The organism is Amycolatopsis sp. NBRC 101858, from assembly GCF_030269325.1.
Taxonomy (GTDB): Bacteria; Actinomycetota; Actinomycetes; order Mycobacteriales; family Pseudonocardiaceae; genus Amycolatopsis; species Amycolatopsis ponsaeliensis.
In genome coordinates, this window is sequence record NZ_BSTD01000002.1 from 1,411,303 (window position 1) to 1,526,645 (window position 115,343).

91 protein-coding genes and 1 pseudogene (2 of these 92 only partly in view) are annotated in these 115,343 nt (G+C 72.9%); 42 read left to right on the plus strand and 50 right to left on the minus strand.

Annotated elements, in window-relative coordinates; all coding sequences use genetic code 11:
* Window positions 1-1,486, minus strand: the 5' portion of a protein-coding gene (locus QSK39_RS19595) for a GAF domain-containing sensor histidine kinase (RefSeq protein ID WP_285479194.1). Its footprint begins 116 nt before the window's first position; the window shows 1,486 of its 1,602 coding nt (coding positions 1-1,486); its start codon is at window positions 1,484-1,486; the stop codon falls past the left edge of the window.
* Between the two features lie 170 nt (window positions 1,487-1,656).
* Between QSK39_RS19595 and QSK39_RS19600 the strand changes: the two genes are divergently transcribed.
* Window positions 1,657-2,559 carry a nitroreductase family protein gene (locus QSK39_RS19600; RefSeq protein ID WP_285479195.1) on the plus strand — a complete coding sequence of 301 codons (903 nt, stop codon included), beginning with the start codon at window positions 1,657-1,659 and terminating at the stop codon, window positions 2,557-2,559.
* Here the strand turns inward: QSK39_RS19600 and QSK39_RS19605 are convergent.
* Window positions 2,495-3,196: a response regulator gene (locus QSK39_RS19605; protein WP_285479196.1), complete on the minus strand. Its 702-nt coding sequence runs from the start codon at window positions 3,194-3,196 to the stop codon at window positions 2,495-2,497. The genes QSK39_RS19600 and QSK39_RS19605 overlap by 65 nt on opposite strands.
* 93 nt (window positions 3,197-3,289) lie before the next feature.
* On the opposite strand from QSK39_RS19605, the gene QSK39_RS19610 reads away from it, so the two are divergent.
* The gene (locus QSK39_RS19610) at window positions 3,290-3,964 is read left to right on the plus strand and encodes a BON domain-containing protein (protein ID WP_285479197.1); all 675 of its coding nucleotides are present in this window, start codon (window positions 3,290-3,292) and stop codon (window positions 3,962-3,964) included.
* A 16-nt stretch (window positions 3,965-3,980) separates the two neighbouring features.
* Here the strand turns inward: QSK39_RS19610 and QSK39_RS19615 are convergent, their stop codons facing one another.
* From QSK39_RS19615 to QSK39_RS19650, 8 genes are all read right to left on the minus strand, one after another.
* Window positions 3,981-4,325, minus strand: a complete 345-nt coding sequence (locus QSK39_RS19615) for a hypothetical protein (RefSeq protein WP_285479198.1) — start codon at window positions 4,323-4,325, stop codon at window positions 3,981-3,983.
* Window positions 4,326-4,388: 63 nt separating this feature from the next.
* Entirely contained in the window at window positions 4,389-4,625 is a 237-nt protein-coding gene (locus QSK39_RS19620) for a hypothetical protein (protein ID WP_285479199.1), read from the minus strand.
* Window positions 4,626-4,785: 160 nt separating this feature from the next.
* Window positions 4,786-5,862, minus strand: a complete 1,077-nt coding sequence (locus QSK39_RS19625; protein ID WP_285479200.1) for a fatty acid desaturase family protein — start codon at window positions 5,860-5,862, stop codon at window positions 4,786-4,788.
* A 178-nt stretch (window positions 5,863-6,040) separates the two neighbouring features.
* Entirely contained in the window at window positions 6,041-6,697 is a 657-nt protein-coding gene (locus QSK39_RS19630) for a phosphoribosyltransferase (RefSeq protein WP_285479201.1), read from the minus strand.
* Window positions 6,698-6,828: 131 nt separating this feature from the next.
* Window positions 6,829-7,563 carry a GAF and ANTAR domain-containing protein gene (locus tag QSK39_RS19635; protein ID WP_285479202.1) on the minus strand — a complete coding sequence of 245 codons (735 nt, stop codon included), beginning with the start codon at window positions 7,561-7,563 and terminating at the stop codon, window positions 6,829-6,831.
* Between the two features lie 42 nt (window positions 7,564-7,605).
* Window positions 7,606-8,331, minus strand: a complete 726-nt coding sequence (locus tag QSK39_RS19640; protein ID WP_285479203.1) for a GAF domain-containing protein — start codon at window positions 8,329-8,331, stop codon at window positions 7,606-7,608.
* Window positions 8,332-8,493: 162 nt separating this feature from the next.
* Entirely contained in the window at window positions 8,494-9,060 is a 567-nt protein-coding gene (locus tag QSK39_RS19645; protein ID WP_285479204.1) for a sigma-70 family RNA polymerase sigma factor, read from the minus strand.
* Window positions 9,061-9,079: 19 nt separating this feature from the next.
* Window positions 9,080-9,700 (minus strand): hypothetical protein, encoded by a 621-nt coding sequence (locus tag QSK39_RS19650; protein ID WP_285479205.1) that lies wholly within the window; start codon window positions 9,698-9,700, stop codon window positions 9,080-9,082.
* 165 nt (window positions 9,701-9,865) lie between these two features.
* Between QSK39_RS19650 and QSK39_RS19655 the strand changes: the two genes are divergently transcribed.
* Window positions 9,866-10,300: a DUF6292 family protein gene (locus QSK39_RS19655; RefSeq protein ID WP_285479206.1), complete on the plus strand. Its 435-nt coding sequence runs from the start codon at window positions 9,866-9,868 to the stop codon at window positions 10,298-10,300.
* A gap of 170 nt (window positions 10,301-10,470) precedes the next feature.
* Here the strand turns inward: QSK39_RS19655 and QSK39_RS19660 are convergent, their stop codons facing one another.
* The gene (locus QSK39_RS19660) at window positions 10,471-11,619 is read right to left on the minus strand and encodes a N(5)-(carboxyethyl)ornithine synthase (RefSeq protein WP_285479207.1); all 1,149 of its coding nucleotides are present in this window, start codon (window positions 11,617-11,619) and stop codon (window positions 10,471-10,473) included.
* Window positions 11,620-11,777: 158 nt separating this feature from the next.
* On the opposite strand from QSK39_RS19660, the gene QSK39_RS19665 reads away from it, so the two are divergent.
* Window positions 11,778-12,242 carry a DUF5994 family protein gene (locus QSK39_RS19665; RefSeq protein WP_285479208.1) on the plus strand — a complete coding sequence of 155 codons (465 nt, stop codon included), beginning with the start codon at window positions 11,778-11,780 and terminating at the stop codon, window positions 12,240-12,242.
* Window positions 12,243-12,265: 23 nt separating this feature from the next.
* A complete protein-coding gene (locus QSK39_RS19670) occupies window positions 12,266-12,457 on the plus strand; it encodes a hypothetical protein (protein ID WP_285479209.1) in 192 nt (63 codons plus the stop codon).
* Between the two features lie 226 nt (window positions 12,458-12,683).
* Here the strand turns inward: QSK39_RS19670 and QSK39_RS19675 are convergent, their stop codons facing one another.
* Window positions 12,684-13,331, minus strand: coding sequence for a class I SAM-dependent methyltransferase (locus QSK39_RS19675; protein ID WP_285479210.1), 648 nt, complete (start codon window positions 13,329-13,331; stop codon window positions 12,684-12,686).
* 133 nt (window positions 13,332-13,464) lie between these two features.
* Between QSK39_RS19675 and QSK39_RS19680 the strand changes: the two genes are divergently transcribed.
* The gene (locus tag QSK39_RS19680) at window positions 13,465-14,490 is read left to right on the plus strand and encodes an alpha/beta fold hydrolase (RefSeq protein WP_285479211.1); all 1,026 of its coding nucleotides are present in this window, start codon (window positions 13,465-13,467) and stop codon (window positions 14,488-14,490) included.
* Window positions 14,491-14,505: 15 nt separating this feature from the next.
* Here the strand turns inward: QSK39_RS19680 and QSK39_RS19685 are convergent, their stop codons facing one another.
* A complete protein-coding gene (locus QSK39_RS19685) occupies window positions 14,506-14,937 on the minus strand; it encodes a nitroreductase family deazaflavin-dependent oxidoreductase (protein WP_285479212.1) in 432 nt (143 codons plus the stop codon).
* Window positions 14,938-15,151: 214 nt separating this feature from the next.
* Here QSK39_RS19685 and yczE point away from each other — a divergent pair, with 214 nt between their 5' ends.
* Window positions 15,152-15,775 (plus strand): membrane protein YczE, encoded by a 624-nt coding sequence (yczE, locus tag QSK39_RS19690; RefSeq protein ID WP_502873298.1) that lies wholly within the window; start codon window positions 15,152-15,154, stop codon window positions 15,773-15,775.
* Here yczE and QSK39_RS19695 read toward each other — a convergent pair.
* From QSK39_RS19695 to QSK39_RS19710, 4 genes are read right to left on the minus strand one after another with little or no spacing between them, the layout of a single operon-like run.
* Window positions 15,772-16,509 carry a gamma-glutamyl-gamma-aminobutyrate hydrolase family protein gene (locus QSK39_RS19695; RefSeq protein WP_285479213.1) on the minus strand — a complete coding sequence of 246 codons (738 nt, stop codon included), beginning with the start codon at window positions 16,507-16,509 and terminating at the stop codon, window positions 15,772-15,774. The two genes, yczE and QSK39_RS19695, sit on opposite strands and share 4 nt — an antisense overlap.
* Window positions 16,506-17,843, minus strand: coding sequence for an O-acetylhomoserine aminocarboxypropyltransferase/cysteine synthase family protein (locus QSK39_RS19700; RefSeq protein WP_285479214.1), 1,338 nt, complete (start codon window positions 17,841-17,843; stop codon window positions 16,506-16,508). The genes QSK39_RS19695 and QSK39_RS19700 overlap by 4 nt, the downstream gene beginning before the upstream one ends.
* Complete coding sequence (locus tag QSK39_RS19705) at window positions 17,830-18,885, minus strand: fatty acid desaturase family protein (RefSeq protein WP_285479215.1); 1,056 nt, start codon at window positions 18,883-18,885, stop codon at window positions 17,830-17,832. Before QSK39_RS19705 ends, QSK39_RS19700 begins: the two co-directional genes overlap by 14 nt.
* A 14-nt stretch (window positions 18,886-18,899) precedes the next feature.
* The gene (locus tag QSK39_RS19710) at window positions 18,900-19,901 is read right to left on the minus strand and encodes an aldo/keto reductase family protein (protein ID WP_285479216.1); all 1,002 of its coding nucleotides are present in this window, start codon (window positions 19,899-19,901) and stop codon (window positions 18,900-18,902) included.
* Window positions 19,902-20,124: 223 nt separating this feature from the next.
* Here QSK39_RS19710 and QSK39_RS19715 point away from each other — a divergent pair, with 223 nt between their 5' ends.
* From QSK39_RS19715 to QSK39_RS19780, 14 genes are read left to right on the plus strand one after another with little or no spacing between them, the layout of a single operon-like run.
* Window positions 20,125-21,390: a glutamate-5-semialdehyde dehydrogenase gene (locus QSK39_RS19715; protein ID WP_285479217.1), complete on the plus strand. Its 1,266-nt coding sequence runs from the start codon at window positions 20,125-20,127 to the stop codon at window positions 21,388-21,390.
* Complete coding sequence (locus QSK39_RS19720; RefSeq protein WP_285479218.1) at window positions 21,390-22,130, plus strand: alpha/beta fold hydrolase; 741 nt, start codon at window positions 21,390-21,392, stop codon at window positions 22,128-22,130. The genes QSK39_RS19715 and QSK39_RS19720 overlap by 1 nt, the downstream gene beginning before the upstream one ends.
* A complete protein-coding gene (locus tag QSK39_RS19725; RefSeq protein WP_285479219.1) occupies window positions 22,127-22,411 on the plus strand; it encodes an acyl carrier protein in 285 nt (94 codons plus the stop codon). Before QSK39_RS19720 ends, QSK39_RS19725 begins: the two co-directional genes overlap by 4 nt.
* Entirely contained in the window at window positions 22,411-23,763 is a 1,353-nt protein-coding gene (locus QSK39_RS19730; RefSeq protein ID WP_285479220.1) for a TrpB-like pyridoxal phosphate-dependent enzyme, read from the plus strand. Before QSK39_RS19725 ends, QSK39_RS19730 begins: the two co-directional genes overlap by 1 nt.
* Window positions 23,753-24,859 carry an acyl carrier protein gene (locus QSK39_RS19735; protein ID WP_285479221.1) on the plus strand — a complete coding sequence of 369 codons (1,107 nt, stop codon included), beginning with the start codon at window positions 23,753-23,755 and terminating at the stop codon, window positions 24,857-24,859. Before QSK39_RS19730 ends, QSK39_RS19735 begins: the two co-directional genes overlap by 11 nt.
* A complete protein-coding gene (locus tag QSK39_RS19740) occupies window positions 24,856-26,358 on the plus strand; it encodes a class I adenylate-forming enzyme family protein (protein WP_285479222.1) in 1,503 nt (500 codons plus the stop codon). Before QSK39_RS19735 ends, QSK39_RS19740 begins: the two co-directional genes overlap by 4 nt.
* Window positions 26,342-27,619, plus strand: coding sequence for a type III PLP-dependent enzyme domain-containing protein (locus tag QSK39_RS19745; protein WP_285479223.1), 1,278 nt, complete (start codon window positions 26,342-26,344; stop codon window positions 27,617-27,619). The genes QSK39_RS19740 and QSK39_RS19745 overlap by 17 nt, the downstream gene beginning before the upstream one ends.
* 4 nt (window positions 27,620-27,623) lie before the next feature.
* The gene (locus QSK39_RS19750; RefSeq protein ID WP_285479224.1) at window positions 27,624-27,875 is read left to right on the plus strand and encodes an acyl carrier protein; all 252 of its coding nucleotides are present in this window, start codon (window positions 27,624-27,626) and stop codon (window positions 27,873-27,875) included.
* Window positions 27,872-29,023, plus strand: a complete 1,152-nt coding sequence (locus QSK39_RS19755; protein WP_285479225.1) for an acyl-CoA dehydrogenase family protein — start codon at window positions 27,872-27,874, stop codon at window positions 29,021-29,023. The genes QSK39_RS19750 and QSK39_RS19755 overlap by 4 nt, the downstream gene beginning before the upstream one ends.
* Window positions 29,016-30,134 (plus strand): acyl-CoA dehydrogenase family protein, encoded by a 1,119-nt coding sequence (locus tag QSK39_RS19760; RefSeq protein WP_285479226.1) that lies wholly within the window; start codon window positions 29,016-29,018, stop codon window positions 30,132-30,134. Before QSK39_RS19755 ends, QSK39_RS19760 begins: the two co-directional genes overlap by 8 nt.
* A complete protein-coding gene (locus QSK39_RS19765; protein WP_285479227.1) occupies window positions 30,131-31,042 on the plus strand; it encodes a 4'-phosphopantetheinyl transferase family protein in 912 nt (303 codons plus the stop codon). Before QSK39_RS19760 ends, QSK39_RS19765 begins: the two co-directional genes overlap by 4 nt.
* Window positions 31,043-31,047: 5 nt before the next feature.
* Window positions 31,048-32,016 (plus strand): hypothetical protein, encoded by a 969-nt coding sequence (locus tag QSK39_RS19770; protein WP_285479228.1) that lies wholly within the window; start codon window positions 31,048-31,050, stop codon window positions 32,014-32,016.
* 5 nt (window positions 32,017-32,021) lie between these two features.
* Entirely contained in the window at window positions 32,022-33,545 is a 1,524-nt protein-coding gene (locus QSK39_RS19775; RefSeq protein WP_285479933.1) for an AMP-binding protein, read from the plus strand.
* Window positions 33,542-34,102: a flavin reductase family protein gene (locus tag QSK39_RS19780; RefSeq protein ID WP_285479229.1), complete on the plus strand. Its 561-nt coding sequence runs from the start codon at window positions 33,542-33,544 to the stop codon at window positions 34,100-34,102. Before QSK39_RS19775 ends, QSK39_RS19780 begins: the two co-directional genes overlap by 4 nt.
* A 37-nt stretch (window positions 34,103-34,139) precedes the next feature.
* On the opposite strand, the gene QSK39_RS19785 is transcribed toward QSK39_RS19780, so the two are convergent.
* The 3 genes from QSK39_RS19785 to QSK39_RS19795 all read right to left on the minus strand — a co-directional run bounded on the left by QSK39_RS19785 (window position 34,140) and on the right by QSK39_RS19795 (window position 36,603).
* Window positions 34,140-35,063, minus strand: coding sequence for a LysR family transcriptional regulator (locus QSK39_RS19785; protein ID WP_285479230.1), 924 nt, complete (start codon window positions 35,061-35,063; stop codon window positions 34,140-34,142).
* Between the two features lie 539 nt (window positions 35,064-35,602).
* Entirely contained in the window at window positions 35,603-35,923 is a 321-nt protein-coding gene (locus QSK39_RS19790) for an AzlD domain-containing protein (RefSeq protein ID WP_285479231.1), read from the minus strand.
* Window positions 35,920-36,603 (minus strand): AzlC family ABC transporter permease, encoded by a 684-nt coding sequence (locus QSK39_RS19795; protein WP_285479232.1) that lies wholly within the window; start codon window positions 36,601-36,603, stop codon window positions 35,920-35,922. The genes QSK39_RS19790 and QSK39_RS19795 overlap by 4 nt, the downstream gene beginning before the upstream one ends.
* Window positions 36,604-36,749: 146 nt before the next feature.
* Here QSK39_RS19795 and QSK39_RS19800 point away from each other — a divergent pair, with 146 nt between their 5' ends.
* On the plus strand, window positions 36,750-37,298 hold the full coding sequence (locus QSK39_RS19800; protein WP_285479233.1) for a CGNR zinc finger domain-containing protein: 549 nt from the start codon (window positions 36,750-36,752) through the stop codon (window positions 37,296-37,298).
* A gap of 4 nt (window positions 37,299-37,302) precedes the next feature.
* Here QSK39_RS19800 and QSK39_RS19805 read toward each other — a convergent pair whose 3' ends face one another.
* Window positions 37,303-37,692: a winged helix-turn-helix transcriptional regulator gene (locus QSK39_RS19805; protein ID WP_285479234.1), complete on the minus strand. Its 390-nt coding sequence runs from the start codon at window positions 37,690-37,692 to the stop codon at window positions 37,303-37,305.
* An 88-nt stretch (window positions 37,693-37,780) separates the two neighbouring features.
* On the opposite strand from QSK39_RS19805, the gene QSK39_RS19810 reads away from it, so the two are divergent.
* The 3 genes from QSK39_RS19810 (at window position 37,781) to QSK39_RS19820 (ending at window position 40,228) form a co-directional block, all read left to right on the plus strand.
* Window positions 37,781-38,524 (plus strand): SDR family oxidoreductase, encoded by a 744-nt coding sequence (locus QSK39_RS19810; RefSeq protein ID WP_285479235.1) that lies wholly within the window; start codon window positions 37,781-37,783, stop codon window positions 38,522-38,524.
* Complete coding sequence (locus QSK39_RS19815) at window positions 38,521-38,949, plus strand: GlcG/HbpS family heme-binding protein (protein ID WP_285479236.1); 429 nt, start codon at window positions 38,521-38,523, stop codon at window positions 38,947-38,949. The genes QSK39_RS19810 and QSK39_RS19815 overlap by 4 nt, the downstream gene beginning before the upstream one ends.
* Window positions 38,950-39,013: 64 nt before the next feature.
* The gene (locus QSK39_RS19820; RefSeq protein ID WP_285479237.1) at window positions 39,014-40,228 is read left to right on the plus strand and encodes a cytochrome P450; all 1,215 of its coding nucleotides are present in this window, start codon (window positions 39,014-39,016) and stop codon (window positions 40,226-40,228) included.
* A gap of 45 nt (window positions 40,229-40,273) precedes the next feature.
* Here QSK39_RS19820 and QSK39_RS19825 read toward each other — a convergent pair whose 3' ends face one another.
* The 9 genes from QSK39_RS19825 to QSK39_RS19865 form a co-directional block, all read right to left on the minus strand.
* Window positions 40,274-41,533: a cytochrome P450 gene (locus QSK39_RS19825; protein ID WP_285479238.1), complete on the minus strand. Its 1,260-nt coding sequence runs from the start codon at window positions 41,531-41,533 to the stop codon at window positions 40,274-40,276.
* On the minus strand, window positions 41,530-42,138 hold the full coding sequence (locus QSK39_RS19830) for a GTP-binding protein (protein WP_285479239.1): 609 nt from the start codon (window positions 42,136-42,138) through the stop codon (window positions 41,530-41,532). Before QSK39_RS19830 ends, QSK39_RS19825 begins: the two co-directional genes overlap by 4 nt.
* The gene (locus QSK39_RS19835; RefSeq protein WP_285479240.1) at window positions 42,119-42,478 is read right to left on the minus strand and encodes a DUF742 domain-containing protein; all 360 of its coding nucleotides are present in this window, start codon (window positions 42,476-42,478) and stop codon (window positions 42,119-42,121) included. The genes QSK39_RS19830 and QSK39_RS19835 overlap by 20 nt, the downstream gene beginning before the upstream one ends.
* The gene (locus QSK39_RS19840) at window positions 42,475-42,894 is read right to left on the minus strand and encodes a roadblock/LC7 domain-containing protein (RefSeq protein WP_285479241.1); all 420 of its coding nucleotides are present in this window, start codon (window positions 42,892-42,894) and stop codon (window positions 42,475-42,477) included. The genes QSK39_RS19835 and QSK39_RS19840 overlap by 4 nt, the downstream gene beginning before the upstream one ends.
* A gap of 76 nt (window positions 42,895-42,970) precedes the next feature.
* Complete coding sequence (locus tag QSK39_RS19845) at window positions 42,971-44,395, minus strand: sensor histidine kinase (protein ID WP_285479242.1); 1,425 nt, start codon at window positions 44,393-44,395, stop codon at window positions 42,971-42,973.
* A 282-nt stretch (window positions 44,396-44,677) separates the two neighbouring features.
* Window positions 44,678-45,820 (minus strand): NAD(P)/FAD-dependent oxidoreductase, encoded by a 1,143-nt coding sequence (locus tag QSK39_RS19850; protein ID WP_285479243.1) that lies wholly within the window; start codon window positions 45,818-45,820, stop codon window positions 44,678-44,680.
* A gap of 16 nt (window positions 45,821-45,836) precedes the next feature.
* Window positions 45,837-46,601 carry an amino acid ABC transporter ATP-binding protein gene (locus QSK39_RS19855; protein ID WP_285479244.1) on the minus strand — a complete coding sequence of 255 codons (765 nt, stop codon included), beginning with the start codon at window positions 46,599-46,601 and terminating at the stop codon, window positions 45,837-45,839.
* On the minus strand, window positions 46,598-47,443 hold the full coding sequence (locus QSK39_RS19860; RefSeq protein WP_285479245.1) for an amino acid ABC transporter permease: 846 nt from the start codon (window positions 47,441-47,443) through the stop codon (window positions 46,598-46,600). The genes QSK39_RS19855 and QSK39_RS19860 overlap by 4 nt, the downstream gene beginning before the upstream one ends.
* 2 nt (window positions 47,444-47,445) lie before the next feature.
* A complete protein-coding gene (locus tag QSK39_RS19865; protein ID WP_285479246.1) occupies window positions 47,446-48,342 on the minus strand; it encodes a transporter substrate-binding domain-containing protein in 897 nt (298 codons plus the stop codon).
* Window positions 48,343-48,413: 71 nt separating this feature from the next.
* On the opposite strand from QSK39_RS19865, the gene QSK39_RS19870 reads away from it, so the two are divergent.
* The gene (locus tag QSK39_RS19870) at window positions 48,414-49,334 is read left to right on the plus strand and encodes a MurR/RpiR family transcriptional regulator (protein ID WP_285479247.1); all 921 of its coding nucleotides are present in this window, start codon (window positions 48,414-48,416) and stop codon (window positions 49,332-49,334) included.
* A 9-nt stretch (window positions 49,335-49,343) separates the two neighbouring features.
* Here the strand turns inward: QSK39_RS19870 and QSK39_RS19875 are convergent, their stop codons facing one another.
* Window positions 49,344-51,497, minus strand: a complete 2,154-nt coding sequence (locus QSK39_RS19875) for a DUF6351 family protein (RefSeq protein WP_285479248.1) — start codon at window positions 51,495-51,497, stop codon at window positions 49,344-49,346.
* 178 nt (window positions 51,498-51,675) lie between these two features.
* Here QSK39_RS19875 and QSK39_RS19880 point away from each other — a divergent pair, with 178 nt between their 5' ends.
* Window positions 51,676-52,500, plus strand: coding sequence for an alpha/beta fold hydrolase (locus tag QSK39_RS19880; protein WP_285479249.1), 825 nt, complete (start codon window positions 51,676-51,678; stop codon window positions 52,498-52,500).
* A 7-nt stretch (window positions 52,501-52,507) separates the two neighbouring features.
* Here QSK39_RS19880 and QSK39_RS19885 read toward each other — a convergent pair whose 3' ends face one another.
* Window positions 52,508-53,347 carry a helix-turn-helix transcriptional regulator gene (locus QSK39_RS19885; protein ID WP_285479250.1) on the minus strand — a complete coding sequence of 280 codons (840 nt, stop codon included), beginning with the start codon at window positions 53,345-53,347 and terminating at the stop codon, window positions 52,508-52,510.
* A 101-nt stretch (window positions 53,348-53,448) separates the two neighbouring features.
* Between QSK39_RS19885 and QSK39_RS19890 the strand changes: the two genes are divergently transcribed.
* The gene (locus QSK39_RS19890; RefSeq protein ID WP_285479934.1) at window positions 53,449-54,180 is read left to right on the plus strand and encodes an SDR family NAD(P)-dependent oxidoreductase; all 732 of its coding nucleotides are present in this window, start codon (window positions 53,449-53,451) and stop codon (window positions 54,178-54,180) included.
* Window positions 54,181-54,187: 7 nt separating this feature from the next.
* On the opposite strand, the gene QSK39_RS19895 is transcribed toward QSK39_RS19890, so the two are convergent.
* Together QSK39_RS19895 and QSK39_RS19900 are read right to left on the minus strand one after the other, a co-directional pair.
* A complete protein-coding gene (locus tag QSK39_RS19895) occupies window positions 54,188-54,808 on the minus strand; it encodes a DUF3159 domain-containing protein (RefSeq protein WP_285479251.1) in 621 nt (206 codons plus the stop codon).
* Window positions 54,805-55,956, minus strand: coding sequence for an FAD-dependent oxidoreductase (locus QSK39_RS19900; protein ID WP_285479252.1), 1,152 nt, complete (start codon window positions 55,954-55,956; stop codon window positions 54,805-54,807). Before QSK39_RS19900 ends, QSK39_RS19895 begins: the two co-directional genes overlap by 4 nt.
* An 81-nt stretch (window positions 55,957-56,037) precedes the next feature.
* Here QSK39_RS19900 and QSK39_RS19905 point away from each other — a divergent pair, with 81 nt between their 5' ends.
* The 3 genes from QSK39_RS19905 to QSK39_RS53005 all read left to right on the plus strand — a co-directional run bounded on the left by QSK39_RS19905 (window position 56,038) and on the right by QSK39_RS53005 (window position 59,315).
* Complete coding sequence (locus tag QSK39_RS19905; RefSeq protein ID WP_285479253.1) at window positions 56,038-56,646, plus strand: TetR/AcrR family transcriptional regulator; 609 nt, start codon at window positions 56,038-56,040, stop codon at window positions 56,644-56,646.
* A gap of 118 nt (window positions 56,647-56,764) precedes the next feature.
* A complete protein-coding gene (locus tag QSK39_RS19910; protein WP_285479254.1) occupies window positions 56,765-58,684 on the plus strand; it encodes a LamG-like jellyroll fold domain-containing protein in 1,920 nt (639 codons plus the stop codon).
* 361 nt (window positions 58,685-59,045) lie between these two features.
* The gene (locus tag QSK39_RS53005) at window positions 59,046-59,315 is read left to right on the plus strand and encodes a tetratricopeptide repeat protein (protein WP_353051060.1); all 270 of its coding nucleotides are present in this window, start codon (window positions 59,046-59,048) and stop codon (window positions 59,313-59,315) included.
* Here the strand turns inward: QSK39_RS53005 and asnB are convergent.
* Window positions 59,302-61,137: an asparagine synthase (glutamine-hydrolyzing) gene (gene asnB / locus QSK39_RS19920; RefSeq protein ID WP_285479256.1), complete on the minus strand. Its 1,836-nt coding sequence runs from the start codon at window positions 61,135-61,137 to the stop codon at window positions 59,302-59,304. The two genes, QSK39_RS53005 and asnB, sit on opposite strands and share 14 nt — an antisense overlap.
* Window positions 61,138-61,249: 112 nt before the next feature.
* Here asnB and QSK39_RS19925 point away from each other — a divergent pair, with 112 nt between their 5' ends.
* Entirely contained in the window at window positions 61,250-62,176 is a 927-nt protein-coding gene (locus QSK39_RS19925) for a diiron oxygenase (RefSeq protein ID WP_285479257.1), read from the plus strand.
* Window positions 62,173-62,595: a hypothetical protein gene (locus QSK39_RS19930; RefSeq protein WP_285479258.1), complete on the plus strand. Its 423-nt coding sequence runs from the start codon at window positions 62,173-62,175 to the stop codon at window positions 62,593-62,595. Before QSK39_RS19925 ends, QSK39_RS19930 begins: the two co-directional genes overlap by 4 nt.
* Here QSK39_RS19930 and QSK39_RS19935 read toward each other — a convergent pair.
* From QSK39_RS19935 to QSK39_RS19950, 4 genes and pseudogenes are all read right to left on the minus strand, one after another.
* Window positions 62,581-63,831, minus strand: coding sequence for an activator-dependent family glycosyltransferase (locus tag QSK39_RS19935; RefSeq protein ID WP_285479259.1), 1,251 nt, complete (start codon window positions 63,829-63,831; stop codon window positions 62,581-62,583). The genes QSK39_RS19930 and QSK39_RS19935 overlap by 15 nt on opposite strands.
* 310 nt (window positions 63,832-64,141) lie before the next feature.
* Window positions 64,142-75,991: pseudogene (locus QSK39_RS19940) on the minus strand (SDR family NAD(P)-dependent oxidoreductase); the annotation flags it as partial.
* A gap of 42 nt (window positions 75,992-76,033) precedes the next feature.
* A complete protein-coding gene (locus tag QSK39_RS19945) occupies window positions 76,034-92,269 on the minus strand; it encodes a type I polyketide synthase (RefSeq protein WP_285479261.1) in 16,236 nt (5,411 codons plus the stop codon).
* Window positions 92,270-92,458: 189 nt separating this feature from the next.
* Window positions 92,459-93,184 (minus strand): VOC family protein, encoded by a 726-nt coding sequence (locus QSK39_RS19950; RefSeq protein ID WP_285479262.1) that lies wholly within the window; start codon window positions 93,182-93,184, stop codon window positions 92,459-92,461.
* 156 nt (window positions 93,185-93,340) lie between these two features.
* Between QSK39_RS19950 and QSK39_RS19955 the strand changes: the two genes are divergently transcribed.
* Together QSK39_RS19955 and QSK39_RS19960 are read left to right on the plus strand one after the other, a co-directional pair.
* On the plus strand, window positions 93,341-93,877 hold the full coding sequence (locus QSK39_RS19955; RefSeq protein ID WP_285479263.1) for an EF-hand domain-containing protein: 537 nt from the start codon (window positions 93,341-93,343) through the stop codon (window positions 93,875-93,877).
* A gap of 63 nt (window positions 93,878-93,940) precedes the next feature.
* Window positions 93,941-95,116, plus strand: coding sequence for a hypothetical protein (locus tag QSK39_RS19960; RefSeq protein ID WP_285479264.1), 1,176 nt, complete (start codon window positions 93,941-93,943; stop codon window positions 95,114-95,116).
* A gap of 109 nt (window positions 95,117-95,225) precedes the next feature.
* On the opposite strand, the gene QSK39_RS19965 is transcribed toward QSK39_RS19960, so the two are convergent.
* Window positions 95,226-95,933, minus strand: coding sequence for a TetR family transcriptional regulator (locus tag QSK39_RS19965; RefSeq protein WP_285479265.1), 708 nt, complete (start codon window positions 95,931-95,933; stop codon window positions 95,226-95,228).
* Between the two features lie 108 nt (window positions 95,934-96,041).
* Between QSK39_RS19965 and QSK39_RS19970 the strand changes: the two genes are divergently transcribed.
* Both QSK39_RS19970 and QSK39_RS19975 read left to right on the plus strand, forming a co-directional pair.
* On the plus strand, window positions 96,042-96,455 hold the full coding sequence (locus tag QSK39_RS19970; protein WP_285479266.1) for a hypothetical protein: 414 nt from the start codon (window positions 96,042-96,044) through the stop codon (window positions 96,453-96,455).
* Window positions 96,452-98,056 carry a multicopper oxidase family protein gene (locus QSK39_RS19975; protein ID WP_285479267.1) on the plus strand — a complete coding sequence of 535 codons (1,605 nt, stop codon included), beginning with the start codon at window positions 96,452-96,454 and terminating at the stop codon, window positions 98,054-98,056. The genes QSK39_RS19970 and QSK39_RS19975 overlap by 4 nt, the downstream gene beginning before the upstream one ends.
* A 61-nt stretch (window positions 98,057-98,117) precedes the next feature.
* On the opposite strand, the gene QSK39_RS19980 is transcribed toward QSK39_RS19975, so the two are convergent.
* Window positions 98,118-98,807 carry a M15 family metallopeptidase gene (locus QSK39_RS19980; RefSeq protein WP_285479268.1) on the minus strand — a complete coding sequence of 230 codons (690 nt, stop codon included), beginning with the start codon at window positions 98,805-98,807 and terminating at the stop codon, window positions 98,118-98,120.
* Window positions 98,808-99,339: 532 nt separating this feature from the next.
* Here QSK39_RS19980 and QSK39_RS19985 point away from each other — a divergent pair.
* Entirely contained in the window at window positions 99,340-102,423 is a 3,084-nt protein-coding gene (locus QSK39_RS19985; protein WP_285479269.1) for an MGH1-like glycoside hydrolase domain-containing protein, read from the plus strand.
* Between the two features lie 20 nt (window positions 102,424-102,443).
* Here the strand turns inward: QSK39_RS19985 and QSK39_RS19990 are convergent, their stop codons facing one another.
* From QSK39_RS19990 to QSK39_RS20030, 9 genes are read right to left on the minus strand one after another with little or no spacing between them, the layout of a single operon-like run.
* Window positions 102,444-103,832 carry a DUF6351 family protein gene (locus tag QSK39_RS19990; protein ID WP_285479270.1) on the minus strand — a complete coding sequence of 463 codons (1,389 nt, stop codon included), beginning with the start codon at window positions 103,830-103,832 and terminating at the stop codon, window positions 102,444-102,446.
* A gap of 12 nt (window positions 103,833-103,844) precedes the next feature.
* Window positions 103,845-104,777, minus strand: a complete 933-nt coding sequence (locus tag QSK39_RS19995; RefSeq protein WP_285479271.1) for a poly(ethylene terephthalate) hydrolase family protein — start codon at window positions 104,775-104,777, stop codon at window positions 103,845-103,847.
* A gap of 11 nt (window positions 104,778-104,788) precedes the next feature.
* Window positions 104,789-106,012, minus strand: a complete 1,224-nt coding sequence (locus QSK39_RS20000; RefSeq protein WP_285479272.1) for a 2-hydroxyacyl-CoA dehydratase family protein — start codon at window positions 106,010-106,012, stop codon at window positions 104,789-104,791.
* Complete coding sequence (locus tag QSK39_RS20005; RefSeq protein WP_285479273.1) at window positions 106,009-107,028, minus strand: 2-hydroxyacyl-CoA dehydratase family protein; 1,020 nt, start codon at window positions 107,026-107,028, stop codon at window positions 106,009-106,011. Before QSK39_RS20005 ends, QSK39_RS20000 begins: the two co-directional genes overlap by 4 nt.
* Window positions 107,025-108,263 (minus strand): CaiB/BaiF CoA transferase family protein, encoded by a 1,239-nt coding sequence (locus QSK39_RS20010; RefSeq protein WP_285479274.1) that lies wholly within the window; start codon window positions 108,261-108,263, stop codon window positions 107,025-107,027. Before QSK39_RS20010 ends, QSK39_RS20005 begins: the two co-directional genes overlap by 4 nt.
* Window positions 108,260-109,399 (minus strand): CapA family protein, encoded by a 1,140-nt coding sequence (locus QSK39_RS20015; protein WP_285479275.1) that lies wholly within the window; start codon window positions 109,397-109,399, stop codon window positions 108,260-108,262. Before QSK39_RS20015 ends, QSK39_RS20010 begins: the two co-directional genes overlap by 4 nt.
* On the minus strand, window positions 109,396-110,181 hold the full coding sequence (locus tag QSK39_RS20020; RefSeq protein ID WP_285479276.1) for an amino acid ABC transporter ATP-binding protein: 786 nt from the start codon (window positions 110,179-110,181) through the stop codon (window positions 109,396-109,398). Before QSK39_RS20020 ends, QSK39_RS20015 begins: the two co-directional genes overlap by 4 nt.
* Entirely contained in the window at window positions 110,178-111,053 is an 876-nt protein-coding gene (locus tag QSK39_RS20025; RefSeq protein WP_285479277.1) for an amino acid ABC transporter permease, read from the minus strand. Before QSK39_RS20025 ends, QSK39_RS20020 begins: the two co-directional genes overlap by 4 nt.
* Window positions 111,050-111,967 (minus strand): transporter substrate-binding domain-containing protein, encoded by a 918-nt coding sequence (locus QSK39_RS20030; RefSeq protein WP_285479278.1) that lies wholly within the window; start codon window positions 111,965-111,967, stop codon window positions 111,050-111,052. The genes QSK39_RS20025 and QSK39_RS20030 overlap by 4 nt, the downstream gene beginning before the upstream one ends.
* Before the next feature lie 210 nt (window positions 111,968-112,177).
* Between QSK39_RS20030 and QSK39_RS20035 the strand changes: the two genes are divergently transcribed.
* The 4 genes from QSK39_RS20035 to QSK39_RS20050 form a co-directional block, all read left to right on the plus strand.
* Complete coding sequence (locus tag QSK39_RS20035) at window positions 112,178-113,188, plus strand: PaaX family transcriptional regulator (RefSeq protein WP_285479279.1); 1,011 nt, start codon at window positions 112,178-112,180, stop codon at window positions 113,186-113,188.
* A gap of 112 nt (window positions 113,189-113,300) precedes the next feature.
* Window positions 113,301-114,095 (plus strand): maleylpyruvate isomerase family mycothiol-dependent enzyme, encoded by a 795-nt coding sequence (locus tag QSK39_RS20040; RefSeq protein WP_285479280.1) that lies wholly within the window; start codon window positions 113,301-113,303, stop codon window positions 114,093-114,095.
* Window positions 114,096-114,114: 19 nt separating this feature from the next.
* Window positions 114,115-114,627: a YdeI/OmpD-associated family protein gene (locus QSK39_RS20045; protein WP_285479281.1), complete on the plus strand. Its 513-nt coding sequence runs from the start codon at window positions 114,115-114,117 to the stop codon at window positions 114,625-114,627.
* A gap of 84 nt (window positions 114,628-114,711) precedes the next feature.
* A protein-coding gene (locus tag QSK39_RS20050) for an SCO6745 family protein (protein WP_285479282.1) crosses the window boundary here: on the plus strand, window positions 114,712-115,343 show its 5' portion. The gene runs 160 nt beyond the window's last position; 632 of the gene's 792 nt are visible here — the first part of the coding sequence; the start codon lies at window positions 114,712-114,714; the stop codon falls past the right edge of the window.

Consider the following 115,343-nt stretch of genomic DNA (forward strand, 5'->3'; position numbering starts at 1 on the left):
GGTTGCGGAGCCCGCTGCGCGCCACGGCTTCCGGCATGCCGATCCCCGAGTCCGCGACCTCGACGACCAGGTCGCCGTCCAGGGAAACGGTGACCGTCAGCTCCGCCGCGCGCGCGTGGCGCAGGACGTTGCTGACCGCTTCGCGGACGACCGCCTCCGCGTGCTCCGCCAGGCCCGCCGGCACCCGGTCGATCGCGCCCGACAGCCGCACCGTCGTGTGGATCGCGGAGTCCGCGGTCGTGTCGGTGATCGCGTTCTGCAGGCGCGTGCGCAGGCGCCGGCCCGCTCCCGGCTGGGCGTGCAGGGCGAAGATCGCGCTGCGGATCTCCTCGATGACGTCCTGGAGCTGGTCGATGTGCTGGGTGAGCCGGGCGGTCACCGCGGGCGAGGCCGACCGGCGCCGGGTGCCTTCGATGCCGAGGCCGACCGCGAACAGCCGCTGGATGACGTGGTCGTGGAGGTCGCGGGCGATCCGGTCGCGGTCCACCACCACGTCCAGCTCCCGCCGTGCGGCCTGGCTTTCCGCGTCCCGCAGGGCCAGCGCGGCCTGGTCGGCGAAGGCGGACACGAGCTGGAGCTCGTGCTCGCCGAACCGCGCCGCGCCGGGCGCGCGGATCGCCAGGAGCACCGCCGCACCCGAGCGCGAACCGGAGCGCAACCGGACCGCCAGTGCCGGCCCGAGGTCCACGCCGAGGTCGTACGCCAGGGCCGGCACGTTGCGCGGCACGTGGTCGCGCAGGACCGCGCCCGAGGTCGACCCCTCGAGCGGGATCCGGCGGCCGGTCAGCACCTCGGCGTCGGGCCCCGCGCACACCGTCACGGCCAGCGGGCCGCCGGGCGCCACGGGCAGCGCGATGAGCGCGTCGTCGGCGCCGGTGAGCTCGGCGGCACGGCTCGCGACCAGGCGCAGCACCGCGTGCACGTCGGTGCCGCCCAGCAGCTCGGCGGAGATCTCGCCGGTCGCTTCCAGCCACCGCTGCCGGCTCCGGCTCTCCTCGTAGAGGCGCGCGTTGTCCACGGCGAACCCGGCGGCCGCCGCCAGTGCCACGGTCGCGCGCTCGTCGTCGGCGGTGAAGGGCCGCTCGCCGCCGAGGTACAGCCGGCCGAGGATCGTGCCCCGCACCACCAGCGGGACACCGAGGAAGGCCCGCATCGGCGGGTGGCCCGGCGGGAAGCCCCGCGTGCCCAGCTCGGGCAGGCGCACCGGCACCCGGCCGGTCACCAGGTCGCCGAGCAGCCCGTGCCCGTCCGGGGGCGGGCCGATCCGGTCCCGGGTGGCGGCGTCGACGCCGGTGACGGCGAACGCGGTCGTCCGGCCGTCCTCGTCGAGCAGGGCCAGCGCGCCGTAGCGGGCGCCGACCAGGCCGGCCGCGGCGGTCACGATCCGCTGAAGCGTGGTTTCGAGCTCCAAACCGGCGGAAAAGGCCAGGACGGCCGCCGGCAGCGCGTCCATCCGGTCCCGGCCCGACGGCGTTTCCTCGGGCATGTCCCCACAGTGGCACGGCGGTCCGGCGCGTGGCGGCATCCGGGACAACCGAACCGCGTTCGCAACCGGCGACCTTCGCCCGGCCACGGGTGCCGTTCGGCACTTGGCTCCCGCCGCGGCCGCGGCGGACGGTGGGAGACGTCCGGGAACCCAGGAGTTCGGAGCCGTCCATGAAGACCGGTGTCATGCCCGTCGGGCACCTCAGCGCGAGCCAGGTGCGATCCGTCCTGCTCGCGGCCACGGCTCCCCCGCCGCTGCGGAACGCGCGGCCGTGGCGGTTCCAGTGCACGCCGGACGCCATCGAGCTGTACGCGGACCCGCTCACCCCCGGCACCGACAGCGAACAGCGGGAACGCCTGCTGGACTGCGGGGCGGCCCTGCTGAACCTCCGGCTGGCGATCAAGGCGCAGGGCAGCCACGCCGACGTCCGGCTGTTCCCCTCGGCGGGCCGGCCCGACCTGCTCGCCGTCGTGCGGCCCGAGGGGTACGAGACGATCGCGCCGCACGACGGGGAGCTCGTGGCGGCCATCGCCGACCGCCAGAGCAACCGGCGGCCCTTCACCACCGCCGTGGTCCCGGCCGTGGTGCAGCGGCAGCTCCGGCGGGCGGCGGAAGTGGAACGCGCGTGGCTGGCCACCATCACCGCCGAGCAGGTCCCGCAGCTGCGGGAGATCATGCGCCACGCGGAGGTCCCGCCGGGACCGCCGGGGCCCGGCGGCGGAACGGACCTCGACGTCGAACCCGACCGGCTGGTCGTGGTCATCGGCTCCCTGCACGACACCGCGCTCGGCCGGTTCCAGTCCGGTCAGGCCATGCAGCGGGTCCTGCTGACCGCCACCGCCGCGGGCCTCTCGGCGGCGCTCTCCTCACAACCGATGGCCGCGCCGGCGACCCGGCGCGAGCTGCGGCAGCTGCTCGGCGGCGGGCTCTGGCCCCAGATCATGCTGCGCCTCGGGCACGGCGCCGCGGTGCAGTCCTTGGCGCGGACGCCGCTCGAGGACATCGTGATCAGCGACGAGCACCCGTACTCGGCCGGTCGTCCGGACGGCGGTGCGCACCGTGGATTCCGGTGACCAGGACCGCCGCCTGGGACCGCCGCTCCAGCCCGAGCTTCGCCAGCAGGCGGGACACGTAGTTCTTGACGGTCTTCTCGGCCAGGAACATCCGCTCGGCGATCTGCCGGTTGGTCAGGCTTTCCCCCAGGAGGTCCAGCAGGACGAGCTCCTGCTCGCTCAGCCCCGCCAGCGGCCCCGGTTCCCCGGCGCCGGCCCGCAGCTCGGCCACGAGCGCGGCGACCGCCCGGCCGTCCAGCAGGGTCTCACCCGCCCCCACCCGGCGGATGGCGTCGACCAGCTGCAGCCCCTTCACGTCCTTGATCACGTACCCCTCGGCGCCGGCCCGGACCGCTTCGACCATCGAATCCTCGTCGGTGAAGGAGGTCAGCATCAGGCACCGCAGGCCGGGCAGGGCCGCGCGCAGGTCACGGCACAGCGCCACCCCGTTCCCGTCGGGCAGCCGGACGTCCAGCACCGCCACGTCCGGCCGTAGCGCGGGCACCCTCGCCATGGCCTCGGCCACCGACGAAGCCTGCCCGACGACGCTCAGGTCGGGTTCGTCGTCGATCAGCTCGGCGACCCCGCGCCGCACGAGTTCGTGGTCGTCGACCAGGAAGACCGTGGTGACGGGCAGGTCGTGCACGCTGTCATCCACCGCCCCAGGCTACCCCCGCCCCGCGCCGGACGACCCCGCAACAGAGGTCGCGCGACTCTAGGCCGCGCCGCGGGCGAGGAGCACGGTGGCGGGATGACACAGATCCAGCACAGGCCCGATCATCACGTCAAGAGCGCCGTCACCGATGAGCTCGCCTGGACCCCCAGCGTCAACGCCGAAGAAATCGGCGTGACCGTCGCAACCGGCGTCGCGACGCTGTCGGGGCACGTCGGCACGTACCCCGAGAAGGAAGAGGCCCTGCGCGCCGCGGCCCGCGTCCACGGTGTGACCACCACCGTGGACAAGATCCTCGTGCGGCACGGCCACGGTGCGCCCGAGGACGTGGATCTCGCCCGCGAAGCCATGATCGTGTTCGACCGCCGGACGGTCCTGGTGCCGAAGGACTCGGTGCAGGTCGACGTGCGCGACCGGGTGATCACCCTGCGCGGGTCGGTGGACTGGCACCACCAGCGCGAAGCCGCCCGCCAGGCGGTGGCCGCGCTCCCCGGGATCGGCGGCGTGCGGAACCTGATCACGCTGCGGCCGTCGCCGGGCGTGCCCTCGGCCGAGATCAAGACGAAGATCGTCGCGGCACTGGCGCGGCACGCCCCGGCGCTCACGCAGCACGTCGAAGTAGGCGTCGACGACGGCCAGGTCACCCTGACCGGTGCCGTCCCCACCCCGGCCGAACGCCGTTCGGCCGAGCGGACCGCGTGGTTCGCGCGCGGCGTGACCGCGGTCGACAACCAGGTGGAGATCTCCGGCTGAGCCCTCTCTGGCACCGCTAGCGCACCGGGTGGCCGTCGGGCCCGCGCTCCGGCAGTTCGACGACCACCTTCCGCCCGCCGGCCTCTTCGCTCTCGAGCGCGGGTTCGCCCGGTGGGCGGGCGTCGAGGATGTCCTGGGCCCGCACCAGGATCGGGGGGATGTCGGGAGCCGCGGGCCGGGGGCGGACCGGGACCCAGGTGGTGCTGGTGTGCTCGTCGCGCAGGCTGGGGCCCGCGATCGTGCCGATCAGGTCGCGCCCGGCCGGGCCGCGTTGCCGGCGCCCGCGGAAGCGCACCTGCCACCCCGGTGGGTAACCGCCCCCGTGCCGCGCCGGCCAGTGCCGGTCCGTGTCCGTTCCCATTTCCACCCCGCTCGCTCGACGGTGCTCTCGGGCGCCGGGGTCCGGGGCGCGCTGGGTGTCCATTCAGGACGGAGGCGGCAGCCGGGGTTCGATCCCGACGACGTCCCGGTCCGGAATCCAGACCGTGCGACCGCCCTCGAGCGGGGAAAGCGGGATCGTTTCGAGGCCGGTGCGCGGATCCCGCACCGGTGACCCCACGACCACCCCGGCCAGGCAGCTGCCGGACGGCGGGCCGGGTGCCCGGCCACGCCGGTAGGTGAGGACCCAGCCCAGCGGGTACTCGTCGTTGAGGTCGTCCACCCCTGATTCCACGGCAAACCCCGGTTCGGTCGACGGATCTTCCGCCGGGGTCCGGGGCGGTGTTCCAGACTACGCTCGGAACCCGGCCGATCGGCAGCGCCAGCCGGGTGGTCCTGCTCGCGGATGCCGACTCGGTCCGCTGTGGACGGTCGACCGGACATCACGGCCGGACCGGGCGTTTCGCCGGCAGCGCGAGCCGGAAGATCTTCCGCGCCACCGAACCGAGCTGCCGCGAGAGGGAACCCGCGTTGTAGGGCAGGCCGTAGCGCTCGCAGATCTCCCGCACCTCGGCGGCCATCCGCGGGTAGCGGTGACTCGGCAGGTCCGGGAAGAGGTGGTGCTCGATCTGGTGGCTCAGGTTGCCCGAAAGCACGTGGAACACCGGGCTCCCGGTGATGTTCGCCGAGCCGAGCATCTGGCGCAGGTACCACTGCCCCCGGCTCTCGTCTTCGCTCTCCTCCTCGGTGAACACCTCGGCCCCGTCGGGGAAGTGTCCGCAGAAGATGATCGAGAACGCCCAGAGGTTGCGCACCACGTTGGCGGTGACGTTCGCCGTCAGCGTCAACGGCGCCAGCGGACCGGTGAGCAACGGGTGGACCACGTAGTCCCGGCCGGCCTGCCGGGCGACCTTGCTCAGCATCGGCTTCAGCAGGGGCCGGACGTCCGCCCAGTGCCGCCGGCCCTGCACGATCCGGTCCACCTCCAGGTCGTGCAGCATGATGCCGTACTCGAAGAACAGCGCCTGCGCGGCGGCGTAGACCGGGTTGCCCAGGTAGTACGGGTGCCAGGGCTGGTCGTCGGTGATCCGCAGGATGCCGTAGCCCACATCGCGGTCCTGGCCGAGGATGTTGGTGTAGGTGTGGTGCATGAAGTTGTGCGAGCGGCGCCACTGCTCGCCCGGGCAGACCATGTCCCACTCGAAGGTCCGCGAGTTCAGCGCGGGGTCCTTCATCCAGTCGTACTGGCCGTGCATGACGTTGTGCCCGATCTCCATGTTGTCGAGGATCTTCGACACCGCCAGCGCCGCCACCCCGCCCGCCCAGGCCGGCGGGAACCACCCGGCGAACAGCAGGAGCCGACCGGAAACCTCACAGAACCGTTGCACCGCGACGACGTTGTGGATGTAGTCGGCGTCTTCCGCGCCGAGATCGGCCGCGACCCGCAGGCGCAGGTCGTCGAGCTCGATGCCGAGCTTCTCGATCTCGGCGTGGCCGAGCTCCTTGGCACTGGTCGTCATCAGCGGGTTCTCCTCGGGGGGAGCGGGTTTTCGGGGTCGCCGTGGTCCAGGGCCAGGCCCCCACCCTATGCCCCCGCGGCCGCGGCACACTGGGCCAGGTGGGTGGTGCCGGATCGTTTTCCCCGGCGCCACAAGCCCGTAACGTGCACTCGAGCGACGCCTGAGTCCACTGTGGACGTCAGCGGGCGACCTCGGTCGGCCGGCGGGGCTCGCGGTGCAGCAGGGCGAGCGCCTCGGTGTCGGCGACCGCGGGGAACTTCCGGTAGCTGTTGCGGACCGCGTGCAGCCAGGGCAGCGGGCGCAGGCAGACGAACTCGTCGGCCTCGCGGGCGAGCCGGTCGAGCACGGGGGCCTGGGCCACCGGGACGGCCAGCACGACCCGGCCGGCCTGGCGGGCCCGCAGGACGCTGATCGCCGTGTGCGCGGTCGTGCCCGTGGCCGCGCCGTCGTCGGCCAGGACGACGGTCCGGCCCGCGAACGGCACCGGCGCGACGTCGCGCCGGTAGACCGCGACCTGCCGGGCGAGCCCGGCCCGCGCCCGGTCGGCCAGCCGGGTGAGCTCGGCCGCCGCGATGTCGAACCGGCGGATGGCATCGTGGTCCCAGACGAGCAGACCCCCTTCGCCGACGGCGCCGAGCAGCACCGGCGGCGGTCCGGCGGCCTCGATCCGCTGGGTGAGCAGGACGTCGAGCGGCGCGCCGAGGACGTCGGCGATCTCGGCGGCCACCACCAGCCCGCCCTCGGACAGGCCGAGCACGACGGCCCGGCCGCCGCGGAGCGGGCGCAGGCGCAGCGCCAGCCGTTCACCGGCTTCCCGGCGATCACGGAACCGCATGGGAACTCCCGGGGTCGGAGACGACGGGGCCGTCTCCGCCCCCACCGTACGCGCTCCCGGGCCGCCGGGCGCCGGTCTGCGCCCGGCGGTCGCCCGCTATCCACAGTGGACAGCCGGGACCGCGGTCCCGCTCAGGTGGCCGACGGCGCCAGCACGACCGTGGGCGCGAGCCGGCGGTCGGCCAGCGCGCGGGCCACGTCGCTGAGCCGGACGTTGTTCCGCCGGGCGTACCCGCGCAACGCCGCGAAGGCCATTTCCATGCTCAGCTGCCCGCTGACCGCGAGCACACCCTTGGCCTGCTCGATGATCACCCGGCTGTTCAACGCCGTCTGCAGCTGCTCGGACAGGACCTCGCCCTGGCGGACCGCCCGTTCGTGCAGGATGCCGATGGTCGCGGTGTCGGCCAGGCCCTGCGCGAGCGCGACGTCGTCGGCCGACAGCTCCCCCGGGGCGTACCCGAAGAGGTTCAGCGCCCCGATCGTCTGCTTGCGCAGGCGCAGGGGCACCGCGTGCACCGACGCGAACCCCTCCTTGGCCGCCTCGGCCGCGAACCGCGGCCACCGCCCCGCCTGCGCGGCGATGTCGGCCACCAGCACCGGCGTGCTGGTGGTGAAGCACTCGACGCACGGGCCCTCGTCGATGTCGAGCTGGAACAGCTCGAGCAGGCGGGCCTGCTCGGTGGAGGAAGCCAGCACCTGCAGGCCACCCCGCTCGTCCACCAGCGTCAACCCTGCCGCCGCGACGTCGAGCAGCTCGACGCACTGCTGCACCAGCGTGTGCAGCAGATCCGCGACGTCGTAGTCGTCGACCAGCGTGTCCGCCAGCGCGACGAACGCCCGCGTCACCTGTCGTTCACGGTCGGCCATGCCCACCATCTCCCGGTTCGTCTGCTGCGTTCATGGTGACCCTCACCGGAACTCCTCGTCCAATTTCGTCCGCCCGGCCACGATGTCGCCCGCGACCTCGAGCAGTGGACGGCCGTGCCCGAAGGCGTACGCCCGCAACCGGGCCAGTGCGGCGGAAGCGGGCAGGTCCAGGTGCGCGATCAGCATCCCGGTGGCCTGGTGCACCTCCCGGTACCGCATGCCCGCGCCTTCCATCCACCGCCCGTCCCCGTCGAGCCAGCGGCCGCCGCCCGCCGACAGCCCCGACATCGCGAGCGCCGCGACGTCGGCCACCTGCAGCGCGGTCGACAGCTCGCCGGGACTCAGCGAGCCCGGCGTCGCCCGGTAGGTGTCGAGGGTCGCCACCCGCACGGCCCCGATCTGCACCGGGAACGTGAACAACGCGGCCACCGGCTGCGCCGCGGCCTCGGCGGCGAACACCGGCCACGCCGGGGGCGGCCCGGCGAGCAGGTCCGGCACCAGGACCGGCCCGCCGACGACGTACGCCTCGAAACACGGCCCTTCACCGAGCGAAAACTGCAATTCCGCCAGCGCCGCGCTCACGGCGTCACTCGCGTACACGACTTCGCGGTTCCCGGCGTCGGCCATCACCGACACCGCGGCGCCGTCCACCGGCAGCAGGCGCACGCACGCCCGGCACACCCGGCCCACGACGTCGACCCCGCTGCCGGCACTGCCCTCGCCGAGCGCCGCGAGCACACTCGCACGCAGCACTTCGATGTCAGCCACCGCGAGCCCACGACCGGCGAACCCCGCGCTGCCACATCCGGTCCCCTTCGAGTCGATGTTCGTGGTCGCCCCACCGACTCGGACACGACCGGATCCGGATCAGCGCCGCCGCAGCGGCCGCGTCCGGAAGCGTACCCGGACCGTCGCGGGCGGGCCGCGCCGTCACCGCACGTCCGCGGCGGCGAGGTGCCGGCGCAACGCGGTCAGCGCCCGGTGCTGGCTCACGCGCACCGCGCCCGAGCTGGCGACGCCGAGCTCGTCCGCGGTCTCCTCGGCGGAGAGCCCGACCATGACCCGCAGGACCACGATGTCGCGCTGCGCCGGAACCAGCAGGTCGAGCAGGAGCCGGACGCGCCGGCGCAGCTCCAGCTCCTCGACGTGGCGGTGCGGTTCCGGCAGGTCGGAGGGCGCCGGGGGGACCTCCGGGACCGGGACGCTGACGTCGTCCCCGCGGTGGCGGTACGCGTCGACGACCTTGTGCGCGGCGACGGCGTGGACGAAGTTCGGGAACCGGGCGGCGCCGTACCGGTACCCCGGCAGCGCGCCCAGCACGCCGAGCAGCACCTCCTGCGCGCAGTCGTCGGCGTCGCCGTCGCGGTAGTGCCGGTCCCCCAGCCGGGCGCGGCAGTACCGCAGCACCACCGGGTGCAGCAGGCCCAGCAACCTGTCCGTCGCGGTGCGATCGCCCGACACCGCGGACGCGAGGAGCGCGCCGTCGACCTTCGCCATGCTGCGCCTTTCCGCTCGGTCAGCCCCCGCGCGTCAGGTAGGGGGCGGGATCGCTGCCGGGCTTCGCGCCGCTGTCGAGCCAGCGGGCGAACCCGGGGCGGTCCCGGCGTTCGATTTCGTCGAGGAAGTCCTGCCGGCGCTGGACGACGAGCCGGCGGGCCTGCTCGTCGGCCGCGAGGTGCAGGAGGAAGTAGCTGCGCCGCCAGGCCACGCACAGGTCCTCGGTCGCCATGTCGGCCACCGGGAGGGGCGCCGCGGGCCGTGGCACCGGGGCGGCGTGCCGTCCAGGAGTGACGGGCGGGGTCGCCCGGCGGCGGTGGGCGGCGGCGAGGCCGGCGACGACGAGGAGGGTCAGGATGGCCGCGGTGAGGCCGCCGCCGACCGTGTTCCGCAAGCCGGCGACGACCAGGCAGACCAGGAGGAATCCGGTGGCGGTGGCCGCGCCCGCGAGCAGGTCGGGCCCACTCGCCGCGAGCCGCCCGCGCGGGAGGCGGGGAGCGCCGAACGCCACGAGGAGCCCGGCACCGGCGCCGAGCAGGATCCAGCCGGCGAGGATGTCCCACGGCAGGATCAGGGCGCCGATCGTGGCGAAGACGCAGACGGGGCCGATCAGCCCGACCACCACCACGCGTCCCGTCATCGCGTGCGCCTCGCCGTCCGTACGGGTGCCGAACCGGAGAGCCGGCACCGGGATTCAGGATCGCCGAGGTCTGGGGCGCTGGGCGGCCAGTCTAGTCCCCTCCCGGCGCGGCCGCCGCGCGTGCTCGTCCCGCACGGCGCCCGAAAGCCCTCTAGCGTGGCGGACATGGAGCACCTCGAACCCGACACCCGAACCCTCGAGCGCAGTCTGCGCGGATACGTGCGGGCGGTCGCCGCCGCCACGGGCGTCCCGGACGAGAGCACCACGGTGGAGATCAGCGACACGGCGACCGCCTACCTCGGGCTGCCCCGGCGCTGGCCCGACCGCCCCGACCACGACGTCATGCTGCTGTGGAGCGAGCGGCGCGGGTGGTCGCTCGCGGTGGAAACCGATCCCGCCGACGAGCCGGTCCTGATCGCTCGCCAGGGCGGCGACGACCTCGTGCCGGCACCGGGCGCGGTCGCCCGGTTCGTCGCCGACACCGCGGCGGGGCGGCCGGCCGGGCCGGAGAGCACCGTCCCGGCGCACGCCCCGACCCGGGGTTCCCTGGCCGAGCGGCTGCGGCCCTACCTGCACGACGCCCGCCCGCCGGCGGGCTGATCACGCGGCGCCGTCAGCGGTCGTGGGGGTAGGCCGCCGCGCGGTGCTGGCCGTTGCCGCGCTTTCCCGCGTGACGGCGGAGAACCCGCTCGCTCCCCATGGTGCTGGCAGGCCAGGCCCGCTGGACCGGATCGTGCCGGCCCGGCTCTGCCTGCACGACGCCCGCGCGGTCAGCGGGCGTGCGGGTAGGCCGCCGCGCGGTGCTGGAAGGCCAGGATCGCGGGGTTGCGGATCGTGCCGTCGTGGATCTCGACGGCACGCCGCACGGTTTCGTCACCCTCCCATGTGGACTGTCCGGACAGGACGGTTCGCAGGTGGGGCAGCAGGGCTTCGCTGATCTCCCAGCTCGCCGAGTTCCAGAGGTAGGACGGGCTGTGGTCGACGGCGTAGTACGTGAGGCCGTCGCCGACCGGGAACGTCGGTTGCGCGAACGTCGTGGGCTTCGCCCAGCTGAAGCCCATCGCTTCGTCGCAGGAGACGTCGATGATGAGGCTGCCCGGCGCGAACGCCGCGAGGTCCTCTTCGACGAGGAACGTCAGCGGCGCCGCGGTGTCCTGCAGCACGCAGTTGACGACGATGTCGTGCTCGGCGAGGAACCCCGCCAGCGGGACGCGGCCGTCGTCGGTGTGCGCGTGGCTGCGCCGCGGGTCGCCGGGGTGGTTCACGTCGTGGTCGAAGTGCACCATGGTCGCCGAGTGGATCGGCGACCCCACCGCGCTGAGGCCGCGGGCGGTGAGGACGTCGACGTCGTGGATCCCGTGGGCGTTCAGCGCGGTCACCGAACCGCGCGCGGTCGCGCCGAACCCGATCACCACGGCCCGCAGCCGGCGGCCGTAGTCCCCGGTCGAGCCGATCAGCTGCAGGGCGTGCAGCACCGAGCAGTACCCGGCCAGCTCGTTGTTCTTGTGGAAGACGTGCAGGCCGAACGAGCCGTCGCCGCGCCAGTGGTTCATGGCCTCGAAGGCGATCACGGTCAGCCGCCGGTCGATGGCCAGCTGCGTCAGCTCGGTGTCCTGCACGCAGTGCGGCCAGCCCCAGAGCACCTGCCCGGTGCGGAGTTCGGCGACATCCTCCAGCAGGGGTTTGGCCAGCAGGATGACGTCGCACCCGGCGATCAGCTCCGCGCGCGAACGCAGCCCGCCGACATTGCGGGCCAGCTGTTCGTCGGGCACGCCGAAGGGTTCGCCGTAACCGTGTTCGAGGAAGATGGACTTCCGGATGTCGGCGTCGATCCGCTCGAGGTGGTCCGGGTGGATCGGCAGCCGCCGTTCGTTCTCTTTGCGTGAACGCGCGATGACGCCGAGACTGAGCTGGTGCACCAGAGGCCCCTTTGCTAGGTGCCAGTCTTAACACACCGGCTGCCGCCGTCGGCTACACTGGGTGGTGACCGGGAGCATTTCGTGCGCAAGTGTTCGAACCTGCGCCGTCCTCGGTCCTGGTCCGGCCGGTATCAGCGGCCGGAGACGGGAGCACCGACATGCCGTCGGGCCCGAACACCTCTTCGTCGAAGACCGAACCCCGGTTGCAGATGAAATCGGCCACGCCCGCCGCGGGCCCCGTCGACGGCGCGTGGTGGCCTCGCAGCCGCGCCTTGGCCGACGAACTGCCCCCGCTGCTCGACGCGATGACCGCCCGGCTGGGCCGGATCGACCGGGTCACCTACCACCTCGCGGACTGGCCGGCCCCCCACCGCCGGCTCCCCTTCGACGACGGCGTCGTCCGGCTCGAAGGGTTCCGGTCCCAGGCGGCCGGCAGCCTGACGGTGATCGGCTGGAACCGAAACCGGCTGACCCTGCGGGTCGTGGCACCGGAAACCGAATCCGGCGCCGCGCGCCAGGCCCTCGCCGAAGGCGCGGACGAGGCCACCCCGGCCCCCGCGCCCACCACGCCGCCGACCGGCAGCGTGTCCGAAAGGAGCTCTTCATCAGTACTTCCGCACTAGACAGCCCGTTGTTCAGCCACCCGGTGGCCGAGAGCCCCCGGCCCGGCGCTCTGACGGCACCCCAGGACGACCGGTACGGCAGCCTGTTCCTGCAGCCGACGTACTCCCCACCGGCCCGCCCCACGCCCGACGCCGGCCACGGCCCGCGCCGCGGCGGCCACAGCACGACGAGCACCCGCGCCCACGACCCGTCCGGACGCCGCGCCCACCGCTGACGCGCGTCTCCCCCGCCACAGCCCGAGTGCCTGCACCAGCAACCCGGTCGCCTGCCGCTGCCCACGGAGTCCGCCGCTGAACTACCTTGCGCAGCCGCGAAAGGTAGTTCAGCAAGGTCTTGGGGGCGCGCAACGGAAAACGCTCTCCCCAGACCCGCTGGGTCAGCCGGTCCATCGAGACGACGCGGTTGGCGTCAAGCGTCAGCGTGCATCGCTGCCTGGCCGGCTACCGGGCAGGCGTCGCCGTCCCGATGATCAGCGGGTGGACCACCGAAGGCATCCCGCGCCAGCGGGCCGTGGTCATGTCCTCGATGTGGAACCGCTGCTTGACGAGTGCGACGGTGTCGCGGTCGCACCGGCAGCCCTGTGCGAACGCCGCCCACGGTCTCGCCAGCCGAGTCTGCCTCCGCGCCAGCTTCGGGTCCTCGGCGCGCACGTGCTCGCAGAACAGCAGCCGCCCGCCGGGGCGCAGCACCCGGGCCAGCTCGGCCAGCACACGATCGACGTCGGGCACCGTGCAGAGGACCAGCGTCGACACGACCGTGTCGACGCTGGCGTCCGCCATCGGCAGTGCGTCGGCGGCGGCTTGCAGCGGCCGCAGGCCGGCGTGGCCACGCACCCGCTTCTCGAGCCGCCGGTACATCGCCGGGACGGGCTCGGTCAGCACGACCTCCGCCCCCTCCGGGTAGTGCCCGGCGTTGAGCCCGGTCCCCGCCCCGATCTCGACCACCCGCCCGTGCGCGCGCCGCAGCAGTTCCGCGCGCCGGCCGGCCAGGCCCAGCCGCTCCCCCCGGCGCAGGAACGGGTCGTAGAGCGCCGCCCCGAACCGTTCCCCGAGCCCGTCCCGTACCCCCACGCTGTCCCCTCCGGCCATCGCTCCTCCTTCGCACCGCCGATGGGACGCAGCACACCAGCCACCGGCGGCCCACCGCATCACCCGCTCGTGCCATTCCGGGTGCTGGCCGGAACGGGCCACGCGCGGTCGCGAAACGGCCTAAGCTGCGGGAATGCCGGGGCAAGTCGTGCGTTTCACCGGGGACCCGGCCGACCGCCCGGTCGCCTGGGCCGCCGTCGGCACGGGCCCGCCCCTCGTCGTCGGCGGCTGGTGGTGCGGGCACCTCGAACTGGACTGGCGGAACCCGCTGTTCCGGCGGTTCGGCGAGCTGCTCGGCGACCGGTTCACGCTCGTCCGCTACGACCGGCCCGGGGTCGGCATGTCCGACCCCGCCGGGCCGCTGGTCACCGCGCTCGCCGACGAGGTGGCCGCGCTGAGCGCCGTCGTCGACGCGGCCGGGGAGAAGGTGACGCTGTTCGGCGGTTCGTCCGGGAGCTGCGCCGCGATCGCCTACGCGGCGGCCCACCCGGACCGCGTGGAACGGCTCGTCCTGTACGGCAGCTACGCCCGCGGCGCCGAGATCGCCTCGGCGGCGGCGCGGGACTCCTTGCTGGCGCTCGTCGGACGGCACTGGGGTGTGGGCTCCCGGATCCTCGCCGACCTGTTCCTGCCGACGGCGACCCCGGCGGAACGCGACGAGTTCGCCCGGTTCCAGCGCGGCGCCCTGACCGCGGAGAAGGCGGTGCGCTCGCTCGCGGCGGTGTACGCCTTCGACGTCCGGGACCGGCTGGACGCGATCGAGGTCCCCACCCTCGTCCTGCACCGCCGCGAAGACCGCGCGATCCCGTTCGCACTGGGCCAGGACGTCGCCGCCCGCATCCCGGGCGCCACCTTCGTCCCCCTCGACGGGACCGACCACCTGCCCTGGCGCGGGGATGTGGAATCGCTCACGCGCGCCGTGCGGGAGTTCCTCGGCGCCGGCCGGGTGGCCCGCCGGTCCGGTTCGCCGCGTCTCTCCGAGCGCGAACTGGACGTGCTTCGCCTGGTCGCGCAGGGGTTGAGCGATCAGGAGATCGCGCGGCGGCTCGGCATCAGCGCCCACACGGCGCACCGGCACGTGTCGAACATCCGCGGGAAGCTGGGCGTTTCGTCCCGGGCGGCGGCCGCGGCGCACGCCGCGACCGCCGGACTCCTTTGACCCCTCGCTCCCGGGTTACTTCGGGTCGAGCACGAACACCGGGATCTGCCGGTCGGTCTTCTGCTGGTACTCGGCGTACGACGGGTACGCCGCCACCGCGCGGTCCCACCACTCGGCGCGCTCGGCTCCCTCGACCTCGCGCGCGGCGTAGGTCTTGGTCACGGTCCCGTCCTGCAGCGGGAACTCGGGGTGCGCCTTGATGTTGTAGTACCAGACGGGGTGCTCCGGAGCGCCGCCCTTGGACGCCACCACGGCGTAGCTCCCGGCGTGCTCCACCCGCATCACCGGGGTGTAGCGCAGCTTGCCGGACTTCGCGCCGCGCAGCGTCAGCAGCACGATCGGCGACCCGAGCACCTCGATCCCGTCGGTCGTCCCGTTCGCCAGGATCCTCTCGGTCTGGTCGTGCACCCAGGCCGTGGGGCTGAATTCTGCGGTTTCCTCGGACATGCCCTAGATCAACACCGCGGATCCCGGCCTCATTCCCCGGTGTGACGCGCGCCGCCGCACCAGCCTGCGGGAACGCCCGCCTTCCGTAGAATCACCGAAGAGCGCCGTCCGCACCGGCGGTGTCGACTCGGCAGGAAGGACCGGCCCGGACGGTGGTGTCGTCGTGAGTGCGCCCGACCGCCGGAGCGGGCCGGGAACGCGACGCTGGGCCGATCTGCTGCAGTCGCCGCTGGTGCCGCCGGGCCGGCCGGTGCGGCGGGGGTTCCAGCTGCTCACCGGGCTGGTGCTCTACGGGATCAGCGACGCGATGGTCGTGGCGGCCGGGCTGGGCGTCGAGCCGTGGGACGCACTCGCCCAGGGCCTGACCCGCACCGCCGGCCTCAGCATCGGCGTCTGGACCAACCTGATCGGCGCGGCCGTGCTGCTGCTGTGGATCCCGCTGCGGCAGAAGCCGGGGCTGGGCACGCTGTGCAACGTGCTGCTCGTCGGCACCTCGATGGACCTCACCCTGGCGCTGCTGCCGCCGTTCGGGCAGCTGTGGCTGCGCTGGGCCGTGCTGGTCGCGGGCATCCTGCTCAACGGGTTCGCCACCGGCTGCTACATCGGCGCCCAGGCCGGACCGGGGCCGCGGGACGGGCTGATGACCGGGCTCGCCGAGCGCGGGCACCCGATCTGGGCGGTGCGCTGGGGCATCGAGATCGCGGTGCTGGTGATCGGGTTCCTGCTCGGCGCGACCGTGGGCATCGGGACCGTCCTGTACGCCTGCGCGATCGGGCCGCTGGCCCACCTGTTCATGCCGCTGCTGGACATGGGGCGGGGCAAGGGAAAGCCGGACTAGCCGGCCTCGGCGAGGTGACGGCCGGCGGCGAAGCGGGCGGCAGCCCCGAACTCGCGGAAGAGCGCGGCGGAGACCGGGTCCGTGCCCGCGTACCACTCCGGATGCCATTGCACGGCCAGGCAGAAACCCGCCGGAGCCCGCGCCGAGACGGCCTCGACCACGCCGTCGGCGGACACCGCTTCCACCCGCAGGTCCGGGGCGACCCGGTCGATGGCCTGGTGGTGCAGCGAGTTGACCGGGACGGCCGAGGTGCCGAGCAGCCGCCGCAGCACGCCGCCCTCGCGGAGACTGACCTCGTGGGCGGGCAGGTACTGCCGGTCCCGGGGCTCCGCGAGGTCCTCGCGGTGGTCGTCGCCGGGCAGGTCGCGCAGCGTGCCGCCCAGGGCGACGTTCAGCTCCTGCAGCCCGCGGCAGATCCCCAGCACCGGCAGCTTCGCCCGCAACGCGGCGGGCAGCAGCCGCAGCGCGAACTCGTCGCGGTCCGGGTCCGCCGGGGCGAGCCGGGGTGAACCGCCGTAGCGGGCGGGCTGCACGTCGGTCTGGTGGCCGCCGACCACGACGCCGTCGAACCGGTCCAGCAGCTCCGCGAGGTAGGGCGCCGGGCCGCCGACGACGGCCACGGCGCAGCCGGAAACCTCTTCGAGGGCCCGGACGTAGACCTCGCGCACGGCGACGTGCGACACGTCGTCGACCACCTCCGCCGACGCGGCCAGCGCGATCAGCGGGCGGCTCACCGCGCGCATTCCAACGCCCGGGCGAGGTCTTCCAGCAGGTCGTCGGGGTGTTCCAACCCCAGCGACAACCGGATCGAACCCGGCGTCACCCCCGCCGCGAGCTGGTCGGCCACCGGCAGCTGGGCGTGGGTCGTCGATGCGGGGTGCGTGGCCAGGGACCGGACGTCCCCGATGTTGGTCACGTGCGCGAACAGGCGGAGGGCTTCGATGAACCGGCTGCCCGCCTCCTGCCCGCCGACGAGCTCGAACTGCACCAGCGGACCGCCGTTGCCGCCGAGGTAGCGCCGCAACAGCTCCTCCTGCTCGCCGCCGGCCAGGCTCGGGTGGCGAACCGATTCGACCGCCGGGTGCGCGCCGAGGAACCGCGCCACGGCGGCCGCGTTCTCCCCGTGCGCCCGCATCCGCAGCGGCAGCGTCTCGATGCCCTGGATGAGCAGGAAAGCGTTGAACGGGCTGAGGCACGGCCCGAGGTCGCGCACCATCGTTTCCCGCGCCTTGAGCAGGTACGGGCTGCGGCCCAGCGCGCTGTCGAGCCCGGCGCCCTCCTCCGTCCACACCGCGCCGCCGTGCGCGGCGTCGGGTTCGGTGAGCAGCGGGTGCCGGTCGGCGTGGCGGGTCCAGTCGAACGTGCCCCCGTCCACGATGAGGCCGCCCAGCGCACTGCCGTGCCCGCCGATGTACTTCGTCGCCGAGTACACCAGGATGTTCGCCCCGAACTCCAGCGGGTTGCAGACCATCGGGAGCAAGGTGTTGTCCAGCACCAAAGGCACCCCGGCCTGCTCGGCGAGCCCGGCGACGTCCTCGATCGGGAAGATGCGCAGCTTGGGGTTGGGCAGGGTTTCCCCGAAGTAGCACCGGGTGCGCTCGTCGGTGGCGGCGGCGAAGTTCTTCGGGTCCTCCGGGCTGACGAACCGGGTCTCGACGCCGAACCGGGCGAAGGTGTTGGCCAGCAGGTTCCACGTGCCGCCGTAGAGCTCGTCGGAGCTGACGATGTTGTCCCCGGCCTGGCACAGGTTGAGCAGCGCGACGGTGGTCGCGGCCTGGCCGGAGGAGACGGCCAGCGCCGCCGGGGCGCCGTCGAGCCCCGCGATGCGCGCTTCGAGCACGTCGCACGTGGGGTTGTTGAGGCGGGTGTAGGCGTGGCCGTCCTCGCTGAGGTCGAAGATGCCCGCGGCGGCACCGGTCCCGGGCAGCTCGTAGGCGGCCGTCTGGAAGATGGGGGTGATCACCGGGGCGGTCGGGCCGGTGCGCAGCTCGGCGCCCGCGTGCAGCACCGCGGACTCGCGCCGCCGGTAGTCCTTCGGCGCGCTGGCGGCTCTCTCAGTGACCGGCATGGGCGTACTCCCTCGCTTCGGACATGGACGTGACGATCGCGGTGACGGCGCTGGGCTGCCCCTGCGGCCCCCGGGTGAACAACCCACCCAGCACGGCGTCGACCGCGGCGTAGTCCGGGTCGGCCAGCCGCACCTGCCGTGCCTTGCCGAGGTTCCAGAACGGCGTGCGCGGATCGAGGTGGTGTTCCAGGTGGTAGTTGTCGTTGTGGATGCCGGTGAGGAACTTCTCCCAGCCGCGGCTCTTGCGGTTGCGCGTCATGTACAGGTCGGTCCGCGAGTCCCGCACGAGCGGGGTGTGCTCGGACAGCTCGATGTACCAGCCCAGGATCTGGAAGCTCGTCAGGTAGGGCACGAACCAGAACAGCAGCAGCTCCGTCGTCCAGCCCCGCAACCAGCAGACGCCGGCGACGACGGCCCAGAACGTCCAGAACCCGATGCGGTCGAGCATCCGCTTGCGGGGCTGCACCGGAGAGGCTTCCCGGGAGCGGCCCTCCCGCAGCACCCGGTACCGGTTGCGCACCAGGTACCGCAGGTAGGCCCAGGTCTGCGTGCCGAACAACGGCATCAGCACCACCCGGCGGACGTAGGCCCGCGGCGACGCCGCCCGGTAGGCGCCCTGCTCGATGAAGAACCGCAGGTCCGGGTCCTGGTCCGGATCGCCCAGCCGCGGGTGGTGGGTGAAGACGTGCGAAACCTTGTACGCGTAGTGCTGCTGGAAGATCGGGTAGGCGGTGAGCACGGTGCCGAGCAGCATCCGCACCCGGTGGTCGGCCGCGCCGACGCCGTGGGCGCAGTCGTGCAGGATCGTGGACAGCCCCCGCTGGCGGGCGCCGATGACCAGCGCCGCCAGCGGGTAGCACCACCACGAAACCGCGACGCACAGCCACACGCACGCCGCGATCCAGCAGGCGTCCTCGAGCCAGGCCAGCCCGGCGTGCCAGTTGTCGCTGCGGTTGAGGGGTTTCATCCGGGCCCGGACTTCGCCGGGGAAGCGGTGCATCCGGTACCGCTTCCCGTCATAGGCCCATTCGGTGTCCGCCACGGGTCCTCCCCGGCTCAGACGAGGGCCGTCAGCGGCACGCCGATGAACGTCGGGTCGAAGCGGCTGACGCCGTCGAGCAGTTCGTCGATCTTGGCCATGACACCGGGCTCGAGCACGACGTCGGCGGCCTTGAGGTTGTCCGTGAGCTGCTCGGGGCGCGAGGCGCCGGTGATCGCGGAGGTGACGTTGGGGTTCTGCAGCACCCAGGCGAGGGCCAGCTGCGCCATGGTGAGGCCGAGCTGCTCGGCGACCGGGCGCAGTTCCTGCACCTTGCGGAGCACGTCGTCCTGCAACCAGCGGACCATGTAGCCGCTGCCCTCGCCGTCGGTGGCGCGGGAGCCTGCGGGCGGGCGCTTGCCGGGCAGGTACTTGCCGGTCAGCACCCCCTGCGCCATCGGCGACCAGACGAGCTGGCCCATGCCCTCGCGCTCGCAGGCCGGGATGACCTGGGCCTCGATGACCCGCCACAGCATCGAGTACTGCGTCTGGCTGCCGACCAGCGGGACCCGCAGTTCGCGGGCCAGCGCGGCGGCGCGGGTGATCTGCTCGGCGGTCCACTCCGAGACGCCGACGTAGAGGACCTTGCCCTGGCGCACCAGGTCGGCGAAGGCCAGCATGGTCTCCTCCAGCTCGACCGTGGGGTCGAACTGGTGGGCCTGGTAGAGGTCGAGGTAGTCGGTCCCGAGCCGGCGCAGGGAGCCGTGCGCGGACTCCATGATGTGCTTGCGGCCCAGGCCCTGGTCGTTGGGGCCGCCGGGGCCGGTCGGCCAGTACACCTTGGTGCAGATCTCCAGGCTTTCCCGGCGCCGGCCCGACAGCGCGCGCCCCAGCACCTCTTCGGCACGGGTGTTCGCGTACATGTCGGCGGTGTCGAAGGTGGTGATCCCGGCGTCGAGCGCCGCTTCCACGCATTTCTTCGCTTGTTCTTCGGCCACCTGCGATCCGTGGGTGATCCAGTTGCCGTACGAAATCCTGCTGAGTGAGAGGCCGCTGCGGCCCAGTCGACGATGTTCCATGCCGCACGACACTCCAAGGAATTTTCTGCTTAGTCAACGTTTAAAACCGCGGAAAAGGGTGCCGTCGATGGGGTCATAGAACATAGTGATGAGGCCATCAACGGGTCCATGATCACCATTGTCCCGGCTATTTTCCGGTGGGAGCGTGAGGCATCTGCCGGAGAAATCACCGGAATCGCCGCGGAGTCGAGCGGCTGGAATCCGGTTCGAGATCGGGAGAACAATGGTTGACAAGATCGTCAGTGCCGCACGGGCGGCGACCGTGGCGGCACCGCCGCTGGGCACCGAAGCGTACGGGCGTTTCTGCACCGGGCTGGCCCACCGGCTGACCGCGGCGTGGCCGCGGATCCGCGCGGCGAACGACGCCGACGTGGCCCGGGCGCGGGAACGAGGAATGCCCGACGTGCTCGTCGACCGGCTGCGGCTGACCGATGACCACCTCGACGGGCTGGTGACCCTCACCTCGACCGTCGCCGAAGAGATGCGCGAACTCACCCACCGCCCACCGGGCACCCCGATCGGCGACTGGGGCGTGCGGCACCGCGTGCCACGGCCGCTGGGCGTGGTGCTGATGATCTTCGAGGCCCGCCCGACCGTCACCGTCGAGGGCGCGCTGCTCAACGTCGCGGCCGGCAACGCGGTGCTCCTGCGTGGTGGCAAGGAGATCGCGGGGACCAACGCCGCGCTCGGCGCCGCCGTCGCCGCCGCGCTGGCGGACGCGGAACTGCCCGCGGGCCTGGTCACCGTGCTGGACGACCCCAGCCGGGCGCTGCTGCGCGAACTGCTGCGCCGGCCCGGCGAGATCGACGTGCTCATCCCGCGCGGAAGCGCGTCCCTGGTCGACTACTGCCACAGCGCGAGCACCATCCCGGTGCTGGCGAGCGGCGGCGGGGTCAACCACCTCTACGTGCACCGCAGCGCGGACCTGGCGCAGGCCGTCGAGATCGCGCTGGACAGCAAGCTGCCCGCCCCGGCCGGCTGCACCTCCCTGGAGATCGCGCTGGTCGACCGGCCGGTGGCCGACGAGTTCGTGGCGGCGCTGCTCGACGGTGCCCGCCGCGACGGCCGGCCGCTGACCGTGCGAGCCGGCGAAGGACTCCGACGACCGGAGACCACCGGGCAGTGGCGGGTGGAGGCGCTGGGCGAACACGACCTGGGCCGGGAGTTCCTCGACAGCACGATCGGCGTGGTGGCGGTGGACTCCCCGGGCGAGGCGGTGGCGTTCGTCCAGCGGTACGGCTCCGGGCACAGCGAGGCGATCGCCGCCACCGACCCGGCGGCCATCAGCGAGTTCACCGACCGGGTGGACGCGGCCACGATCGTCGTCAACGGGTCCCTCCGGCTCAACGACGGGCCGACGCTGGAACTGGGCTCGGAGATCGCGATCAGCACCAGCAGGCTGCACGCCCGCGGGCCGATCACCTTGGCCGCGCTGGTGAACTACTGCTGGGTGGTCGAGGCCGGCGGCCGGCTGCGCGAGGCGAGCTGATGCCCGCCCCGGCGCGGCCGCCGCTGCTGCTCCCCCTCAGCCCGCGTCCGCACGCGTCGCAGGCGGTGCTCGTGCACCCCGGCGGGGGCGGCCTGGGCCCGTACACGCCGCTGGCCCTGCGGCTGGCCCGGCGTGGCGGGGTGAGCGGGATCCGCGCCAGCGGCCTGTTCGCCGGCGAGCGGCCCGACTCCGACGTCGACGCGATGACGCGGCGGTACCTGCCGTTGCTGGACACCCTGCCCCGCCGGCCCGACCTGCTGGTGGGCTGGTCCATGGGCGGCGTCCTCGCCTGGGAGCTCGGCGCGCGGCTCGCCGCGACCGGCCCGGCCCCGGCGGTGGTGATGATCGACAGCTTCACCAGCCGGGACGAGTTCCGCACCGCGGGACAGCGGCACGCGGTCGTCGAGCGGATCATGCGCTCGGTGCACGCCCGGGTCGCACCCCGGGACCAGCCCTGGGCCGAGACCACCGCGCACGCCCACGTCACCGCGTCCGGCCGGCACCGGGTGCGGAGCACCCACCCCGGCCCCGCGCTGCTGATGGCGTGCGCGAGCCCGCACCGCCGCACCCAGGTCGAGAACTGGGCCCGGTTGTCCGGGCGGCTGCGCGTGCGCGAACTGGACTGCGGCCACTTCGACGTGTTCGGCCGGAAAGCGCTCCCCGACGTACTGGACCACCTCGGCGAGTTCCTCGCCGAAGAACGAACCCGATCCCCGCAATCCCTTGGAGGGCAACGATGACAACCGGACCCGACCACACGGCGGTCGCCGACTCGGTCAAGCGCGTGGTGATCGCCGAATCCCGGCTTTCCCTGGAACCGGACCAGATCCAGGACGACGAGCCGCTCAGCGGCGACCTGCTGCGCGTCAACTCGATGGGGTTCGTCGGCATGCTGGTGCGCCTCGAGGACGAGCTCGACGTGACCCTGCCCGACGACCTCTTCGTCGGCCGCACGTTCAAGACGGTCGACGACCTCGTCGAAGTCGTCGCCGAAGGCACTCGCGAAACGGAGGCCCTGTGATGAGCCACGTGTCCCTCCCGACCAGCTGGCGCAGCGTGCTGCCGCACCTGGACGAGCCGCTGCCCCCCGACCGCAGCCCGGAGGTGGCCGCGGGCGGTCCGGACAGCGGGGTGGCGGTGAACCTGCCGTTCGCGCTGGTGCGCCAGTCCACCCAGAACCGCGAGTTCTGGGACATCCCCGCGGAGGTGCTCGACGCCTACCGCAGCTTCCGGCCCACCCCGCTGTGGCGGGCGCGCCGGTTCGAGGACGCCGTCGGCGCACGCGTGCCGATCTACGTCAAGTACGAGGGCGGCAACATTTCCGGCAGCCACAAGCTGAACACCGCCCTCGCGCAGGCCTACTACTACGCCAAGGCCGGCGTGCAGGAACTGGTCACCGGCACCGGCGCCGGGCAGTGGGGCACCGCGCTCGCCGCCGCCTGCGCGATGTTCGGGCTGCGCTGCCGGGTGTTCATGGTGAGCACGAGCCTGCAGAAGAAGCCCTACCGGGGCACGCTGATGCGGACGCTCGGTGCCACCGTGCACGCCAGCCCCAGCAACCTGACCGAGGTGGCCGCCCGCGTCGGCGGCGGGGTGAACAGCCTCGCACTGGCCATCGGCGAAGCCGTCGAATACGCCGGGCGCACCGAAGGGGCCGCGTTCTGCATCGGCAGCGGTGAGACCTACAGCATCCTGCACCAGTCCGTCATCGGGCTGGAGGCCATCGAGCAGCTCGCCGCGCTGGAGTCCGAAGTGGACAGTGTGGTCGGCTGCGTCGGCGCCGGCTCGAACTTCGGCGGGATCGCCCTGCCGTTCTTCGCCGAAGCCGCCGTGACCGGGACGGAGTGCCCGCGGCTGGTGGCCGCGGAGTCCAGCACCACCCCGAAGCTCACCCGCGGCGTCTACGCCTACGACAAGACCGACGCCACCGGGGTCAGCCCGATGGAGGCGATGTACACGATCGGCAGCAGCTACCCGATCCCCGACTCGCACTCGGCCGGCCTGCGCTTCCACGGCGCCGCGAAGGTCATCTCCGCCATGCGGCACCAGGACCAGGTCACCGCCCAGGCCGTCGGGCAGGTCGAAGCCCTGGAAGCCGGGCAGGCCTTCACCCGGTCGGAGATGGTGCTCCCCGCACCGGAGTCCGGGCACGCGCTGGCCGTCGCCGCGCGCCTGGCGGCGGGTGGCGGGTCTTCCCGCGGCGTCGTCGCCTGCGTGAGCGGGCACGGCTACCTCGACCTTTCCGCGTACCAGCAGCTGGCCGACGGCGAGCTCAGCAGCGAGCCGCCCGAGGAACAGGCGCTGGTGTCGGCGATGGACCGGTTGCAGCCGGTCCCGGGCCTCGCGATCGCCGGGAGTGGTCATGCCGTCTGAGCCGCTGGACCACCGCCTCTTCGACTGCGTCCAGGTGAACCTGGCCGAGCTCGCCGACCGCGTGCACGGCGAAGGCACGCACCTCGCGCTGGGCCGGATCCTGCGCTTCTGGCCCCGGCCGGGCGCGGACGGGTTGCCCACCGTCGAGCCGCGGGTCGACGAGCACGTGACCGAATCCGCCGACCTGCTGGGACTGCGCGTCACCCGGCGCGAACGGATCACCGCCGCGGACGACCTCGCACCCGGCCCCGGCTGCTACGTCGTGGCGGACGCCTACCACCTGCCGTGGGTCCCCTACCACCGCAACCAGCACCTCGAGCACAGCTTCCTGGTCGAGCCGGCCGACGAGGGCGTCACCGTCGTCGACGGCTACCACAACGACACCCAGTGGGGTGCGGCCCGGCCGGGCCGGTGGACCCTCGGCCACGCGGAACTCGCCGAAGCGCTGCCCGACGGTGCGTTGACGTTCGACCTCGCCGCCGGGGACCCCGCGACCGAGCGCACGCCGCTGGTGCAGCTGGCCGAGGCCGGCACGTTCGTGGCGACCTACGCCGACCACCCCGACCGGGTGCGGGCGTTGCGGGGACTGACGTTGCAGACCTGGCTGCTCACCCGCAGCCGCCGCCTGCACGCCGCGGCCATGGGGCTCGGCACCGACGCGGTGCGCGCGCACCTGGACGAGTGGGACGCGCTCGCGAAGCAGGTGTACCTGGCGAGCCGCCGGGTCTCCGCGGGCCGGGCCGAGCCGCGGGCGCTGTTCCCCCGCCTCGCCGACTGCCTCGCCGCGGACCACACGGCGTTCGGCGGCACCGCCGACATCGTCACGCCGTCCACAGTGGACGCCGTCGAGGTGTCGCCGGAGCTGCGCGAGTCCGTCACCGCGGTGATCGGGACCGTGCTGGGCACCGAGCCCGTGCCCGGCGCCCCCGCGCTCGGCGACATCCCCGGCTTCAGCTCCTTCCGCATGATGGAGATCGTCGAGCGGATCGAAAGCGACCTCGGCGTCGAGTTCGCCGCCGAGGACCTGGTCCCGGAGAAGCTCACCCACGTCGACGGCCTCTGCCGCGCCGTCCTGGACGCAGGAGGAACACGATGACCTACGCACCCCGGGTACTCCACGAACTGCTCGGCCACGCCGCCCGGCAGTGGCCGAACCGGACCGCGCTGACCTGCCGGGGAACGTCGGCGACCTACGCCGAGCTCGCCGCCGCCGCGGAGCGGGTCGCGGCCTCGCTCGCCGCCCGGGGCGCCCGCCGCGGCGACCGGCTGCTGATCAACGCCCCGGCGAGCACGCTGCTGCCCGCCGTGGTCTTCGGCGCCGCCCGCGTCGGCGTCGCGTTTTCCCTGCTGCACGAACAGGTTCGCGGCAGCAGCCTCGACCACGTGCTCGCGGACTCCGCGCCGGTGCTGATGGTGACCGGCGACGACGAGGTACGGGCTTCGGCCGAAACGGCCGGTGTCCCCGCGGTGTCGGTGGAGGACCTCGCCGCCGGCCCCGGCCGGGACGTCCCGCTGCCCGCTCCCCCGCTGCCGGTGGACCCGGTGTGCCTGATCTACACCTCGGGCACCACCTCGCTGCCCAAGGCCGTGGTCAGCACCCACCAGCAGCTGCTGTTCGCCACCGCGGCGATCGCGTCGGTGCTCGTGTACCGCAGCGACGACGTCGTCTACAGCCCGCTGCCGCTGTCCTTCGACTACGGGCTCTACCAGGTGTTCCTGTCCGTCACGGCGGGCTCGAACCTGACCATGGGCGCGCCCACCGAGGTGGGGCCGTCGCTGGTCGGCAACCTGGTGCGCGCGAACGCGACCGTGCTGCCCGCCGTCCCGGCCGTCGCCGAGGCGCTCAGCGCGCTGCTGCGCCGCCGCCCGAAGCCCGCCCCCGCGTTGCGGCTGCTCACCAACACCGGCGCGGCGATGCCCACCGGCACGCTGGAATCCCTGCGCGAGGCCATTCCCGGCCTGCGGGTGCAGCTGATGTTCGGGCTGACCGAGTGCAAGCGCGCCACCATCATGCCGGTGGACGGCGATCTGGAGCGGCCCGGTTCCAGCGGCCGGGCCCTGCCCGGCACGGAGGTCTTCGTCATCGGCGAGTCCGGCGAGCGGCTGCCCGCCGGGGAGATCGGCGAGATCGTGGTGCGCGGCCCGAACGTCATGGCCGGGTACTGGCGCCGCCCGGAGCTCACCGAGCAGAAGTTCCCGCGCGTGGACGGGCTGTTCCCGGAACTGCGGACCGGGGACTACGGCCGGCTCGACGAGGAGGGCTACCTCTACTTCGACGGCCGCCGCGACGACATCTACAAGGAGCGCGGGTTCCGCGTCAGCGCGACCGAGGTCGAGACCGCCGCCCGCGGCGTGCCCGGGGTCCGCGAAGCCGCCGTGCTGGTCCCGAAGGACACCCGCCCGGCGTGGCTGTTCGTCACCGGCGACCTGGCCGCCGAGGGCGTGCTCGACGCGATGCGCACCCGGATCGAGGAGTTCAAGATCCCGGCGAGCTGCCTGAAGGTCGGCACGCTTCCCTTGACCGGCAACGGGAAGGTCGACCGCAAGGCCCTGGCCTCGATGGTGGAGGAGGTGCCCAGTGGAGCTGCTCGATGAGCGGACTGCACCGCTCGCCGACCTCCCCGGCGACCTCGCCGGGATGCCCACCCCCGCCTACGTCTACGACCTGGCCGAGGTCCGCCGCAACCACCGGCGCCTCGACGGCGCTCTCCCCGAGGGCACCGGGCTGCTGTACTCGCTCAAGGCGAACCCGCACCCGGACGTGCTGAGCACCCTGCGCGCGGCCGGGGCCCGCCCGGAGGTCTGCTCCTCCGGCGAACTGCGGGCCGCGCTCGACGCCGGCTGGACCGGCGCGCAGGTGCTCTACACCGGCCCGGGCAAGCGGGACGCCGAGATCGCGGGCGCGCTGCGGGCCGGGGTGCGCGAGTTCTCCGTGGACTCCCCGCACGCCATCACCCAGCTCGACCGGCTCGCCGCCGAGGCCGGCGTCCGCACCCGGTTCCTGGTGCGCGTCAACGACGACCAGCCGGTGCCGGGCCAGGGCCTGGCCATGACCGGCGTGCCTTCGCAGTTCGGCGCGGACACCGGCTGGATCCTCGCCGAGCCCGCCCGGTTCGCCGGGGGCGAGCACGCCGAGGCGGCCGGGCTGCACCTGTACATGGGCACCAACCTGACCGCGGTCGACGACCTGATCGGGCAGTTCGGCCGCGCGCTGGACACCGCCGCGCGGCTGCGGGAAGCCCTGGCACCGCACGGGGTCCGCTTCCGGACGCTCGACCTCGGCGGCGGGTTCGGCGCCCCGTTCGCGAAGGACGGCACCGCGGGTGACCTGACCGGCCTGCGCGAAGGGCTCGAAGCGCTGCTCGGCGAGAAGCTGCCGGGCTGGCGCGAGCGGGGCCCGGAAGTGGTGTTCGAGTCCGGCCGGTACCTGGCCGGCACCGCGGGCACCCTCGTCACGGCGGTGCTGGACGTCAAGCGCTCGCAGGGCAAGGACATCGTCGTGCTGGAGTCCGGCATCAACCACCTCGGCGGCATGTCGGGGATGCGGCGGCTGCCGCCGCTCTCCCCGCACCTGCTCGGCCCGGCCGGCCCGCCCGTGCTGGACGCGCTCGTCGCCGGACCGCTGTGCACGCCGCTGGACACGTGGACCCGCACCGGAAAACTGCCCGAGCTGAGCCCCGGCGACCTGGTGGCGGTGCCGAACGTCGGTGCCTACGGGCTGTACGCCAGCCTCGTCGCCTTCCTGGGCCACCCCCTGCCGGCGGAGGTCGTCGTCGACGGCGACCGCCCCGGCACCCCCGCGCGGACCTCCCGCGTGGAACTGGTCAGGACCACTGACCCCGACAATGAGGAGTGAACCGATGGACCCCCGCATGGCCGAACTGCTCACCCCGTACCTCAAGTTCCTCAACGGCCGCGAGCTCGGCGCGGACGACTCGCTGCGCGAGCGCGGGCTCGACTCGATGCAGTCGATCAACGTGCTGTTCGAGATCGAGGACGTCTTCGGCGTCTCGCTGCCGGACGAGGACATCACCGACGCCACCTTCGCGACCCCGGCCACGCTGTGGACCGCCGTGGACGCCCAGCTGAAGCTCCAGGGGGTCTCGTCGTGACCGCGGCCCCGCTGACCGAACTCGTCGGACGCGTGACCAAGGTCGCCGAGGAGCACGTCCGCGAGACCGACGACGCCGCCGCGTTCCCGGTGCAGGCGCTCGACGAGCTGCGCGCCACCGGCCTGCTCGGCCTGCTCGTGCCTGCCGAAGACGGCGGGCTCGGCGGATCGCTGGCCGACGTGCTCGACGCGAGCACCGAACTGGGCCGGGTGGACATGTCCGTGGCGATGATCTTCGCCATGCACTGCCAGCAGGTCGCCGCCGTGCTCGCGCACGCCGAAGGCAGGCTGCGCGCGGAACTGCTGCCGGAGATCGCCGCGGGCCGGCTCTACCTCGGCTCGGTCACCACCGAGGCGGGCAAGGGCGGGCACCTGCTGACCGCCGAGTCCGCCGCGGCGTGGCAGAACGGCGAACTGCTCGTCGACCGCTTCGCCCCGATCGTCACCGGGGGCAAGCAGGCCGACGGGTTCCTGATCACGATGCGGTCCCCGGATTCGGACGCCGACAACCAGGTGTCGCTGGTCTACGCCGCGCGCGAGCAGGTGGAGATCGAGCCGGCCGGTGGCTGGAACCCGCTGGGCATGCGGGCCAGCGACAGCGGGGCGATGAAGCTGCGCGGGCGGCTGCCCGCCCACCAGGTCGTCGGGAAGCACGGCGACTTCCACACCATCGTCACCACCGTGTTCGGCCCGCTGGCCCACCTCGGCTGGGCGTCCTGCTGGCTCGGCACGGCGGCCGGCGCGCTGTCCCGGGTGATCGCCTCACTGCGCGGCAGCCGGGGCAAGACCGACCTGAGCTCGGAACTGCTGATGACGCGGCTCTCGCGGTCGCGCCAGCGGCTGGACACCGTGCACGCGCTGATCGACCACGCCCGCCGGGTCGTCGAGACCACCGCGGACCTCAGCGTGCCGAAGGTTCAGCTGCTGATCAACGCCGTGAAGATCACCGCCGCCGAGGAGTGCTACCGCGCCGTCGACGAACTGGTCGACGCGGTCGGGATGCGCCACGGCTACCTGCGCGACTCCCCCACGCGGCTGGAGCAGTCGCTGCGGGACCTGCGCTCGGCGGTGCTGAACTACAGCAACGACCGGCTGCACCTCGCCGACGGCCGGCTCACCCTGCTCGACCAGGAGGTGCGCTTTGCCTGAGTCAGCCCTCCTCGACTCCCGCGTGCGCGCCGGTCCCGCCGCGGAAGCTCTGTCCACTGTGGATTCCTCTGCGTCCGGCGCCGAGGTGTGGCAGCGACTCGGGTCCGCCGGGGTGCTGCGGGAGCAGTACCGGCGGACCACCGCCACCGGGCTGATCGCCGACCCGGACCGGCTCGGCGCGACCCTGCGCGCGGTCGACGCCCGCGGGGACAACGGGATCACGCTGAGCGTGCTGGTGCAGTCCGCGAGCGCGCTGCCGATCCTGGCCGCCGGGACCGGGCCGGCGTTCGAAGAGGTCATCCGCGGCGACTGCGAGGTCGCGCTGGCCGCCACGGACGCCGCGGCGGCCGGGTCCGACCTCACCGGGCTGGGCACGGAGATCGAGACCGACGGGGACACCGTCCGGCTCGAGGGCGCGAAGCGGTGGGTGACCACGGCGACCCGCGCCGCGTACTTCCTGGTGCTGGCCCGGCACCGGCCCGGACGGCACTTCTCGGCCTTCACCTGGGTCCTGGTCCCGGCGGACGCGGCGGGGGTGCGGGTCACGCCCGCGGCGACCACGCTGCTCGCGGGCGCGGGCACCGGGCACGTCGAGTTCGCCGGGGTGCGGCTGCCCGCGTCGGCCGTGCTCGGCCGGACCGGGCGCGGGCTGGCGTTGTTCGCCCGGCACATGGGCACCGAACGGCTCGCCGGCGCCCAGTGGGCCACCGCGCTCACCGGCCGGGTGCTGGCGGAGACCAGGACAGCGTTGCTGCGGCGCGAAATCGACGGGCGCGCGCTGTGGGACCACGACGCGGTCCGCCAGGAGTTCGCGGGCTGCCTGGTCCGCGTGCGCTCGCTGCGCGCGCTGCACGAAGCACTGGGCGAACGGGTGGTGGAGGACCACGACACGACGAGCGCGGCAACGCTGAAGGCCGCGGTCGGGCTCACCGCCGACGACGTGCTCTCGAGCTGCGCCAGGTGGCGAGGCGCCGACGGTTTCGCCGACGACGGCCTCCAGCTCGTGCGGGCCGAGGCGGCGGTGTTCGGCATCGGCGGCGGAGTGACGGAGCTGATGCTCGGCGCGGTCGCCGACGGCGCCGAGCCGATGCTCGAGGAACTGCGCTCATGAGCACCGGCAACCGGGCAGGCACCCGCGGTGCGAACACCGACAGCGCCGGGGCCTGGGTCGGCGCCAGCGGGGTGCACGCCGACGGCGCCGGGATCACCGGAACCCGGGCCGGCACCGGCGGGATCCCGGAGCCCACCGCCGGCGCGGCCGGGTCCGGCCCGCCCCGCGTCGATACCCGCGGCCTCGCCAAGACCAGCCGGCCCCGCGTCGACGCCCGCGGCCTCCCGGCCGATCCGCCGCTTTCACCGGAAAGCGGCGCGGCCCAGGGGCTTCCGGAAGTCACCATCGACGGCACCGAAATCTCGCCCGGGGTGTGGGTTGCTTCCGCCACCCGCGCCGACCTCGACGATCCGCCCGCCCATGCGGGGGACCTCGCCGAGGCCGGTACCCGGCCGGCCTGGCGGCGCGGGGAGTTCCTCGCCGGCCGGACCCTGTTGCGGCACCTGCTGCGGCGGATCCGGCCCGACCTGGCCGCGCTGCCGCTGTGCGCCGACCCCGCCGGGAAACCTCGGCTGGACGCCGGCGGCGAAGACCTCGCCCTGCCCGGCATCACCATCTCCCACGACGAAGACCGGATCGCGGCGGCGGTGTGCGCGCACGGGGACGTGGGCGTCGATGTCCAGCTTCCCCCGGCGCGGCTGACCGACTCGGCCGTGCGCCGGTGCCTCGGCTCGCACGCCCCGGCGGTCACCGCCCTGCCCCGCTTGCGGCGGGCCAAGGAGTTCGCCTGGGTGTGGACCGTGCAGGAAGCGTGCGTCAAGGCTGCGGGCACCGGCATGGCCGGGCGGCCCTGGTCGATCGACGTCCCGCCCGGCGCGGTGTCCGGGCACTGGGGCGGATTCGCCTGGCTGAGCCTGCGCACCCGATCGCCGGTGCCCCTCAGCTGCGCCTTCCAGCCCGCTCCGTGACCCCGGTGCGGGACCCGACCACGACGACGGAGGTCGACGTGCACCTCGTCAACGCCCCGGACACCGTCCCGGAACTCAGCTGCTACACCACCAACCTGGTGGCCTACCTCGAAACCGACGAACCCGGGGTGCGCTCGCGCATGGCACACGCCGTGCGCCTGGCGGTCCGGCTCGACAGCGGGCCCGGGAACCTGGTGTTCTCCCAGCACTCGCGCATCGACGGCGCCGCCGCGCTCGGCTACCACGGCGCGGCGGACCGGGGGCGGGCCGTCGCCGACCTCCAGGCCGAGCTCACCCGCTCGGGGCGGGTGCTGGCCGTCGCCGACACGTTCCACCTGTCCTGGTCCCCGGCGCACGGGATCGCGCACTCGCCGCACTGGCTGCTGCTGCTCGGCCGGCGCGACGGGCGGTGGCTGGTGGCCGACCACTTCCGCGCGCTGACCCCGCTCGGCGAACAGGAACCCTTCCTCGGCTGGCTGGACGACGCCACCGTGGAGCGCGCGCTGGCCCCGCACGGCCCGTGGCCGCCGGAGATCGCCCACCGCGACCGCTACGCGCTGGGCACCGCCGTGGAGCCGGTGCACGCCGACCGGTTCCGCTGGCTGGCGCGCACGACCGGCGAGGATCCCCCGGCCGACCCCAGCGCCTGGACCTGCGGCCTGCCGGAGGCGCTCGAGCGCGTCAGCGCGGTGCTGACCGAGGACGACACCGCCGCCGCCCGCTACGGCGACGACCTGTGGGCGGCGAGCAGGCACTACACCTACCGCCTCGAAGTGCTCGCCGCGAACGGCGAGATCTGCGCGGAGGCCGCCGCCGCGGCCGCGGTGAGCTGGGGCGAGCTGCCCAAGGTCGTCCGGTTCGCCGCGGAGTCCGCCGCCCGGGGCCGGCCGCGCGCCGGCCTGCTGCGGCGGACCTTCGACGACCTGCTGCGCGTCCACGAAAAGACGACCACCGAACCCGTATCGGAGGTATGAGCACGATGGAAACCCTGTACCAGTGGTTCGCCGCGTCGGCCGAAAAGCACGCCGATGCGCCCGCACTCGAAGTCGGGGCACGCACCCTGACCTACGCCGGGCTGCGGGATCTCGCCGGGCACATCGCCGCCGAGGCCGTCACCGCGGCGGGAACCGTACCCGCCCGGATCGGCGTGCTGGCCGAGCGCAGCGTGCTGACCTACGCGGGCTACCTCGCCGCGCACCGGCTCGGCAGCACCGCCGTCCCGCTCAACCCCGCGTTTCCCCGCGAGCGCAACCGGATGATCGCCGAGGCCGCCGGCCTGGACCTGGTCCTCACCGAGGGCACGACCGCGCCGGCCGGCCTCGGCGTGCCGGAGCTGGTCATGACCGAACCCGCGGACGGCGCCACGCGCACCCCGCCGGAGTCCCCGGCCGGGGACCTGGCCTACATCCTGTTCACCTCGGGCTCGACCGGGCAGCCCAAGGGCGTCCCGATCCGGCACCGCAACGTCTGCGCCTACCTCGGCCACGTCGTGCCGCGGTACGGGATGGCGCCGGGCAGCCGCGTCTCCCAGACGTTCGACCTGACCTTCGACCTGTCGGTGTTCGACATGTTCACCGCCTGGGGCGGTGGCGCGACGCTCGTCGTCCCCAGCCGCGAGGACCTGCTGGCGCCGGTGCGGTTCGTCGCGGAGAAGGAGCTGACCCACTGGTTCTCGGTGCCCTCGATGGTGTCCTTCGCCCAGCGGCTGCGCAGCCTGCGGCCCGGCAGCATGCCGACGTTGCGCTGGAGCCTGTTCTGCGGTGAACCGCTGACCACGCACCAGGCCACGGCCTGGCAGCGTGCCGCCCCCGGCGGGGTCGTGGAGAACCTCTACGGCCCCACCGAGCTGACCATCAGCTGCGCCGAGTTCCGGCTGCCCGCCGATCCGGCGGACTGGCCGGCCACGGCCAACGGGACGGTGCCGATCGGGCGCCTCTACCCCACCGTGAACCACGTCGTGCTCAACGACGAGGGTCTCCCCGCCGTGGAAGGGGAACTCTGCGCGCGCGGGCCTCAGCGGTTCCCCGGTTACCTCGACCCGGCCGACAACGAGGGCCGCTTCTACCACTTCGGCCCGGGCGACCGGAGCGCCCGGCCGCACGCCGCGGGCGACGAGCTCGGCGACGACGCCTGGTACCGCACCGGGGACCGGGTGTCCTGGCAGGACGGTTTCCTCGTCCACTTGGGACGGTCGGACCAGCAGGTGAAGGTGCAGGGCTACCGGGTGGAGCTCGGCGAGATCGAGGCCGTGCTGCGGGATCAGGAGCCGGTGCGCGACGCGATCGTGCTCGCCCTGCCCGGCAGCGGCGGCACCACCGAGCTCGAAGCGGTGTGCACGGGTTCGCACCTCGACCCCGACCGGCTGCTCGACGCCGTCGGCGGCCGGCTGCCCGGGTACATGGTGCCCCGGCGGCTCACCGTGCTGGACGCGCTGCCGCTCAACGTCAACGGCAAGATCGACCGCTCGGCCCTCACCGCGGACGCGATCGGGCAGCGCGGATGACCACCGAAACCCCGGAAGGGAAGACCATGGAAACCGCACCCGTCCCCCCGTCCCGGTTCCCTGCCGCGCGCCCGCCCGCGCCGGGCCTGGTGCCCGCGGAGGGGTTCCGCCGGGCGATCGCGAAGCTGCCGACCGGGGTCACCGTGCTCACCACCGTCACCGAGGACACCCCCGTCGGCTGCACGGCCAACGCGGTGATGTCGCTCTCGGCCGACACCCCGAGCGTCCTGGTGTCGCTGGGCTGCCACAGCCGGACCCTCGAGGCCATCCTCGACAACGGGGTCTTCGCCGTGAACACGCTGTCCTGGTCGCAGCGGGCGCTGACCCGCAAGTTCGCCACCGGCAGCCCGGCCGAGCGGTTCGCCGGGGTGCCGTGGCAGCCCCAGCGCCGGATCCCCGTGCTCTCCGCGGCGGGGGTGGCGCTGGTCTGCGAGGTCGGTGACACCGCGACGCTGCTGGACCACACCGTGGTCGTCGGCAAGGTGGTCTGGCTGCGGGACACGAACGCGGCCCCGACGGTGCTCTACGGACGAGAGCAGTACCCGCTCGGGGCCTGAGGAAAGACCGGGCAGCGCCCGGCCCGGCGGTCCACCCTCACCGGGCGGACCGCTGGGCCGGGCGCGTTCCCGCGTCCGCGACCTGCTCGGCGGTGGCGCGGGCCGCCGCGTCGAGCAGCACCGAGAACCGGGGGTCGGTGCGGATCTCGCCGTGCCAGGCGACTTGCGTGAAGACCTGGAACGGCGCGGTCCACGGCACCTCGACCAGCCGGCCCTCGGCCAGTTCGGTGGCGACGCTGAGCCGGGGCAGCAGCGCGAGGCCCAGCCCCGCGGCCAGCGCGTGCTTCACCGCGTCGATCGAGCCGAAGGTCAGCGCGCGGATCCGGGTGTCGCCGACGTCGCCCAGCGTCCGCTCGAACAGGCGCTGGTAGCCGCTGCCCCGGTGCGCGCACAGCAAGGGGTACCGCGCCAGCCGCGAGGTGGGTACCGGCTCGCGGCCGAGCGGGCCGTCCGGGCCGGTGACCACCACGAGCGGTTCCGGGCACAGCAGGGTCGAATCGGCCTTCGGCGAGGACTCGCAGACGTCGATGAAGAACGCGCAGTCGACGTCGGAGTCGCCGATGCGGCTCCACGGGTCCTCTTCCAGCGGCCGGATCTCCAGCGCCAGCTCGGGATGCCGCCGGTACAAGTATTCGATGATCGGCACCAGCCGGTAGGAGGTGAGCCCGCTGTCGGCGCCGACGGTCAGCGCGTCGCCGGGGGCGGTGCCCTCGAGCACGGTCTCCTCGGCCATCCGGCTCAGCTTCACGATCTTGTGGGCGTAGCGCCGGAACCGCTGGCCGGCGGTGGTGAGCCGGATGAGCGCGCCGGTGCGGTTGAACAGGTCGCACGCGAGGTCGCGCTCGAGTTTCTTGATCCGGGCGGTGACCGTGGGCTGGGCCAGGCTCAGATCGCTGGCCGCCTTGGTGAAGCTCGACTGCTCGGCCACCCTGAGGAAGGTGGAGAGGGAAGCGGTGTCCACGGCCCGGATCACCGCCTGCCGGGTCGAGCGGCACGGGGGGCGATCCCCCGGCCCGGGCGAGTGTTCCCTTCGCTGAGCGGCGTGAGTTTTCGCGGGACCGTGTCCGCGGTGGTCCGCGGACGAGCCCTCCGGTCGGATTCTCTCGCACCATGGTGGAGCCCGGTCCCGAACACGAAACCTCCTAGCGGCCGGCCATTCGCGGCCGGCACGACACCTTTCACGACGACGTTCCCCCGATCGGCATCCTCGGCGTTCTCACGGCTTCAGATGACCCCTCGTCCCTTCGTTCGTGCTCTCGGCCACGCCCGTCTCGGGCGAACCGGCCTCGACCGGTGACCCGCTGCGGGTACCACCGGGCGATGATCGGGCAAACTGCCACCATCGGGCAGGAAGAACGCATTCCTTTTCACCCATCGTGGCCGGTTCGACAATTTCCTCACTCCAAGAGACCAGCGTCGCGACCGTTGTCCGGTTCGGCTTCCGAGATTCTCCGTTGTGCAGTTTTCGATCGGCCGTTCACGTTTCCGGGGTGCGCGGGCTCAGCCGAAAGCCAGTCGCAGCAAGGCACTCACGACCGCGGCGCCGATCATCGCGGTCAGGATGGACCGCTTGCCTGCCAGCAGGGCGACGCCGACGCCGACCCCCGCCAGCGCGGTGAGCGTCCGCATCGAGGAGACCCCACCCGATGCGGGCCACAGCAGCGTGACCACCAGACCGGCGATGAGGGCCGGGGTCGCGCAGGTCAGCGCGTTGCGCAGCCAGGTGGGCAGTTCGCGCCCGCCCGCCGCCAGCGGTACCACCACGCGCAACGTGAGCGCGGTGGCGCCGAGCGCCAGCACGATGATCCACTGGTAAGTCATCGCCGCACCCCCAACGCCGTTCCGGCCACGGCACCGGCGGCTCCGGCCACCAGCACCGGGATCCCCGGGGGCGCCCAGGCGACCAGCGCACCCGCGGTGACGACGCCGAGGACCGCCAGGCCCCAGGCACGCGCGGTCTTCAGGTGCGTGCGCAGCAGGCCGAGGAAGAACACCGGGTAGGCGGCGTCGAGCCCCAGCCGTCCCGGATCGCCGATGGCGTCGCCGAGGATGGCCCCCAGCGCGGTCCCCGCGGTCCAGCCGCACAGGCACAGCGCGCCGGCCACCCGCAGGGTTCGCAGGTCGTAGCGCCCGTCACCGCGGTGGGCGATCGCCCAGGACCCGTCGGTGATCAGCAGTGCCGTCCCGGCCCGCGACCAGGCGGACCCGGTCAGCGCCGGGGCGATCGTGGTGCCCATCAACAGGTAGCGGGCGTTGAGCGCGGCGGCCGCGCCGATGACGGCCCAGACCGAGCCGTGCTGGCCGATGACGGCGACCGCGCCGTACTGGGCGCTGCCGGAGAACACCAGCAGCGACATGGCGACCGGCGCCAGCACACCCATCCCGACCGAGGCCGCGAGCGCACCGAACGCCATGCCGTCGGCCAGGTCGGCCGCGGCCACCGGCAGCACCGGGCGCACGACGCGGCCCGGCGAACGGGGTTCGGCGGTGGTTTCGGTCACGATGCTCACCTCCTCGGACGTCGACCCCGCCGATGTTACCAGCAGAGCCGAGTGTTGGTAACCGGAACGGGCGATCGTTCGTCATATTCGCAGGTAAGGAGCTCAGAGCAGTAACCAACGGCGGAACATGCTGGTAACATGGTGGGATGGTTCCCCGTCCCGCAGCACCAGCCCCGCTCGCCGTGGTGCAAACCTTGGTCAACACCCGCGAGCTGCTGGAGCACCGGGACGACCTGAGCACCCCGGCCGGCCTGGTGGCGTGGGCGGAGTCCGAAGGACTGCCGTGCCCGGCCCGGCCGACGGAGGCCGACCTGACCCGGATGCGCAGGTTCCGGGAAGCACTGCGGCAGTTCCTGGGCAACGCCGAGGGCGCGGCGAGCGTGCTCAACGGCGAACTGGCCCGGACCGGCACCCGTCCCCTCCTGCGGGCCGGGCCACCGGCCGCGGACTTCATCGGGGACGCCACCACTCCCCTGGACACGGCGATCACCCGGGTACTCGCGGCGGTGGTCACGACCAGCCTCGACGGTTCCCTGCGCCGCCTGAAGACCTGCGCGGCGGAAGACTGCTTATGGGCCTTCTACGACCGCTCCCCCAACGCGGTCAGCCGCTGGTGCGAGACATCGGTCTGCGGCGCCCGGCACAAGATGCGCGCCTACCGCGCCCGCCAGGCCGCGGGCCGCACCGCGGATTGAGTCCTCACCGGTGCCGCGCGAGAGCGGCATCCGATGCCAGTTCGTACCGGCGACGTGCCTCGGCGATCTCGCCGACGTGCTGCTCGGCCCATTCCCGGACCGGCTTGAGCGCGTCGAGCAACGAGCGTCCGAGCGGGGTGAGCGAGTAGTCCACCCTCGGCGGTGTCACCGAAGGGGTCTCGACCCGCTCGACGATCCCGTCGTACTCCAAGGCGCGCAGCGTCTCGGTCAGCGCTTTGGCGGTCACGCCCTCGACGACCTTCTTGAGCTCGGTGAACCTCATCGGCCCCGGTTCCAGGGCGTTGAGCACGGTCGGCACCCAGCGCGCACCGACCCGGTTGAGCACATCCCGGCTCGGGCACCGGGCGGCGAGCAGGTCGTGAGCGGCACCCATTGCCCGGCCCCTCCTGGTTTCGTTGAAGATACCGACACCTCGAAGATACCTTCGCCCGAATGAGGGAACAGGACGAAGGAGAATCCCGGTGAACTTGGCGCTGAAAGGCAAGACCGCCCTGGTCAGCGGCTCGTCGTCGGGAATGGGCTTGGGCATCGCCGAGGTCCTGGCGGCCGAAGGCGCCCACGTCGTCATGACCGCCCGGCGCGCGGACGTGCTGGCCGAGCACGCCGAGCGGATCGGGGCGCACGCGGTTCCGGCGGACCTGAGCCTGCCGGACGAGCCCGCGCGCGTCGTCGCGGAAACCGTGGAGCGGTTCGGCGGGCTGGACATCGTGCTGTGGAACAGCGGCGGGCCGCCCCCGAGCAGCGCACTCGACCTGACGCCCGCGCACGTGGTCGAAGCCGCCGAGACGGTGCTGCTCCCGCTCGTCCGGCTCGTCCGGGCCGGCGTCCCGCACCTTCGCCGGAGTCCGAGCGGGCGGATCCTGGCGATCACGACGACCGGAGTCCGGGAGCCCACCCCCGGTATGGCGGCGTCCAACGCGGTCCGGCCCGGAATCAACGGCTACCTGAAGACCCTCGCCACCGAACTGGGACCGGACGGGATCACCGTCAACACCCTGGCCCCGGGCCGCATCGCGACACCGCGCCGGGACGAGGTGTACCTGGACGGGGTGCCGCCGCACCTCACCGAGGAGATTCCCTTGCGGCGCTGGGGAACCGTCCGGGAGTTCGCCGACGTCGCCGCGTTCCTCGCCTCTCCCCGGGCCTCGTACCTGACGGGCACGACCACCTACGTCGACGGCGGCCTGACGAGGAGCGCGTCATGACCGCAGTGACCGTCGAAACCGCTCTCGCGCTGGTGCAAGCAGCCCGCGCGGAAGCGGCCGGATTGGGCGTGCCGATGGCGATCGCCGTGGTCGACAGCGGCGGTGCGCTCGTGGCGTTCGCCCGCGCGGACGGCACCCCGTTCCCGCTGACGGAGGTCGCGATCGGCAAGGCCCACACCGCCGCGGCCTTCGCGCGCCCGTCGGCCGAGGTCGCCGCGGTGTTCGACGGGCGGGTCCAGTTCACGGCGTCGATCAGTGTGGCGACCGGCGGGCGGGTGATGCTCGGCAAGGGCGGGGTGCCGATCGTCGAGAACGGGTCCGTCACCGGCGGGATCGGGGCGAGCGGCGGTACCGGGGACCAGGACCTCGCCGTCGTCGAGACCGCCGTCGCGGCGGTGGTCGGCTCATTCGCGGGCGGCCGGTGAACTCTTTCGCAGTGACAAGCATTCCGGATAGCCTGGCGGCTCGACCGCCGAACAAAGGAGTCTCGTGACTTCAGCAGGGCACGCGCCGGACATTCTGTCACCGGAGTTCGCCGCCGATCCGTATTCCGCGTACGACGTCATGCTCAGCCATTCGCCGGTGATCTGGCACGAAGGAATGCAGAGCTACGTCATTTCGCGCTACGACGACGTGTCTCGCGCATTCAAGGAGAGCGCATTCACCACCGACAACTACGGCTGGCAGCTGGAACCCGTGCACGGCCGGACGATCCTGCAGATGAGCGGCCGCGAACACGCGGTCCGCCGCGCGCTGGTGGCGCCCGCCTTCCGGGGCAACGAGCTGGAGCAGAAGTTCCGCCCGGTGATCGAACGGAACTCCGCGCAGCTCATCGACGTCTTCCGCGGCCGCGGCTCGGCCGACATCGTCACCGACTACGCCCGCCACTTCCCGATCAACGTCATCGTCGACATGCTGGGCCTGGACCAGAACGACCACGCCCGGTTCCAGCGCTGGTACAGCGCGATCATCGCCTTCCTCGGCAACCTCAGCCAGGACGAGGACGTCGCCGCGGCCGGGCTCCGGACCCACGACGAACTCGCCGCCTACATGATCCCGATCATCCGGGACCGCCGCGAAAACCCCGGCGACGACCTCCTTTCGGCGCTCTGCGCCGCCGAGGTGGACGGCACCAGCATGAGCGACGAGGACATCAAAGCCTTCTGCAGCCTGCTGCTGGCCGCCGGTGGCGAGACCACCGACAAGGCGATCGCCAGCCTGTTCCGGAACCTGCTGGCGCACCCCGACCAGCTCGACGCCGTGCGCGCCGACCGCACGCTGGTGCCGAAGGCGTTCGCCGAAACCCTGCGGCACACGCCACCGGTGCACATGATCATGCGGCAGCCGGCGGAGGACATCGAGATCGGCGGCGAGAAGATCCCCGCCGGCAGCACGGTGACCTGCCTGATCGGCGCGGCCAACCGCGACCCCCGCCGGTTCGCGAACCCCGGTGCGTTCGACATCTTCCGCACGGACCTCCCGACCGAGACCGCGTTCTCGGCGGCGGCCAGTCACCTGTCCTTCGCGCTGGGCCGCCACTTTTGCGTCGGCGCGCTCCTGGCGAAGACCGAGATCGAGGTCGGCGTCAACCAGCTGCTCGACGCGATGCCGGACCTGCGGCTCGCCGAGGGCGCGGCCCCGGCCGAACGAGGCGTGTTCACCCGGGGACCGGAGTCACTGCGGGTGACGTTCACCCCGGCGTAGGCCGAGTTGCCCCGGCCGGCCACGCGGCCGGGGCTCGGACAACGGTCACCACGCCGCCGGTGCGGCCACGTGGACCGGGGTGAAGTGCACCGGCAGGCTCTCCAGCCCCCGCATCCACACCGACGGCCGCCACACCAGTTCCCCGGCCGGGACCGCGAGCTCGAGGTCCGGGAGCCGGTCCAGCAGGACTTCGACGGTCGTGCGGGCGATCACCTCGGCCACTTCCGGTGCGGGATAAGGACAACCGTGCTCGCCGTGGCCGAACGACATGTGCGCGTGGTTGCCCAGCGCGCCCGCCGCCGCGTCGGGCCGGGCGTGCGGGTCGGCGTTCCCGGCCGCCAGCCCGAGCACCACCAGATCCCCCTGCCGCACGCGGACCCCGCTGAGCACGGTGTCGCGGCTCGCGAAGCGCCCGATGAAGTTCTGCGTGGGCGTGTCGTGCCACAGCACCTCGTTGAGGGCCTGGCCGACGCTGCCCCGGCCACCCGAGAGCGTCATCGCGAACCGGCTGTCGGTCAGCATCAGCCGGATGGTGTTGCCGATCCAGTTCGCCGTCGGCTGCTGCGCCGCGGCCGTCACCACCAGCAGGTCCTGGACGACCTCGTCGTCGGTCAGGTTCGCCGCGTCCTGCATCATCGCCGTCGGCACGTCCGCGCCCGGCCGCTCGTGCTTCACCGCGACCAGCCGCGCCATCGCCTCCTGCACCCGCCCGTACGCGGGCAGCGCTTCGGGGCCGACGTCCAGCGACAGGGCGACGTCCCGCACCAGCGCGGGCGCCTCCGAGTCGGGCATGCCGTACATCTTCGCGAGCGCGAGCAGCGGCGCCTGCTGGGCGAACTGGGCGATCAGGTCGGCTTCGCCGGTGCCCGCGAAGGCGTCGATCAGCCGGTCGGCGATGCGCTCGCAGTGCGCGCTGAGGTCGAACTGGTCGACCGCCGACAGCGCGTCGCCGATCGCGCCCGCCCGGCGCCGGTGTTCGGCGGCCTCGGTGAACATCACCGACGGGTTGTGCATGACGTAGGGCAGCAGCGGCCAGTCGCCGGGCACGTTGTCCCACTGGTTCCACCGGCGGCTGTCGCGGGCGAACAGCTGGGAGTCCTGGCACACCTGGTGGATCTCGCGGTAGCCGGTCAGCAGCCACGCGGGGATGTCGCCGTCGAGCAGGACCGGGACGACCCCGCCGTACTGCCGCCGGATCCGGGCGTACAGCGCGGCCGGGTCCTTCTGGAACTCGGGTCCGTACAACCGGACGCGGTCCGCGGCGGGGATCGTCTCCGCCGGGGTGCTGGTCTGGAAACCGGTCACGATGCGCCCTCCCGGACTTTGGACAGGGTGTAGAGGTGGTCGACGAGCGAGATCAGCACCTGCTTGGACGAGTCCCGGTCGCGGGCGTCGCAGTCGACGAGCGGCACCTCGTCGGACAGGTCGAGCGCGGCGCGGACGTCGTCGAGGCTGTGCTTCGGGGGGCCGAAGTTGTTGCGTGCCACGATGAACGGCGTCCCGTGGTGTTCGAGCCGGTCGATCGCGTACCACGAGTCGGCCAGCCGCCGGGCGTCCACCAGGACGACGGCGCCGAGGGTGCCGGCGAAGAGGCTGTCCCAGAGGAACCAGAAGCGTTCCTGCCCGGGGGCGCCGAACAGGTAGAGGATCAGCTGGTCGTCGAGGCTGATCCGGCCGAAGTCGAACGCCACCGTGGTCGTCGTCTTGGCCTGCACCCCGCGGGTGTGGTCGACGCCGATCCCGGCCTGGGTCATCGTCTCTTCGGTGCTCAGCGGCCGGATCTCGCTGACCGACCGGACCATGGTCGTCTTCCCGACGCCGAAGCCGCCGACGATGACGATCTTCAGTCCGTCGGACGCGGTGTCGGCGAGCGGGAGCCGTTCGGCTGTTTCAGAGATTGCGGAGTCCAACGAGCACCTTCTTGAGGAATTCCGAGTCGGAGGTCCGTCCGGCGGTCTGGGCCGACGACGGATGTCGGGCGGACACCTTGCCCGTGGCCAGCAGGTCCGCGAGCAGGATCTTGGTCACACTCACCGGGAGCGCCAGCTCGGCCGACAGCTCCACGACGGACGTCGGCTTCGCGGTGATCCCGAGAATCCGGACGTGCTCGGACTGCATGCCCGCGGACGGTTCCGACTCCCTGACGATCAAGGTGACCAGATCGAGGTCGATGTCGTCCGCGCTGCTGCGCCCGCCCGTGACCGTGTAGAGCCGGTCCGGGTCTTCCCCGTCGAGCGCCGAGCGCGTCACGAAGCCGGGTTGTCGGCCGCCGCGAAGCGCGGCGGGGCGGTGAAGACCGAGCCGATCTGCTCCACCAGCTCGTCCATGTTGTGCCCGATCAGGCCGACGTCGGCGTCCTCCGTGGCGATCACGGCCAGGTGCGAGCCGACCCCGGCTTCCACGATGAAGAGGATCCCGCCGTGGAACTCGGTCATCGAGTTCCGCACGCCGCCGGTGCCGTCGCCGAACTCGACCGACGCGCCGTGCGCCAGCGCCTGGACGCCGGCGGCGATCGCGGCCAGCTGGTCGGCGCGGTCGACGGTGAGCCCTTGGGTGTGGCAGAGCTTCAGGCCGTCCCGGGACAGCACGAGGGCGTGACAGGCGCCGGCGGTGTTGCCGACGAGGTTCTCGAGGAGCCATTCGAGGCTCTTGTCCGAATCAGTCATCGAATCCGGGGCCCGGCGTGGCGGATCCCCTTGCTCCTATCTGGCGGTGTGCGGGTGAACGGGGCAGAGCGACGGGTCACGCGTCTTCGCCGGTGTCCGGCGGGGAAGCGGCGTGGCGCGACGGCGTGGCACCACCGCTGCGGCGCTGCTGGAAGGCCCCGAACCGGGACCCGGAGTCACGCTCGGCCCGGGCGGGGCTCGGCGTGGGCGACGGCGGCCGGCGCGACGCGGCGGTCAGCGTCTGCCCGCGCGAGCGCTTCGGCAGTTCGGACGGTTCGGTCAGGTCGCCGGCGATCTCGTGGCTCGTGTCGGGCCCGGGCCACACGACGGTGGCGGCCGGCTCGTCCGCCTCCGGCAGGGCTTCGGGCCGGGGCTGTGTGATCAGCTGCGTCGGGATGCGCATGACCACGCCGATCCCGCCGCGCGAAGAGGGCCGGAAGAACACGTGCAGCTGGTGCTTGCGCGCCAGGCTGCCGACGACCGCGAGCCCCAGCCGCGTCCCCGACATGGACGTCAGATCGAGCGGCTGGTCGAGGGACACCGCGCGCTCGGCGCGGACGAGGGCCTGCGCCTTCATCCCGAGGCCGCCGTCCTCGATGGTGATGACTGCCCCATTGTGCAGATCTTCGACATAAACGTGCACTTCTTCGGACGGCGCGGAGAATTTGGTGGCATTGTCCATCAGTTCGGCGAGTGCGTGCATGACGTCTTCCGCGGCGTAGCCGACGACCGCGACCCCGCTCGCGGAATGCACCCGGACCCGCTGATAAGCGCCGATCCGGCCGAGCGCCCCGCGCAGGATGCTTTCCATCCGGATCGGTTTCGTCCACCGACGGCCCGACCGCGCGCCGGTGAGCACCGCGATGCTGTCGGCCAGCCGGCCCGCCTGCGCCGTGCTGTGGTCCACTTTCAGGAGATCCCCGAGCATCGCGTCGGACGACCGGTTTTCCATTTCCCGCAGGTCCCCGAGCGTGCTGGTCGCCAGCGCCTGCAGCCGGCCCGCGGCGTTCGCGCAGGCCGCGGTGGCGGCGGCCCGGCGGCGTTCACCGACGGCGATCTCGTCGACCAGCAGCCGCAGGACGCGCTGGTGCTGGTCATCGGCGGGGCGCGGGACTTCGGCGAGGACGCTGTCCGCGGGCGCGCCACCGCGCAGGCGCCGCACCGCTTCGGGGACGGTCTCGTCGAGCAGCCGGGCCAGTTCATCGCCGCCGAACTGGACGGATTCACGGGCCCGCCGGGCCTCGTCGAGTGCGGCTTCGGTCCGCGCGTTCGCGTGCGCGACCTGGTCACCGCGGCGCAGCGCGAAGAACACGGCGACACAGGCGGCGATCCCGGTGACCGCACCGGCCACGGCGACGAGAATCCCCTGACCACCGGAAATCGACAGGGAGACCCCGGTCCAGATCGCGCCGACGACGACAGCGGTGCCGAGCACCCCGATTACAGCCCGGCCGGCTGACTCGCGTTCTTCCCGGCGCTGTGCGGGCGGTCGTTCCGACATCCGCTCCACTTCCTCGAGTCCGATTGGAGCCCGAACACTACTCGGTTTGCCAACAGAGATCACGACTCGGTTTCGAAGTGCGGCGAACGGTCAGCCGGCCCGGGTTGCCGGACGGATGAAATCCGGATTACCACTAACGCGACCGGAAGGGCCGACCGACGATTCCTCGCAGGTCGGCGACCGATTGACTGTCCTTTGTGGAATTGTCTCGACTCTGATCGAGCGAGTGGCCGAGCACGGCACCCACCGTCATTTGCGCCCCGAACGCTCGCGGACTCTCTCCTACCCCACCCCCAGCCGCTCGAAAGTGAACGGCCGCAGCGCTTCCGGGCGCTCTCCGTCGAGGGCCCAGCTCGCCAGCGCCTCGCCGGCCGCCGGGGCCAGTGCGAAGCCGTGGCCGCTCCAGCCCGTTGCCGCGAACACCGCGCCGGGGCCGGGTACCCGGTCGATCACCGGGATCAGGTCGATGGTGCTCGTGTCGGCGCGGCTGTTGTCGACCGCCAGCACCTCGGCGCCGGCCAGTGCCGGGATCGTCGCGGCCACGTCGGCCAGGGTGGCGCGCAGGACTGCCGGGTCGGGGGTGCCGATGCCGGTCGCCGCGTCCCAGCCGCCCGGCCGCCCGCCGGACAGCATCACCCGGCCCTCGTCGGTCAGCTTCACCGACAGCGAGCGCCGGGTGTGCCCGACCTGGTGGTTCAGCGCGAAATCCGGTGGTGGCGCGACGAACGTGACCTGCGTGGCCTTCTCCCACACCGGCAGGCTCAGGCCGGACGAGTCCGCGAGCAGCCGCGGCACCGCTCGGTTGGCCGCCAGGACCACCCCGCGCGTGACGCGCAGCTCGTCGCCCTCGGCCAGGCGCAGCGTGACCGCGCCGCCGGGGTGCGGCACCAGCCCGGTCACCGCCGTGTGCTCGAGGATGGGCGCACCCAGTTCGCCGGCGGCCTTGGCGAACGCCCTCGTCGTCGCCGGGTGGTCGCCCGTGCCGTCTTCGGGGGTGAAGAGCGCGACCCGGATGCCGTCGGCGAGGCCCGGCTGCATCTCGTCCAGCTCTTCGCGGTCGACGATCGAACACGGGATCCCGGCGGCCTGCTGCGCTTGCGCCCGGGCGGGCACGCTCTGCCAGCCCGAAACCCCGGCGACCTCGACGTCGTAGACGCTGAGGAGGCCGTTGCGCCGGAAGCCGGTCGGCGCCCCGAGCAGCGCGTCCAGCTCCGGCCAGAGCTCCATCGCGCGCCGCGCCAGCGGCAGCTCCCGCAGGTCCCTTCCCCCGGCCCGGACGCCCCGGCGACCGGGGCCGCCCGACGCGCCGGACGCGAGCTCGTCCGCTTCCAGCAGCACGGTTTCCGCGCCGCGGCGGGCGAGGTTCCACGCGGTGGCGGTGCCGACGACACCACCCCCGATGACGGCGTACTCGACGGATTGCACGTGCGATTCCTCCCTTTCAGCCGACCCGCTCGAGGAAACGGCGGGTACGGTCCTCGCGCGGGGCGTCGAGGACCTGGGCGGCCGGTCCCCGTTCGACGATCCGGCCCTGGTCCATGAAGACGATCGTGTCGGCGACCTGGCGGGCGAACCCCATTTCGTGCGTGACGATGACCATCGTCAGGTCCTCCGCGGCCAGGTCGCGCAGGACGTCGAGGACTTCGCCGACCAGCTCGGGGTCCAGTGCGCTGGTGGGTTCGTCGAAGAGCATGAGCTTCGGTTTCATGCACAGGGCGCGGGCGATGGCGACGCGCTGCTGCTGCCCGCCGGACAACTGCGCCGGGTAGCTCTCGCGCTTGTCGGACAGCCCGACTTTCGCGAGCAGCACGTCGGCGCGCTCGACGGCCTCGCGCCGCGGTACGCCGAGGACGCGGACCGGCGCTTCGATCAGGTTCTGCAGCACCGTGAAGTGGGAGAACAGGTTGAACTGCTGGAACACCATCCCGATGTCCCGGCGGGCGCGGCGGGCTTGGCGCGGCGTCGTCTCCTGCAGGTCGTCGCCGGCCCACCGGTAGCCGACCAGGCCGCCGTCCACGAGGATCGAGCCCGCCTGGATCTTCTCCAGGTTGTTGATGCAGCGCAGCAACGTGCTCTTCCCGGACCCCGAAGGACCGATCAGGCAGACGACCTCGCCGGGCCGGACGACCAGGTCGACCCCGTGCAGGACGTCCAGCGCGCCGTACCGCTTGTGCACACTCCGGATCTCGATCGCCGACGTGGTCACAGGCCCGCCTCCCCGCGGTTGAAGTGCCGTTCGACGCGTCGCTGGGCGACGGTCAGCAGAGCGGTGATGACGAGGTACCAGAACGTCACGACCAGGAGCAGCGGGATCGTCTCGTAGGTCCGCGCGTAGATGATCTGGGCGCTGTAGAGGAGTTCCGGCATCGCGATGACGCTGACGATCGAGGTCGTCTTCACGACGTTGACGAACTGGTTGGTCAACGGCGGGACGATCGCCCGCATGGCCTGCGGCAGCACGATGCGGCGCAGGGCCAGCATGCCCGGCATCCCGAGCGCCTCGGCCGCTTCGCGCTGGCCGCGTCCCACGGAGATCAGCCCGGCGCGGAAGATCTCCGCGCAGTAGGCCGATTCGTGCAGGGTGAGCCCGATGATCGCGGCTCCGGCCACCGTGATGACGGTGTTCGTGTCCACCGAGACCAGGGTCCCGAGCGAAAGCTCCGGGTACAGCGCGGCCAGATTGTAGAGCAGGAGCAGCAGCACGAGCAGCGGCGTCGCGCGGAAGACCCAGACGTACGCGCCCGCCGCCGTCGTCAGCACCTTGTTCGCCGACTGGCGCATCATCGCCAGGACGACCCCGAGGACGATCGACAGCGCCATCGAAATCACCGCCAGTTCGACGGTGTGCCCCAGCCCGAGCAGGAGCGACGGGCTGAAGAGGTAGTGCCCGAACGCCGGCCAGGAGAAGTTCTCGTTCGTGAAAGCTGAAGTGAGGACGAGCGCGACGAGGGCCGCGGCGACCGCGCCGGCGATCCACGTGCCGTACTTCCGGCGGCCGAGAATGCGGGCCGGGATCCGCGTTTCCGTGCCGCTGTCGAGGGAAACCATGCTCAGGACCGTCCTTTCAGGATCTCCGTCGTGTCGAGGTGGTTCTCCTGGAGGCCCCACTTGCCCAGGATCGCGCGGTAGGTGCCGTCGGCCATCAGGCGGCGCACGGCTTCGTGGACGGCGCCGGTCAGCGGCGAGTCCCGCTTGAGCCCGAGCGCCACGATCGCCCGCTTGTACCGGCCGGCCAGCCGGAACAGGTCCGGCGACCGGCTTGCGACGTACTGCGTCAGCGAGATGGAGAAGTACAGGACGTCGATGCGGCTGCTGCGCAGGGCGAGCACCGCGGCGTTGCCGTTGGGGAACAGGCTGATCCGCCAGCCGGGCCGCCCGGCCTTGGCGCAGGTGTCGCCTGCCTGGTCCAGCTGTCCTTGCTGGACCGACCCGACGACGACGCCGACATCGCGGCCGCACAGGTCGGCGTAGGTGTTCACGGCGAAGTTCGTGCGGTGGCTCGCGAGGAAACCCTGCCCGCCGTTGTAGTACGTGACGAAGTCGGCTTTCTTCCGGCGCTCGTCGGTCGGGCTGAGCGAGGCGAGCACCAGGTCGTAGCGCCCGGCGGCGAGCCCGGGCACGACCGCGTCGATGTTGGTGGGGATCGGGTCGGTGCCGACGCAGAAGACGTCGGCGATGGCCTGGCTCAGGTCGCGGTCGAAGCCGACGATCGTCGCGTCGTCCTCGGCGTAGTAGGCCATCGGCGGTGTGTCCGGCACCATCGCGACCTGGAACGCGCCGCGCTCGCGGACGGGCGCGGGCAGGGCCGCGGTCATCGCCGGGTCGCAGCGGCCGTGGGGCCGGGTGACCAGTGCGGGGTCGGCGGCGCCCGCCGAGCCGAGCCCGCAGCCGGTCGCAGCCAGGATCGGGACCAGGATCGCCGCGAGCAACCGGGGTGTCCGTGGCATGTCACTACCTCCGCCCATCAGGGTGATGTAGTGTGTACTTCATGAAATCGAGAATGTCTAGTGGGGACTAGATGGAACCCACGCTCACGAAACGCATCGCCCAGGTCCGTGACCAGCTGAGCGCCGGCGGGCTCCGGGTGGTCGACTTCTTCGCCCGCCACCCGGCCGAAGCGTCGGTCTTCTCGGCGCAGGAGATCGCCCGGCGCGCGGAGGTCAGCGACGCGACGGTCATCCGGACCGTCAAGCAGCTGGGCTTCGGCGGCCTCGGCGAGCTGCGCCGCGCGGCCGCGGCGGTGCTCAACCCGGTCCGCGACCCCGAGCAGACCCTCGCCGACCACCTGACCCGGTCCGACGACGGCGGCCGGCTGCTGGCCAAGATCAGCCTGGACGCGGCCGAACTCGTCCAGGCCCTCCCCCGGTCGGTCCCCCCGGAGACGTTCGAAGCGGCGGCCGCCACCCTCGCCGCGGCGGCGAACACGCTGGTCGTCGGCTACGGATCCGCGCTGCCGGTGGCCGATTCACTGGCTCTGGGGCTGCGCCGCATCGGCCGGATCGCGACGGTGACCGGCCTGACCGGCTACAACTTCGCCGACGAGCTCGGCCAGCTGCGGCCGGACTCCGCGCTCGTGCTGGTGGCACCGCTGCGCCACGTGCGCGAGCACGACGTGGCGATCAGCGAAGCCCTGCGGATCGGCTGCCCGGTCGTGCTGATCACCGAGATGCTGGCCAGCCACTTCGCGGACCGGGTGGACACGGTGCTCGTGACGCCGTCGACGGAGAACTCGCTGCCCAGCGGCCTGGTGTGCCAGCTCCTCCTCGTGGACGCGCTGCTCCTGGCGGTGTCGGCCGCCGACCCGGCCCGCGCCCTCGACGGCTGGAAGGCCACGAACCGGCTGCGGACGGAGCTCGTCGAAGGGAGCCTCGACGTGCCGCTGACCCCGTCGATCGCGGCGAAGATCTCCTTGCCGGGCAACGGAACCGACGGGAGCTGAAGGCGAGCGCTACCGCACCTTCGTCGGCGGGGTGGTGCCGGTCCGTTCGTCGCCGTAGCTCAGCCAGGCCCCGATCGGGGCACGCTGCCCCACGCCCGGACGGCTGTAGTCGCACACGCCGTCGGGGAACGCCGACCGCAGCCGCGCCCGGTCCGCCGCGGTGAAAGCGACGGGGTAGTCGCGGAAGTCCAGCGGCTTCAGCCGGCACTTCAGCACGTCGAGGGCCAGGCTCTCCCCGGCGACCATCCGGGTGTTGGCCGCCACCGGGTACTGCACGCCGCACTGGCCGCTCGCCGGGTACGTCAGCTTCTCGGTGACCCGCGACGCGGCGGAGAGGTAACAGCCGTCGCCGAGATCGGCCGGCCGGTTCGCCAGCACCTTCTGCTGACGGCTCCGGTGTGAACCGTCGGCGTCGATCGCGGTCAGCCAGCGGTCCATCGCGCCCAGTTCGTAGACGCTGGCGGCCGCGGCTTCGGCCGCGGTCGGGTGGTTTTCGATGATGACCTGGTTCGCCGCGGTGCCGTTGGCCCGCAGAAGCCGTTGCCGCATCACGTAAGACCACTCGGTGGTGTGGATGTCGTTGCCGAACCCGGCGAAGTCCAGATCGGTCCGCTGGTCGATGATCGGCGTTTCCCGCAAGCCCTGCGACGCCGAGTTGACGAGGCCGTCGGCGTACACCGCGTTCAGCGCCTTCGGATCGGCCGCGATCCGCTGCGGCGCGGGCTTTCCGGTGTAGTCGAGGCCGCCGATGGCGGCGTTGAGGTCGGCGAACTGCGCCGCGGTGATCGTCCCGGCCTTCAGTGCGGCCAAGCCGTACTGCACGCCGGTGGTGTCCAGCGGGCTGCGCACGAACCCGGTCTTCGGGTCCCGCCCGATCTGGTTGGCCAGCTGCTCGTTCGAGTTGCACTTCACCCCGCGCGGGTTGGTCACCGGATCCCACCGCGCCGCGACCGGGATGGCCGCGTTGCAGCTGTCGGTCGCGGTGGCGCGGCTGGCGAAGGTCTGGTCCCACGAGACACAGGTGTCGTAGCTGGCGAAGCCCGCGACGGCCTGCTTCTGCGCCGGGGTGAACGACGCGCCCGGCCCGGCGAAGTACCGGTCGAGCAGGCGGCAGTCCGACACCGGGCCGCCGACGGTCAGCGGGTCCGGGAACGAGACGCCGGGGATGATGCCGTCGACGATGCCGGGGTAGTTCTCGGCGATGTCGTACTGCTGGATCGCCCCGCCCGAGCCACCCCAGCCGATGGTGTGGGCGACCGGGCCGTAGGTCTCGACGAAGTGTTCCTTGACCATCATCGCCGCTTCGGCCGAGATGATCGGGCTGCAGTTGTTGTCGAGCACGTTCAGGCTCGACGACGCGACCGCGTAGCCCTGGGCCAGGAACAGGTCGTTGACGACCCCGCCGGTCGCGTTGCCCTGGTGGTAGCCCGCGTTGCAGCCGCCGCCGAAGGTGTAGACCAGCTTCCCGTTCCAGCTCTTGTCCGGCGTGACGGGCGACGGCGTGCCGTCGTAGAGCGCCGCCATCTCGTAGACGGCCCGGTCGATCGTGCCGCGCTCGACGCGCACCACGTACGGCACGGCGTGCCCGCCGACCGTGGCCGTCGCGAGGTCCGCGGGCCGGGCCGCCGGGTCCGCCAGCGGCGCGAACGCCCCGGCGGTGGTCTTGTACTGGTAGCTCACCTGCGTCGGCGCGCTGCAGAGCGGCTGCGCCGCCGGGGGCAGGCCGAACGCCTGGGTCTCGCAGTAGAACGGGCGCTGCTGCGCGCCGGAGAAGACGGGCCCGGTGATCGGGTGGTTGGTGACGCGCAGGTTCGCCCGCCGGTCCGGGCCGCGTCCGCTCGTCCGGGCGCTCAGGTCGTTGGCACCGTCGCGCAGGCCGGTCACCAGGCCGAGCAGGCTGCCGTCCGGCTGGGCGCGGAAGCTCGAGGTGACGTCGTGCCCGTTGGTGCTGACGGTGACCCGCGTCCGCTCCGGCGGGACGACCTTGACCAGGACCTGTCCCCCGCTGACGAGCGCGGGCCGCGGGTTCGACACCGTCTCGATCGTCAGCTGCCGCCCGGGTGCGGCGCCGGGAGCGGCCACCGCGCTCGCGGTCCCCACCAGGAGGACGGGCGCGGTCAGGGCCGCCACGACGACGGATGAGCGCAAGGTACGGTTCGCCACCAGCCACTCCGCTCGCTTGTGGCGTCGCGTCCTCGCGACACCGCAGGTGCCGGTATAGCACCTGCGGCCCGGCGGGAACAACATCCGGTTCCGGCTCAGGCGAACCCGAAATACCGCGACCCCGCTGTGTCAGAGCAGCGTCAGGGCGGTGTCAGGCGGGCCGCCAAGACTCGGTGGCATGACAACGAACAGCGCTTCCCCCGCCGCCTCGACCACCTCGACCTGGACCGGCCTGGTGCCGGTCGACGACACGGCACTCGCCGTCACCGACACCGGCGGCTCCGGCGTCCCGGTCGTCTACCTCAACGGCCAGTTCGCCACGCAGGGCTACTGGAAGCGGGTCATCGCCGAGCTCGGCCCCGGCTTCCGGCACATCACCTACGACGAGCGCGCCCGCGGCAAGTCGAAGCGTTCGGCCGACTACTCCTTCGAAGCCGCCGTCCGGGACATCGACGCCGTGCTCGCGGCGCGGGGCGTGGAGCGGCCGCTGCTGGTGGGCTGGTCCTACGGGGCGTTCGCCGGGGCGCACTGGGCGAGCCGGAACCCGGACCGGGCGGTGGGCGCGGTCCTGGTCGACGGCGCGTTCCCGTACGACTGGCTCGACGAGGCCATGGAGCAGCGGATCCGCAAGCTGTTCAAGCGGATGGGCTGGTTCCTGCCGCTGCTGCGCCCCACCGGTCTCGCCCCGCGGATGACCGCCGCGCAGCAGGCCGAGAGCAACATCGAGGTCGGCGTGATCTCCCGCGAGCGCGAGCTGGGCCCGGTGCTGGACCGGATCACCGTCCCGACGCGCTACGTCGTCGCGTCGGGCACGTCGCTGGGCAGCCGGGGCGACGAGCAGGAACGGATCCGCACCAGCCTCGACGCGGTGACCGCGCGCAACCCGCGCATCGAGGTGAGCGCGAAGGTCGCGAGCAACCACGGCGCGATCCTGCGCAAGGACTTCCGGGCCATCGCCGGCGCCGTCCGCGAGGTCGCCGCCCTCGACCACGCCGGGCACTGAGCCGGGGTCAGGTCAGCTGCTGCGTGCCGATGACCGCGAGCAGCCGGAGCTGCTCGTGGGCGTGGGTGCCGGGTTCGGCGGTGAACAGCACCACGTGCTGGTCGCGTTCCGGCACGAGCAGGATGTCGCAGTCGAGGGTGATCGGGCCCAGCTGCGGGTGCTCGATCGTCTTGGCCAGACGGCGGTGGTCGGAGACCTCCGGGTCGGGCCACAACGCCGCGAATTCGGGGCTGCTGCTCAGGAGTTCGCGGACCAGCTCCTGGGTGGCGTGGTCGCCGGGGTACCGCGCCGCGGCCGCGCGCAGGTGCCCGGCGGCGAAGCGGCCGAACGCGCCGTCGGCGTCGGTGATGCCGTAGTGGCGGCGCGCGGGGTCGGGGTCCAGGAAGTAGCGGCGGATCATGTTGCGCTCCCGGCGCGGCCGGGCCGAGAAGTCCTCCAGCAGCGCCGCGGCGAGCGGGTTCCAGGCCAGGACGTCGTACCGGGCGTCGAGCACGACGGCCGCGGTGTGCGGCAGGCGCTCGATCAGGTCGAGGATGCGGTCCGGGACGTCGGCCGACGGGCCGGGCGGCTCGGCCTGCTGGCCGCCGAGGGTGTAGAGGTGGGCGCGCTCGGCGTCGTTGAGGCGCAGCGCCCGGCCGAGGGCGGCCAGCACGTGCCGCGACGGGTGCGGGCCGCGCGCCTGCTCCAGCCGCGTGTAGTACTGCGTGGAGATGTGCGCCAGCTGCGCCACCTCCTCGCGGCGCAGGCCCGGCGTCCGGCGCGGCCCGGCGACCGGCAGCCCGACCGTCTCCGGCGTCAGCTTCTCGCGGTGCGATCGCAGGTACCGGCCGAGCTCGTGCTTGTCCATGCTTCGAGTGTCACCCCGGGGCGGCGGGCCTGCCAGGTATCGCCAGGGCCTGCCTGCGGCCGCGCCGCGGGCGCACGGTGGAGATCGTGACCCACACCGGAATGCTGACCGACAAGATCGCGCTCGTCACCGGGGCCAGCCGCGGCATCGGGGCCGCGGCGGCCCGCCTGTTCGCCCGCGAAGGCGCGACCGTCGTGCTCGCCGCCCGCACCGAAGCCGCGCTGAAGGACCTCGCCGACGAGATCCCCGGCTCGTCCTACGTCGTCACCGACCTGGGTGACACCGCGAGCATCGAGCGGGCCGTGGCGACGGTCCTCGACCGCCACGGACGGCTCGACGTCGCGTTCAACAACGCCGGCGTCGGAGTGCCCCCGCACCCGATCGCGGACTTCCCCGAGGACGACTTCGACCTCGTGCTGCGGGTGAACCTCAAGGGCGTCTTCTACGCGGTCTCCGCGGAGGTGAAGGCCATGACCGCCGGCGGGGCGATCGTCAACACCAGCAGCGTCGGCAGCCTGATCGGCAACCCGGCGCTGCCCGCTTACGGAGCCGCCAAGCGCGCGGTGAACAGCATCACCGAGTCCGCGGCCGTCACCTACGCCCCGGCGGGGATCCGGGTCAACGCGATCGCCCCGGGCCTGACGCTCACCGAGATGGTCGACGACTGGAACCGGCACGACCCCGGGGTGATCGACCGGATCGTCGCGAACACCCCGCTGGGCCGCGCCGCCGAGCCGGCGGAGATCGCGGAGGCGGCCGCCTGGCTGCTGAGCGACCGCGCGTCCTTCGTGACGGGCGTCGTGCTACCGGTCACCGGGGGCACCGCGGTCTGAGCCCGCGCTACCGGTCGCTCGGCGGGTCTTCGCGCAGGATCCGCCAGCAGACGTAGACGCAGCCGCCGGCCGCGGGCGCGCCGCCCAGCACCGTGGCGGCGATGCCGAGCGGCGTCACCAGTCCGGCGGCGTACAGCGGCACCAGCACGGCGGTGGCGATGGCGAACTTCGCCAGGAACACCGCCGTGCACAGGGAATAGCGCCGCCGCTGCCGTCGATCGCGTCGCCAAGCGAAGCCTTCGCCGCGCACCGCGCCCAGCACCACCCCGATGAGCGGCAGGCGCACCAGCAGCGACACCAGGAACAGCGCACCGCCGCCCGCCTGCAGCAGGACGGCGGAGAGGTAGAAGTCGACCGCGTGCCCGGTGCTCCCGGCCAGCAACGCCGACGCCCCGACCACGAGCACCCCGATCGCCGGCTGCCAGGCCTTGCCGCCGGTGCACATCCGCACCACGGCCAGCACGGCCACCCCGCCGACCGCGACCAGCGCGGCCGGCAGCACCTGCCCGGTCACCAGGTACGCGACGAGGAACAGCGCCCGCGACACGACGCCTTCGGCGACGGTGCGCCACCCGCCCACCGCGTCGAACCACGACAGCGACCGCTGCGTCAGCATGCCGAGGCTCATCTGCCCGCCTCCGCACCGACCGCCGGGAAGCTGCCGCGGCGCATCGTGTCCTCGTAGGCGCCGATCGCGTCGAGCAGGCCGGCCCGGCCGCGGTACGCCCCGGCCAGCGCGTCGCCGAGGTGGTGCGCGTCCCGCAGCGCCAGGTTGCCGCCGAACCCCGGGGCCAGGTGGACGGCGTCGCCGAGGACGGTCACGGGACTCGCGGGCCAGGCCGGGATCGGCGGGATCGTCCCGATGCGCAGCGCGACTGTGACCTCCGGCCACGCCTCGGCGACGACCAGCCGGAGAGCCGGGGGCAGGTCCGCGGCCAGGTCCCCGGCCCGGCGCCATGCCGTGGCCGGACCGAGCCGCTCCCGGGTGACGGGCAAGGCCCACATCACGTAGTCCTCGAGCTCGGCGACCGCGCCGGGGCGCAGGTCGGGCAGCCACCGCCGCCGCGCGGGCACGGGCGGTTCGGTGAACCGCAGCACGCCCAACACCATCGTCGTGCCCCGCACGTGCGCGGCGGCGGGGCTGTCGCCGATCAGGCCGGGCACCCCGGTACCGAGCACGGCACGCAGCGGCGTCGCGCCCATGATCATCCGGCGTCCCGTGTCCACCACCCGCGCCTCGGGCAGGTACCGGCGGCGCACCGCCGACCCGATGCCGTCCGCACCGACCAGCACGTCGGCGGTGTCCGTGCGGCCGTCGGCGAACCACACCCCGACCGTGCCGTCGGCGCGCTGCTCGAACCGCGTGCATTCGGCGCCGAACCGGACCACGTCGCCCAGGCCGGTCAGCAGCACCTCCTTCAGCAGCGGCCGGTGGACCTGCCGGCCCGGCCGCGCCCGGCCCGCCGTGCCGTCGGCGGGCCGGGTACCCGTGACGGCGAGCTCTCCGTCCACATCGGACAGTGTCAGGGTCTGCTCGCGCGGTCCGCCCGTGGTGGCCTCCACCATCGCGGCGTGTGCCGGCGGCAGGCACGCACGCAACGCCGAAGCACCGCGCTCGTCGACGTGCAGGCTGACGCCCTGCGGACGCCCGGACGCGGCGTCCCGCTCGTAGACCACGACGTCGATCCCCTCCCGGCGCAACCCGTGCGCGAGCGTCAACCCGCCCAGGCCGGCTCCGACCACGACCACCCGCATGCCCTCATCCCCATTCTTCATCGCCTGATGAAGAACACCGTACGGCGCGTTCCCGCAAAACTCCACCAGGCGATGAAGAAAGCGTGTTAGGCTTCGGCGGTCATGACGGAGCACGACAACAGCAGCCGCCCCGGACGCTGGCGGTCCGGCGCGGAGAGCAAGCAGCGGATCCTGCAGGTCGCCCGCGAGCTGTTCCACGAGCACGGCTACGGCAGCACGACCGTGCGCGCGATCGCCACCGCCGCGGGCGTCGACCCGGCGATGGTGTTCTACTTCTTCGGCACCAAACAAGGCCTGTTCGGCGCCGTGACCGACATGGCAGGCGACGTCCCGCAGGCCCTCGAGGCGCTCTTCGCCGGCGACCTCGGCACCCTCGGCGAGCGCATCGTCCGGACGCTCGTGGAGAACCTCGACCGGTCCGACCACCTGCCGCTGGTGACGCTGACCCGGTCGGCTCCCACCGACCCGCGGTCCGAGGCGCTCCTGCGCGAATTCATCGACCGGGAGATCACCGGGCGGCTCGCGGCCCTGCTCGGCACGCCGGACGCCCGGCTGCGGGCGGGCATGGTCGACGTCCAGATCCTGGGGCTCGCGGTGGCCCGGTACATCGCGCGCATCGAGCCGATCGCGTCCGCATCGGTCGACGAGCTGGTCGCCGCGTTCGGGCCCCTCGTGCAGCACTGCCTGACCGGCCGGGCCACACCGTCGTAAGCGCGCGACGTAAGGAAGCCGACGCCGGCAGGCCATCCGGCGTTCGCGTCGGCTCAAGCAGGCGGGCATAGCGTCCGGTCGCCGAAGCATTCCCCCGGAAAACCGAATGAGGCAGATCATGCGCGAAAACCAGGCGGGCCCGAACCGACGGTCCTTCCTGCGCACCGCCGGGCTGGCCGGTGCCGGCGTGACGGCGCTGGGTGCGCTCGGCGCCGCACCGGCCGAAGCCGACACCGCGACCGGCGCGAACGGCGCCGGCGGCCGGTGGCACCCGGACGGCGAGAGCCTCCAGTTCACCGTCGCGGTGATGCCGGACACCCAGTACCTCTACTGGGGCAGCCAGAACAGCATCAACCCGGAGCCGCAGGAAGCGTCGCTGCGGTACGTGATCGAGAACAGCGGCAGACCGGACGGCAACATCGTCTTCCTGGCCCACCTCGGCGACCTGACGCAGGACGCCGACGTCACGTCGTTCCAGGCCGTGGACAAGACGTTCAAGCAGGCCGACTCGGCCGGCGTCGCCTACAGCGTGCTCGCCGGCAACCACGACGTGTCCGGCGACGACACGCGCGGCACCACGCCGTACCTGCAGACGATGGGCCCGCAGCGGTTCCGCCGGCAGAAGTCGTTCCTCGGCTCCGACGCGAGCGGCTACAACACCGCGCACGTCTTCCGCGCCGCCGGGCGCGAGTGGCTGCTGCTGGCCATGGACTGGCGCACGTCGGCCGCGGGCTTCGCGTGGGCGAACGATGTCATCAAGAAGAACCCGAAGCTGCCGGTGATCCTCACGTGCCATGAGATCGTCGCGCCGACCTACGGCGACGAGGTCTACCCCTACGAGTCGGGCGATCCCGAGAACAACGCCGAGATCACCGATTACGGCCAGACCGTCTGGGACGCGCTGATCAAGGACAACGACCAGATCTTCCTCACGCTCAACGGCCACTACTGGCCCTCGGGCCGCATGACGAAGAAGAACGCCGCCGGCCACGACGTGCACCTGCACATCACGAACTACCAGAACCGGTACATGAGCGGCGGCGGCATGCTGCGCCTGTACCACTTCGACCTCGCGCGGAACACGATCGACGTCGAGACGGTCTCGCCGTGGATCCTGGAGAAGGACCCCGCGAAGCGCAACCGCCTGGAGGTGCTGGAGTCGCGGCTCACCACGTCCGTCGACCGCTTCTCGATGCCGTTCGACTTCGAACAGCGCTTCGCCGGCTTCATCCCCGTGCCGGTCCGCCCGGCGCGCCCGGCCGGCCAGGTGCTCGTGCCGGGCACGCTCGCGTACTGGCGCTTCGACAACGTCGGCGCGAACGGCAGTTCCGTCACCGCGGCCCAGAAGGTGCGCGACCTGTCGGGCCGCGGCAACGACCTCACGCTGCAGTCGGTCGCCGGTACCGCCCCCGACGCCCTGACCTGGACCGACGACCACCACCCCGACCAGCCGGGCCACGCCAGCCTCCGCTTCGCCGGCGGCAGGAGCCCGCTGCACGGCGCGTACCTGACCACGGGCGCGAGTGCACCGCTGAACACCGAGGCGTTCAAGCGCGGCTACACGATCGAGACGTTCGTGAAGATCCCGCGCGACTGGGACGGCGGCACCAACGGCAACATGCCGGTCCTGGTCCGCCGCGGCGCGTCCGGCAACGCGGGCAAGCACGGCAAGAACACCGACCCGAAGGAGCCGGTGGCCCAGCTGATGACCACGAACAACGGCCGTGAGGTGCAGTTCAACTGCTACCCGCTCAGCCAGACCTACCCGACGACCAACTGGAGCCACGGCCTGGCCGAAGACCAGTGGTGGCACATCGCGGTCGTCAACGACGGGCACCACACGAAGGTCTACGTCGAAAGCGCCCCGGTGGCGGACAACCCCTCCACGGACTCGGTCGGCATAGCGTCCCTCGGCTTGCCGTGGCTCCTCGGCGGCCACGAGTACGGCGGCGCACTGGACAACGTGTTCCACGGCTGGATCGGCGACGTCCGCATCGTCGGCCGCGCGCTGCGGCCGGAGGAGTTCCTGACCCACTGAGCCACGAGAAGCGGTAGCCGGCGGAGCGGGCGCTCCGCCGGCTACCGGCTCAACGCTCGCCCGGGAACGGCGGAAGGTCCCAGATCTGGTCGGTGTTCTGCGGCAGGCAGTCGAACTGGGCCGCGCGCGCTCCGTTTTCGCTGCCGCCCCCGGACACCACCAGGCAGCGGCCGGTCCCGCGGTTCTTGATCCGCCGATACGCGGCCGAAACCGCGGACGAGCGGTCCGCGGAAGAGGCGCGGCGCCGGGTCCTCGGCTCCTTTCCTGCACACCGCCTGCGCTGCCGAGAAGCTTCTGTCGCCCCAACGCCGGCGGCCCCCGCCACGACGAGTTCGCCGTCAGGCAGGCCTGTCTCGGCCGGGTGCTCGGCGGGCTGAACCGGCTCGACGAAGCCCTCGAACACATCACGAGCACCCTCGCCCTCTTCCGCGGGCTCGGGGACGAGATCCGCCAAGCGCATTCCCTCGACAACCTCGGCCGGCTCACGGCCCGGCTCGGCGACCACGCAACCGCACTCGGCCACTGCCGGACCGCACTCGAATTCCACCGGAAGCACGACTACCGCGACGGCCGCGAAGCCCAACGCGTCCAGGACCACCTGGACAAACCGGTTCGGGTCAGGACACCTTGAGGCTGGGCTTGGTGAGGTCCAGCCAGACGGCGACGTCGAGGATCCGCTCGAAGGTGAACCGGGCCGCGGGGTCCACGTCGGCCGGGTTGCGGCTCGCCGCTTCCGCGACCTTCTGCGGGTCGCACATGAACAACGCGTCCGTGTTCGCCTCGGTGAGGACGTCCCGGACCTGCTGCTGGAGCGCCGCCACGTAGCGGAGGTCCTGGGTCGAGGGGTAGCCGCTCTTGCGGCGGGCCGCCACCGAGTCCGGGAGCACGTCCCGGGCCGCCGCGCGGAGCAGGCTCTTCTCGTGGCCGTCGAACGTGTGCATCGACCAGGGGACGTTGTACAGGTACTGCACCAGGCGGTGGTCGCAGAACGGGACCCTCGTCTCCACGCCCGCGCGCATCGCCATCCGGTCCAGGCGGTCTTCCAGCGTGCGCATGAAACGGGTCAGGCCCAGGTAGGCGATCTCGCGCTGCTTGCGGCGGCGGGTGTCCTCGCCGTCCAGGTGGGGTACTTCGGTGAGCGCGTCGTGGTAGCTGTCCCGGGTGAACCCCGGGAGGTCGATCAGGTCGATGAACTCCTGGGTCATGTAGGACGAGGTGTCCAGCTGCGGCCAGGCGACGAACCAGGGGAAGTTTCCCCCCGAGTAGACCGATTCGGCGTGGTGCCAGAGGTGGCCCATGAAGATCTCGTCACCGGCCTCCCCGCTCAACGCCACCGTGACGTGCTCCTTGAGTGCCTTGAACAGCAGGAAGATCGAGCTGTTCATGTCGCCCATGCCGTAGGGCGCGTCCCAGGCGGCCACGACCTCCCGGCGCACCTCCGGGTCGGACAGCGCGCGGTGGTCCAGGACGAGCTGGTGGTGCTCGGTCCCGACGTGCGCCACGACGTCGGCGATGTAGGGGCCGTCGGCACTGCCCCGGATGCTGTCGGGCTTGAAGTTCTCGGTCTGGTCGGGGAAGTCCACCGAGAACGTGCGGACGGTCTCGCCGCGCGGGCGCAGGCTGCGGTCGGCCAGGCCGGTGAGCACGCTGGAGTCCAGGCCACCGGACAGCAGCACGCCCCGGGGCACGTCGGCCACCAGTTCGTGGGCGACGTTGTCCTCGATCATCGCGCGGACCGTCCGGATCGTCGATTCCCGGTCCTCGGTGTGCGGCTCGGCGCTCAGGCGCCAGTAGGTGTGCTCGCGCAGGCCGGCCCGGTCCACCGTGATCACGGTGCCCGGGCGGACGATCTTCACGCCGGACCAGACGCCTTCGTCGGTGGTCGGGAACCCCAGCAGCAGCCGGCGGATGCCGTCGGTGCCGACCACCGGCTCCGCCAGCGGGTGCGCCAGGATCGCCTTCGGCTCGGAGCCGAACAGGACGCCGTCCTCGGTCGGGAAGTAGTGCAACGGCTTGGTGCCCAGGCGGTCGCGGATGAGGACCAGGCTCTCGGTCCGGCCGTCCCACAGCCCGATCGCGCACATGCCGACCATCCGCTCGGCGACCGCCGCGCCCCACTCCAAGTACCCGCGCAGCACCACTTCGGTGTCGCTGGCGGTGCGGAACCGGTGCCCGCGCCGGCGCAGTTCGTCGCGCAGTTCGACGAAGTTGTACGTCTCACCGCTGTAGGTGAGCACGACCTCGCCGTCCGGGGTGTCGACCGACATCGGCTGGGTTCCGCCGGGCAGGTCGATGATGGAGAGCCGGCGGTGGCCGAAGGCGGCGTGCGTCCCGGTCCAGATCCCCCATTCGTCCGGACCGCGCTGGCGCATGCTGTGCGTCATGGCCTCGATCGCGGGCCGTTCTCTGGTCAGGTCACGGTCGAACGACACCCAGCCGGCAACCCCGCACATGTTTGCTCCCTCCGTTGCGGCGGATCGTATCCAGGCTCGCGGGCAGCGACAACGAACATAGGGGTTGGGCCTCCCGGTCGTGCGTGGTGAAGTGGGACAGGAGGTGAAACCGTTGACAGCAAGCGACTATCGGTCGAGGTTCACCGAGTGGGACCGGCGGTCCTGGGTGCGCTCCAAGCCCCACCGGGACTCCCCGTTCACCGCGGGCGGGCACTTCTTCTCGGCGGATCTGTGCCCGCTGTCGGCGTGCCCGCCGGTGCTCGCGGCACCGGCCGGTGTCCGCGCGGCGATCCTCGTCCACAGCCTCTACCTGCACCTGGAGTTCACGGTGCAGCTGGAAATGGGGCCGGTCAACGAGATCTGCGCGCTGCTGCGGTCGCCGGGCTTCCTGCCGTGGCTGCCCGCCGCCATGAAGGACGACGTGCTGCGGATCTACACCGACGAAGCCGGCCACGCGGAGATGTCCAACACGCTCAAGTCGGCGGTCATGGCCGAGACCGGGGTGGTCCCGATCGAGCACCGGCCGCGGTTCCTCACCGAGCTCGCCACGCTGTACTCGGCCGAGCTGCCCGCGTACCGGCCGCTGGTCAAGCTGTTCTTCGCGATCGTCTCGGAAACCCTGATCACCGGCACCCTGACCCGGCTCCCGAAGGACCCGTCCGTGCAGCCGGCCGTGCGCGAGCTGGCGCAGGACCACGCCGCGGACGAAGGCCGGCACCACGCGTTCTTCCGCCAGCTGTTCGAACTGCTGTGGCCGAGGATGCCGCTGCCGTTGCGCCGCAAGATCGGCGCGCTGCTGCCCCGGGTGATCCACGCGTTCCTCTGGCCGGACGAGCCCGCGCTGACCAGCGTGCTGCGGAGCATGCCCGGCGAGTTCGACGACCCGGTCGGGATCGTGGCCGAGATGTCCGCGTCGGCGCGGACGCGCGACGGCGTGCTGCGCAACGCGACGCCGACGCTGCGCATGCTCCGGGACAACGGGGTGTTCGAGGATCCGCCGGTGTCGCGGGCTTTTCTCGACGCCGGGCTGCTCCGATGATCCGGGACTACCTGCTGGCGTTGCTGTCCGTGCCGCTGGCGGCCGAGTCCGAGACCGCGCGGTTCGCCACCGGCGCACCGTGGGCCGACATCCTGGCCCGGTGGCTGACCCGGGCGCAGGAGCTGGACACGAGGCTGGACTTCGACCTGTCCCGGCACCCGGCGGGCCTGTCCCTGCGGACGCGGCACCCGCTGGCGGCCACGGTGACGCTGGCCCTGGTCACCGAGCCCGACGTCGTCCCGGAGGCCGACGGCGACCTGCTCGTCGTGCTGGCCTGCTGTCCACAGTGGACAACCGAGTGCGACGACGGTGTCCTGCTGGTGGAGCCGCGCTGGGCGGCGGGACTGCTGCTCGACGACGCCACGCCCCTGTTCTGGGGCGTGGCCGCCGCCGAGCGGCAGCCGTCAGTCCTGGACTAGCCGTTCCAGCTCCGGCACGATCCGCGCCGGTGTGGGGACCTGCTCGACCTCCGCACGCACCTTCTCCGCCGACGCCGCGAAAGACGGCTCCTCGAGCAGTCTCACCAACTGCGCCCGCAGCCCTGCCGCGGTGACCTGCTCGTGGTCGAGCACCAGGCCCGCGCCCTGACCCGCCAGCAGATCGGCCAGGCCGGCCTTGTCCCACATGTTGCCCGGGATCACCAGCTGCGGCACCCCGTGCGCCACGGCGTTCCCGGTCGTGCCCGCGCCGCCGTGGTGGACGACCGCCGCGCACGTCGGCAGCAGGGCGTCCAACGGGACGAAGTCGAACAACCGCACGTTGTCCGGTACCGCCGACGCCGCCGAAACCTGCTTGGCGGTCAGCGTCGCGACCACCTCGACGTCCAGGCCGGCCACCGCGTCGAACAGGTCGTCGACCGAGAACCGGTCCTCACCCCACAGGTCGCGCCGGGACATGCCCAGGGTGACACAGACCCGGCGCCGGGCGGGCGGCTCGGACAGCCACGCCGGCACCACCGACGGGCCGTTGTACGGCACCTGCCGCACCGGGAGGTAGTCCACGCCGACCGGGAACCGGGTCCACGGCGGCAGCGGGTCGAGCGTGCGCTGCCCGAGGACCAGCTCTTCGTCGAACGTGCAGCCGTACCGGTCCAGCTTCCCTGACAGCCACTCCGCCATCGGGTCTCCTCCCCCGGCCCCGCCCAGTGCGAAGAACCGGTCGCGCAAGCGGGCCCAGTGGTCGAGCCCGAACAGCATCCGGACGTGCGCCGCGCCGCTGGCTCGCGCGGCGATCGGGCCCATGTAGGTCAGCGCGTCCCAGACGACCAGATCCGGCTGCCAGGCCCGGGCGAACCCGACGAGGTCGTCGAGCACCGCCTCGTGGGCGAGCCGCTCCAACCCGATCGAGCACCACGTCGTGAACACACCGCGGACGTAGTCCGGGGTGAGCCGCTCTTCCCGGGTCTCGGTGATGTCGAACTCCGAGCCGAACACGGTCTTGTTCGCCGGCCGCTCCTGGGCTTGGCGGCTCAGCGCGGCCAGGTCCAGCGCCGGACCGGCCGCGACCGCCGGGAGTCCGGTGTGGACGATGGCGTCGGTGAGATCCGGCTGGGCGGCGATCCGGACGTCATGCCCGGCCGCGCGCAGCGCCCACGCCATCGGCACCAGGTTGTACAGGTGCGCGTTCGCCGCCAGCGTCGTGAACAGAACCTTCATCGAACTCTCCCAACCATTCCTCGATCGCGTGTGCGGTGTCGCCGGCGTGCTCCTGCACCATCGTGAAGTGGTCGCCGGGCACGTCCAGCACCGTGGGCCAGCCCGGCCGCAGACCGGCCGAGCCCTCGGGCCGTACGAAAAGCACAGGTGTGGTGATCTCCGGCGGCCGGTGTCCGCCGAGCAGCCGGAGGTACTGGCCCATCGCCGACAGCCGGGTGCCGGTGAACGGGCCGAACAGGGACTCTCTTTCCAGCAGCCCCTGCAGCACGCGGTCGAAGAGCCCGTCGACTTCTCCGACGTGCGTGTCGAGCAGCACGACCGCGGCGGGCCGGACGCCCCGCTGTTCCAGCGCGCTCGCGGTGGCCAGCGCGAGCAGGCCGCCCCAGGAGTAGCCCAGCAGCACCTGCCCGCGGGGATCACCCTGGCTCAGCGCGGCTTCGGCCAGCACGCCGGCCAGAGCGTCCACTGTGGCCGGTAGCGGCTCGGCGCCGGCGAAGCCGGGCACCGGCATGGCCTGCACCGCACGCACGTCACGCCAGTGCGCGGCCAGCCGGGCGTACTGCTGGACGCCGCCCATCACCATCGGGGACGGGAAGCAGAGCAGGCCGGTCGGGTTCGGCCCGGTGGCCAGCGGCACCGGCCGCGGGAGCCGGGTGAGCTGCGCCGGCGAACCGAAAGAAGGCCGCAGGCCGCCGGCCGCCTTGAGCAGCTCGAGGCCTTCGGGCACGCGCCCGTCGGCGACGGCCTGGCGGAACAGGTCGCCGAGCAGGTCCGTCGTCGCGGGCGCTTCGGTGCCGAGTTCGGCCAGCAGGTGCCGGGCGAGCCCGGCCGGGGTGTGGTGGTCGAACACCGCACTGGCCGGCAGCCGCAGGCCGGTCGCCGCGTTGAGGCTGTTGCGCAGCTCCATCGCGGTCAGCGAGTCGAACCCGACCTCCAGGAACGCCTGCTCCGGCGCCACGGCCTCGGGCCCGGCGTGGCCGAGCACGGCGGCCGCGTGGCCGCGCACCAGGTCCACCAGGGTCTTCTCCTGATCGGCCGCGGGCAGGCCGGCCAGCCGTCGCCGTAGACCGTCCACATCGGACCGGACGGTCCGGCGCGGGACCCGCGCCCGCGGCGCCAGCTTCGCGGGAACCACCATCGGCAGCCCGGCCGCCAGTGCGGCGTCGAACAACGCCAGCCCTTCCGCGGTGGACAGGCCCTCGAGCCCGGACCGGGACAGCCGCGCGGTGTCCGCGGTGGCGGTCATCCCGCTTTCGTCCGCCCAGAGGCCCCAGGCCAGCGAGACCGCGGGCAGCCCGCGCGCCTGCCGGTGCGCCGCGAGCGCGTCCAGGGAGGTGTTCGCCGCGGCGTAGCTGCCCTGGCCGGCCGAGCCGAGGACGCCCGCGCTGGACGAGAACAGCACGAACGCGGCCAGGTCCAGGTCGCGGGTGAGCTCGTGCAGGTGCCACGCCGCTTCGGCCTTCGGCCGGGAGACCCGCTCGAGCCGGTCGGGGGTCAGAGACTCGATGACGCCGTCGTCGAGCACTCCGGCCGCGTGCACGATCGCGGTCAGCGGACGCTCGGCGGGGATCCGCGCGAGCAGCCGCTCGAGGTCCGCGCGGTCGCCGACGTCGCAGACGACCACCTCGGCGTCGCCGTCGACCGGCGGGTGGTCCTCGCGGCGAGCGGTCAGCAGCAGGTGCCGCACGCCGTGTTCGGCCACCAGGTGCTCGGCGATCCGGCGCCCGAGGGTGCCGGTGCCGCCGGTGATCAGCACCGTGCCCTTCGGGTCGAGCGGCGGCGGCACGGTCAGCACGACCTTGCCCACGTGCCGGGCCTGCGCCACGAACCGGAACGCCTCCCGCGCCTGGCGGACGTCCCACAGCTTGGTGGGCAACGGAAGCAGCTGCCCGGACTCGAGCCTCGCCAGCACGTCGGCCAGCATCCGGCCGATCCACTCCGGCCCGGCTTCGGCCAGGTCGAACGCCCGGTAGGTGACGCCGGGGTGGTCGGCGGGTTCGCGGATGTCGGTCTTGCCCAGCTCGAGGAATCGGCCACCCGGGCGCAGCAGCCCCAGAGACGCGTCGACGAACTCGTTCGCCAGCGAGTTGAGCACGACGTCCACCGGCGGGAACTTCGTGGCGAACTCGAGGTCCCGGGACGAGGCGATGTGGTCGTCCGGCAGCCCCAGCGACCGCAGGGTGTCCCACTTGCCCGGGCTCGCCGTCGCGTACACCTCCGCGCCCAGCTGCCGGGCGAGCTGCACGGCGGCCATGCCCACCCCGCCCGCCGCGGCGTGCACCAGCACCGACTCCCCTGGTCGGACACCGGCGAGGTCGGTGAGCGCGTAGCACGCGGTCAGGAACGCGACCGGCGTCGCGGCGGCCCGGGCGTGGGACCAGCCATGCGGGATCCGCGCCAGCATCCGGTGGTCGGTGACCGCCACCGGGCCGAACGCGCCGGAGAACAGGCCCAGGACGGCGTCGCCCGGAGCCAAGCCTCGGACGTCCGGGCCGATCTCGACGACCACGCCCGCAGCTTCGGCACCGATCGCCCGGTCGCCCTCGGGCACCAGGCCCAGCGCGACCATGATGTCCCGGAAGTTCACCCCGGCCGCCCGGACCGCGACCCGCACCTCACCGGCGGTCAGCGGCCGGTCGGCCTCCGGCGCACCGGCGAGCGTCAGGTCTCGCAGGGCGCCCTGGCCGCTGTGCAGCCGCCAGGAGCCGGCCGGGGGCCGCAGCTCGCCGGCGAGCCGGTCCAGCCGGGGCGCCAGCAGTTCGCCGCCCCGGACCGCCAGCTGCGTCTCGCCGGCCCCGAAGGCCGCGGCGACGGCGCTTTCCGGCAGATCCCCGTCCAGGTCCAGCAGGCCGAACCGGTCCGGGTGCTCCGCCTGCGCGGACCGGACCAGCCCCCAGACTCCGGCTCTGGCGAGGTCGGTCACGTCGTCGCCCGGCCGGGCCGCCACCGCCGCCCGGGTGACGAACACCAGCCGGGCGCCGGTGTCCTGGGCCAGCCAGGCCTGCATCAGGCCGAGCGCGTCCGCGGCGCCGGTGAAGTCCTCGGCGAACACGACCTCGGCCGCCGGCCCGGCCGCCCGCACCGGTACCCAGTCGAGCCGGTACAGCGAGTCCGGTCGCACACCGGTGGCGGCCCGGAACGCCAGCGATTCCACCGACGCCACCGGCGAACCCGTAACGTCGGCCAGGTCGATCGAGAACGCGTCGGTGCCTGCCGGGGCCAGCCGCGCGCGCAGCGTCGACGCCCCGGTGGCGTGCACCGACAGCCCGGCCCATTCGAACGGCAGCAGCCTGCCCCGCCCGGCGGTGCCCAGGACGTGCAGTGCGGCGTCCAAGACCGCCGGGTGCAGGCCGTAGCGGCCGGCGTCGCGCAGTTCCGCGGGCAGGGACACCTCGGCGAACAGCTCGTCGCCGCGCTGCCAGGCCGCGGTCAGGCCCCGGAACGCGGGGCCGTACGCCAGGCCGGCTTCGGCCAGCCGCTCGTAGAGCCCGTCCAGGTCCAGCGCGACCGCGTCGGCGGGCGGCCACTGGGTCAGCTCGAAGTACCGCGGCGGCCCGGTCGTCACCAGGCCGGTCGCGTGCCGCGTCCAGGACTCGGTGTCCGGCCGCCGGGAGTGGACGGCCACCGGCCGCGCCCCGGCCGGGTCCGGCGCGCTCACCGTGACTTGCACCTGCACGCTTTCCCCGGCGGGCAGGGCAAGCGGCGTGGTCAAGGTCAGCCGGTCGAGCGTGCCGCAGCCGGCCTGCTCGCCCGCGTGCCGGACCAGCTCGACGAACCCCGTGCCGGGGAACAAGACCGTGCCGGCCACGACGTGGTCGGCCAGCCACGGCTGGGTTCCCGGGGACAGCAATCCGGTGCACACGATGCTGTCGGACTCCGCCAGGGTCACGGTCGCGCCGAGCAGCGGGTGGTCGGCGGTGTCGAGACCGGCCGACCGCACGTCGGCGGACCGGGCGCCGTCCGGCCAGTACCGCTCACGCTGGAAGGGGTACGTCGGGAGGTCGACGAGCCGGGCGCCGGGCGGGAACGCCCAGCCGACGTCGGCACCGTGGACGTACGCCTCGGCCAGCGAGGCCAGGAACCGCCGCAGGTGCCCCTCCCCGCGGCGAAGCGAGCCGACGCCGACGGCGCCGATGTCGGCGATGCTCATCGTGAGCACCGGGTGCGGGCTGGCCTCGACGAACACGGCGTGCCCGTCGGCCATGGCGGTGCGGACGGCGCCTTCGAAGTCGACCGGCTCCCGGACGTTGCGGAACCAGTACTCCGCGTCCAAGACCGTCGTGTCGAGCAGGGACGCCGTGACCGTGGAGTAGAACGGCACCTCGGCGGCGCGGGGTGTCACCTCGGCCAGCTCGGCCAGCAGCCGATCGCGGATCCGGTCCACCTGAGGCGAATGGGACGCGATCGTGCCCGGCACCAGCCGGGTGCGCACTCCGGCCGTCGTGCAGTCCGCGGCGAACTCGGCCAGCGCGTCCAGGTCTCCGGCCACGGTCGAGGACGCGGGCCCGTTCCTCCCGGCGATCGACAGCCGGCCGTCCCACCGGGCCAGCCTCCGCGTGACCTGGTCGCCCGGCAGGGCCACCGCGAGCACGGCGCCCTTGCCCGCCATGGTCTCCGCGAACAAGCGGCTGCGCGTCACGACGACCCGGGCCGCGTCGGCCGGCGACAGCGCACCGGCGACGCAGGCGGCCGCGACCTCGCCCTGCGAGTGGCCGATCACCGCCGCCGGGTTCACGCCGTAGGACCGCCACAGCGCGGCCAGCGACACCATGACCGCGAACAGCGCAGGCTGCACGACCTCGACCCGCTCCAGCGCCGAGCCGTCCCGCAGGGCAGCGAGGACGTCGATGTCCGAAATGGACCTGATGGCCGCCGCGCACTCCCGCATCCGCTCGGCGAACACGGGCGAGGACTCCAGCAGCTCGGTCGCCATCCCGGTCCACTGCGAACCCTGGCCCGGGAACACGAAGACCACTCCAGTTGACGCCGGCGCGTCGCCGGTCACCGCGCCGAGGTGTGCGAGCAGTTCCTCGCGGCTTTCACCGATCGCCACCGACCGGTGCCGCATCACGGATCGTCCGGTCGCCAGGCTGAAGCCGACATCGGCGGGACTCAGCTCGGGGTGCGCCAGCACGTGCGCCCGCAGCTGGTCCAGCCGAGCCTTGAGAGCCGGCGCGCTGCGGGCGGACACCACCCACGGCACCAACGCCGGCGTGTCCGAAGTGGACACTGGCTCTTCGTCCGGCGCCTGCTCCACCACGAGGTGCGCGTTGGTGCCGCTGATCCCGAAGGACGACACCCCGGCCCGGCGCGGCCGGCCGGTCTCCGGCCAGTCCTCGGCCTCGCTCAGCAACCGCAGCTCCGCCAGCTCGGGCAGGGGGTTGTCGACGTGCAGGGTCTTCGGCAGCACGCCCGCGCGCAGCGCCTGCACCATCTTGATCAGGCCGGCCACGCCCGCGGCCGCCTGGGCGTGCCCGATGTTGGACTTGACCGAGCCCACCCGGACCGGCCCGTACGCGGCCGACAGGGCCTGCGCCTCGATCAGGTCACCGAGGCGGGTGCCCGTTCCGTGCGCCTCCACGACGTCCACTTCGGACGGTTGCAGTCCCGCGTTCGCCAGCGCCTGGCCGATCACGCGCTGCTGGGCCGGTCCGCTCGGCGCGGTCAGCCCGTTGGAGGCGCCATCTTGGTTGACGGCGGAACCACGCACCACCGCGAGCACCTGGTGACCGTTGCGCCGGGCGTCGGAGAGCCGTTCGAGCAGCACCAGGCCGAGCCCGTCGGCGACCCCGAAACCGTCGGCGGCCGCCGAGAACGCCTTGCACCGCCCGTCCGCGGACAGCGCCTGCTGCTTGCCGAACTCGACGAAGATGTCCGGGTTCGCCGAGATGGTCACCCCACCGGCCACGGCCAGCGTGCACTCGCCCTGGCGGAGTGCCTGGGCCGCCAGGTGGATCGCCACCAGGGACGACGAGCACGCCGTGTCCACGGTGATCGCCGGGCCTTCGAACCCGTAGGTGTAGGCCAGCCGGCCCGAGGCGACGCTGTTCATCGTGCCGGTGACCAGGTAACCCTCGACGCTGTCGCGTTCGCTGCCCACGCTTTCGGCGTAGCCGTTGTGGATGGCGCCGACGTAGACCCCGACCGGCGCGCCGCGCAGCGACGCGGGATCCAGCCCGGCCCGCTCGAAGAGCGTCCACGACCCTTCCAGGAGCATCCGCTGCTGCGGGTCCATCGCGAGCGCCTCGCGCGGGGAGATCCCGAAGAAGCCCGCGTCGAACTCGGCGGCGTCGTACCGGAACCCGCCCCCGCTGGGCCCGAGCCCGCCGACGTCCCAGCCGCGGTCGGCCGGGAACCCCGCGATGGCGTCCCGGCCCGCGGCGACCAGCTCCCAGAGGTCCTCGGGAGAGTCCGCCCCGCCGGGCAGCCGGCAGCTCATCGCCACGATCGCGATCGGCTCGTCGACCGCCGTGGTCCGGACGGCGGGGGCCGTTTCGGCCGGCCCGCCGCGCAGTTCCTGGTGCAGCCAGGCGGCCAGCGCCACCGGGGTCGGCTGGTCGAACACCAGCGTGGACGGCAGCCGCAGGCCGGTGGCGGCGCCCAGGCGGTTGCGCAGCTCGACCGAGGTGAGGGAGTCGAAGCCCAGGTCCCGGAAGGCCCGGCCGCGGTCGATCTCGGCCGCCGAGCCGAACCCGAGGACCATCGCCGCGTGCTCGCACACGAGGTCCAGCAGCGCCGGTTCCGAACTGTCCACAGCAGATACCGCGGCGACCTCGGCCACCCGGCGGGTCCGGCCGCGCACCAGGCGCCGCAGCAACGGCGACGTCGAGCGCAGCGCGGCCGGGTCGAACCGGACCGGGACCAGCACCGCTTCCTCCGCGCCGAGCGCCGCGTCGAACAGGGCCAGCCCGTCTTGCTCGGACAGGGGTGCGATGCCCGACCCGGCGATGCGGGCGCGATCGCGTTCGTCGAGCTGACCGGCCATGCCGTGTTCCCAGGCGCCCCAGGCCAGCGAGACGCCCGGCAGGCCGTGGGCCCGGCGATGCTGGGCGAGGGCGTCCAGGAAGGCGTTGCCCGCCGCGTAGTTGGCCTGGCCCGGCCCGCCGAGGATCCCGGCCGCCGAGGAGAACAGCACGAACGCCGAGAGGTCCGCGGTCAGCTCGTGCAGGTGCCAGGCGGCGTCCAGCTTGGGCCGCAGCACCTCGTCGAGCCGGTCCGGCGTCAACGCCGACACCGTCGCGTCGGCGACCACCCCGGCGGCGTGCACCACCGCCGTCAGCCGGTGCGGGATCGCGGCCAGCATCCGCGCGACGGCCGCGCGGTCGGCCAGGTCGCAGGCGACCGTGGTGACTTCCGCGCCCAGGGCGGTCAGTTCCGCACACAGCTCGGGGGCTTCGCCCCGGCGGCTCGCCAGCACGAGGTGCCGGATGCCGTGCTCGGTCACCAGGTGCCGGGCGAGCAGGCTGCCCAGCGCCCCGGTACCGCCGGTGATCAAGACCGTGCCGTCCAAGGGTTCCGGCATGGTCAGCACGACCTTGCCGACGTGTTTCGCCTGGGCGAGGTGCCGGAACGCCTGCTCGGCCCGGCCGAGCGGCCAGGTGGTCACGGGCAGGTGGCCGAGCACGCCCCGGTCGAACAGCTCGACGATCTCGCCGAGCATCTCCCCGAGCCGGTCGGTGCCCGCTTCGAACAGGTCGAAGGCCCGATAGTCGGCCCCGGCGGGTTCGCGGATGTCGGTCTTGCCCATCTCGAGGAACCGGCCGCCGGGTGCCAGCAGCCGCAGCGACGCGTCCACGAACTCCCGGGCCAGCGAGTTGAGCACGACGTCGACCGCACCGAACTTCGCTTCGAAGCCGAGCTCCCGCGACGAGGCGAAGTGGTCGTCGTCCAAAGTGGACGCTTCCTGCTTGCCAGGACCGGCCGTGCCGAACACCTCGGCGCCGAAATGCCGGGCCAGCTGCACCGCCGCCATCCCGACCCCGCCGGCCGCCGCGTGCACGAGCACCCGCTCCCCGGCTTGGACTCCGGCGAGGTCGTGCAAGCCGTAGTACGCCGTCAGGAACACCAGCGGCACCGAAGCGGCCTGTTCGGCGGTCCAGCCGGCCGGAATCGGCGCCAGCAGCCGCTGGTCGGTCACGGTGAGCGGGCCGAACGCCCCCGCGAACAGGCCGAACACCCGGTCGCCCGGCCGGAAGCGGGTCACGCCCGGACCGGCTTCCTTGACCACCCCGGCGCCTTCGCAGCCGACTGCCGCCGTTCCCGGGTACAGGCCGAGGGTGACCATCACGTCGCGGAAGTTCACGCCGGCGGCACGCATCTCGACCCGCACCTCGCCGGGCCCGAGGGGCCGTTCCGCCTCCGGCGCCGGGACCCAGGCCAGGCCGTCCAGCGTGCCCGGCGAAGACACGTCCAGGCGTCTGCTTCCCGTGGCGAACCGGGGTGCGTAACCGATCCCGGCGCGGATCGCCAGCTGCGGTTCCCCGGCGCCGAGCAGGTCCGGCAGGATCCGCGCCGACTCCGGGTCGTCGTCGACGTCCACCAGCAGGAACCGGTCCGGGTGCTCGTTCTGCGCGGACCTCAGCAGGCCCCACACCGGGGCGTTCGCCAGGTCCGTGACGTCCTGGTCGCCGACGGCCACGGCACCCCTCGTGACGAACGCGAGCCGGTCCGGTCGTTCTTCGGCGAGCCACTGCTGTACCTGCTCCAGCGCGCGGCGGGCCGCCCGTCCGCCGCCCTCGGGGAGGTCGGCCCCGGTCTCGCACGTGCTCAGGACAACGTCCGTGGCGGGCGTGCCGGCCGGCACCGGGACCCACTCGACGCGGTACATGCTGTCGCGCTTGGAGTCCACTGTGGCCGGTCGGAGCGCCAGCGAGCCGATCGAGGCCACCGGCAGCCCGGTGCCGTCGGCGATCTCGAGGGCGACCGCGCTCGGCCCGGCCGGGGTGATCCGGACCCGGACCGTCGACGCGCCGGTGGCGTACAGGTCGACGTCCTGCCAGGCGAACGGCAGCTGCGCGAGGCCCGCGTCGCCCAGCGGCCCCAGGCCGATCGCGTGCAGGGCCGCGTCGAGCACCGCCGGGAGGTGGGCGTCCGGGAGCGTGACCTCGGCGAACACCTCGTCCCCGCGCCGCCAGGCCGCGCGCAGGCCCTGGAACGCCGGCCCGTAGCGGAGTCCGGCGTCGGCGAGCCGGTCGTAGTGGTCCGCGACCTCGAGCGCGACGGCATCGGGCGGCGGCCAGTCGGTGAGCCGGAAGGTCTCGGGCGCGCCGGCGGACAGCACGCCGCTGGCGTTGTGCACCCACTCGGAGCCGTCGCGGGAGTAGATGGTCAATTCCCGCTGGTCGTCCACCCGCAGCTGGAGATCGAGCTCGCCGGTGGCGGGCAGGACGACCGGGGCGTGCAGGGTGAGTTCGGCGACCCGGCTGCAGCCGACCCGGTCCCCGGCCTGGACCGCCAGCTCCAGCAGCGCCGTGCCCGGCAGGAGCACCGAGCCCAGCACGGCGTGGTCGGCCAGCCAGGGATGCGACCGCAACGACAGCTTCTTGGTCAGCAGCAAGCCGTCGACTCCGGCCAGCTCGACCGAAGTGACGTCGTCCTCGCGCGGCGCGTCGAGCCAATACCGCTTGCGCTGGAACGCATAGGTGGGCAATTCCACCTGACGTGCCCCGGTGCCCGCGAAGTACTTGGTCCAGTCGACCGGGACACCCCGCCCGTGCAGCCGGGCCACCGCCGTGACGACCGAGTGCGGCTCCGGACGGTCCCGGCGCAGGGCGGGCACCAAGACCGCGTCGGTCTCCCCCACGCAGTCTTGGCCCATGGCCGACAGCACTCCGTCCGGCCCGATTTCCGCGAAGGACCGGACACCGAGGTCGAGCAGCGTCCGCATGCCCTCGGCGAACCGGACCGGTTCCCGGACCTGGCGCACCCAGTACTCCGGGTCCGTGACGTCCCCGGCGGCGATCCGGATCTCGGGCGGCCGGAAGGACAGGCCCGCGACGACCCGGCGGAACTCCGCGAGCATCGGCTCCATCCGCGCCGAGTGGAACGCGTGGCTCACCCGCAGCCGCTTCGAGTCCGCGAAGCGGGCGGCCAGCGCCAGCACGGCGTCCTCGTCGCCGGAGAGCACCACCGACGCCGGGCCGTTGACCGCCGCGAGGTCGACGCCCTCGCCCAGCAGCGGCCGGACCTCCGCCTCGGTGGCCCGGACCGCCACCATCGCCCCACCCTCGGGGAGTGCCTGCATCAGACGTCCGCGCGCGGACACCAGCGCACAAGCGTCCACAAGGGACAGCACACCTGTGACGTGCGCCGCTGCGATCTCGCCGACCGAATGTCCGAGCACCGCGTCCGGGCGCAGCCCCCACGACTCCAGCAACCGGAACAGGGCGACCTCGAGTGCGAACAGGGCGGGCTGGGCGAACCCGGTCTGCTCCAGCGACTCGGCGTCCGTCCGGAGGTCGAGGTGAGCGCCGATCGCGTCCCAGGCGCGGGCGAACACCGGGAAGGTCGCGGCCAGCTCACGCCCCATGCCCGCCCGGTGGGAGCCCTGCCCGGAGAACAGGAACGCGACTCCGCCGGTGACCGCTACTTCGCCCCCGACGTGGTCGAGGGCGGTGATCAAGCTGTCCCGGTCGTCGGCGACCACGAAAGCGCGTTCGCCGAGCATCGCCCGGCCGGACAGGGTGTGCCCCACGTCCAGCACGTCGACGTCGGTCCCGGCCAAGTGGGCCGAGAGCCGTTCGGCCTGGGCGCGCAACGCCGCCGCGCTGTGGGCGGACAGCAGGCACGGCACCGGCCCGGCGAACGCGACGCGCTCACCGGTCTGTTCCGGCGGGGCCTGTTCCAGGATCGCGTGCGCGTTGGTCCCGCTGGCACCGAACGACGACACCGCGGACCGGCGGACCGGGCCCGGCCACGGATGCGGCTCGGTCAGCAGCTCGACTGCGCCCGCCGACCAGTCGATCTGCGCCGACGGGGCGTCCACGTGCAAGGTCTTCGGCAGCGTGCCGTGCCGCATGGCCAGGACCATCTTGATCACGCCCGCCACGCCGGCGGCCGCCTGGGTGTGCCCGATGTTGGACTTGACCGAGCCCAGCCACAGCGGCTCAGCCCGGTCCTGGCCGTAGGTCGCCAGGAGGGCGTGCGCCTCGATGGGGTCGCCGAGGGTGGTGCCGGTTCCGTGCGCCTCGACGGCGTGGACGTCGGCGGGGGTGAGCCGCGCGTCGGCGAGGGCCTGCCGGATCACGCGTTGCTGCGCCGGACCGCTCGGGGCGGTCAGCCGGCTGCTGGCCCCGTCCTGGTTCACGGCACTGCCCCGCACCAGCGCGAGCACCGGGTGGCCGTGGCGGCGGGCGTCGGCCAGCCGTTCGAGCACCAGCACCCCGGCGCCCTCGGCGAACCCGGCGCCGTCCGCCGCGGCGGCGAACGCTTTGCACCGGCCGTTCGGGGCCAGTCCGCCCTGCCGGCTGAAGTCGATGAACGTGCCCGGCGTGGCCATCACCGCCACGCCGCCGGTCAGGGCCAGCGAGCATTCCCGGCGCCGCAGCGACTGGCTCGCCAGGTGCAGGGCGACCAGGGACGACGAGCACGCGGTGTCGACGGTGACCGCCGGGCCTTCGAGGCCGAAGGTGTAGGACACCCGGCCGGACACGACGCTGGGTGAGCTGCCGATGCTGAGCTGCCCCTCGAACCCGTCCGGGATCCGGTGCAGGCGGCTGGCGTAGTCCTGGTACATCACGCCGGTGAAGACGCCGGTGTCGCTGCCCCGCAGGGAAAGCGGGTCGATCCCGGCGTTTTCCAGGGCCTCCCAGGTGGTCTCCAGCATCAGCCGCTGCTGCGGGTCCATCGCCAGCGCCTCGCGCGGGGACACGCCGAACAGGCCGGGGTCGAACAGGGCGGCGTCGTGCAGGAAGCCGCCGTGGCGGGTGTAGCTCGTGCCGGTGCGGGCGGGATCCGCGTCGTAGAGGGCGTCGAGGTCCCAGCCCCGGTCGGCGGGGAACTCCGAGACGGCGTCCACGCCCTGGGAGACCAGCTGCCACAGATCCTGAGGGCTCACCACCCCACCGGGCAGGCGGCAGCCCATGCCCACGATCGCGATCGGCTCGGCCGCCGCCGACCGGGCCTCGCGCAGCTGGTCGCGGGTCTGCTGCAGGTCGGCGATGGTCCGCTTGAGGTAGTCGCGCAGTTTCTGTTCGTTGTCCATCTAGAGGATCCCCAGATCGTCGTCGACCAGCTCGAACAGTTCGTCGTCGGTGGCGGAGTCGAGGCGCGTGGTGTCCGCGCCGCCGCCGAGGCCGGCCAGCAGCGACCGCAGGCGGCCCGCCACCGCCAGCCGGGTGTCGTCGTCGGCCGACTCCCGCAGCCGGGCCTCCAGCCGGTCCAGTTCGTCGATCGGCGACCACGGGCCGCCCACCAGCTCGCCGTGCAGGCGCTCGGCCAGCGCGACCGGGGTCGGGTGGTCGAACAGGACCGTGGTGGGCAGCCGCACGCCGGTCGCCGCCGCCAGCCGGTTGCGCAGTTCCAGCGCGGTCAGCGAGTCGAAGCCCGCGTCCAGGAACCCCCGGGTCGGCTCGACCAGGTCCGGCGCGGGATGGCCGAGCACGGCCGCCGCGTGTCCCCGCACCAGGTCCAGCAGTGCGCGGTGCTGCCCGGCTTCCGGCAGCGCCGCCAGCCGTTGCGCGAGCCCGGTCTCGACCGGGACCGGTACCTTGGCGGCGACCAGTCCCCGGAGCAGGCCGGGCACTTCCCCGACACCGGTGACGTCCAGCCGGACCGGGACCACCACCGGCTCGTCCTGGGCGCAGGCGGCGTCGAACAAGGCGAGCCCGTCGGCCGGGGACAGCGGGCGCACACCCCAGGTGGACATCCGGGCCACGTCGGTTTCGCCCAGCCCGCCGGTCAGTCCGCTGCGGGGTTCCCACATTCCCCACGCCAGGGACACTGCGGGCAGCCCGGCGGCCCGGCGGTGGCGCGCCAGCGCGTCCAGGAACCCGTTCGCCGCCGCGTAGTTGCCCTGTCCCGGCGTGCCGAACACACCGGCCGCCGAGGAGAACAGCACGAACCGCGAGAGGTCCTTCGTCAGCTCGTGCAGGTGCCAGGCCCCGTCGGCCTTGGGCGCCAGGACGGCGTCCACCCGTTCCGGGGTCAGGGAGTCGATGATCCCGTCGGCCACGACGCCGGCCGCGTGCACCACCCCGCGCAACGGGAACTCGTCCGGTATCCCGGCGAGGACGCGAGCCAGCGCGTCGCGATCGGACACGTCGCAGGCGGCCACCGTCACCAGCGCACCGGCGGCTTCGAGCTCCGCCACCAGATCGGGAGCGTGCCCCTGCCGGCCGACCAGGACCAGGCTGCGGACGCCGTGCTCGGCGACGAGGTGCCGGGCCACCAGCCCGCCCAGCACCCCGGTGCCGCCGGTGATCAGCACCGTGCCCGTGGTGTCCCAGACCGCGGCCTGCCGGTCTCCGGTCACCCGGGTCAACCGGGGAACGCGGACGCTCCCGTCGCGGGCTTCGCACTCCGTCTCCCCCGCGGCCAGCGCCGCCAGGACCGCGTTCACCGGGAGGTCGCCGTCCCGCAGGTCGACGAGGGAGAACCGATCCGGGTTCTCCGAGCAGGCCGACCGCACCAGGCCCTGGACCGCCGCGCGGGCGAGGTCCGCGCCCTGGGTCACGACCGCCAGCCGCGAAGCGCTGAACCGGCCGTCGTCCAGCCATTCCTGCAGGACCGCCAGCATCCCGACGGTGGCCTCCCGCACGGTTTCGCCGGTGTAGCGGGCGTTCAGGAAGACGGTCGCGGGGATGTCCCCCAGTTCGGCCAGGTCCGTGACGACCGTGTGCGATCCCTCCGGCGCTCCTTCCGGCGCCGGGCGCCAGTCCACCCGGAACAGCCGGTCGTGCGGGGTGGGCGAGCGCAGCGCCAGCGCGTCCACCCGTGCGACCTCGGTGCCGCGGTCGTCGGAGATCGCCATCGACACGACGTCGTTGTCGCGCAGCGAGATCCTGACCCGGAGCACGGACGCCCCGGGCGCGGTGAGCGAGACCCCGCTCCACGAGAACGGCAGGGCCGGCTTGGTCCGGTCGGCCCCGAGGACGTGCAGGGCCGCGTCGAGCAGCGCGGGGTGCAGCCGGAACCGGCGTGCTTCCGGACGAAGCCGTTCGGGCAGCGACACCTCGGCATAGAGGTCCGTGCCCGCCCGGAAGGCCGACCGCAGGCCGCCGAACGCGGGCCCGTAGTGGTAGCCGAGCCCGGTCAGCTTGGCGTAGAGGTCAGTCAGCTCAAGGGGTTCCGCGTCCGCGGGCGGCCACGGCACCGGTTCGCCGGACGTGTAGACCTCGGCCGTGAGGACGCCGGACGCGTGCCGGGTCCAGGACGCATCCTCCGCCTGTGAGTAGATCCGCACCGGCCGTCCCCCGGACTGGTCCGGGCCGTCGACCGTGAGCTGGATCGTGACGGCGTCCGGCAAGGCCAACGGAGCTTCGAGCGTCAGGTCGGCCACCCGCGGGGTACCGACCTGGTCGCCGGCCCACAACGCGAGGTCGAGGAACGCCGTGCCGGGCAGCAGCACCGTGTCCCCGACGGCGTGCTCGGCGAGCCAGGGCGTCCGGCCCGGGTCGAGCCGGCCGGTGAACACCGTCATCGCCGAGTCCGCCAGGGCGGTCACGGTGCTGAGGAACGGGTGGTCGTGCAGGGTCGCGTCCGTGTCGTCGGCGTTCAGCCAGTAGCGCTGCCGCTGGAAGGGGTAGGTCGGCAGGTCCACCGGCCGCCCGCCGGCGACCAGGGGCGTCCAGTCGACCTCGACGCCGTGCACGTACGCCTCCGCCAGCGACGTCAGGAAGCGGTCGAGTCCGCCGTCCCCGCGACGCAGTGAGCCGATCGAGGTCGCCTCGATGTGCATGGTCAGCACCGGATGCGGGCTCATCTCCAGGAACACGGCCTCACCCAGCGACTGAACAGCCTGCTCGAACTGCACAGTTTGCCGGAGGTTCTGGTACCAGTACTCGGCGTCGAAGGTCGCCGTGTCGACCACCGTGGAACAGAACGGGATCGTCGCCTCCCGCGGCACGATCCCCTCCAGCGCCACAAGAATCTCGTCGCGCACCGACTCGACGTGGATCGAGTGCGACGCGTAGTCCACCGCGATCCGCTTGCCCGGGACCGTCAGCAGAAGCTCGTCGATCGCCTCCGGATCCCCGGACACCACCACCGACGCCGGACCGTTCACCACCGCCACCGACAACCGGTCGTCCAGCACGTGGCCTTCGGGGAGCGTCACCGACGCCATCGCACCGCGGCCGGACAGCTTCTCCGCGATCACCCGGCTCCGGGCCGCCACCACGCGAGCACCGTCCTCAAGGGACAACGCACCCACGACGCAAGCCGCGGCGATCTCGCCCTGCGAATGGCCCACCACGGCGTCCGGCTCGACACCGAAGGACCGCCACAACCCGGCCAGCGACACCATCACCGCCCACAAGGCAGGCTGAACCACCTCGACCCGCTCGCTGCTCAGCGCCTCGCGCAATGCGACCCACGGCTCCAACGCGGCCGCGCACCGATCCATCCACTCCGCGAACACCGGCGACGAGTCCCACAACTCGGCCGCCATTCCGACCCACTGCGAACCCTGCCCCGGGAAGACGAACACCGTCTTGGCCACCGGCCCGGCGACACCCTCGACGGTCCGGTCCCCCAGCACCACCGCGCGATGGTCGAAGGCAGTACGACCCCGCACCAGCGAATAGCCGACATCGAGAGCCGTCCCCGGCCACTCGGACAGCTGTCGGACCTGCTCCCGCACCGCTTCCGCCGACTGAGCGGACACCACCCACGGCACCAGAACGCCGTCGGGGCCGTCCGGCGCCTCCGCGACCGGCACGTGCTCGATGATCACGTGGGCGTTGGTCCCGCCGACCCCGAAGGACGACACTCCGGCCCGTCGCGGCCGGTCCGCCTCGGGCCACGCCACCGCCTCCTGCGCCAACGACACCGAACCGGCTGTCCAGTCCACAAAGGACGACGGCTGGTCGATGTGCAGGCTCGCGGGCACGACGCCGTGCCGCATGGACAGGACCATCTTCATCAGACCGGCCACGCCCGCGGCCGCCTGGGTGTGCCCGATGTTCGACTTCACCGAGCCCAGCAAGACCGGCTCGGTCCGGTCCTGGCCGTACGTCGCCAGCACGGCCTGGGCCTCGATCGGATCACCCAGCCGGGTCCCGGTCCCGTGCCCCTCCACGACGTCCACGTCGGCCGGTGACAGGCCCGCGTTCGCCAGGGTCTGCCGGATCACGCGCTGTTGAGCCGAACCACTCGGTGCGGTCAGCCCGTTCGACGCGCCGTCCTGGTTGACCGCGCTGCCCCGGATCACCGCCAGCACCGGGTGTCCCTTGCGCTGGGCCTCGGACAACGGCTCGACGAGCAGCATGCCCGCGCCTTCGCTCCAGCCGGTGCCGTCGGCGGCGTCCGCGAACGGCTTGCAGCGGCCGTCGGCGGCGATCCCGCCCAGCCGGGTGAACTCCGAGAACGCGCCGGGACCGGACATCACCGTGACGCCCCCGACCAGCGCCATCGAGCACTCCCCCTGCCGCAGCGACTGGCAGGCGTTGTGCAACGCCACCAGCGCCGACGAACAGCCGGTGTCGATGGTGACCGCCTGGCCCTCCAGCCCGAAGGTGTAGGCGATCCGGCCCGAGAGGACGCTGCCGGTGCTGCCGGTGGCCAGGTACCCCGCGAAGTCCGCCGGTGCCTGGTGCATCCGCGGGCCGTAGTCCTGGGCCAGCGCGCCGACGAACACCCCGGTCCGGCTGCCGCGCAGCGACGTCGGATCGATGCCCGCGCGCTCGAAGGCCTCCCACGAGCACTCCAGCATCAGCCGCTGCTGCGGGTCCATCGCGGACGCCTCGCGCGGCGAGATCCCGAAGAAGCCCGCGTCGAACTCGGCGGCGTCGTAGAGGAACCCGCCGCTGCCGGACACGGTCCAGCCGCGGTCGGCCGGGAAGCCGCCGATCGCGTCGGCGCCGTCGGCGACCAGCCGCCACAGGTCCTCGGGTGAGGTGACCCCGCCGGGGAACCGGCAGCTCATCGCCACGATCGCGATCGGCTCGCCGACGGGCGTGGTGGCCACCGCCGGCTCGGGCGCGGCCCCGGTCAAGTACGCGGCGAGGGCAGCGCAGTTCGGGTGGTCGAACACGACCGTCGCCGGCAGGTTCGAGCCGGTCGCGTGGTTCAGCCGGTTGCGCAGTTCGACGGCCGTGACCGAGTCGAAGCCCAGCTCCCGGAACGCGCGCCGGACGTCGATCGCGGCCCCGGAGTCCATCCCCAGCACGGCCGCCACCTGCGCGCGGACCAGCGGGAGGGCGTCGCCGACGACCGGGCGCGCGGGTTCGGGCTCTTCGAAGACCTCGGCCAGCAAGGGCCGCTTGCGGGCGACGGAGTAGGCGGGCCCGAACACCGGCCAGTCGATGTCGGCGACGACCAGGCCGGGTTCGCCCAGCTCCTGGAGCGCCCGCACCGCCAGCTGCGGGTCCATTGCGGACAGTCCGAGCCGGCGGAACCGTTCGCCGACGCCACCGCGTGCCATGCCGTCGCCCGCCCAGGTGCCCCAGGCGATCGACGTGGCGGTGCCGCCCGCGGCCCGGCGCTGCTGGGCGAGCGCGTCCAGGTAGGCGTTCGCCGCCGCGTAAGCGCCTTGCCCGCCGCCGCCCCACACCCCCGCGCCGGACGAGAACAGCACGAACGCGTCGAGGGTGTCGTGGTCCAGCAGGGCGTCGAGGTTCGCCGCGCCGTCGACCTTCGCCCGCATCACTTCGGCCGGGTCGTCGATCTCGGTCACGGGGGTGCTGTGCTGGCCGGCTCCGGCGGCGTGCACCACGGCTGTCAGGTCCGGCAGCGAGTCCAGGAGGTCCCGGACCGCGTCGCGGTCGGCCACGTCGAGTGCGGCGAAGGTGACCTTGTCGCCTAGTTCGGCCGCGAGCTCGGCCGCGCCGGGGGTGTCGGGACCCCGGCGCCCGGCCAGCACGACGCGCTCGGCGTCGTTCCGGATCAGCCACCGCGCCACGTGGGCGCCGAGCCCGCCGGTTCCCCCGGTGACCAGGACGGTTCCGCGCGGCCGCCAGACGCGCCCCGGCCGGGTGCGGGGTGCGCGTACGAGACGTCGTGCGTAGGTCCCGCCGGCTCGCACCGCGACTTGGTCCTCGTCGCCGGAAAGCGCGGCGGCGAGCCTGCCGAGTACCCAAGCGTCCACGTGCTCGGGCAGGTCGATGAGGCCACCCCAAAGTCGGGGGTGTTCGAGCCCGATGGTCAGCCCGAGGCCCCAGATCTGCGCTTGGTCCGGTCGGCGCACCACGTCTCCCGGTGCCGCCGCGACGGCGCCGGACGTCACCAGCCACAGCCGTGCGTCGCTGCCCTCCAGCATCCGGACCAGCGTCAGGGTGTCGTCCACCGCGAGCAACGACAGCACGCCGGCGGCCTCGCCCAGGCGCTCGGAAAGCCGGCTCAGCGGGACGACTTCCACATCCGGGCCGAGGTCCGCGGTGCCGCCGTCGGGTACCACGGCGAGCCAGCGCCCGGTCAGGGTCTGCGGTGCCTCGGGTAGCTGCCGCCAGGCGATCCGGTACCGCCAGTCGTCCATTGTGGACGCTTCGGTCCGGTGCCAGTACCGCTGGTGCTGGAAGGCGTAGGTGGGCAGATCCACCAGCCGTCCGTCTCCGAGCAAAGGCATCCAGTCGACCTCGACGCCCTGCACGTACGCCTCGGCCAGCGACGTCACGAACCGCTCGAGTCCACCGTCGTCGCGGCGCAGTGAGCCGACGGCAATGCCGGGCAGGTGCATGGTGAGCACCGGGTGTGGGCTCATCTCCAGGAACACACCATCGCCCAATGCCTCGATGGCCCGCTCGAACTGCACGGTCCGCCGAAGGTTCTGGTACCAGTACTCCGCGTCGAAGGTCGCCGTGTCGGACACCGTTGAGTGGAAGGCGATCTCGGGCGGGTTCGGCGTGATTTCGCCCAGCGCCGCGAGAAGCTCTTCGCGCACCGACTCCACGTGCATTGAGTGCGACGCGTAGTCCACGGCGATCCGCTTGCCCGGAACAGTCAGCAGAAGCTCGTCAACGGCCTCGGGATCTCCCGAAACCACCACCGAAGCCGGACTGTTCACCACCGCCACCGACAGCCGGTCGTCCAGCACGTGACCGTCCGGGAGCGTCACCGACGCCATCGCGCCCAAGCCGGAAAGCTTCTCCGCGATCACCCGGGTCCGGGCCGCCACCACCCGAGCACCGTCCTCAAGCGACAACGCACCGGCCACGCAAGCCGCGGCGATCTCGCCCTGGGAATGGCCGACGACGGCGTCCGGTTCCACACCGAAGGACCGCCACAACCCGGCCAGCGACACCATCACCGCCCACAGCGCGGGCTGAACCAGCTCCACCTGCTCGCTGTCGAGCGCAGTCCGCAGGTCGATCCCCGGGGCCAGCGCAGTCGCACACCGGTCCATCCACCCGGCGAACACCGGCGACGACTCCCACAACTCCGCCGCCATCCCGATCCACTGCGAACCCTGACCCGGAAAGACGAACACCGTCTTCCCCGAAGGCCGGGCAACGCCCTCGACCACCCGATCACCCAGCAGCACCGCGCGGTGGTCGAAAGCGGCACGACCGCGCACCAGCGAATAGCCGACGTCGACGGCCGTTCCCGGCCACTCCGACAGCAGCCCGATCTGGTCCCGCAAAGCGTCATCCGACTTGGCGGACACCACCCACGGCACCGGACCACCGTCCGGCCGCTCGGTCACCTCGAGGGCCGGACCTTGCTCGAGGATCACGTGCGCGTTCGTCCCGCTGATCCCGAAGGACGACACCGCCGCCCGCCGCGGCCGGTCCGCCTCGGGCCACGCCACCGGCTCCCGCGCCAGCGTCACCGCGCCCGAGTCCCAGTCCACGACCGGTGACGGCTCGTCCACGTGCAAGGTGGCCGGGACGACGCCGTGCCGCATGGCCAGAACCATCTTCATCAAGCCGGCCATGCCGGACGCGGCCTGGGTGTGGCCGAGGTTGGACTTCACCGACCCCAGCCACAACGGTGCGGCCCGGTCCTGGCCGTAGGTCGCCAGCACGGCCTGCGCCTCGATCGGGTCGCCGAGCCGGGTGCCGGTGCCGTGTCCTTCGACCACGTCGACGTCGGCCGGCCGGAGCCCGGCGTTGGCCAGCGCCTGCCGGATCACCCACTGCTGGCTGGGTCCGTGCGGCGCGGTCAGCCCGTTGGAGGCGCCGTCCTGGTTGACCGCGCTGCCCCGGAGGACCGCCAGCACGTGGTGACCGTGGCGGGTGGCGTCCGACAGCCGCTCGACCACCACCAGGCCCACGCCCTCGGCCCACCCGGTGCCGTCGGCGGCCCCGGCGAACGACTTGCACCGCCCGTCGGCGGCCAGGCCGCCCTGCCGGGCGAACTCCTCGAACAACACCGGTGACGCCATCGCGGTCACCCCGCCGGCCAGCGCCATCGTGCTCTCGCCCCGCCGGACCGACTCGGCCGCCAGGTGCAGGGCCACCAGCGAGGACGAGCACGCCGTGTCGACCGAGATCGCCGGGCCCTCGGTCCCCAGCACGTACGCCACCCGGCCGGACACCACGCTCCCGGCGCCGCCGGTCAGGCCGTAGTCGCCGTCGGTCCGGTAGTCGCCGCGCATGACGCCGATGAAGATGCCGAGCCCGCTGCCCCGCACGGACGACGGATCGATACCCGCTCGTTCCAGCGCCTCCCAAGAACACTCCAGGACCAGCCGCTGCTGGGGATCCATGCCCAGTGCTTCCCGCGGCGAGATCCCGAAGAACTCCGCGTCGAACCCCGCCACGTCGTCGACGAACCCGCCGAAGCCGGTCCCCCAGCCCCGGTCCGCCGGGAACGCAGACACGACGTCCCGTCCCTCGGCCACGACGTTCCACAGGTCCTCCGGAGAGGTCACCCCACCGGGGAAACGACACGCCATCCCCACCAGCACGACGGGGTCGTCGTCGGCCGCTTGGCGCACTACCGGCTTCTTCTCGTCCAGCGTCCGTTCCAAGAGCCGGTCGGCGATCGCCTCCGGCGTCGGGTAGTCGAAGACGAGCGTGCTGGGCAGCGCGATGCCGCAGGCCGCCGCGATCCGGTTCCGCAGCTCGACCGCGGTCAGCGAGTCGAATCCCAGCTCCCGGAACGGCCGTCCGTGCGCGATGGCCTCCGGCGACGGGTGCCCCAGGACCGCGGCCGCGTGGGCGCGCACCAGGTCGAGCGCGGCCGGGTACCGCTCGGCCTCGGGGAGGTCCCCGAGTGCCCGGCCACGGTCGACCGTCACCGGTTTCGCCAGATCGCGCAGCAAGGTGGCATCGGTACGCACGGCGCGCGGATCGATCCTGGTCGCGACCACCGCGGCGCGGCCGGCGCCCAGTGCCGCGTCGAACAGGTCCAGTGCCTGCGCGGTGGGCAGCGGAGCCATGCCGTCGCGCGCCAGCCTCCGGCGTTCGAGCTCGCCGACCCCGCTGGTCATCCCGCTCTGCTCGGCCCAGAGGCCCCAGGCCATCGACACCGCGGGCAGGCCCCGGGCCCGCCGGTGGGCCGCGAGTGCGTCGAGAAACGCGTTCGCGGCCGCGTAGTTGCCCTGTCCCGCCGTCCCGACCACGCCCGCCATCGACGAGAACAGCACGAACTGGGCGAGGTCCTTCGTCAGGTCGTGCAGGTGCCAGGCGGCGTCCACCTTCGGGGCCAGCACCGCGTCCAGCCGCTCCGGGGTCATCGCCTCGAGCAGGCCGTCGTCGAGGACGCCCGCCGCGTGGACGACGGCATCGACCGGGTGGTCGGCGAGCAACCGGCTCACCTGGTCCCGATCGGCGAGGTCGCAGGCGACCACCTCGACCGTCGCCCCCAGGCCGGTCAGTTCGGTGCCCAGCTCGGCCGGCGCGGTCCGGCTCACCAGCAGCAGCCGCCGGACGCCGTGCGCGGTCACGAGGTGCCGGGCCAGCAGGCCGCCCAGCGTCCCGGTCGCGCCGGTCACCAGCACCGTCCCGGGCAGTGCGGAACCGGGCTCGGCCGTCAGCTTGCGGAGCCTCGGGACCAGGACGGCACCATCGCGGACGGCCTGCTGCGGCTCGTCCAGGCCCACCACGTCCGGGACGGAGCCGGCGTCGTCCAGGTCGAGGAGGACGAACCGGCCGGGGTGCTCGGCCTGCGCCGAGCGGACCAGCCCCCACACCGGGGCGTGGACCAGGTTCGGGTCGGTGCCCGTCGCGTTCCGGGTCACCAGGACCAGCCGCTCGTCCGGCGCGTGCTCGTCCGCCAGCCAGTCCCGGGTGACGTCGAGGACCTGCTTCAGCACCTCGCGTACCGCCGCCCCCAGGTCCTGGTCCGGTTGCGGGCAATCGAAAACGGTGGTCATCGCCGGTTTCCCGGCCGGCGGCGCCGACTTCCAGTCCACTTCGTACAGAGTGCGGCGGGCCTGGCCCACCGGGCGGAGCGTCAAGGATCCGATCGTGGCCACAGGCTTGCCGTCGGCGTCCGTCAAGGCGACGGCGAAGGCGTCTTCACCCGCCGGTGTCAGCCGGACTCGCAGTGTCGTCGCATCCGTTGCCACGCACCGCACTCCGGCCCACGCGAACGGGACCCGCAAGCCACCGCCGTCGAGCAGCAGCGGGTGCAGCGACGCGTCGAGCAACGCCGGATGCAGGGCGTAGCCGTCCGGCTCGGGAAGGAGGTCGACCTCGGCGAACAGCTCCTCACCGCGTCGCCAGGCTGCACGCAGTCCCCGGAACGCGGGCCCGTACTCGAAGCCGGTCTCGGCCAGCACGTCGTACCGGATGTCCAGGGGGACCGCGTCTTCCGGCGGCCACACCGCTTGATCGAACCCCGTCGGCGGCTCGGTCGCCGCCAGCGCTCCGCTCGCGTACCTGCGCCACTCGGCGTCACCGGACGGCCGGGCGTGCACGCTCACCGGCCGGCAGCCGGAGCCGTCGACCGCACCCACCAGCACCTGCGCCTCGACAACGTCCTGTGTGGACAGTTCGAGCGGCGCTTCGATCGTCAGCTCTTGGACGGTCGCGCACTCCAGCCGGGCGCCCGCGTGGGCGGCCAGTTCGAGGAAGCCGGTCCCGGGAAACAAGACCTTGCCCGCCACGACGTGGTCGGCGAGCCAGGGCTGCGCGCGCAGCGAGATCCGGCCGGTGGACAGCGATCCGGCGCCGTCGGCCAGCTCGACCGTGGTCGCCAGGATCGGGTGCGCCGACCCGGTCGACGACCGGGCCTCGAGCCAGTACTGGCGGTGCTGGAAGGGGTAGGTCGGCAGGTCGACCAGCCGTCCGCCGGCCAGCAGGGGCAGCCAGTCGACCTCGACGCCGCGCACGTACGCCTCGGCCAGCGACGTCAGGAACCGCTCGAGTCCGCCGTCATCGCGGCGCAGTGAGCCGATGGCGGTGCCGGGGAGGTGCGGGGTGAGCACCGGATGCGGGCTCATCTCCAGGAACACACCGTCACCCAGCGACCGGACGGCCTGCTCGAACTGCACAGTTTGCCGGAGGTTCCGGTACCAGTACTCGGCGTCGAAGGACGCGGTGTCGGAGACGGTGGAGCAGAACGGAATCGTCGGCCGCTTCGGCGTGATCCCCTCCAGCACCGCGAGCAGCTCGTCCCGTACCGACTCGACCTGAGCCGAATGCGAGGCGTAGTCCACGGCGATCCGCTTGCCGGGAACAGCCAGCAGAAGCTCGTCGATGGCCTCGGAATCCCCGGACACCACCACGGAAGTCGGGCTGTTCACGACCGCCACCGACAACCGGTCGTCCAGCACGTGACCGTCCGGAAGCGTCACCGACGCCATCGCACCCCGGCCCGACAGCCGCTCCGCGATGAGCCGGCTGCGTGCCACCACCACCCGGGCGCCGTCCTCAAGCGACAACGCACCCGCGACACAGGCGGCCGCGATCTCCCCCTGCGAATGGCCGACGACCGCATCCGGTTCGACGCCGAAGGATCGCCACAGCCCGGCCAGCGACACCATCACCGCCCACAACGCGGGTTGAACCACCTCCACCCGCTCGCTGCTCAGCCCGTCCCGCAAATCGAACTCAGGCCCCAGCGCACTCGCACAGCGATCCATCCACTGCGCGAACACCGGCGACGATTCCCACAGCCCCGCCGCCATCCCCGCCCACTGCGAACCCTGGCCAGGGAAGACGAAGACGGTCTTGGCCACCGGCGCGACGACACCCTCGACCGTCCGCTCTCCGAGCAGCACCGCGCGATGCTCCAGGGCGGCACGACCGGACACCAGCGAGTAGCCGACATCGACAGCCGACCCCGGCCACTCGGACAGCCGCCGAATCTGTTCCCGCAACGCGGCATCCGACCGAGCGGACACCACCCAGGGCACCAGACCGCCGTCCGGCCGCTCGGCGACGTCGTCGACCGGCCCTTGCTCGAGGATCACGTGCGCGTTCGTCCCGCTGACCCCGAAGGACGACACCCCCACCCGCCGCGGCCGTCCGGCCTCGGGCCAGGGCACCTGCTTCCCCAGCAGCTCGACCGCGCCCGCCGCCCAGTCCACAAAGGACGACGGCCGGTCGATGTGCAGGCTCGCCGGCACCACACCGTGCCGCATCGCCAGCACCATCTTCACGACACCGGCCACCCCGGCGGCCGCCTGGGTGTGCCCGATGTTCGACTTCACCGACCCCAGCAACACCGGCTGAGCGCGATCCTGGCCGTACGTCTCCAGCACCGCCTGCGCCTCGATCGGATCACCCAGCCGGGTCCCGGTCCCGTGCGCCTCCACGACGTCCACCTCGGCGGGAGCCAGGCCCGCGTTCGCCAGCGCCTGCCGGATCACCTGCCGCTGCGCCCGGCCACTCGGTGCGGTCAGCCCGTTCGACGCGCCGTCCTGGTTGACCGCGCTCCCCCGGAGCACCGCCAGCACCCGGTGGCCCCGGCGGCGGGCGTCGGACAGCCGTTCCACCACCACCAGGCCCACGCCCTCGGCCCAGCCGGTGCCGTCGGCGGCGTCCGCGAACGACTTGCACCGGCCGTCGGCCGCCAGGCCGCCGTTGCGCGCGAACTCCTCGAACACCTCCGGCGACGACAACACGGTCACCCCACCGGCCAGCGCCATCGAACACTCGCCGTCGCGCACGGACCGGGCCGCGAGGTGCAGCGCCACCAGCGAGGACGAGCAAGCCGTGTCGACCGACAGCGCCGGGCCTTCGGCCCCGAGCACGTACGCGACCCGCCCGGACACCACGCTCGCCGCGCGGCCGGTGACCCCGGCGCCTTCCCCGCCCATCACCCCGACGAAGACACCGAGATCGCTGCCCCGCACCGAGGACGGGTCGACCCCGGCCCGCTCCAGCGCCTCCCAGGAACCCTCCAGGACCAGTCGCTGCTGCGGGTCCATGCCCCGTGCCTCACGCGGCGAGATCCCGAAGAAGTCCGCGTCGAACCCGGCGACGTCGTCCACGAACCCACCGGACCCCGTGCCCCAGCCCCGATCCGCGGGGAACGAAGACACCACGTCCCGGCCTTCGGCCACCACGTCCCACAGGTCCTCCGGCGACGCGATCCCGCCCGGGAAGCGGCAGGCCATCCCCACCACGACCACCGGATCGTCGTCCGACGCCGCCCGGATCGCGGGCGCGTGCTCGCCGCGGCCCCCGGTCAGGTGGGCCGCCAGGTCGGTGCAGCTGGGGTGGTCGAACAGGACCGTGACGGACAGGTCCTCGCCGGTGTCCGCGGCGAGCCGGTTGCGCAGCTCGACCGCGAGGTGCGAGTCGATCCCCAGTTCCCGGAAGGTCGCGTCCACCGCGACGGCGTCCGGCGCCGGGTGCCCCAGCACCGCGGCCGTGTGCGCCCGCACGAGCCCCAGCACGTCGCGAGGCGCCTCGTGCACCTCGGGTTCGGGCGCGGTCTCGTCGAGCCAGTAGCGCCGGCGCTGGAACGCGTAGGTGGGCAGCCGGACGCGGCCGCCGTCGAACGCCCACCCCCAGTCCGGGGCCCGCCCGCGCACGTGGAGCCGGGCGGCCGAGGCCAGGACCTCCTCGAGCCCGCCCGCGTCCCGGCGCAGCGAACCGACCACCAGGGCGTCCTCGGCGATCTGCTGCACCGGCGAAGTGAGCACGGGGTGCGGGCTGGACTCGACGAAGAGGTCGCAGCCCAGCGCGGTCAGCGACCGGGTCGCCCGCTCGAACTCGACCCGCTGCGACAGGTTCCGGTACCAGTAAGCCGGGTTCAGCTCCGTGCCGGCCACGACGCCACCGGTCACCGTCGAGACGAACGCGACGTCCGTGGCCACCGGCCGGATGCCGGCCAGTGCGGCGAGGAGCGGTTCGCGCAGCGGCTCCATCAGGGGTGAATGCGACGCGTGCCGGACGTTCACCCGCCGGACCCGGATGCCGTCGCGTTCGCAGCCGGCGACGAACTCCGCCACCGCCGCCACGTCGCCGCCGACCACGGTCGAGGTGGGTCCGTTCACCGCGGAGATCCACACGCGTTCGGTCAGCCGGGGTGCCACTTCGCGTTCCGGCAAGGTCACCGAGGCCATCGCCCCCTCGCCGAGCAGGTCGCGGAAGGCCTGGCTGCGCCGGGCCACGACCTTCGCCGCGTCCTCGAGCGACAGCGCCCCGGCCACGCAGGCGGCCGCGATCTCCCCTTGCGAATGGCCCACCACGGCGTCCGGCTCGATGCCGAGGGACCGCCACAGGGCGGCCAGCGAAACCATCATGGCGAACAGGGCCGGCTGGATGACCTCGATGTCGTGCACTTCCCCGCGCACCACGTCGAGGAGCGGGAAGTCGACGTGCGGGGCGAGCGCGTCGGCGCAGTCGTGCATCCGGGCGGCGAAAACCGGGGACGATTCCAGCAGCTCCGCGGCCATCCCGCGCCATTGCGTGCCCTGCCCGGGGAAGACGAAGGCGACCTTGCCCGTGCGCCGGGCGACTCCCGTGGTCAGCCCGGGGAACGGGACACCGTCGGCGAGTGCGGTCAGGCCGGGGAGCACCCGGTCGCGGTCCGGGGCGATCAGCACCGCACGGTGGTCGAAGGCCGACCGGGTCGTCGCCGAGGAGCGTGCCGCGGCCGCCAGGTCCAGCTCCGGGTGCGCCTCGAGGTGCTCCCGCAGCCGCCGGGCCTGCTCCTGCAACGCCCGGCCGGTCTTGGCCGAGAGCACCCACGGCGCCACCCGCGACCCGCGTGGCGCTTCGGCGCCGGTCCACTTCTCCAGGACGACGTGACAGTTGGTGCCGCCCATGCCGAACGAGCTCACCCCGGCCAGCCCGGCCCCGGGCCAGGCGCTCGGGTGGTCCTGGACGCGGATCTTCAGCGCGGCCAGCGGGATCTCCGGGTTCGGGGTGCCGAAGTTCAGGCTCGCGGGCAGCTCGCCGTGCTCGAGGCTGAGCACGGTCTTGAGCAGGCCGGCCACGCCCGCGGCGCCTTCCAGGTGGCCGATGTTGGTCTTGACCGAGCCCACCAGCAGCGGCCGGTCGGAACCGCGGCCTTCGCCGAGGACCGTGCCGAGGGCCGCGGCTTCGATCGGGTCGCCGAGCTTGGTGCCGGTGCCGTGCAACTCGACGTAGCGCACCTCGGCCGGGTCGACGCCGGCGCGGGTGTAGGCCAGCCGGAGGCATTCCTCCTGCGCGGCCCGCTCCGGTGCGGTCAAGCTCTGGCCGCCGCCGTCATTGGTGACGGCGCTGCCCCGGATCACGCAGTGGATCAGGTCGCCGTCGGCCACCGCGTCGGCCAGCCGCTTGAGGACGACCAGCGCGCCGCCCTCACCGCGGACGTAACCGTTGGCCCGCGCGTCGAACACCTGGCACTTGCCATCGGGGGAAAGCCCGCCGAACCGCACCGCGGTCAGGGCGCTGTCCGCGCTGAGGTTGAGGGTGACGCCGCCCGCGAGAGCCACCGTGCACTCGCCCGCCAGCAGGCTCGCGCAGGCCGTGTGCACGGCGACCAGCGAGGAGGACTGGGCCGCGTCGATCACGAAGCTGGGACCGCGCAGCCCCAAGGCGTAGGAGACGCGGTTGGCGATCATCCCGCGCTGCAGGCCGGTCATGGAATGCGCGCTGATGTCCGGGCGCAGATCCGCGTAGTCCTCACGGATCGCGCCGACGAACACACCCGCGTTCCCGCCCGGCGGCAGGCCGGCGTCCTCGAACGCCTCCCAGCCCAGCTCCAGCACCAGCCGCTGCTGCGGGTCCATCGCCGCCGCTTCGCGCGGGGAGATCCCGAAGAACGCCGGATCGAAGTCCCCGACGCGGTCCAGGAACCCACCCCGGCCGAGGCCCGGATCCACCCGGTCGGCCGGTACCCCGGTCACCGCATCGGTGCCGGTCCGCAGCAGCCGCCAGAACGCCGCCGGATCGGGCGCCCCCGGAAACCGGCAGGACATCCCCACGACCGCGACACCTTCGGAAATCCCCATGTCCCATGCCCCCGGGCGGTGTGGTCCGAATCCGGCCAAAAACATACCGATCGGTACGATCCGAACTCCACCCCTAGCGGTCCCGTTAGGGGCGGCGAGTGGTCGATGAGCCTTCCGAAGTACGCAGGCCCGGTCATCCCGAGGTTCGGCGTCTTCCGTTGCAGCGCAACGGCTTCGCCCGGTGCGCGGTCAGCCCGGCCGGGCGGACGACCCGGCGGGCCGCACGCAGAACTCGGTGCCGTCCGGATCCGCCAGCACGACGGTGCCGTCCGCGCGGGCATCGAGCCGGACGGCGCCGAGGGAGAGCAGCGCGTCGACCGCCGCCCGCTGGTCGCCGTCTTCCGGAAGCAACTCGAAGCGCTGCCGGCTCGAGCCCGCTTCCGGCGTGCCGTCCCAGGTGTCCCACGCGAGTTTCGTGCCACCGCGCGGTGACTGGATCGCGGTCTGCTCGCCCAGGTCCCACACCAGCGGCCAGCCCAGCGCCTCGCTCCAGAACCGGCCGACCCGCCGGGTACCGGCGCAGGTCAGCTCACCCAGCGGGCCGCACCCGGCGAGGTAGCCGTTGCCGGGCTCGATCACGCAGAACTCGTAGCCCGCCGGGTCGGCCAGCACGACGTGCCGCTCCTCGGGCCGCTGCCCGACGTCGGCGTGGCGGCCGCCGAGCCCGATCGCCGTGGCCACCGTGCGCCGCTGGTCGTCGAGGTCGGCGCTGGTCAGGTGCAGGTGCATCCGGTTCGCGCCGAGCCGGCCGGCGCGGCCCGGGACGAACCGCAGGCCGAGCTGAGCGTCCCCGCCCGGCAGCAGCACACCGCCGGCGTCCTCGGCGACCTCCCGGCCGAGCAGGCCGGCCCAGAAGCGTGCCGCCCCAGCCGGGTCGGCCGCCTCGAAGGTCACCGCCAGCAGTCGCGAACGCATCACCGGACCGTAGACACCGCCCCCGCGGGACGGCAAGGCGATATCGAACCCTCACCGTCCGTGAAGTGCCGGCCCGCCGGGGAAACACCGTCGGCGATCCGGTCCACCTTTCGTGCGACTGCCCGATACCGGCCCCCGGCCCTAGAGTTCCAGGCCATGACCACCGCTTTGAGGACCGAGCACGAAGTCAAGCGATTCGAGAAGTGGGACGCCAACGGAGACGGCGTCATCGATCGCACCGACTACGACGCGGAAGCCCGCCGCATCGTCGCGGCCTTCGGCGAAACGACGACCAGCGACCGCGGCCGGGCCGTCCGGGACGCCCTGCTCGCGATGTACCAGCGCCAGGCCGAAGCCGCGGGCGTCGGCCCGAACGGTGCCATGAACCAGGAGCAGTACCTCGCCGCCAACCGGGAGCTGATGTACGACCGCGGCGACAGCGGGTTCGAAGACCTGCTCCGCCCGACCATCGCCGCGATCGCCGACCTGTGCGACACCGACCGCGACGGGTACGTGAGCAAGGTGGAGCTGCGCCGCTGGCTCGGCCCGGCGGTGGGGTTGAGCGACGCCGACTCCGACGCGACGTTCGACCGCATCGACCTCGACGGCGACGGCCGGCTCACGGTCGACGAGCTCGTCATCGCCGTCCGCGAGTTCCACTACGGGCGCTCGGACATCCGGCTGCTCGGCTGACCCCCGGGCGGAGCAGCCCGGGCCGGGCGGGCCCGCGCCGGGGCCGCGGGGAATCATCTCCTCATGCCGACCTCCTCACCCCGGGCGCGAGTCCAGCGGACCGAACGCTGGTTCCTCCGGCGCGGGACCCCGACGATGATCGCCGGATACGGCTTCACCGAGCACGTCCTGCCCCGCATGCTGCCCGCGCTCGTCTTCGTCACCCTGGCCAGCCTGGCCTGGCTCGTCCCGCTCAAGACCGCCGGCTCGGGCCGCTGGGTGCTCCTCGGCGTCGTCGTCGCCGTGACCATCGCGGCCTGGGTGACGATCTCGCTGTTCGTCCGGCGCCTCCCCCGCTTCTCCCGCGGCGCGACCATCGCCATCCTGATCACCTACGCCGCGATGCCGGTCGCCGTGCCGCTGCTGCAGCTCGCCTTCGACGGCGCCATCACCCTCCCGGGCGCCCGCGCGCTGGGCGTTCTCGCGTTCCTCGTGTTCTTCGCCGCCGTCTTCGCGGCCACCTACCTCGCCACCACCTACGGCTTCGGCACTCTCCTGCGCCAAGCCGTCCGGCAGGCGATCACCGACCTCCGCAACAGCGTGCAGGTCCTCGGCCGGGCCCTGCCGGTCCTGCTTTTCGTCACCCTGTTCCTGTTCTTCACCGGCGAGCTGTGGCAGCTGATGAACCAGCTCGCCTGGTGGCGCCTCACCCTCGTCGTCGCCCTCTTCGGCGCCGTCACCGTCCTCGCCGCGGCCGCCCGCCTCCGCGAGGAAATCGGCCGGGTCGAACAGGACTTCAGCCCGCCCATGCTGACCGCCGCCTGCGCCGGCACCCCGCTCGCCGCCGTCACCCTCGACGGGCCCGTCCGCGCGATCAGCCTCAACGGACGCCAGAAGCGCAACCTGCTGCTGGTGCTCGCCACCCGCCAGCTCGTCCAGGCCGCGGTCATCGGCCTCGCCCTGTTCGCCTTCTTCGTCCTCCTCGGCGTGATCATCGTGACCCCCGCCGCGGCCGAGCAGTGGATCGGCGCGCCGCCGTCGATCTCACCGCTGCTGCCCGGCGTCCCGGTCGCCCTGCTGCGCAACGCCACCCTGCTCGCCGGGTTCGGCAGCATGTACTTCGCGGTCACTTCGATGAGCGACACCGAACACCGCAAGCAGTTCTTCGCCCCGATCATCGACGAGATCGAACGCACCCTCGCGGTCCGCGCCGTCTACCTCGCCCTCCAGCAGCGGCAACCGGAGGTGGGTGCGTCATGACCACTGTGGACGAACGATCGACCCGGCCGTAACGAATGTTCGGCCACCTCGTCGCGGGGGGTACGGCGCTCTCTCCAGCCGGCGGCGCTCGACAGCCGGATGACTCGGCTCAAGCCTGGTCCGCGAACCTCGGCAGGGCTTCGATCCCGGCCACGACGAGCCGGGCCGCGCGCCCGACGTCGGCCGCGACCGCCTCCTCGATCTGCTCCGGGGTACGGGTCACGTCCAGGTGCTGGGCCATCGACCGGAACTGGATCTGCCAGAGCGCGACCAGCGCCGTCGCCAGGACTCGCGGCTCCGGGTCGTCCGGGGTGCACCCGGTCCGCTCGGCCAGCGCCTCGGCGGCGACCACGACCAGCTGTTCGGTCATCTCCAGGCGGTGCGCGCGCAGGGCGGGCGTGGTCGCGATCAGCAGGCCGAACCGCCGGGACTTCGTGATCGCCTCTTCCGGGTCCTCCTGCTCGGCTAGCCAGGAGAACACAGCGGCGCGCTCCTGCGCGAGGATCCGCAGCGTCGCTTCGGCCGGGGACACGCCGGGCTCGGCCAGGTCGGACCGCAGCGCGGCCAGCGCCGTGTCCGGGTGGTCGAGGATCAGCGACTCCTTGCTCGGGAAGTAGTTGAAGACCGTCTTCTCCGACACCCCGCAGGCCTCGGCGATCTCCGCCACCCGCACGGCGTCGAAGCCCCGCTCGAGGAACATCTCCGTCGCCGTGTCCGAGAGCTGCTGGCGCATCAGCCGCTTCTTGCGCTCCCGCAAGCCCACGGCCCCGGGCTCTCCGGCGCGCCGCGCTGCCCAGTTGACCGTTCGCGCACTCATGCCCCCAGGGTAGTACACCTCCAGAATTTTTTCTGCTACAGTAATTTTTCAGTGACCGAAGACTGGTTGCTTCCTCCCGCGAAGTCCCCCGGAGAAACGAGTCTTGTGATGGACCCTGTCCGCACCCCGATCAGCCGCGGCGCGCTCGTGCTGCTCAGAGCCGGCGCCGCCGCGTCGGCCGCGCTCGCCTGCCTGCAGCCGGTCCTGGCCGGCGCCTTCCTGCAGGGCTACTATTCGATGCTGGCCGCGCACCGCATGTCGGGCATGCTCTTCGCGCTGGCCCTGGTGCCGACGCTGCTGGCGGCCCTGGTCGTGTGGCGCGGCGGACGCGGGCCGGGCCGTCCCGCCCTGTTCGCCGCGCTGGCGCTCGTGCTCTGCGCCGCGCAGATCGTCCTGGGCTTCACCCGGGACCTGGCCGTCCACGTGCCGCTCGGGGCCGTGCTGCTCTACCTCGTCGTCCGGATCCTCATGCTCTCCTGGGCGAAGCAGCCGGTGGCGCGCTACGCCGGGGCGCCCGCGTGAGCCCCGCGATGAGCCGCCGCCGGTTCCTCGGCGCCGGCACCGTCGCCCTGGCCGGAGCCGGTGCGCTCGCCGTCGCCGGGACGCCGTTCCTGCGCAGTCTGCTGGCCGACGGCCAGCCCGGGCTGCTGCTGGCCAGCCGGGCGCCGGTGCCGGCCGCGTTCCGCGCCGACCTGCCGATCCCGCCGGTGCTCGCGCCGGTCCGGTCCGACGCGACGACGGACTTCTACGAGATCGTCCAGCGGCCGGCCGCCCTGGGCATCCTGCCCGGGCTCACCACCGAGGCCTGGACCTACCACGGCAGCTTTCCCGGCCCCACGTTGAGAACCCCCGCCGGGCGCAAGGCCGTGGTGACCCACACGAACCGGCTGCCACACCCGACCGTGGTGCACCTGCACGGCGGGCACACGCCGGCCGAGAGCGACGGCTACCCCACCGAGCTCGTGCACCCCGTCGGCGGCGAACAGCAGAGCCCGGCGTCCGGCATGGCCGGCATGGCGGGGATGTCCGGGATGGCGGGCATGGCGAAGCTCGACACCGGCGGCGGGCGGACCAGCCGGTCCCACACGTATCCGCTCGACCAGCGCGCCGCGACGCTCTGGTACCACGACCACCGCATGGGCTTCACCGCCGCCAACGTCTGGCAGGGCCTGGCCGGGTTCCACCTCGTGACGGACGACGAAGAGGCGGCTTTGCCGCTGCCGCGGGGAAACCGGGACATCCCGCTGATGATCTGCGACCGCTCGTTCGGCGCGGACGGCAGCTTCACCTACCCCGCACTCGCCGGCGGCCAGCAGCTGCCCGGTGTCTCACCGGCCTACATGGACGGTGTGCTCGGCGACGTCATCCTCGTCAACGGCGCGCCGTGGCCGGTGCTGCGCGCCGATCGCGCCCGCTACCGCTTCCGGATCCTCAACGGCTCCAACGCCCGCCGGTACTCGCTGGCGCTGGACCCGCAGCCGCCCGGCGGCGGCGCCCTGGTCCAGATCGGCGGCGACGGCGGCCTGCTGGCGAGCCCGCTGACCCACGACAGCATCGACGTCTCCCCCGCCGAACGCTTCGACGTCGTGATCGACTTCGCCCGCTACGCGCCGGGCACCCGCGTCCGGCTCGTCAACCGGCTCGGCACGGACGCGACGGCGGAGGTCATGTGCTTCGACGTCGGCACCGACGGGCGCGCGGTGGACGACAGCCACGTCCCGGCGAAGCTGTCGGAGATCGCGATCCTGGACCCGTCCCGCGCCACGGCGACGCGGGACTTCCTGTTCCAGAAGTCGTCGGGCTCCTGGACGATCAACGGCGCGCCGTACACCCCGGGCCGCGACCTGGCCCGCGCCCGCCTGGGCACGACGGAGGTCTGGCGCTTCACGAGCGACGTCCACCACCCGGTACACCTGCACCTGAACCACTTCCAGGTGCTGAGCCGCAACGGCCGCCCGCCCGGTCCGTACGACACGGGCTGGAAGGACACCGTCGACGTCCGCCCGTCGGAAGCCGTGGAAGTCGCGGTGAAGTTCACCGACTACGCGGGCCGGTACATGCTGCACTGCCACAACCTCGAACACGAGGACATGGCCATGATGGCCGACTTCTCGACGGAGTAGCGCGCCGGACGGCCCGGCCGGGATGCACCGGCCGGGCCGTGGTCGATCGATCCGGTCGGAGTCAGGGCTTCTCGAAGTGCTGGTAGTCGATCGGGGTGTCCCAGGAGCCGCCCCAGGTCCAGCCGCGGGAGGTGAACGCCTGCTCGGTGGCGTCACCCGCGTGGATCATGCCGGGCACACTCTGCGTGCGGTCGGCGTACGGCGCGCCGTTGGGCGGGTAGACCGCGCCGCTGCCGGAGATGTAGGGGTTCTGCACGGTGTTGACGTCGATGGCGCGCCCGTAGGAGTGGTTGGACCACGCGGTGCCGCCGGTGATCGCCCGGCAGTTGAACGCCGAGGTGTTGTTCGCCGCCATCGACGCGTCGTCGTCGGAGTTGTACTTCTCCACGGTTTCCATCCGCTCGATGGGGAAGCGGCCGCGGTAGAGATCGGCGAAGGTGTAGGCGACCTCGGTGGCGCGATCGGCGTTGACGACCAGTTCGCCCCGGTGCACCGCACCGTCGAAGCCGACGAAGTTCAGGCTCACCAGCCGCAGCTGATCAGGACCGACCGGACAGCCCTCGTGCCAGCTGTTCCCGAGGCGTTCGGCGGTGACCGGTTTGATGAAGGCGACGTAGGGCGGAAGGCCGCTGGTGGCCGGCGCGGCGACTTCCACGGTCTGGACGGTGGCGGCCGGCGCCGGCGTGACACCGGTGAGGACCACGGACAATGCGAACGCGAGGACGGCGAACGCCCTGGTTCTCGTTTTCATGACTGCGTCTCCGATTCTGTTGCGGGCAAAGGGGATTCCTGGAACCGGCGCGGAACACCCACGGCAGCACGACGACGCCGGCCGCGATCGTGCGGCCCGCGATCCCACAGCGAGGTTTCCGATTGGCGTGTCGCGTGTTCCGACGACATCGCCGTCCGAAAAGGACAGTCAGGCGTCAGCCGGCGGCTGCGCGGGAGAGGTCGTCGACCGTCACCCGCACCCGTTGTCGTGCACCATGCCGATGCCTGCCTTCCCCAGTAGGCATGTCCCCCACATCGGGAGTGCCTGAACCGAAATGTGCCAGCGGCGGGAGAACGGCGTCAACCGAGCCGCCAAGTTTCGCACCGGGCCGAAACGTCGGGTTCACGGCCGGAACGGGCAACCTCCGTGACGCAGGGGCCGTGGGCCGGCGAAGACCGAGCCGTCCGCCCCCCGGTCAATGTCGGCCGCAGGGTGTTCCCTTTTGAGCGCTCTTGAGCGATAGTGGTCGAAGCTGTGTTTTACAACGTTGTAAACCGTCATGGGAGGTCCGATGCGCGGGCGGCTGTCCTGGAGACGCAACCGGTCGGCGATCACCTGGGTGGCCACGCTGGGTCTCGCCGCACAGCTCGCCTTCACCGGCGTCGCGGACGCGGCCGGGGACACCTCGGCACATCCGGCACCCGGCACGGGGACGCACTTCCTCGACCACGCCGCGCCCCTCGCCGGCTACTCGGATCCCGCCTGGTACGAGGCGAACATCCCGTTCGTGGACCTGCCCGACGCCACCATGCAGAGCGTCTACTACTACCGCTGGCGCGTCTACAAAGAGCACCTGCGCTACACGAACCCCACCGACGGCTGGATCTCGACGGAGTTCCTCGACTGCTGCGGCTACGCGGCGCCCTACCAGGCGATCAACGCCGCCGCCGGGCACCAGCTGACCGAAGGGCGCTGGCTGCGCGATCCGGGCTACGGCCAGGACTACCTCCGGTTCTGGCTCACCGGCCCGGGCGCCGGGGCCAAGCCCGCCACCGAAGACGTCAACCCCGACACCACCGACTGGGCGCACGAGTACAGCGTCTGGCTGGCCACCTCCGCCTACGGTCAGGCCCAGGTGACCGGGGACTTCGCGCCGTTGCGCGAGCTCCTCCCGGCGCTCGTGCGCCAGTACCGCGGCTGGGACAAGCAGTTCAACGCCGACCTCGGCCTCTACTGGTCGGTGCCGGTCTGGGACGCCATGGAGTTCTCCGCCTCGTCCTACGAGTCCGCGAACCCCTACCACGGCGGCGCCGGCTACCGCCCGACGCTCAACTCCTACCAGTACGGCGACGCCGTCGCGATCAGCCGCATCGCGGACTCCGTCGGCGACCACAAGCTCGCCGCGGACTACGCCCAGCGCGCCGCCCGGGTGCAGGCCGCGATGCAGAAGTGGCTGTGGGACCCGAAACGCGGCTTCTACTACGCCATGGCCCGCGACGACAACCCCAGCCACCTGCTGTCCGGCAGCCGCGAGCAGATCGGCTACCTCCCCTGGATGTTCGACGCCGCCGGACCGGCGAACACCGCGGCCTGGTCCCAGCTGCTCGACCCCCAGGGGTTCGCGAGCGCCTACGGCCCGACCACCGCGGAGCGCCGCAGCCCGTTCTTCATGAAGGACGCCGGCGGCTGCTGCCGATGGGACGGACCGAGCTGGCCCTTCGCCACCTCGCAGACCCTGACCGGCCTCGCCAACCTGCTGGACGAGTACCCGGCCCAGCGACAGGTGTCCAAAGAGGACTACGCCGCCGCGCTGGCGACCTACGCCCGGACCCAGACCAAGAACGGCAAGCCCTACGTCGCCGAGGCGCACGACCCGGACCGGGACGCGTGGATCTACGACGGGTACGACCACAGCGAGGACTACAACCACTCCACCTACACCGACCTCGTCCTGTCCGGCCTGATCGGCCTGCGCCCGCAGACCGGCGACACGCTCGAGGTCAAGCCACTCACCCCGGCCACCTGGGACCACTTCGCCGCCGAAAACGTGCCGTACCACGGGCACAACGTCACCGTGCTGTGGGACCGCGACGGCAAGCACTACGGACAGGGCGCCGGGATGCGCCTCTACGTCGACGGACGGCTCGTCCAGCGCTCTCCGGTCCTGCGCGCCACCACGATCGACGTCGGCCGCACCCTCCTCCCCCGGTCCGACGACCTCGTGAACGACGCCGCCAACCCGGTGCGCATCGGCTACCCCAAGCCGATCACTTCCTACACCTGGCCCGGCGACAACCCGTGGAGCGGCCTCGACGGCAAGGTCTTCTACAGCGAGGTGCCCGAAAACACGCGGTGGACCAACTACGGCTCGCCGAACCCCAGCGACTTCTACGGCGTCGACTTCGGCGCCCCGACCCCGGTCGGGGACATCCGGTGGCACGGTTACGACGACGGCGGCGGGGTCAGGCCCGCCGCGGCCTACGACCTGCAGTACTGGACCGGCTCGGCCTGGCAGGAGGTCCCCGGTCAGGTCCGGGACCAGGCGAGCCCGGTGGGCAACGGCGTCAACCGCATCACCTTCCCCACCCTCACCACCAGCAGGATCCGGCTGGTGTTCACCAACCCGCCAGGCGCTTTCGTCGGCGTCACGGAGCTGCAGTCCTGGACGCCGTCGAGCCCGGACGCGCGGATCACCGTCGGCCCCGCGAACGCCAACGGCGTCATCATCGCCGGCCCGAGCATGCCGCTGACCGTCTCGGTCCGCAACACGACGTCGAGCCCGCTCGTCTCGCCGCGGGTGAGCCTCGCCGTGCCGGACGGCTGGTCGGTCACCCCGGCCGGCCGCCCGCTCGGCACGATTCCGCCCGGCCAGTCCCGGACTTCGGCGTTCACCTTGACGGCACCGCCGGGCGCCGAACCGGGCAGTGCCGCGACGCTGACCGCGACCGCGTCCTACCGCGGGCCCGGCGGCTGGACCGAAACCACGCACCAGCGGCAGAACCTCCGGATCCCCCACCCGGCGGGCCAGCACGACCCGGTCGGTGCCTGGAGCCTCGACGAGGGCAGCGGCACGGTCGCCCACGACGCCGCCGGCTCCCACGACGCCGGGCTCACCGGTGCACCCGAGTGGGTCCCCGGCGTGACCGGCACCGCCCTGCAGTTCGACGGCTCGAGCGAGTACGCGCAGACGAGCGGGCCCGTCCTGGACACCACGGGGAACTTCTCGGTCGGCGCGTGGGTCCGGCTGGACCACACGGGTTCGTGGGCCACCGCGGTCAGCCAGGACGGCAACCCCAGCAGCGGCTTCTACCTCCAGTACTCCGCGGCCGACGACCGCCTGGCGTTCTCGACCAGTGCGGGCCGGGCGCTGTCGGACGTCGCCCCGCAGCCCGGGCGCTGGTACCGGCTGGTCGGCGTGCACGACGCCGACGCGGGTACCTACGTGCTCTACGTCGACGGAGTGGCCCAGGCCAAGACCTGGAGCCAGGCGACGGGAGACGCTTCGCCCGGCCCGCTGGCCATCGGCCGTGCCTTCTCCGGCGGGCAGCGCAGCGACCTGTGGCCGGGCGGCATCGACGACGTCGTGGTGTGGAACCGGGTCCTGACCGCGGCCGACGTCGCCGCCGGATCCGGGTCGGCCGCGGCGCCCGGGTAAGACCGAAACAGGCAGGCGGCTCAGTGGCCGGCGGGGTACCGCCGGTTGAACTGCTCGGGTGTGTAGCTCAGGTAGCGCCCGGGCGTGGCGTCGCCGGCTGCCGCCAGCCGGTTCAGGGTGCCCGGCGAGGTGTCCGGCCAGTGGCCGGTGCGCAACCTCGTCAGCATCCGGTCGACCGCGGCCTGCTGTTCGCCGGTGGTGTAGGTGCAGTGCCCGGCGGTCTGGACGTAGGTCTGCCGGAGCAGGGACGCGTTGCCCGCCTGGCGAACCAGGGCGCCGTAGGACTGCTGCTGGGCGACGGTCGAGATCTGGTCGCCCGTGCCGTTGACCGTGAGCACCGGGATCCGCAGGGCGCCGGTGAACACGATGCCCCGCTCAAGGTAGCGGACGGCGGCGGGATCGGCGGACACGCGGGGTTCGGCGGCGAGCCGGCCGAGGTCGGCGCGCAGGTCGAGGCCCGCGCGCTCGTACAGCCGCCGCACGGTGTTCTGCCGGCTCGGCGCGGCTTTCGTGAGCTGGCGTGCGTAGTCGACTCCCGTGTTCCAGGACGGGTTCCCGCCCGCCAGCTGCTCGATCGCCCGGCGGCTGCTGACCGCCTGCCCGAGGTAGGGCAGCGGCCCGCCCGCGAGCGCCAGGAACATCCCCTGCTCGACGCCGTCGACGTCACGGCTGTCCGGGACCGGGGTCGTCGTGCCGTCGGCGGCCAGGCCCCAGCCCGGCAGCTGGCCGATCGCCGCCGCGAGGGCGATCCGCGCCTTGCCCGCCGCGGTCGCCTGCGCCGACGTCATCGCCGAGATCCACTGCTGCTGGAGTCCGGGGACGTCGGCGGGGATGCCGGTCACCGGCAAGGTGGTGTCCCGGAACAGCAGGGTCTTGAGCGTGAAGACGGTGTCGAGCTTCTGGTTCCACTGCCCCACCGAGCCGCCGAGGCCGCCGCACATCGGGACGGCCGCGTCGAAGCGGCCCGGGTACACCTGCGCCACCCCCGCGGCGACCATCCCGCCCATCGAGCGACCCTCGGCGATCGCGTACCGGGCCCGGCCGAACGCGGCTTCGAAGCGGTCGAGCGCCGCGGCCTGGTTGTCGATGGCCTGCGCGATGTTCCAGCTGGTGATCGTGCGGGTGGTGCCACCCACCGCGTAGCCGCGGTCGAGCAGGCTCGCGGTGAGCGGGCTCGCCAGGCCACCCGCGGCGAAGTCGAGGTCCACCAGCACGGCGCCGTTCCACCGGGCGGGCTTGGCGAAGGTGTACGGCGTGCCGTCGGCGAGCTGCCCGCCGACACAGCCGGCCGCGGCGATCGGGGCCGGGCACGGCTTCCCGGCCTCGGCAGCGTGCGCGGTCACGGGCAGCCCGGCGGCGAGGACCGTGACCACGGCCAGCCGGCCGGCGAAACTGATTCTGGTTCCCATGGACGACTCCTGTCAGAAGTTCTTGCTGCTGACGGTCCAACCCGGCGTAGCGCACAGGCCGCAGCCCGCGCCGAGGAAGTAGCCGCGCGCGGCGCGGTTGCCGTTGAGGGTGAAGTCGAACCAGGCGACGAGGACCCGGACCGCTTCCTCGCGGACGCTGGGATCGGGGTTGCCCGCACGCTGGCCGTACACGAACCCGGTGTGGCCCGCGGCGGGGTTGGTCGCCCGGACCGCGGGGACGGTGACGAGGTCGTAGTTGGCCCCGCTGTTGGCGTAGGCGACGTCGTCCGGGCCGCCGTCGACGAACAGCGTGGGGGTGTGCAGGTTCCGCAGGTTCTCCCGGCCGTAGCCGAGGGTGCCGTCGGCGAAGAACCCGCTGTCCAGCGACAGCACCGACTTCACCCGCGGGTCGGCCCCGGCGACGAGCGCTTCGATGCCGCCGCACGAGTGGCCGGTGACGCCGATCCGCCGCGTGTCCAGCCGGTCCCGCAGGTCGCTCCCCCGGCGGCCGTTCTCCCGTTCGGCCCAGGTGATCGCGTCGGTGATCACCTTCGGTTCCGGGCTGCTGTTCTCGGTCAGGGCCGGCTGGTCGAACCCGCCGACCGCGACCACGACGAACCCGTGCGCGGCGAAGAGCGTCTCGACCGTCAGCAGCTCGTCGTTGCTCGTGTGCCGGCAGGCGCCGTTGCCGAACACCACCACCGGCAGGCGGCCGCGCACCCGGTCGAGGTCCGCGGGCCGGTAGACGGTGTACTCGGCGGCGTGGTTCCCCGTCCTGGCCGCGGCTTCGCGGACCACCGGGTGGAACACCGCGGACGCGGGCGGCGCGGGCGCGGCCGCCACCGCGATTTCGGTGTCGGAAGGGCCCGTGGCCACCGCGGCGGTGACCGCGACGACGGCCGTCACCGCGGCGACGAGAGCGGGCTTGAGGAGAGCTGTTCCCATCGGAATTCCTCTCACGTCAGTCCGTCGAGCCACGCGCTCATCCGCGTGGTCAGGTCGTCGCCGGTGCGGGCGTCGACGTTGTCCGCGGGCAGCTCCAGCACGGGGATCCCCGCGGCGCGCAGGGCGCGGGTGGTGAAGTAGCTGCCGCGGGCGTCGTCGGAGACGAGGTGCACGACACCGTCGACGCCGTGGTGCCGGGCTTCCTTGACGTACCACTCGGCCGACCACGGCGGGGTGTAGAGCTGGTCGCTGAACGCGGCGAAGCGGGCGGCCAGCGCGCGCAGCGGGTCGTCGCCGTAGCGCAGGTAGCCGTCGGCCGCGATGGCGAGGTACATCGACCACACGAAGACCGCGCCGTGCGATTCCTGGAACCGCCGGTAGAACTCGAGGTCGAACCACAGGCCGCGGCCGACCCACATCAGCCGCAGCCGCTCGTCCGGGCACGCCGCGACGCCGGCGTCGATCCGGGCGCGCACCTCGTCGTGGAACGCCCGCGCCGCGTCGCGCGCCCATTCGGTGCCGCGGTGCCACTGGGGCACCATGACGCTCGGGATGCCGTCGGTGACGGCGATCGGGCACGGCCGGGCGGCGGCGATGAGGTCGCGGGTGCGCCGGTTCCACTCCTGCTGCTCGTTGACCAGTGCCAGCACCTCGCGGAACCGGGTCTCGGAGAACACCCGGCCGGTGGTCTGCTCCAGAAAACGGATGAGCCCGGTCAGCTCGCCGGTCAGCAGGTCGAGCCGGTCGCTCCCGATCGCCTCCTCCCAGCGGTGCGGCATCAGCTCCCACCACCGCTCGGGCACGGCGTTCTCCGCCGCGCTCTCCAGCGGGTAGTAGGTGACGCCGGGCTGCTCGTCCCAGACGTCGAAGATCTTGCGGGACGCGTCGCCGGTGGTCTCGCCGAGGACGATCGACGGCGTCGGCAGCCCGCCCCACGGTGCCTGATCGGGATCGTCCTCGAACGCCGATGCCAGCGAGGTGGCGCTGTACTGCTCGATGTAGTCCGGGTAGCCGCGTTCGCGCAGCAGGCCGAGATAGCGCTGGGTCTGGCGTTTCGCCGCGACGATCGAGGCCCACCACTGGTTCACGACGTACGGGATGTCCATCGCGCGGAAGATCTCCTGGGGCGCGTCCGCGTTGACCAGCGCCAGCGGACCCTCCGCCTCGCGCACCCGCGCGAACCACTCACGCTGGTACGCCGTCGCGGTGGTCGCCGACGCCAGCCGGGCGGTCATGCCACCGCTCCCGCCGGGACCAGGGCCGCCAGCGCTTCGGGAGTCAGCTCGCCGTACGGCTGCCGCTCGGCCAGGACCGCGCGCAGACCCGACGCGGCGCGCTGCTCGGGGAAGTCCCACGGCGGCGCGTCGTCGTGGACCCGTGCGTACGAGAACAGGACTTCCGCGCCGCACGCGCGAGCGGCTTCGGCGGTGTGCGCGGCGCGCGCCCGGATCGACGCGCGCGGCGCGGTGGGGCCGTTGTGCTGGTAACGCTCGGCCAGCGCGAGCTCCGTCGGCGCCGCGCAGGTGCGGGCGAAGAGCAGCTCGCCCCAGTCGTGGTCCTCCCCCACGATCAGGAAACCGTTGCGCTCCAGGGTTTCGTACACCGCCGGGTGGTCGTGGGAGCTGCCGGTGAGGAACAGCGGCACCCCGGTGACCTCGGGCGAGTCGGCGGCCACCACGCGGTCGACGAGCAGGGTGGCCGCCGTGACCGGCAGCCGGGTGGTCGTGGCGACCAGCTGGAGCAGCTGGGTGCCGCTCAGCCGGTTCGCCCGGCGCAGGGCGGCGGCCCGGCCGAGCGACCGCCGCAGGGTGTCGTGCGCGGTGATGGCCGCGGCGAGGTCGTCGTCGGAGATGGGCCGCCGGCGGCCGAGCCATTCGCGCAGCTGGGCGATCTTCGTGTGGACGTACCGGGTGGTCGTGTGGTGCGGCAGGTGCAGGACGTCCACCAGGCGCAGCGGCGGCAGCCCCAGCGCCGGCTCGATCCGGTGCAGCTCCCGCAGGGCGTAGAACAGGCGCAGCGAGGCTTCGCAGTCGCGGGAGACGACGATCGCTTCGAGCGGCCCGTAGGCGCCGGTGAGGATCCGCGTCAGGATCGACCGGGCGACCGGGTCCACGCCGCGGCCGAGGTAGCGGTCGCCCAGCGTGCTGTCCTCGCCCGGCTTCCCCGCCAGCCGCAGCGGCACCAGCCCCGCCGCGGTGATCAGCTCGACCGGTACGTCGGCGCCGACGTACCCCACGACCGGGGCGCTCAAATGACCGCCTCCGCCACCAGTTCCGCCAGCTGCTCTTCGGTGTAGCCGAGCAGCTCGCGGTAGACGTGCTCGTTGTGCTCCCCCAGCCCCGGCGCCGGCCGGTCGAGGGAGACGCGCGCACCGGAGAACCGGATCGGGACCCCGGTGCCGGCCAGGTCGGCCACCGCGCCGTGCTGCGGGTGCCGCAGCGGCACGACCTCCTCACGCGCCAGGACCAGGGGGTCACGGACGGCGTCGCGCGGCTCGCGGACCTCGGCCGCGGGCACGCCTTCGGCGGTGAACGCGGCGAGGACCTCGGTCAGCGGCCGCACCCGGCACCACTCGCGGATGAGGTCGTGGAGTTCGTCGGCGGCCCGGACCCGCTGGTCGCGCGTGCGGTAGCGGTCGTCTTCGGCCAGCTCCGGGCGGCCGATCGCCCGCAACACCCCGTGCGCGAAGGCGTCCGTCGGCGCACAGAGGGCGAGGTAGCCGTCCAGAGCCGGCAGGATCCCGAACGGCGCCAGCCGCGGCACCATCGACCCGGTGCGCTGGGGCAGGCCGACCGCGTCGAAGGCGTCGAACGGCTCGCACGCGACCAGCGAGGTGAGCGCGCCGAGCATCGACACGTCGACACGCTGGCCCTCGCCGGTGTGCTCGGCCTGCAGCAACGCCGACACCGTGCCGACCACGGCGAACAGCGGGGCGAGGAGGTCGCCGATCGGCAGGCCGAAGCGGACCGGGCCTTCGTCGGGCTCGCCTGCGGTCATCATCACGCCGCTCAGCGCCTGGATGATCGAGTCCATCGCCTTGCCCGACCCCGGGCCGCCCTGAGCGCCGAACCCGCTGATCGAGGTGTAGACGAGCCGCGGGTTGATCTCGCGGACGTCCTCGTAGGAGATGCCGAGCCGGTCGGTGACGCCCGGGCTGTAGTTCTCGACCAGCACGTCGGCGTCGCGGACGAGATCGGTGAACACGGCGTGGGACCGCGGGTTCTTCAGGTCCAGGGTGACGCTGAGCTTGTTGCGGCCGCGCAGCAGCATCGACACCGAGAGGTCGTCGTCGTGCCGCCGGGCGAGGTTCAGCCCGTCGCGGCCGACGTAGGGCGCGTTGTTGCGGGACGAATCCCCGCCAGTGGCAGGGTTCTCGACCTTGATCACGGTAGCCCCGAGCCCGGCGAGCAGCAGCGTCGCGTAGGGCCCGGCGAGCGCCGTCGTCAGGTCGACGACGGTGCGGCCGGCCAGTGGCTGGTCGGTCATGCGGAGCCCCCTTCGGAGAGATCGACGAGCACTTCGGTGCCGCGGGTGGTGAACCGGCCGTTGAGCCGGGCCCCGCGGGTGATGTCCTCGACGTACTTCGCCACGGCCTCGCCTTCCGGCGTGCCGCCGACCGGCACCGGACGGCCCCGGTCGTCGATCCAGCACGGGACGAACCCGGCCTCGCGCAGCCCGGTTTCGTCGAAGCGGCAGAAGGCGATGGCGGTGTTGCGGCTTTCGGGGTGGAACGGGAAGAACGGCATGTCCGGGTCGGGTGCGAAGCCGTAGAGCTTCGTCCGGCGTTCGGCCCACGCGCGCAGCTCGTCCGCGCCGACGCCGGCGCCCGGGGTCAGCGCGTGGGTGACGGTGACGAAGTTGCCGAGCCCGTGGTAGATCGGCCGTCCTCGGTGGACTTCGATGCCGCGCATGATGTGCGGGTGGTGGGAGAACACGGCGTCGGCACCGGCGTCGATCGCCGCGCGGGCGACCGGGCTTTCGTACATCGCGACGACCGTCGGGGTGTGCCCGACGCCCTTGTGCAGCGAGACGAGCACGACGTCGGCCTCGGTGCGCAGGCTGCGGATGTCCTCGGCCATCGCCTCGAGGCTGTCGGGGTCGGCGAAGGTGTAGATCTTCGGCGGGCCGCCCGGGCTCGCGTGGTCGAGCTCGTAGTGCGTGAGGACGTGCACGTACGCGCAGCCGGGCTTGCGGGACGTCGCCCAGGAGTCGCGCGGGCCGACGCAGTTGTAGGACAGCACGCCGATCCGCAGGCCACCGCGGTCGACGAGCGCCGGCCGCCGGGCCTGCGTGAGGTCCGGCCCGGCCCCGGCCGTCACCATTCCCGCGGCGCGGGAGTAGGCGATGGTGTCGGCCAGTCCGCCGTCGCCGGCGTCGTAGACGTGGTTGCCCGCCAGCGTGACCACCGCGAACCCCGCATCGGCCACCGCCTTCAGCGCTTCGGGATCCGCCGGGGGCGCGGGGACGTCGGTGCTGCGCTGGACGGCCGTGGTCGAATGCGGCACCTCGACGTGCCCGATCGCCAGGTCCATCCCGCGCAGCACCGGCGCGGCCGGGGCGAGGAACGACTCGGGGTCCGGCTCGTCCAGGATGAGGTCGCCGACGGCGCCGACAGTGATCACGAAACACCCTCCTTTTCGGACAGATGACGGGACAGGAAGGCGCGCAGCCGATCGGTCCGGGGGCGGGTGAACAGCTCGCCCGGCGGGCCTTCCTCGACGATCCGGCCCGCCTCCATGAACACGCACCGGTCGGCCACCTCGCGGGCGAAGGCCATCTCGTGGGTGACGACGACCATCGTGGTCCCCGCCGCGGCGAGGGCCCGCAGCACGGCCAGGACCTCGTCGACCAGTTCCGGGTCGAGGGCGCTGGTCGGCTCGTCGAACAGCATGATCCGCGGCCGGACCAGCACGGCCCGGGCGATGGCGACCCGCTGCTGCTGCCCGCCCGAGAGCTGCCGCGGGTAGTGGTCCTCGCGCCCGGCCAGGCCGATGCGCTCCAGCAGGTCCCGCGCCTCCCGCTCCACAGTGGACCGATCGCGTCCGTGGACGCGGATCGCCGCGTCGGTCACGTTGCGCAGCACGGTGAACTGCGGGAACAGGTTGAACTGCTGGAAGACCATGCTCATCCGGCGCCGCTGGGCCGCGATCCGCCGCTCGGTCAGCGGGCGCAGGCCGCCCGGGGAACGCCGGTGGCCGAGCAGTTCGCCGTCGAGGTACATCGCGCCGCCGTCGATCGATTCCAGCTGGTGCGCGCAGCGGACGAGGGTCGACTTGCCCGAGCCGGACGGCCCGATCACCACGACCGTCTCCCCTTCGGCCACGTCGAGGCTGACGCCCGCCAGCGCGGTCACCGGCCCGAACTCCTTGCGGACGTCGCTGATCCGCAGCACCGGCGCGGTCATCGGGTGCTCCGGTGCCCGCGCGAGAACCGGCGTTCCAGCCGGCGCTGCCCGGCGGTCAGGACGGTGACGACGACCAGGTACCAGAAGCAGGCGACCAGCAGCATCGGCACGATCTCGTAGGTGCGGTTGTAGATCACCTGCACCGCGTGCAGCAGGTCCGACATCGCGATGACCGACACCAGCGCGGTGCCCTTGAGCACGTTGATGAACTGGCTGCCCGCGGGCGGGATGATCACGCGCATCGCCTGCGGCAGCACGATCCTCAGCAGCGTCTGCCCCGGCGTGTAGCCCATCGCCCGGGCCGCGTCGCGCTGGCCGGGGTCGACCGACGACACCCCGGCGCGGAAGATCTCCGCCAGGTAGGCCGACTCCACGAGCGACAGGCCGATCACCGCGGCGGTCAGCGGCGTGATGACGGTGTTGGCGTCCCACGTCCCGAAGACCGGGCCGAACGGGATGCCGAGGGACAGCTTGGGCAGCAGATAAGCGAGGTTGAACCAGAAGATCAGCTGCACCAGCGGCGGGATGCCGCGGAACAGCCCCACCCACAGCGTGGCCACCCAGCGGGCGGGCCCGAACCCGCTCAGCTGCATGGCCGCGACCACCCCGCCCGCCAGCGAACCGAGCACCATCGCCGCGATCGCGAGCAGCACCGTGGTGCCCAGGCCCGCCATGACGCTCTTCTCGAAGAGGTACTTCACCACGACGTCCCACTGGAACCGGTCGTTGCGGACCAGGAAGACGACCAGCTGCGCGAGCAGCACCACCAGCACGAGCACGAACAGCCAGCGCAGGGGACGGAAGCGGCCGCGTGCCGAAGCAACGTCGTCACGGGCCGCCGTCGTCTCCTCCACAGTGGACATCGCGGTCATTTCGCCGACGCCACGTCGAACAGCGGCTGCGGGACCGTGACGTCCGTGAGGCCCCACTTCTGCATGATGCGGGTGTAGGTGCCGTTGCGGAACAGCTCTTCGAACGCCTTCTGCAGCACCGGGCCGAGCTTCCCGGTCTTCGGGGTGTAGAGCGCGAGGTTGTCCTTCGTGGCGCCCTGCTCCTCGGTCTGCGTCACGTATTCGTACTGCCCCTTCTGCTGGGTGGTGACGTCGATAGCGGCGGCCTGGGTCATCCCGGCGGCGTCGGCCCGGCCGGACTTGGCGGCCAGCAGGGTGGCGTTCGTGTCGTCGAGCCCGACCACCTGCACGGCCGGCCGCTGCTTGCCCTCGCAGAACGTGGACAGCTTGGCGAGCTGGCCCTCCACGACGCTGGCGGTGACCACCGCGACGCGCTTGCCGCACAGATCGGCGGCCTGCTTGATGCCGGCGGCGGAGCCTTCGGGGATCACGTAGGCGGTCCGGGTGGTCATCCACGTGACGGTGTCGAACTGCTTCTCGCGTTCGGCAGTGGCCTTGACCGGCCCGTTGAAGGCTTCGTAGCGGCCGCTGAGCATGCCCTGCAGCGCGGCCGGGAGACCGGCGACGATGGTGGTTTCCGTGCGCACGCCCAGGAGCTGGCCGAGCGCCTGCTGGAAGTCGGGGTCGATGCCGGTGACCGTCTTGCCGTCCGGGCCGACGGTGCGGTACGGCGGGTGGGAGTCCCCGGCGAACCGGAGCACGCCGGAGTCCTTGACCGCCTGCGGCAGCTGGTCGTGCAGCGCCTGGTCGGCGGTCAGGGCGGCGGCCGTGGGCGCTGTGGCCGCGCCGTCGTCGACGGTGCACCCGGCCAGGACGAGCCCGGCGGCGGCCCCGGCGAGCGAGCTTCGACGCCATTGACGAAGTGAGGAACCCATGTCGTTTTCTTCCTGCGGAAGGCCGTCCGGAGCGGGCGGCGCGGGAACCTGAAGGGTGATTGGTTGCTATCTGGGCGCCGATCGTCGCATGATGTGTCGCGTGATTCAACCCCTCGCTCCGGCCGCACCGCCGGAGCTGCGACCATGGACCCCCGCGGCGGGCGACGCCCGCCGGCCGCCGAAACGAACCCCGGAAGAGGCAGGCGTGCGATGACAGCGACGTCCTCGGGGCCGCTGCCCCGCTCCCAGCAGGGAGCCGAACCGCAGCTCCTCCTGACGTCCCTGCTCGGCGACTTCTGGTACTGGCGCGACGAGCACGTCCCCTCGGCCGCTCTGGTGGAGCTGCTCGGCGAGTTCGACATCAGCCCGGCGAGCGCGCGGGCCGCGATCCGCCGCCTCGCCGCGCGCGGCCTGCTCACGGTGTCGCGCAGCGGGCGGACGACGGCGTACGGCATTCCCGGCCGCACGTCCGAGGTGATCATCGAGCGCACGCACCGGATGCTGACGTTCGGCACGACCGCACCCGAGTGGGACGGGCAGTGGACGGTCGTCACCTTCTCCGTGCCGGAGCAGGACCGCGGACTGCGCACGGCGCTGCGTTCACGGCTGCGGGTCCTGAGGTTCGCCGCCCTCTACGACGGCGTGTGGGTCAGCCCGCACGACCTGGCCGGCCCCGCGCTGGCCGCACTGCGCGAGCTCGGCCTCCGCAGCGCGACGGTCTTCCGCGCCACCGAGGTGCCCGGCGACGTCGGCAGCCCGGTCGCGGCCTTCGACCTCGGGCCCCTCGCCGCGGAGTACGACCAGTTCGTCGAGCGGTACGAGCGGGTGCTCACCGGCTTGGACGCCGGTCTGGTCAGCCCGGCGCAGGCGCTGCGCACCCGCACGGAGCTGCGCGTGGACTGGCGCCGCTTCCCGGAGACCGACCCCGACCTGCCCGCCGAGCTGCTGCCCGCCGGCTGGGCGCGCGACCGGGCCCAGAAGGTGTTCCTGCAGATCTACGACCGGCTCGGCCCGCTCGCCGAGCTCCGGTTCCGGCAGGTGCTGGCCGCCACGGACCCCGCGCTGGCCGAACTCGCCACCCACCACGACTCGGTGCAGGTGGCCGAGTTGTTCGCCGGCCTGGGCGAACACCACCCGGTGGGCGACACCCCGTTCGAGAAGGCCGCCGAGGCCCGCCGCCTGGACGACGCGGGACGGCAGTTCCCGGGCCGGAAGTCCTGAGCCGGGCCGGCGCGGCCGGAAGATTTTCCCGGGGGCTGTCGATCCCGGCGGTCGTCGTTCGACGCGTGGTCGAAGGCGCCCACCGGGGGGCTCGGACAGTGAGGACACTTCCATGACCGAACCGAACGCGGAAACGACCCGGCGCGCGATCGTCGAGCACACCCGGCGCCTGGCGGAATCGGCCGCCGCGGCCGGACCGGACGCCGCCGTGCCGACCGCCCCGGAGTGGACCGTCACCGACCTGGTCACGCACCTGGGCCAGACCCAGCACTGGGTCGCGGAAATCATCGAACGGCGCATCACCGACCCCACCCGGCTGCCCACGGAGATGGCTGTCTCGCCCGCCGATCCCGGCGACTGGCTCGCGTGGCTGACGGAGTCCGCGCAGCGAGTCGCGGACGCGTGCGCCGACGACGCGCTCGACGCGCCGGTGTTCAACGCCGCGGGCGACGAGCGGTCCGGAGGGCGGTTCTGGATGGTCAGCATGCTGAACGAGGCCGTCGTCCACGGCTTCGACGCGGCCATCGCGGCGAACCGGCCGGTCGACGTCGACGCCGGCATCGCGGCCGCCCTCATCGGCAACCACCTCAGGATGCTCACCTCGCCGACGTGGGAGATGCAACGACCCGAGTCCGCCCACGCCCTCCGCGGCACCGGGCAGACCCTGCAGTGGCAGGCCACCGACACCGCGGACGCCTGGCTCATCGAACGGCGCCCGGACGGGGCGACCTGGCAGCCGGGAACCGGGCAGGCCGACGTGACGCTGACCGGCCCGGCCGGATCGCTGTTCCTGACCTTGATCCGGCGGCTCCCCCTCACCGACCACGCGACGGCCGCGATCAGCATCGACGGCGACAGCGACCTCGCCCGGCACTGGCTCGACCACACCGCCCACGCCGCCGGCTGATCGTGCGACGATCGGGGTCGTGAACCCGCAGCAGTTCCGCGCCGTCATCGCCGCCGGTCCGCGCGACCGCGCGGTCATCGCGGTGCCGTTCGACCCGGACGAGACCTGGGGCGCCAAGGCCGACCACCCCGTGGGCGGCACGATCGACGGCAGGCGAGTCCGCGGGAGACTGTCGCCGACCGGCAGCGGATGGCAGCTGACCATGACGCCGACGTGGCTGCGCGACACCGGCGTCACGATCGGCACCGAGGTGACCGTCGAGCTGGCGCCGGAAGGTCCCCAACGCGAAGACCTCGCCGACGACATCGCCGAGGCGCTGGCCGCCAACCCCGCCGCCGCCGCGTTCTTCGACACGCTGGCGCAGTTCTACCGCAAGGCCTACCTCCGCTGGATCGAGGCGACCACCCGCCGTCCGGACCTCCGCGCGGCCCGGATCGCCGAGGTGGTCGACCTCCTCGCGGCTCGGATCAAACAGCGACCAAGGCCGGCGGAACCGACCGGGGCTGTCGAATCCGGGCCACCTCGTTCGTAGCCAGGTCGAGAGGGCGCCCGCCAGGGGCCGCCGCCACGACCGCAGGAGATACCGATGCCGCACTAACCGGCCAAGGTCCACCGCATGTTCGAGCTCGTCGAACCGATCGCCACCATCACCTTCTCGGCGGTGCCGACCGAGGCGTTCCTGGCCCTCGGCATGCGCAACTACTGGGACGGGTACTTCGCCGGCCGGGCCGCGCCGCTGGGGCTGGCCCCGGCCGAGGTGGTGCACGCGGTCTTCTACAACTTCGCCGACGGCGAAGTGGCGCGCCACATCCCGTGGGTCTGGGAGAAGACCACCCCCGAGGAGGCGATCGCCGTGCGCGAGCGAGCCAGCGCCACCGCACTGCGGCAGACGATCGGCGACCTCGCCGGCTCCCCCGGCCTGGTACGGGCCGCCGACCTCGCCACCCGGGCCGCGGTCAGCGCGCCGACCGAAGGCCGGGCGCTGTACGCCGGGCTCCGGGCGCTCGCGGTGCCCGAGGAGCCGGTGGCCCGGCTCTGGCACGCGGCGACGCTGCTGCGCGAGCACCGCGGGGACGGCCACAACGCCACCCTCGTCGCCCACGGCATCGGCGGCACCGAGGCCCACGTCCTGCTCGCGCTCTCCCTCGGCATGCAGGCGGCGGAGTTCGGCCGGGTCCACCACCTGCCCGAGGCCCGGCTGGCCGCGGTCGTCGACGGCCTGCGCGACCGCGGCCTCGTGGACGCCGC

What these genes read in the sequence shown, in the direction of transcription:
- QSK39_RS20035 (WP_285479279.1), top strand. Translation starts at nt 112,178, where the DNA reads ATGACAGCGACGTCCTCGGGGCCGCTGCCCCGCTCCCAGCAGGGAGCC.
- QSK39_RS19930 (WP_285479258.1), top strand. Translation starts at nt 62,173, where the DNA reads ATGATCCGGGACTACCTGCTGGCGTTGCTGTCCGTGCCGCTGGCGGCC.
- QSK39_RS19885 (WP_285479250.1), bottom strand. Translation starts at nt 53,347, where the DNA reads ATGGACAAGCACGAGCTCGGCCGGTACCTGCGATCGCACCGCGAGAAG.
- QSK39_RS19945 (WP_285479261.1), bottom strand. Translation starts at nt 92,269, where the DNA reads ATGGGGATTTCCGAAGGTGTCGCGGTCGTGGGGATGTCCTGCCGGTTT.
- QSK39_RS19665 (WP_285479208.1), top strand. Translation starts at nt 11,778, where the DNA reads ATGCCGTCGGGCCCGAACACCTCTTCGTCGAAGACCGAACCCCGGTTG.
- QSK39_RS19985 (WP_285479269.1), top strand. Translation starts at nt 99,340, where the DNA reads ATGCGCGGGCGGCTGTCCTGGAGACGCAACCGGTCGGCGATCACCTGG.
- QSK39_RS20025 (WP_285479277.1), bottom strand. Translation starts at nt 111,053, where the DNA reads ATGACCGCGATGTCCACTGTGGAGGAGACGACGGCGGCCCGTGACGAC.
- QSK39_RS20010 (WP_285479274.1), bottom strand. Translation starts at nt 108,263, where the DNA reads ATGACCGACCAGCCACTGGCCGGCCGCACCGTCGTCGACCTGACGACG.
- asnB (WP_285479256.1), bottom strand. Translation starts at nt 61,137, where the DNA reads ATGTGCGGGGTTGCCGGCTGGGTGTCGTTCGACCGTGACCTGACCAGA.
- QSK39_RS19730 (WP_285479220.1), top strand. Translation starts at nt 22,411, where the DNA reads ATGAGCCACGTGTCCCTCCCGACCAGCTGGCGCAGCGTGCTGCCGCAC.
- QSK39_RS19750 (WP_285479224.1), top strand. Translation starts at nt 27,624, where the DNA reads ATGGACCCCCGCATGGCCGAACTGCTCACCCCGTACCTCAAGTTCCTC.
- QSK39_RS19735 (WP_285479221.1), top strand. Translation starts at nt 23,753, where the DNA reads ATGCCGTCTGAGCCGCTGGACCACCGCCTCTTCGACTGCGTCCAGGTG.
- QSK39_RS19865 (WP_285479246.1), bottom strand. Translation starts at nt 48,342, where the DNA reads ATGCCACGGACACCCCGGTTGCTCGCGGCGATCCTGGTCCCGATCCTG.
- QSK39_RS20020 (WP_285479276.1), bottom strand. Translation starts at nt 110,181, where the DNA reads ATGACCGCGCCGGTGCTGCGGATCAGCGACGTCCGCAAGGAGTTCGGG.
- QSK39_RS19960 (WP_285479264.1), top strand. Translation starts at nt 93,941, where the DNA reads ATGCCGACCTCCTCACCCCGGGCGCGAGTCCAGCGGACCGAACGCTGG.
- QSK39_RS19955 (WP_285479263.1), top strand. Translation starts at nt 93,341, where the DNA reads ATGACCACCGCTTTGAGGACCGAGCACGAAGTCAAGCGATTCGAGAAG.
- QSK39_RS19970 (WP_285479266.1), top strand. Translation starts at nt 96,042, where the DNA reads ATGGACCCTGTCCGCACCCCGATCAGCCGCGGCGCGCTCGTGCTGCTC.
- QSK39_RS19980 (WP_285479268.1), bottom strand. Translation starts at nt 98,807, where the DNA reads ATGAAAACGAGAACCAGGGCGTTCGCCGTCCTCGCGTTCGCATTGTCC.
- QSK39_RS19650 (WP_285479205.1), bottom strand. Translation starts at nt 9,700, where the DNA reads ATGACGGGACGCGTGGTGGTGGTCGGGCTGATCGGCCCCGTCTGCGTC.
- QSK39_RS19905 (WP_285479253.1), top strand. Translation starts at nt 56,038, where the DNA reads ATGACGGAGCACGACAACAGCAGCCGCCCCGGACGCTGGCGGTCCGGC.
- QSK39_RS19910 (WP_285479254.1), top strand. Translation starts at nt 56,765, where the DNA reads ATGCGCGAAAACCAGGCGGGCCCGAACCGACGGTCCTTCCTGCGCACC.
- QSK39_RS19680 (WP_285479211.1), top strand. Translation starts at nt 13,465, where the DNA reads ATGCCGGGGCAAGTCGTGCGTTTCACCGGGGACCCGGCCGACCGCCCG.
- QSK39_RS20040 (WP_285479280.1), top strand. Translation starts at nt 113,301, where the DNA reads ATGACCGAACCGAACGCGGAAACGACCCGGCGCGCGATCGTCGAGCAC.
- QSK39_RS20000 (WP_285479272.1), bottom strand. Translation starts at nt 106,012, where the DNA reads ATGACCGCCCGGCTGGCGTCGGCGACCACCGCGACGGCGTACCAGCGT.
- QSK39_RS19890 (WP_285479934.1), top strand. Translation starts at nt 53,449, where the DNA reads ATGCTGACCGACAAGATCGCGCTCGTCACCGGGGCCAGCCGCGGCATC.
- QSK39_RS19655 (WP_285479206.1), top strand. Translation starts at nt 9,866, where the DNA reads ATGGAGCACCTCGAACCCGACACCCGAACCCTCGAGCGCAGTCTGCGC.
- QSK39_RS19715 (WP_285479217.1), top strand. Translation starts at nt 20,125, where the DNA reads ATGGTTGACAAGATCGTCAGTGCCGCACGGGCGGCGACCGTGGCGGCA.
- QSK39_RS19880 (WP_285479249.1), top strand. Translation starts at nt 51,676, where the DNA reads ATGACAACGAACAGCGCTTCCCCCGCCGCCTCGACCACCTCGACCTGG.
- QSK39_RS19780 (WP_285479229.1), top strand. Translation starts at nt 33,542, where the DNA reads ATGACCACCGAAACCCCGGAAGGGAAGACCATGGAAACCGCACCCGTC.
- QSK39_RS19725 (WP_285479219.1), top strand. Translation starts at nt 22,127, where the DNA reads ATGACAACCGGACCCGACCACACGGCGGTCGCCGACTCGGTCAAGCGC.
- QSK39_RS19740 (WP_285479222.1), top strand. Translation starts at nt 24,856, where the DNA reads ATGACCTACGCACCCCGGGTACTCCACGAACTGCTCGGCCACGCCGCC.
- QSK39_RS19775 (WP_285479933.1), top strand. Translation starts at nt 32,022, where the DNA reads ATGGAAACCCTGTACCAGTGGTTCGCCGCGTCGGCCGAAAAGCACGCC.
- QSK39_RS19685 (WP_285479212.1), bottom strand. Translation starts at nt 14,937, where the DNA reads ATGTCCGAGGAAACCGCAGAATTCAGCCCCACGGCCTGGGTGCACGAC.
- QSK39_RS19895 (WP_285479251.1), bottom strand. Translation starts at nt 54,808, where the DNA reads ATGAGCCTCGGCATGCTGACGCAGCGGTCGCTGTCGTGGTTCGACGCG.
- QSK39_RS19635 (WP_285479202.1), bottom strand. Translation starts at nt 7,563, where the DNA reads ATGGCCGACCGTGAACGACAGGTGACGCGGGCGTTCGTCGCGCTGGCG.
- QSK39_RS19800 (WP_285479233.1), top strand. Translation starts at nt 36,750, where the DNA reads ATGGTTCCCCGTCCCGCAGCACCAGCCCCGCTCGCCGTGGTGCAAACC.
- QSK39_RS19675 (WP_285479210.1), bottom strand. Translation starts at nt 13,331, where the DNA reads ATGGCCGGAGGGGACAGCGTGGGGGTACGGGACGGGCTCGGGGAACGG.
- QSK39_RS19625 (WP_285479200.1), bottom strand. Translation starts at nt 5,862, where the DNA reads ATGACGACCAGTGCCAAGGAGCTCGGCCACGCCGAGATCGAGAAGCTC.
- QSK39_RS19765 (WP_285479227.1), top strand. Translation starts at nt 30,131, where the DNA reads ATGAGCACCGGCAACCGGGCAGGCACCCGCGGTGCGAACACCGACAGC.
- QSK39_RS19710 (WP_285479216.1), bottom strand. Translation starts at nt 19,901, where the DNA reads ATGGAACATCGTCGACTGGGCCGCAGCGGCCTCTCACTCAGCAGGATT.
- QSK39_RS19845 (WP_285479242.1), bottom strand. Translation starts at nt 44,395, where the DNA reads ATGTCGGAACGACCGCCCGCACAGCGCCGGGAAGAACGCGAGTCAGCC.
- QSK39_RS19870 (WP_285479247.1), top strand. Translation starts at nt 48,414, where the DNA reads ATGGAACCCACGCTCACGAAACGCATCGCCCAGGTCCGTGACCAGCTG.
- QSK39_RS19965 (WP_285479265.1), bottom strand. Translation starts at nt 95,933, where the DNA reads ATGAGTGCGCGAACGGTCAACTGGGCAGCGCGGCGCGCCGGAGAGCCC.
- QSK39_RS19600 (WP_285479195.1), top strand. Translation starts at nt 1,657, where the DNA reads ATGAAGACCGGTGTCATGCCCGTCGGGCACCTCAGCGCGAGCCAGGTG.
- QSK39_RS19995 (WP_285479271.1), bottom strand. Translation starts at nt 104,777, where the DNA reads ATGGGAACAGCTCTCCTCAAGCCCGCTCTCGTCGCCGCGGTGACGGCC.
- QSK39_RS20030 (WP_285479278.1), bottom strand. Translation starts at nt 111,967, where the DNA reads ATGGGTTCCTCACTTCGTCAATGGCGTCGAAGCTCGCTCGCCGGGGCC.
- QSK39_RS19950 (WP_285479262.1), bottom strand. Translation starts at nt 93,184, where the DNA reads ATGCGTTCGCGACTGCTGGCGGTGACCTTCGAGGCGGCCGACCCGGCT.
- QSK39_RS19610 (WP_285479197.1), top strand. Translation starts at nt 3,290, where the DNA reads ATGACACAGATCCAGCACAGGCCCGATCATCACGTCAAGAGCGCCGTC.
- QSK39_RS19615 (WP_285479198.1), bottom strand. Translation starts at nt 4,325, where the DNA reads ATGGGAACGGACACGGACCGGCACTGGCCGGCGCGGCACGGGGGCGGT.
- QSK39_RS19790 (WP_285479231.1), bottom strand. Translation starts at nt 35,923, where the DNA reads ATGACTTACCAGTGGATCATCGTGCTGGCGCTCGGCGCCACCGCGCTC.
- QSK39_RS19860 (WP_285479245.1), bottom strand. Translation starts at nt 47,443, where the DNA reads ATGGTTTCCCTCGACAGCGGCACGGAAACGCGGATCCCGGCCCGCATT.
- QSK39_RS19815 (WP_285479236.1), top strand. Translation starts at nt 38,521, where the DNA reads ATGACCGCAGTGACCGTCGAAACCGCTCTCGCGCTGGTGCAAGCAGCC.
- QSK39_RS19935 (WP_285479259.1), bottom strand. Translation starts at nt 63,831, where the DNA reads ATGAAGGTTCTGTTCACGACGCTGGCGGCGAACGCGCACCTGTACAAC.
- QSK39_RS19900 (WP_285479252.1), bottom strand. Translation starts at nt 55,956, where the DNA reads ATGAAGAATGGGGATGAGGGCATGCGGGTGGTCGTGGTCGGAGCCGGC.
- QSK39_RS19805 (WP_285479234.1), bottom strand. Translation starts at nt 37,692, where the DNA reads ATGGGTGCCGCTCACGACCTGCTCGCCGCCCGGTGCCCGAGCCGGGAT.
- QSK39_RS19990 (WP_285479270.1), bottom strand. Translation starts at nt 103,832, where the DNA reads ATGGGAACCAGAATCAGTTTCGCCGGCCGGCTGGCCGTGGTCACGGTC.
- QSK39_RS19700 (WP_285479214.1), bottom strand. Translation starts at nt 17,843, where the DNA reads ATGCCGGTCACTGAGAGAGCCGCCAGCGCGCCGAAGGACTACCGGCGG.
- QSK39_RS19720 (WP_285479218.1), top strand. Translation starts at nt 21,390, where the DNA reads ATGCCCGCCCCGGCGCGGCCGCCGCTGCTGCTCCCCCTCAGCCCGCGT.
- QSK39_RS19840 (WP_285479241.1), bottom strand. Translation starts at nt 42,894, where the DNA reads ATGACTGATTCGGACAAGAGCCTCGAATGGCTCCTCGAGAACCTCGTC.
- QSK39_RS19645 (WP_285479204.1), bottom strand. Translation starts at nt 9,060, where the DNA reads ATGGCGAAGGTCGACGGCGCGCTCCTCGCGTCCGCGGTGTCGGGCGAT.
- QSK39_RS19630 (WP_285479201.1), bottom strand. Translation starts at nt 6,697, where the DNA reads ATGCGGTTCCGTGATCGCCGGGAAGCCGGTGAACGGCTGGCGCTGCGC.